At 63.4% G+C, this 87,179-nt stretch carries 76 protein-coding genes, 1 tRNA gene, 1 other RNA gene and 5 pseudogenes (1 of these 83 cut by a window edge); 40 read left to right on the top strand and 43 right to left on the bottom strand.

The genetic code is table 11. The annotated features are described in order from the left end of the window. Nucleotides 1-884 (top strand): Mrp/NBP35 family ATP-binding protein (locus tag X735_RS150110; protein WP_023811498.1); only part of this gene is annotated, 884 nt, incomplete at its 5' end. A gap of 15 nt (nucleotides 885-899) precedes the next feature. Here the strand turns inward: X735_RS150110 and X735_RS150115 are convergent. Continuing rightward, nucleotides 900-1,349 carry a carbon monoxide dehydrogenase subunit G gene (locus tag X735_RS150115; RefSeq protein ID WP_023811497.1) on the bottom strand — a complete coding sequence of 150 codons (450 nt, stop codon included), beginning with the start codon at nucleotides 1,347-1,349 and terminating at the stop codon, nucleotides 900-902. Between the two features lie 146 nt (nucleotides 1,350-1,495). On the opposite strand from X735_RS150115, the gene X735_RS150120 reads away from it, so the two are divergent. From X735_RS150120 to X735_RS150135, 4 genes are all read left to right on the top strand, one after another. After that, nucleotides 1,496-3,301, top strand: coding sequence for an IlvD/Edd family dehydratase (locus X735_RS150120; RefSeq protein WP_023811496.1), 1,806 nt, complete (start codon nucleotides 1,496-1,498; stop codon nucleotides 3,299-3,301). 250 nt (nucleotides 3,302-3,551) lie between these two features. Further along, nucleotides 3,552-4,370, top strand: a complete 819-nt coding sequence (locus X735_RS150125) for a chromate resistance protein ChrB domain-containing protein (RefSeq protein WP_023811495.1) — start codon at nucleotides 3,552-3,554, stop codon at nucleotides 4,368-4,370. Next, nucleotides 4,367-5,755: a chromate transporter gene (chrA, locus tag X735_RS150130; protein WP_023811494.1), complete on the top strand. Its 1,389-nt coding sequence runs from the start codon at nucleotides 4,367-4,369 to the stop codon at nucleotides 5,753-5,755. Before X735_RS150125 ends, chrA begins: the two co-directional genes overlap by 4 nt. 63 nt (nucleotides 5,756-5,818) lie before the next feature. Continuing rightward, nucleotides 5,819-6,217 carry a hypothetical protein gene (locus tag X735_RS150135; RefSeq protein ID WP_023811493.1) on the top strand — a complete coding sequence of 133 codons (399 nt, stop codon included), beginning with the start codon at nucleotides 5,819-5,821 and terminating at the stop codon, nucleotides 6,215-6,217. A gap of 46 nt (nucleotides 6,218-6,263) precedes the next feature. Here the strand turns inward: X735_RS150135 and X735_RS150140 are convergent, their stop codons facing one another. The 3 genes from X735_RS150140 to X735_RS150150 form a co-directional block, all read right to left on the bottom strand. Next, complete coding sequence (locus tag X735_RS150140; protein WP_023811492.1) at nucleotides 6,264-7,493, bottom strand: aromatic ring-hydroxylating dioxygenase subunit alpha; 1,230 nt, start codon at nucleotides 7,491-7,493, stop codon at nucleotides 6,264-6,266. Nucleotides 7,494-7,557: 64 nt separating this feature from the next. After that, on the bottom strand, nucleotides 7,558-9,147 hold the full coding sequence (locus tag X735_RS150145; protein WP_023811491.1) for a trimethylamine methyltransferase family protein: 1,590 nt from the start codon (nucleotides 9,145-9,147) through the stop codon (nucleotides 7,558-7,560). Nucleotides 9,148-9,336: 189 nt separating this feature from the next. After that, nucleotides 9,337-10,830: a PLP-dependent aminotransferase family protein gene (locus tag X735_RS150150; RefSeq protein ID WP_023811490.1), complete on the bottom strand. Its 1,494-nt coding sequence runs from the start codon at nucleotides 10,828-10,830 to the stop codon at nucleotides 9,337-9,339. 276 nt (nucleotides 10,831-11,106) lie between these two features. Here X735_RS150150 and pgi point away from each other — a divergent pair, with 276 nt between their 5' ends. Both pgi and X735_RS150160 read left to right on the top strand, forming a co-directional pair. Next, the gene (gene pgi, locus X735_RS150155; RefSeq protein ID WP_023811489.1) at nucleotides 11,107-12,750 is read left to right on the top strand and encodes a glucose-6-phosphate isomerase; all 1,644 of its coding nucleotides are present in this window, start codon (nucleotides 11,107-11,109) and stop codon (nucleotides 12,748-12,750) included. A gap of 5 nt (nucleotides 12,751-12,755) precedes the next feature. Beyond that, complete coding sequence (locus X735_RS150160; RefSeq protein WP_023811488.1) at nucleotides 12,756-13,478, top strand: HAD family hydrolase; 723 nt, start codon at nucleotides 12,756-12,758, stop codon at nucleotides 13,476-13,478. A 26-nt stretch (nucleotides 13,479-13,504) separates the two neighbouring features. Here X735_RS150160 and X735_RS0134280 read toward each other — a convergent pair whose 3' ends face one another. Together X735_RS0134280 and X735_RS150165 are read right to left on the bottom strand one after the other, a co-directional pair. After that, nucleotides 13,505-14,236: a methyltransferase gene (locus X735_RS0134280; protein WP_031213327.1), complete on the bottom strand. Its 732-nt coding sequence runs from the start codon at nucleotides 14,234-14,236 to the stop codon at nucleotides 13,505-13,507. After that, on the bottom strand, nucleotides 14,233-16,239 hold the full coding sequence (locus X735_RS150165) for a long-chain fatty acid--CoA ligase (RefSeq protein ID WP_023811487.1): 2,007 nt from the start codon (nucleotides 16,237-16,239) through the stop codon (nucleotides 14,233-14,235). The genes X735_RS0134280 and X735_RS150165 overlap by 4 nt, the downstream gene beginning before the upstream one ends. A gap of 454 nt (nucleotides 16,240-16,693) precedes the next feature. Here X735_RS150165 and X735_RS150170 point away from each other — a divergent pair, with 454 nt between their 5' ends. The 5 genes from X735_RS150170 to X735_RS150190 all read left to right on the top strand — a co-directional run bounded on the left by X735_RS150170 (nucleotide 16,694) and on the right by X735_RS150190 (nucleotide 21,956). Further along, nucleotides 16,694-18,286 (top strand): ABC transporter substrate-binding protein, encoded by a 1,593-nt coding sequence (locus X735_RS150170; RefSeq protein ID WP_023811486.1) that lies wholly within the window; start codon nucleotides 16,694-16,696, stop codon nucleotides 18,284-18,286. A gap of 50 nt (nucleotides 18,287-18,336) precedes the next feature. Further along, nucleotides 18,337-19,344, top strand: a complete 1,008-nt coding sequence (locus X735_RS150175; RefSeq protein ID WP_023811485.1) for an ABC transporter permease subunit — start codon at nucleotides 18,337-18,339, stop codon at nucleotides 19,342-19,344. A 70-nt stretch (nucleotides 19,345-19,414) separates the two neighbouring features. After that, nucleotides 19,415-20,269, top strand: a complete 855-nt coding sequence (locus X735_RS150180; RefSeq protein WP_224618710.1) for an ABC transporter permease subunit — start codon at nucleotides 19,415-19,417, stop codon at nucleotides 20,267-20,269. Between the two features lie 2 nt (nucleotides 20,270-20,271). Beyond that, nucleotides 20,272-21,126: an ABC transporter ATP-binding protein gene (locus X735_RS150185; RefSeq protein WP_023811484.1), complete on the top strand. Its 855-nt coding sequence runs from the start codon at nucleotides 20,272-20,274 to the stop codon at nucleotides 21,124-21,126. After that, nucleotides 21,126-21,956 carry a dipeptide ABC transporter ATP-binding protein gene (locus X735_RS150190; protein ID WP_023811483.1) on the top strand — a complete coding sequence of 277 codons (831 nt, stop codon included), beginning with the start codon at nucleotides 21,126-21,128 and terminating at the stop codon, nucleotides 21,954-21,956. The genes X735_RS150185 and X735_RS150190 overlap by 1 nt, the downstream gene beginning before the upstream one ends. Nucleotides 21,957-21,989: 33 nt before the next feature. Here the strand turns inward: X735_RS150190 and X735_RS150195 are convergent, their stop codons facing one another. The 4 genes from X735_RS150195 to X735_RS1000000169285 all read right to left on the bottom strand — a co-directional run bounded on the left by X735_RS150195 (nucleotide 21,990) and on the right by X735_RS1000000169285 (nucleotide 25,331). After that, nucleotides 21,990-23,264 (bottom strand): cysteine desulfurase-like protein, encoded by a 1,275-nt coding sequence (locus X735_RS150195; protein WP_023811482.1) that lies wholly within the window; start codon nucleotides 23,262-23,264, stop codon nucleotides 21,990-21,992. 46 nt (nucleotides 23,265-23,310) lie between these two features. Further along, entirely contained in the window at nucleotides 23,311-23,985 is a 675-nt protein-coding gene (locus X735_RS150200; protein WP_023811481.1) for an amino acid ABC transporter permease, read from the bottom strand. Between the two features lie 152 nt (nucleotides 23,986-24,137). Further along, nucleotides 24,138-24,935, bottom strand: coding sequence for an ABC transporter substrate-binding protein (locus X735_RS150205; protein WP_023811480.1), 798 nt, complete (start codon nucleotides 24,933-24,935; stop codon nucleotides 24,138-24,140). Nucleotides 24,936-25,013: 78 nt separating this feature from the next. After that, the gene (locus tag X735_RS1000000169285; RefSeq protein WP_164893002.1) at nucleotides 25,014-25,331 is read right to left on the bottom strand and encodes a hypothetical protein; all 318 of its coding nucleotides are present in this window, start codon (nucleotides 25,329-25,331) and stop codon (nucleotides 25,014-25,016) included. Nucleotides 25,332-25,443: 112 nt separating this feature from the next. On the opposite strand from X735_RS1000000169285, the gene X735_RS150210 reads away from it, so the two are divergent. Next, nucleotides 25,444-26,535: an LLM class flavin-dependent oxidoreductase gene (locus X735_RS150210; RefSeq protein ID WP_023811479.1), complete on the top strand. Its 1,092-nt coding sequence runs from the start codon at nucleotides 25,444-25,446 to the stop codon at nucleotides 26,533-26,535. A 282-nt stretch (nucleotides 26,536-26,817) separates the two neighbouring features. Here the strand turns inward: X735_RS150210 and X735_RS150215 are convergent, their stop codons facing one another. From X735_RS150215 to X735_RS01000000165890, 13 genes and pseudogenes are all read right to left on the bottom strand, one after another. After that, nucleotides 26,818-27,213 (bottom strand): RidA family protein, encoded by a 396-nt coding sequence (locus X735_RS150215; protein ID WP_023811478.1) that lies wholly within the window; start codon nucleotides 27,211-27,213, stop codon nucleotides 26,818-26,820. A gap of 64 nt (nucleotides 27,214-27,277) precedes the next feature. Then, nucleotides 27,278-28,426 (bottom strand): acyl-CoA dehydrogenase family protein, encoded by a 1,149-nt coding sequence (locus X735_RS150220; RefSeq protein ID WP_023811477.1) that lies wholly within the window; start codon nucleotides 28,424-28,426, stop codon nucleotides 27,278-27,280. A gap of 210 nt (nucleotides 28,427-28,636) precedes the next feature. After that, entirely contained in the window at nucleotides 28,637-29,449 is an 813-nt protein-coding gene (locus X735_RS150225; RefSeq protein WP_023811476.1) for an enoyl-CoA hydratase family protein, read from the bottom strand. Continuing rightward, a complete protein-coding gene (locus X735_RS150230) occupies nucleotides 29,446-29,916 on the bottom strand; it encodes a MarR family transcriptional regulator (protein WP_023811475.1) in 471 nt (156 codons plus the stop codon). The genes X735_RS150225 and X735_RS150230 overlap by 4 nt, the downstream gene beginning before the upstream one ends. Further along, nucleotides 29,910-30,668, bottom strand: coding sequence for an SDR family NAD(P)-dependent oxidoreductase (locus X735_RS150235; RefSeq protein ID WP_023811474.1), 759 nt, complete (start codon nucleotides 30,666-30,668; stop codon nucleotides 29,910-29,912). The genes X735_RS150230 and X735_RS150235 overlap by 7 nt, the downstream gene beginning before the upstream one ends. Nucleotides 30,669-30,870: 202 nt before the next feature. Next, nucleotides 30,871-33,165, bottom strand: coding sequence for a bifunctional salicylyl-CoA 5-hydroxylase/oxidoreductase (locus tag X735_RS150240; protein ID WP_023811473.1), 2,295 nt, complete (start codon nucleotides 33,163-33,165; stop codon nucleotides 30,871-30,873). A 141-nt stretch (nucleotides 33,166-33,306) separates the two neighbouring features. Further along, the gene (locus tag X735_RS150245; RefSeq protein ID WP_023811472.1) at nucleotides 33,307-33,906 is read right to left on the bottom strand and encodes a VOC family protein; all 600 of its coding nucleotides are present in this window, start codon (nucleotides 33,904-33,906) and stop codon (nucleotides 33,307-33,309) included. Between the two features lie 78 nt (nucleotides 33,907-33,984). Further along, nucleotides 33,985-34,821, bottom strand: a complete 837-nt coding sequence (locus tag X735_RS150250; RefSeq protein WP_023811471.1) for an ATP-binding cassette domain-containing protein — start codon at nucleotides 34,819-34,821, stop codon at nucleotides 33,985-33,987. Then, a complete protein-coding gene (locus X735_RS150255) occupies nucleotides 34,814-35,692 on the bottom strand; it encodes an ABC transporter ATP-binding protein (RefSeq protein ID WP_023811470.1) in 879 nt (292 codons plus the stop codon). The genes X735_RS150250 and X735_RS150255 overlap by 8 nt, the downstream gene beginning before the upstream one ends. Continuing rightward, nucleotides 35,689-36,537: an ABC transporter permease gene (locus tag X735_RS150260; protein ID WP_023811469.1), complete on the bottom strand. Its 849-nt coding sequence runs from the start codon at nucleotides 36,535-36,537 to the stop codon at nucleotides 35,689-35,691. The genes X735_RS150255 and X735_RS150260 overlap by 4 nt, the downstream gene beginning before the upstream one ends. Further along, nucleotides 36,530-37,537 carry an ABC transporter permease gene (locus X735_RS150265; protein ID WP_023811468.1) on the bottom strand — a complete coding sequence of 336 codons (1,008 nt, stop codon included), beginning with the start codon at nucleotides 37,535-37,537 and terminating at the stop codon, nucleotides 36,530-36,532. Before X735_RS150265 ends, X735_RS150260 begins: the two co-directional genes overlap by 8 nt. 220 nt (nucleotides 37,538-37,757) lie before the next feature. Next, entirely contained in the window at nucleotides 37,758-39,287 is a 1,530-nt protein-coding gene (locus X735_RS150270) for an ABC transporter substrate-binding protein (protein WP_023811467.1), read from the bottom strand. A gap of 111 nt (nucleotides 39,288-39,398) precedes the next feature. After that, a pseudogene (locus X735_RS01000000165890) lies at nucleotides 39,399-40,984 on the bottom strand (NAD(P)/FAD-dependent oxidoreductase). 119 nt (nucleotides 40,985-41,103) lie between these two features. On the opposite strand from X735_RS01000000165890, the gene X735_RS150275 reads away from it, so the two are divergent. Genes X735_RS150275 through X735_RS150295 form a run of 5 tightly spaced genes read left to right on the top strand, consistent with a single transcriptional unit; the run spans nucleotide 41,104 to nucleotide 47,733 of the window. Further along, nucleotides 41,104-41,895 (top strand): cyclase family protein, encoded by a 792-nt coding sequence (locus X735_RS150275; protein WP_023811466.1) that lies wholly within the window; start codon nucleotides 41,104-41,106, stop codon nucleotides 41,893-41,895. A 15-nt stretch (nucleotides 41,896-41,910) separates the two neighbouring features. Then, nucleotides 41,911-43,482, top strand: coding sequence for an NAD(P)/FAD-dependent oxidoreductase (locus X735_RS150280; protein ID WP_023811465.1), 1,572 nt, complete (start codon nucleotides 41,911-41,913; stop codon nucleotides 43,480-43,482). Then, nucleotides 43,482-43,964: a MarR family transcriptional regulator gene (locus X735_RS150285; protein WP_023811464.1), complete on the top strand. Its 483-nt coding sequence runs from the start codon at nucleotides 43,482-43,484 to the stop codon at nucleotides 43,962-43,964. The genes X735_RS150280 and X735_RS150285 overlap by 1 nt, the downstream gene beginning before the upstream one ends. 45 nt (nucleotides 43,965-44,009) lie before the next feature. Beyond that, nucleotides 44,010-46,163: an indolepyruvate ferredoxin oxidoreductase subunit alpha gene (locus X735_RS150290; RefSeq protein WP_023811463.1), complete on the top strand. Its 2,154-nt coding sequence runs from the start codon at nucleotides 44,010-44,012 to the stop codon at nucleotides 46,161-46,163. Next, on the top strand, nucleotides 46,156-47,733 hold the full coding sequence (locus X735_RS150295) for an indolepyruvate oxidoreductase subunit beta family protein (RefSeq protein WP_023811462.1): 1,578 nt from the start codon (nucleotides 46,156-46,158) through the stop codon (nucleotides 47,731-47,733). The genes X735_RS150290 and X735_RS150295 overlap by 8 nt, the downstream gene beginning before the upstream one ends. On the opposite strand, the gene X735_RS150300 is transcribed toward X735_RS150295, so the two are convergent. The 8 genes from X735_RS150300 to X735_RS150335 all read right to left on the bottom strand — a co-directional run bounded on the left by X735_RS150300 (nucleotide 47,730) and on the right by X735_RS150335 (nucleotide 52,597). Next, the gene (locus X735_RS150300; RefSeq protein WP_245273220.1) at nucleotides 47,730-49,466 is read right to left on the bottom strand and encodes a sulfatase-like hydrolase/transferase; all 1,737 of its coding nucleotides are present in this window, start codon (nucleotides 49,464-49,466) and stop codon (nucleotides 47,730-47,732) included. The genes X735_RS150295 and X735_RS150300 overlap by 4 nt on opposite strands. A 161-nt stretch (nucleotides 49,467-49,627) precedes the next feature. Continuing rightward, complete coding sequence (locus X735_RS150305) at nucleotides 49,628-49,915, bottom strand: hypothetical protein (RefSeq protein ID WP_023811460.1); 288 nt, start codon at nucleotides 49,913-49,915, stop codon at nucleotides 49,628-49,630. Nucleotides 49,916-50,027: 112 nt separating this feature from the next. Next, nucleotides 50,028-50,450, bottom strand: a complete 423-nt coding sequence (locus X735_RS150310) for a periplasmic heavy metal sensor (protein ID WP_245273219.1) — start codon at nucleotides 50,448-50,450, stop codon at nucleotides 50,028-50,030. Between the two features lie 35 nt (nucleotides 50,451-50,485). After that, complete coding sequence (locus tag X735_RS150315; RefSeq protein WP_023811458.1) at nucleotides 50,486-50,932, bottom strand: hypothetical protein; 447 nt, start codon at nucleotides 50,930-50,932, stop codon at nucleotides 50,486-50,488. A gap of 86 nt (nucleotides 50,933-51,018) precedes the next feature. Then, nucleotides 51,019-51,561, bottom strand: coding sequence for an RNA polymerase sigma factor (locus X735_RS150320; protein ID WP_023811457.1), 543 nt, complete (start codon nucleotides 51,559-51,561; stop codon nucleotides 51,019-51,021). Between the two features lie 45 nt (nucleotides 51,562-51,606). After that, entirely contained in the window at nucleotides 51,607-52,038 is a 432-nt protein-coding gene (locus X735_RS150325; RefSeq protein WP_023811456.1) for an acid-shock protein, read from the bottom strand. A gap of 163 nt (nucleotides 52,039-52,201) precedes the next feature. Continuing rightward, the gene (locus X735_RS150330; protein WP_023811455.1) at nucleotides 52,202-52,390 is read right to left on the bottom strand and encodes a DUF2158 domain-containing protein; all 189 of its coding nucleotides are present in this window, start codon (nucleotides 52,388-52,390) and stop codon (nucleotides 52,202-52,204) included. A gap of 131 nt (nucleotides 52,391-52,521) precedes the next feature. Then, nucleotides 52,522-52,597 (bottom strand) — tRNA-Thr (locus tag X735_RS150335). Between the two features lie 330 nt (nucleotides 52,598-52,927). On the opposite strand from X735_RS150335, the gene X735_RS150340 reads away from it, so the two are divergent. Then, the gene (locus tag X735_RS150340) at nucleotides 52,928-54,067 is read left to right on the top strand and encodes a hypothetical protein (RefSeq protein WP_023811453.1); all 1,140 of its coding nucleotides are present in this window, start codon (nucleotides 52,928-52,930) and stop codon (nucleotides 54,065-54,067) included. 13 nt (nucleotides 54,068-54,080) lie between these two features. Here X735_RS150340 and X735_RS150345 read toward each other — a convergent pair whose 3' ends face one another. Together X735_RS150345 and X735_RS150350 are read right to left on the bottom strand one after the other, a co-directional pair. Next, nucleotides 54,081-55,682: a cisplatin damage response ATP-dependent DNA ligase gene (locus X735_RS150345; RefSeq protein ID WP_023811452.1), complete on the bottom strand. Its 1,602-nt coding sequence runs from the start codon at nucleotides 55,680-55,682 to the stop codon at nucleotides 54,081-54,083. Between the two features lie 235 nt (nucleotides 55,683-55,917). Then, on the bottom strand, nucleotides 55,918-56,928 hold the full coding sequence (locus tag X735_RS150350; protein WP_023811451.1) for a ligase-associated DNA damage response exonuclease: 1,011 nt from the start codon (nucleotides 56,926-56,928) through the stop codon (nucleotides 55,918-55,920). A 106-nt stretch (nucleotides 56,929-57,034) separates the two neighbouring features. Here X735_RS150350 and X735_RS150355 point away from each other — a divergent pair, with 106 nt between their 5' ends. From X735_RS150355 to X735_RS01000000165880, 3 genes and pseudogenes are all read left to right on the top strand, one after another. Further along, nucleotides 57,035-57,952, top strand: a complete 918-nt coding sequence (locus X735_RS150355; RefSeq protein WP_023811450.1) for a methyltransferase domain-containing protein — start codon at nucleotides 57,035-57,037, stop codon at nucleotides 57,950-57,952. 364 nt (nucleotides 57,953-58,316) lie between these two features. Further along, a complete protein-coding gene (locus X735_RS150360) occupies nucleotides 58,317-58,679 on the top strand; it encodes a hypothetical protein (RefSeq protein ID WP_023811449.1) in 363 nt (120 codons plus the stop codon). A gap of 63 nt (nucleotides 58,680-58,742) precedes the next feature. Continuing rightward, nucleotides 58,743-59,270 (top strand): annotated as a pseudogene (locus X735_RS01000000165880) (AAA family ATPase). A gap of 11 nt (nucleotides 59,271-59,281) precedes the next feature. On the opposite strand, the gene X735_RS150365 reads toward X735_RS01000000165880, so the two are convergent. The 7 genes from X735_RS150365 to X735_RS150395 all read right to left on the bottom strand — a co-directional run bounded on the left by X735_RS150365 (nucleotide 59,282) and on the right by X735_RS150395 (nucleotide 68,673). Then, nucleotides 59,282-60,223, bottom strand: coding sequence for a glyoxylate/hydroxypyruvate reductase A (locus tag X735_RS150365; RefSeq protein WP_023811448.1), 942 nt, complete (start codon nucleotides 60,221-60,223; stop codon nucleotides 59,282-59,284). A gap of 29 nt (nucleotides 60,224-60,252) precedes the next feature. Continuing rightward, nucleotides 60,253-61,884 carry an ABC transporter ATP-binding protein gene (locus X735_RS150370; RefSeq protein ID WP_023811447.1) on the bottom strand — a complete coding sequence of 544 codons (1,632 nt, stop codon included), beginning with the start codon at nucleotides 61,882-61,884 and terminating at the stop codon, nucleotides 60,253-60,255. After that, the gene (locus X735_RS150375; protein WP_023811446.1) at nucleotides 61,881-63,026 is read right to left on the bottom strand and encodes an ABC transporter permease; all 1,146 of its coding nucleotides are present in this window, start codon (nucleotides 63,024-63,026) and stop codon (nucleotides 61,881-61,883) included. The genes X735_RS150370 and X735_RS150375 overlap by 4 nt, the downstream gene beginning before the upstream one ends. Beyond that, nucleotides 63,026-64,123 (bottom strand): microcin C ABC transporter permease YejB, encoded by a 1,098-nt coding sequence (locus X735_RS150380; RefSeq protein WP_013527941.1) that lies wholly within the window; start codon nucleotides 64,121-64,123, stop codon nucleotides 63,026-63,028. The genes X735_RS150375 and X735_RS150380 overlap by 1 nt, the downstream gene beginning before the upstream one ends. Nucleotides 64,124-64,153: 30 nt before the next feature. Continuing rightward, nucleotides 64,154-66,022, bottom strand: coding sequence for an extracellular solute-binding protein (locus X735_RS150385; protein WP_023811445.1), 1,869 nt, complete (start codon nucleotides 66,020-66,022; stop codon nucleotides 64,154-64,156). Further along, the gene (locus tag X735_RS150390) at nucleotides 66,022-67,902 is read right to left on the bottom strand and encodes an extracellular solute-binding protein (protein WP_023811444.1); all 1,881 of its coding nucleotides are present in this window, start codon (nucleotides 67,900-67,902) and stop codon (nucleotides 66,022-66,024) included. The genes X735_RS150385 and X735_RS150390 overlap by 1 nt, the downstream gene beginning before the upstream one ends. A 156-nt stretch (nucleotides 67,903-68,058) precedes the next feature. Then, nucleotides 68,059-68,673: a cytochrome c family protein gene (locus tag X735_RS150395; RefSeq protein WP_023811443.1), complete on the bottom strand. Its 615-nt coding sequence runs from the start codon at nucleotides 68,671-68,673 to the stop codon at nucleotides 68,059-68,061. Between the two features lie 193 nt (nucleotides 68,674-68,866). Between X735_RS150395 and X735_RS150400 the strand changes: the two genes are divergently transcribed. Both X735_RS150400 and X735_RS150405 read left to right on the top strand, forming a co-directional pair. After that, nucleotides 68,867-69,595 carry a 3-deoxy-manno-octulosonate cytidylyltransferase gene (locus X735_RS150400; RefSeq protein ID WP_023811442.1) on the top strand — a complete coding sequence of 243 codons (729 nt, stop codon included), beginning with the start codon at nucleotides 68,867-68,869 and terminating at the stop codon, nucleotides 69,593-69,595. A gap of 40 nt (nucleotides 69,596-69,635) precedes the next feature. Further along, nucleotides 69,636-70,499: a prephenate dehydratase gene (locus X735_RS150405; RefSeq protein WP_023811441.1), complete on the top strand. Its 864-nt coding sequence runs from the start codon at nucleotides 69,636-69,638 to the stop codon at nucleotides 70,497-70,499. Nucleotide 70,500: 1 nt separating this feature from the next. On the opposite strand, the gene X735_RS150410 is transcribed toward X735_RS150405, so the two are convergent. The 3 genes from X735_RS150410 to X735_RS150420 are packed head-to-tail and all read right to left on the bottom strand — an operon-like array spanning nucleotide 70,501 to nucleotide 72,245. Continuing rightward, nucleotides 70,501-70,803, bottom strand: coding sequence for a Dabb family protein (locus X735_RS150410; RefSeq protein ID WP_023811440.1), 303 nt, complete (start codon nucleotides 70,801-70,803; stop codon nucleotides 70,501-70,503). A 37-nt stretch (nucleotides 70,804-70,840) separates the two neighbouring features. Then, nucleotides 70,841-71,785 (bottom strand): NAD(+) diphosphatase, encoded by a 945-nt coding sequence (nudC, locus tag X735_RS150415; protein WP_023811439.1) that lies wholly within the window; start codon nucleotides 71,783-71,785, stop codon nucleotides 70,841-70,843. A 40-nt stretch (nucleotides 71,786-71,825) separates the two neighbouring features. Beyond that, nucleotides 71,826-72,245, bottom strand: coding sequence for an HIT family protein (locus X735_RS150420; protein ID WP_013527933.1), 420 nt, complete (start codon nucleotides 72,243-72,245; stop codon nucleotides 71,826-71,828). A gap of 171 nt (nucleotides 72,246-72,416) precedes the next feature. On the opposite strand from X735_RS150420, the gene ffs reads away from it, so the two are divergent. The 16 genes and pseudogenes from ffs to X735_RS150475 form a co-directional block, all read left to right on the top strand. After that, nucleotides 72,417-72,513: signal recognition particle sRNA small type (gene ffs, locus X735_RS1000000167570), an RNA gene on the top strand. A gap of 105 nt (nucleotides 72,514-72,618) precedes the next feature. Then, the gene (locus X735_RS150425; protein WP_023811438.1) at nucleotides 72,619-74,436 is read left to right on the top strand and encodes a DNA polymerase III subunit gamma/tau; all 1,818 of its coding nucleotides are present in this window, start codon (nucleotides 72,619-72,621) and stop codon (nucleotides 74,434-74,436) included. A gap of 30 nt (nucleotides 74,437-74,466) precedes the next feature. Then, nucleotides 74,467-74,790 (top strand): YbaB/EbfC family nucleoid-associated protein, encoded by a 324-nt coding sequence (locus X735_RS150430; RefSeq protein ID WP_013527931.1) that lies wholly within the window; start codon nucleotides 74,467-74,469, stop codon nucleotides 74,788-74,790. A gap of 26 nt (nucleotides 74,791-74,816) precedes the next feature. Continuing rightward, entirely contained in the window at nucleotides 74,817-75,224 is a 408-nt protein-coding gene (locus tag X735_RS150435) for a hypothetical protein (RefSeq protein WP_023811437.1), read from the top strand. Nucleotides 75,225-75,478: 254 nt separating this feature from the next. Next, nucleotides 75,479-76,440 (top strand): annotated as a pseudogene (locus X735_RS01000000165875) (cell wall hydrolase). A 101-nt stretch (nucleotides 76,441-76,541) separates the two neighbouring features. After that, nucleotides 76,542-77,147, top strand: coding sequence for a recombination mediator RecR (recR, locus tag X735_RS150440; RefSeq protein WP_013527928.1), 606 nt, complete (start codon nucleotides 76,542-76,544; stop codon nucleotides 77,145-77,147). Nucleotides 77,148-77,304: 157 nt separating this feature from the next. After that, complete coding sequence (locus tag X735_RS150445; protein ID WP_023811436.1) at nucleotides 77,305-78,279, top strand: IS5 family transposase; 975 nt, start codon at nucleotides 77,305-77,307, stop codon at nucleotides 78,277-78,279. Between the two features lie 239 nt (nucleotides 78,280-78,518). Beyond that, nucleotides 78,519-79,796, top strand: a complete 1,278-nt coding sequence (locus X735_RS150450) for a lytic murein transglycosylase (RefSeq protein WP_023811435.1) — start codon at nucleotides 78,519-78,521, stop codon at nucleotides 79,794-79,796. Nucleotides 79,797-80,059: 263 nt separating this feature from the next. Next, entirely contained in the window at nucleotides 80,060-81,703 is a 1,644-nt protein-coding gene (locus X735_RS150455) for an ABC transporter substrate-binding protein (protein WP_023811434.1), read from the top strand. Between the two features lie 18 nt (nucleotides 81,704-81,721). Continuing rightward, the gene (locus X735_RS0134255) at nucleotides 81,722-82,735 is read left to right on the top strand and encodes an ABC transporter permease (RefSeq protein ID WP_050592688.1); all 1,014 of its coding nucleotides are present in this window, start codon (nucleotides 81,722-81,724) and stop codon (nucleotides 82,733-82,735) included. Continuing rightward, nucleotides 82,726-82,911 (top strand): annotated as a pseudogene (locus tag X735_RS1000000167565) (ABC transporter permease subunit); the annotation flags it as partial. The gene X735_RS0134255 and the pseudogene X735_RS1000000167565, both read left to right, overlap by 10 nt. A 570-nt stretch (nucleotides 82,912-83,481) precedes the next feature. Next, the gene (locus X735_RS1000000169800; RefSeq protein ID WP_245273223.1) at nucleotides 83,482-83,904 is read left to right on the top strand and encodes a helix-turn-helix domain-containing protein; all 423 of its coding nucleotides are present in this window, start codon (nucleotides 83,482-83,484) and stop codon (nucleotides 83,902-83,904) included. After that, a pseudogene (locus X735_RS1000000169795) lies at nucleotides 83,877-84,644 on the top strand (IS481 family transposase); the annotation flags it as partial. The gene X735_RS1000000169800 and the pseudogene X735_RS1000000169795, both read left to right, overlap by 28 nt. 306 nt (nucleotides 84,645-84,950) lie before the next feature. Continuing rightward, the gene (nikC, locus tag X735_RS1000000169790) at nucleotides 84,951-85,877 is read left to right on the top strand and encodes a nickel transporter permease (RefSeq protein ID WP_023811431.1); all 927 of its coding nucleotides are present in this window, start codon (nucleotides 84,951-84,953) and stop codon (nucleotides 85,875-85,877) included. Then, a complete protein-coding gene (locus tag X735_RS150470; RefSeq protein WP_031213315.1) occupies nucleotides 85,874-86,719 on the top strand; it encodes an ABC transporter ATP-binding protein in 846 nt (281 codons plus the stop codon). Before nikC ends, X735_RS150470 begins: the two co-directional genes overlap by 4 nt. Beyond that, nucleotides 86,716-87,179, top strand: the 5' portion of a protein-coding gene (locus X735_RS150475) for an ABC transporter ATP-binding protein (protein ID WP_023811429.1). The gene runs 286 nt beyond the window's last position; 464 of the gene's 750 nt are visible here — the first part of the coding sequence; the start codon lies at nucleotides 86,716-86,718; its stop codon lies off the right edge, out of view. The genes X735_RS150470 and X735_RS150475 overlap by 4 nt, the downstream gene beginning before the upstream one ends.

Here is an 87,179-nt window from a genome sequence, read left to right as displayed (position 1 = left end):
CGCCGCCGGCTCAGCCCGCTGCCGCCGCGGCGCGTGCGACTCCGCACGCACCGGCCTCGCACAGCTCGGGCAAGCGTGGCGTGCCCGGTATCGAGGCGATCATTGCCGTTGCCTCCGGCAAGGGCGGCGTCGGCAAGTCGACCACCGCCGTCAACATCGCGCTCGGCCTCGCCGCCAACGGCTTGCGCGTCGGCGTGCTGGATGCCGACATCTACGGACCGTCCATGCCCAGGCTGCTCAACATCCACGGACGGCCGCAGACCGTCGACGGCAAGATCCTGAAACCGATGGAGAATTACGGCCTGAAGGTGATGTCGATGGGCTTCCTCGTCGACGAGGAAACGCCGATGATCTGGCGCGGCCCGATGGTGATGTCGGCGCTGACGCAGATGCTGCGCGAGGTCGAATGGGGCCGTCTCGACGTGCTCGTCGTCGACATGCCGCCCGGTACCGGCGACGCGCAACTGACCATGGCCCAGCAGGTGCCGCTGGCTGGTGCTGTCATCGTCTCGACGCCACAGGATCTGGCCCTGATCGACGCGCGAAAAGGCCTCAACATGTTCAAGAAGGTCGACGTCCCGTTGCTCGGCATCGTCGAGAACATGAGCTATTTCATCGCCCCGGACACCGGCAAGCGCTACGACATCTTTGGCCATGGCGGCGCGCGCCGCGAGGCCGAGCGCCTCGGCGTCACCTTCCTTGGCGAAGTGCCGCTCGAGATGGGCATCCGCGAAAGTTCGGATGCCGGCACGCCGGTTGTCGTCTCGAAGCCTGACGGCGCCGAGGCGAAAATCTATCGCGACATCGCTTCGAAGGTCTGGGACCGGGTCAATGAAGAGCGTGGCGCGGCGGCAGCGGCGGTGCCGAGTATTGTGTTCGAGTGATGCCCGCTTGAGGGCTCAGCCGCCGACCTTTTCGCCGAACGACGAAAAAAACTGTCCGGCCAGTTTCTTCGAGGTCGATTCGATCAGGCGGCTGCCGAGCTGGGCGATCTTGCCGCCGACATCGGCCTTGGCCGCGTAGTTCAATACCGTGGCGTCAGGTCCATCTGCCGTCAGCGTCACGTCGGCGCCACCCTTGGCGAAGCCGGCAATGCCGCCCTTGCCTTCGCCCTGGATGGTGTAGGAGTGCGGCGGCTTCAGGTTCTTCAGCGTCACTTCGCCGTTGAACGTCGCCTTGATCGGTCCGATCTTCACCACCACAGTTGCCGCCATCTCGGTCGGCGACTTCATCTCCAGGCTCTGGCAGCCGGGAATGGTCGCCTTCAACACCTCGGGATCGTTCAGCGCTTCCCACACTTTTTGCAGCGGTGCGGCAATGCGCTCCTCGCCTTCGATCACCAAAGCCATGAAAACCTCCCGGACAAGACTGTCCGAACCCGTAACGCACGGCTTGGTGCGTGTCTATCGCACCAAAGTCCGGTTGCGACCGCACGCCCTCTTGCCTGCTCCCGCGCGTTGCCATATCGATTTGTCTTACAAATACGGAGACCATGATGGCAGGCGCCCCCACCCACAAGAAAAAATTTCGCTCGCAGGAGTGGTTCGACAATCCCGACAATCCGGGCATGACGGCGCTCTATCTCGAGCGCTATCTCAATTACGGCCTGACGCGCGCCGAACTGATGTCCGGCAAGCCGCTGATCGGCATCGCACAGACCGGCTCGGATCTGTCGCCTTGCAACCGTCACCATATCGAACTCGCCAAGCGTGTGCGCGAAGGCATCGTCTCGATGGGCGGCATTCCTTTCGAATTCCCCTGCCATCCGATCCAGGAGACCGGCAAGCGCCCGACCGCGGCACTTGACCGCAACCTTGCCTATCTCAGCCTTGTCGAAGTGCTCTACGGCTATCCGCTCGATGGCGTCGTGCTCACCATCGGTTGCGACAAGACGACGCCGGCGCTGCTGATGGCAGCGGCCACCGTCAACATCCCGGCGATCGCGCTGTCGGTCGGGCCGATGCTCAATGGCTGGCACAAGGGCAAGCGCACCGGCTCCGGCACCATCGTCTGGGAATCACGCCAGCGCCTGTCGGCCGGCGAGATCGATTATGACGAGTTCATGGACATCGTCGCCTCGTCGGCGCCGTCCACCGGTTATTGCAACACCATGGGCACCGCCACCACGATGAACTCGCTGGCCGAAGCGCTTGGCATGCAGTTGCCGGGCTCGGCCGCGATTCCCGCGCCCTACCGCGAGCGCGGCCAGATTTCCTATGAGACCGGAAAGCGCATCGTCGAGATGGTGCATGAGGATCTGAAGCCGTCCGACATCATGACGAGAGAAGCTTTCGAGAACGCTATCGTCGTCAATTCGGCCATTGGCGGCTCGACCAACGCGCCGATCCACCTCAACGCCATCGCGCGCCACCTTGGAGTCAAGCTCGACAATGACGACTGGCAGACGGTCGGCCTCAATGTGCCGCTACTGGTCAATTTGCAGCCGACGGGCGAATACCTTGGCGAGGACTACCACCATGCCGGCGGCGTGCCGGCGGTCATCGCCGAACTGATGAAGGGCGGGCTGTTGCCGCATCCCGGCGCGCGCACCGTCAACGGCAAGTCGATCGGTGAGAATAGCGAGGGCGTCGCCAACGAAAATCCCGACGTCATCCGCTCTGTCGCCAAGCCGCTGAAGGCCAATGCCGGCTTCATCAATCTTCGGGGCAATCTGTTCGATTCGGCGATCATGAAGACCAGCGGCATCTCGCCGGAATTCCGCGAACGCTATCTCTCCAACCCCAAGGATCCCGAGGCTTTCGAAGGCAACGCCATGGTTTTCGATGGGCCGGAGGATTACCACGCCCGCATCGACGACCCGGCGCAAGGCATCGACGAACACACCATCCTGTTCATGCGCGGCGCCGGCCCGGTCGGCTATCCAGGCGGTGCCGAAGTCGTCAACATGCAGCCGCCGGCCTATCTCATCAAGAAGGGCATCCACGCGCTCGCTTGCATCGGGGACGGCCGCCAGTCGGGTACGTCGGGTTCGCCGTCGATCCTCAACGCCTCGCCGGAAGCGGCGATCGGCGGCGGACTGGCGCTGCTCAAGACGGGCGACAGGGTCCGCATCGACTTGCGCAAGGGCACGGCCGACATCCTCGTTACCGACGACGAGATCACCCGGCGCCGCGCCGAACTGCAGAACAATGGTGGCTTCCACTATCCCAAGCACCAGACACCCTGGCAGGAGATCCAGCGCGGCATGGTCGCGCAGTTCTCGGAGGGAATGGTGCTGAAGCCGGCGGTGAAGTATCAGGACGTCGCGCACACCAGCGGCGTTCCCAGAGACAATCACTGATTGCTCCAGAGACAATCACTGATTGCTCCGGGGACAATCATTGATTCTGGATCGACCGATGGCGGCTTGATCAAATCAAGCCGCCATCGGTTTTCCGGTCAGCGTGTTGCCGGGTAGGTCGAGGACGGTCACCGTCCTTGACAAGCGCGCCCAACAAATCCACCATCATGACAAGGGGTGCATCGCGACGACCCCGTGAGGCGTCAGCCCAACGTTCGCGTCCAAGCTTCTCTTCCAGGAGGTGGACGCCATGCCGTCAACAACCGCTATCACTGTATCGCAACTGTCCCGGCTCATCGGTCTGCCGGGCGCGCCTGTCATTATCGATGTTCGCATCGATGACGATTTCGACGCCGACCCGCGCCTGTTGCCGGCTTCGTGCCGGCGCGATTTCAAAACCGTTTCGACCTGGGCGGCCGCATTCGCCGGCAAGCCGGTGGCCGTCGTATGCCAGAAGGGGCAAAAGCTCTCGCAAGGCGTCGTTGCATGGCTGCGCCATGAGGGGATATCAGCCGAATCCCTTGAAAGCGGGTTTGAGGCCTGGCGCGATGCCGGGGGACTTCTGGTCCGCACCGCCAAAATGCCGCCACGCAATGAAAAGGGCGCCACCGTCTGGGTGACGCGATCGCGCCCGAAGGTCGACCGCATCGCTTGCCCATGGCTGATCCGGCGTTTCCTCGACCCCGACGCGGTGTTCCTGTTTGTCGAGCCCGCTGAAGTATTGGCTGTTGCCGACCGCTTTCAGGCCGTGCCGTTCGACATCGACAATGTGTTCTGGAGCCATCGTGGCGAACGCTGCACCTTCGACACGATGATCGAGGAGTTCGGGTTGGAATCCGAGGCGCTCGATCGCCTCGCCGCAATCGTGCGTGCGGCCGACACCGCAAGCCTCGACCTGGTGCCCCAGGCGGCCGGTTTTCTGGCTGCCTCGCTGGGTCTGTCGCGTATGTACCGCGACGATCTGGAACAACTGGAAGCAGGCATGCTGCTCTACGACGCGTTCTTCCGCTGGTGTCGCGACGCCACCGAAGAAACGCACAACTGGCCCGCTGCGGGTAAGCCGTCATGACCATTCTTGTCCCCGACAACAAGGCGGTGGCCGTCGAGCCGCCGGCTGCGCCGACCTTCGCGGAAGCCACGAAGGTCTGGGCGAGGATCGGATTGCTCAGCTTCGGCGGACCTGCCGGGCAGATCGCGCTGATGCACAAGGAGCTGGTCGAGGACCGGCGCTGGATCGGTGAACAGCGCTTCCTGCATGCGTTGAACTACTGCATGTTGCTGCCTGGCCCGGAAGCCCAGCAACTCGCCATCTATGTCGGCTGGCTGCTGCACAGGACGATCGGCGGCCTTGTCGCCGGCATCCTGTTCGTCTTCCCGGGCGCGCTCGTCATGCTCGTCTTGAGCAGCCTTTACATGCTCTACGGCGACATGCCGCTCGTCGCGGCGCTGTTTTTCGGGGTCAAGGCGGCGGTGCTCGCCATCGTCATCGAGGCGGTGATCCGGATCGGGCGACGCGCCCTGAAAAACCCGGTCATGGTGTCGATCGCGGTCGCGGCGTTCATTGCCATCTATGCGTTGAATGTGCCGTTTCCGCTCATCGTCCTGTTCGCCGGCCTGACGGGATGGCTGGGGGATCGCATTGCTCCCGGCCTGTTTTCCGGCTCGGCCCATGGCAAGGACGGTGTTGCCGACTTCAAGGGAGCGGTCGACCTGATGTTCGAGCGTGGCGAACTGGCCCATGTCAAACCGACCAGATGGCATGCACCGCGCACCGTCGCCATCTGGCTGCCGATCTGGCTCGGGCCTGTTCTTTTGATCTGGTGGTTCACCGGCTCCGCAAGCGTCTGGACCGAGATAGGCCGGTTCTTCAGCCTGATGGCTGTCGTCACCTTCGGTGGCGCCTATGCGGTCCTCGCCTATGTCGCGCAGGCAGCCGTCCAGTCCTTCGGCTGGCTGGCCCCTGGTGAAATGGTTGATGGCCTTGGGCTTGCCGAAACGACGCCGGGGCCGCTCATCCTAGTGCTGCAGTTCGTCGGCTTCATCGCCGCGTTCCGCCATTCCGGCTCGCTGGACCCGTTGCTTGCCGGATCGCTGGGGGCGTTGCTCACCCTGTGGGTGACGTTCACGCCCTGCTTTTTCTGGATATTCCTCGGGGCGCCCTACATCGAGGCGTTGCGCGGCAACAAGGCACTGTCGGCCGCACTGGGCGCGATCACCGCCGCAATTGTCGGGGTGATTATGAATCTGGCCCTATGGTTTGGCTTGCACGTCATCTTCCGTGAGGTGCATGCGACGGGTCTTGGCATGAATGTGCCGGTGCTTTCGTCGATCGACTGGCGTGCGGCCTTGCTTTCGGGTGCCGCCATGATCGCCATCCTGAAGCTGAAGATCGGCATGCTGCCGACACTCGCGCTATCCGCCCTTGCAGGGGTCTTGCTGGCGGCGGCTGGTTAGATAGCACCGCCTTTGTAATTCGCTTGCCCACCACCTAAGTGGGCTGGAACGGAAGGAAACATCATGGCCGGACGGCGCTCTTCCCTCGGCTTCCTCGGAATGTTCGGCCGCTCGGGCGACTTGAGGCAGCTCGACGATGCATTGCGCGGCGCGGATCTGCATCCAGCCCTTGTGCCGGAGGGCGTGAAGCTTACCCTGGTCAATCTCATGAAGGATCGCTGGCCCGACGAGCCGCCACGGGGTACCTATGCGTCGGTGGCACAATTATGCAGCTATTGCATCGCGGGTCCCGAAACCTTCGAGCAAGCCAATGGCCATCAGCGGACGCTGGAAGCCGAGCGCCGCATCGAGGCGGCGCTTGAAACCGGCGACAGCCTCGACGCGCAGATCGTGCTGATGACACTGCATGCCAAGCTCATCAACCCCGAAGTCGTCGACCGATACGGGCTCAGCGCGGAATGACGCGAAAGGCAAGATCTGCCTGATCCTCCTAAGGCAGCCGAACCGTTCAGGCCCGGCTGATCTCCTCGAGATACCAGCCGATGTAGCGCAGTTCGTTGTATTCCATCGGCGCGATAGGTCCGGGCACGAAATAGTGCGAGCGCACGCCGCGCGCGGTGTGCTCGATGATCTTCTTGTCTTCGTCGGTGGTGACCTTCCATAGCCAGGTCAGCTTCTCCAGATCGTAATCCTGACCCTCGACCGCGTCGCCGCGCACCAGCCAGATCAGTTCCATCTCGCATGTACCAGCCGTTTTCGGGATGAATCGGTAGATCATGCCGTGATCGGGATAGCAGACGAGAAAGGTCGTGCCGCCGAGATGGATGGAAGTGACGCCACCGTCATAGTCGGTGAAGCGGCCCATCAGCGGGGCCACCGGAGAGCCGTCCTGGCTGCCGCTCGAAACGCCGTCATAGAGCGCGTAGCGGAAGGTGTCGATTGCTTCCTGACCGGCCGCCGAGTTCTGCCAGCGGTTGGCGCTGCCGATCTCGATGCCGAGCGCGCAGGTGCGCTGCTCCATCGCCGCATTGAGCTGCTCGATCATCTCGGCCGGTTTTTCCAGCGCATGCGTCTGCGAATATTCCGGATGCGCCGGTCCGCAATGGTAGCATTCGACATAGTTCTCGACGGCGAGCTTCCAGTTGGCGTCGAGCGGATAGGACTGACGATACGCCACCTTGGCGTCGCCCCAGCCATATTGGCCGCAACTCGTGCGCAGCGACTGTTCGATCGGATCGAAATCGAGCGGCGTCTCGGCGAAGGAAATGAAGACCAGCCCGGAGGCGACGCGGACATGAAGCTTCTTCAGCCCGTGCGCCGAGCGGTCGAAATCCTTCGGCATCAGGCGGGCAGCGCGCAATGAGCCGTCATTGGAATAGCTCCAGGCGTGGTAGGGGCACACGAACATCTTCGCGTTGCCCTTTTCCTTGGTGCAGACCTCGGCGCCGCGGTGGCGGCAGACATTGAGCATGGCATGCACGGTGCCATCCATGCCGCGTGTCAGGATGACCGCCTCGTCGCCCAGTTTGAACAGCTCGAAATCGCCCGGGTTCGCGATGACGCTGGCATGGGCCAGGCAGTGCCAGTGGCGGCGAAAGACACGTTCCATGTCGCGCTCGAAGATTGCCTGGTCATGATAGAAGGCACGCACCAGGCCGTGACCTGGCCGATGAGATGCCACCAGCCGATCGATCGCGTCGCCGTCTGTGTGGGCTTGCTGGATAGGATGCACACTCATTTGTCGTTCTGCCCGATGGTTGATCCTGGGTGGTGGCTGCATGGCTGCACGAACTCGTCTCCGGTCAGCCGCCCATTTGCGTGCGCGGCAGGTGGATCAGGTTGCCGAAACGGGCACGCAATCTGTCGTCGACCTGTTTTGGCACATGGGGCGGAAATCGTTCGGCAAGAATGCGTTTCTTCTCGGTGATCGCACGCAGCAATATATCAGGCCGGCCCTTTTCGTTCCATTCCTTCGGCGAGGAACGATCGCCGAGGGCGGGATAGAAGTGCTCGGTCTGCATCAGCTTGAGCGTTTGTTCGTTGTCGAGATAGTGGCCCGGACCCTTGAGGCAGACCTCGGCGATGCTGTCGATCGACAGGGCCTCGTCGGTCACGTCGATGCCACGCGCGCAGCCCAGGCAATGACCGAGCATGTCGTTGTCGATGACCAGGCTCTCCAGGCAGAAGCCGAGCAGCGAGGCATGCATGCCGGCCGCCTCGTAGACGAGGTTGAGGCCGGAGAGGCCGGCCATCACATTGGTGATGCCTTTTTCGTAGCCGGACTGAATATCGGGCAATTTCGAATCAGTCATGCCGGCGGCGGAGCCGCCGGGCAGGTCGTAGAATTGCGCCATCTGGGCACAGGCCGCCGTTGCCACCGACTGCTCGGCCGACCCGCCCGCCATGGCGCCGGTGCGCAGGTCCGACATGAACGGCCAGGCGCCGAAGATCGCCGGATGGCCGGGCTTGAGCGCGTTGACATAGACCAGGCCGGCCAGCACTTCGGCCACCGTCTGCACGACGGCGCCGACCATCGCCGCGGGTGCCGTGGTGCCGGACTGGCCGGTCGACAGCAGCAGGATCGGGATGCCGCCTTCAACGCAGGCCTCAAGCACGCCGCAGGCATCCTCGGCGAATTTCATCGGCGGCACGACGAATGAGTTGGAGTTGGAAACGAATGGCCGGGCGCGGAAATTCTCCTCGCCGCCGGCGATGGCGTACAGCATTTCAAGCGCAGGCTTCACGTTCTCACGCACGGTGAAGGATGTTCCGACGTGCTTCGATGTTCCCATCACACAGGCATAAAGCGTGTTGAAATCCATCTCGAGCGGATCGGCGATGTCGCGCGCCACCATCGGCCGCTGGAAGAAATGGATGTTGTCCAGCCCATCGACGATGCGGGCGGCATCATAAATATCCTGCAGCTTGGACTCGCGGTACTCGCGTTTTTCGATATCCACCAGGTGCACGGCGATGCCTGCCGTGCCGTAGTGCACGCGCTTGCCCTGGACCACCATGTCGTGCCTGGGGGCCTGGCCATGAAGTGTGAAATGTCGTGCCGCCCGCTTGATGGTGTCGAGCACGAGCGCGCGCGGAAAGCGGACCCGGCCATCGTCGCCATGGACCGCCCCCACCTTGGTCAGTACCTTTATGCAGGAAGGAATGGCGTTGGCGAAACCCACTGTCTCCAGAAGCGTCAGCACGCCTTCGTGGATACGCTCGCGGTCATCCCCGCGCAGCGGCCCGTAGCCGCCGCCCTCGATGGCCTTGTGCTGTGGTCTGGTATCCTCCACCAGGGGAGATGATCGCATGGCATGTCCTGTTTCGCGAAGACCGGAGCGTTGTGGACGACGGTTCGCCGGCGTGTCCTGCTGTTCGACAGCCACTGGCATGGAAGCACTCCACCTTCGTCGGCAGGAACTCGTGGCGGTTGGTCCACCATCGGCCTGCTTCTTCCCCTGACGCCGACTATGCCGCCGGCACTGGCCCATCCTATGGGCCAGCTGGCCCAGTTCCATGTGCCAGAACTAAAATACCGGAGCCGCTGCGAGCGGCTCCGGTCACGAGAGATCAACGATGGATCAGGCGGCTGCGGGTCTGCGTCCGGCGGCCGTGGCCAGTTCGCGAATGCCTGGCTCGATGTGCTGCAGTGCGATCGACGAGATGCCCAGCCGCATGAAACGCGAAGGCTTTTCAGTGCGATCGAAGAAACGGTCGCCTGGCTCGATGATGACGCTGCGCGAGGCCGCTGCCTCGGCCAGCCCGCGCGAATCGGTGCCGCGCGGCCCTTCGAGCCACAGCGACGTGCCGCCGGCCGAATCGGTCGAGCGCCATTCCGGCAGGAAGGCGGAAATCGCATGGACCAGCCGCTTGCGCCGTTCGTCGAAGGCCGACGACAGCCGCCGCACCAGCGCCTCGTGGTGGCCGAGCGACAGGAACAGCGCGACGGCGCGCTGGTTGTTCGCCGGCGGATGACGCAGCATGAAGCGGCGCAGCGCCCTGAGTTCCGCGATCAGTCCCGCGGACGCCACGATGTAGCCGAGCCGCAGGCCGGGAGCCAGCGTCTTGGACATCGAGCCGACATAGACCACGCGGCCGGAGCGATCGAGGCTCTTCAGCGCTTGCTGCGGTGCCTCGTCGAGAAGCTGGCTGTCATAGCCATCCTCGATGATGATCTGGTTGTAGCGGTTGGCTCGCGCCAGAAGATCCTGCCGCCGCTCAGCCGACAACGGCACCATGGTCGGGCAATGATGGCTGGGCGTGACGAAGACGAAGCCGGAATCATTGGGAATAGAAGCGGTTACGATGCCGGACTGGTCGACCGGCACCGGCTGTATCTCCGCGCCCGCAAGGCGGAAGATCGAGCGGGCGTCGGGGTAGCCGGGGTCCTCCATCGCCACCTTGGAGCCTTTGGACATCAGCAGCGTCGCCAGCATGTAGAGCGCGTTCTGGGCGCCCAGCGTGACGATGATCTCGTCGGGATTGGCGAAGATGCCGCGCCGGGGCAGGAGCCGCGCCTGGATCTGCTCGATCAGCAGCGGATCGTCACGGTCGACCATGTCGGACGCCCAGTTGCGGATTTCCAACACCGCCAGCGCCATGCGGTTGCACTCGCGCCATTCGGCGGTAGGGAACAGCGCCGGATCGAACTGGCCGTAGACGAAGGGGTAGGACGACTTGATCCAGTTCTCGTGCTTGGCCGGCGGCGGCATGTCGCTGGCGAAGATCTTGCGGCGTGCCTTCCAGTCGATCTCGTTGGCCTGGTCGGGCGCCTTCTGGTGCGGCTTGGCCGGCGTCGCCAGCACATCGGGATTGACGAAATGGCCACGCCGCTCGCGCGCCACCAGGAAACCCTGGTCGACGAGCTGCTGGAATGCCAGCACCACGGTTCCGCGCGCCACGCCGAGTTTTTCGGCCAGGATCCGGCAGGAAGGAAGCGGCATCGAAGCGGCGATCTGGCGGTCGAGAATGGCGGCCACGATGGCTTGGCGGATCTGCGCCTGCAGGGTTTGGCCGGATTCAGCCGAAATCCGGAACAGGCCGGACCATATCGCCGTGTCGTTTCGCTGTGGCATGGGAGATTTCCTCGATGGCCAGCCTTTTTCGTTTGGCTGGACCAGCCGAACGTAACCGTGGCACAAGGGGTTGCGCCAATCAATTTTTCTGATCGTTGGGATTTATGCCAGTGATCCTTCACGCCATTTTGATGCTGCGCCGCGGCATAGCTGCGTGACTCCGTGCGTCATCGCTGCGCATTGAAACGGGTGGAGTTCGGCCCGATAGATTGTCGCGACGACACGCGCCGGAAACATCCGGTCCGTAATGATGGCTCGAGGTCTCGGAGTTTGGCAGTGGATCAATCGTCCTTTCAAAAACAGCTCGCCGCCTTGCGCGACCACCGCGCGGCGGCGCCCGCCAGCATGCGCCAGGTCTTCGCCGCCGATCCCAAGCGGTTCGTGGAATTCTCCGCTACCGACGGCGATCTGCTGCTCGACTGGTCGAAATGCGCGGTCGACGCGACCACCATGGAGCTGCTGGAAAAGCTCGCCCAGGCCGCCGATCTCGAAGGCCGCCGCGCCGCCATGTTCGCCGGCAAGAAGGTCAACGTCACCGAGGACCGTGCCGTGCTGCACACGGCGCTGCGCAACCTGACCGGCAAGGGCGTCACCGTCGATGGCCAGGACGTCAAGGCCGACGTCATCGCCGTGCTCGACGCCATGGGCGCCTTTGCCGATGCCGTGCGCTCGGGCAAGGCGGCCGGCGCCACCGGCAAGAAGATCACCGACATCGTCAACATCGGCATCGGCGGTTCCGATCTCGGCCCGGCCATGGCGACGCTGGCGCTGGCGCCCTATCATGACGGGCCGCGCGCCCACTACGTCTCCAACATCGACGGCGCCCATATCCATGACACACTGAAGGGCCTCTCCGCCGAAACCACGCTTTTCATCATCGCCTCCAAGACCTTCACCACCGTCGAAACGATGACCAACGCGCAGACGGCGCGCGACTGGGTGCAGAAGGCGCTCGGCAAGGAAGCGGTCGGCAAGCACTTCGCCGCCGTGTCCACCGCGCTCGATCTGGTCGCCAAGTTCGGCATCGCGCCCGATCGCGTGTTCGGCTTCTGGGATTGGGTCGGCGGCCGCTATTCGCTCTGGGGCGCCATCGGCCTGCCGGTGATGATCGCTGTCGGCCCGCGGAATTTTCGCGCCTTCCTCGATGGCGCGCATGAGATGGACGAGCATTTCCGCACCGCGCCGGTGCAGGAGAACCTGCCGGCGCTGCTTGGACTGGTCGGCTGGTGGCATCGCGTGATCTGCGGTTACCCGGCGCGGGCCGTCATCCCTTACGACCAGCGCCTGTCCAGGCTGCCGGCCTATCTGCAGCAGCTCGACATGGAATCGAACGGCAAGAGCGTCACCCTCGAAGGCACAGAGGTGACGACGCCGACCGGATCGCTGGTCTGGGGTGAGCCCGGCACCAACGGCCAGCATGCCTTCTTCCAGCTGCTGCACCAGGGCACCGATTTCATCCCGGTCGAGTTCCTCGCCGCGGCCGTCGGCCACGAGCCCGATCTCAAGCATCAGCACGATCTGCTGCTCGCCAACTGCCTGGCGCAGTCGGAAGCGCTGATGAAGGGCCGCACGCTGGACGAAGCCCGCGCCCAGATGCTGGCCAAGGGCATGAAGCCGGCCGAGGTCGACAAGATAGCCCCGCACCGCGTCTTCTCCGGCAATCGCCCCTCGGTGACCATCCTTTACCGCAAACTCGACCCGCGCACCTTCGGCCGGCTGATCGCGCTCTACGAGCACCGCGTCTTCGTCGAGGGCACGCTGTTCAACATCAACTCGTTCGACCAGTGGGGCGTCGAACTCGGCAAGGAACTGGCCACCGGCCTTCTGCCTGTCGTGGAGGGCAAGGAAAGTGCCGCCAAGCGGGACGCATCGACCGCAGGCCTTGTGGGATTCATCCACCATTTGCGTGGCTCGGAGTGAAAAGTTTGGCAGACATCAAGGGAATATTGTTCGACAAGGACGGCACGCTTGTCGACTTCAACGCCACCTGGCTCGGCGTTGCCGACTTCATGGCCATGGATGCGTCTGAAGGCGATCGCTGGAAAGCCGACAGGCTGCTGGCCGCCGCCGGCTTCGATTTCGCCAACAAGCGCTTTAAGCCTGACTCGATATTTGCCTCCGGCACCAATCTCGACGTCGTCGAATTGTGGTTTCCGCGCCTGTCCAACGAGGACCAGATGCTCGCGGTTGCCCGCTTCAACGAGATCACCTCCGTACAAGGCTCGGCGATGGCCGTGGCGCTGCCGGGCATCATCGACACGCTGACGGCACTGCACAGGAAGTCCTACCGGCTTGGCGTCGCCACCAACGATTCGACCAGCGGCGCGGAAAAGACGCTGGTGACGCTCGGCGTCGCCCAATTGTTCGACGCGGCCTATGGCTACGACGCGGTGGCCAATCCGAAGCCCGCGCCCGACACGATCCTGGCCTTCAGCGATCTCACAGGCCTCAGGCCGGCGGAAATCGCCATGGTCGGCGACAACCGCCACGACCTCGAAATGGCGCGTGCCGGCGGCTGCGGGCTGGCGGTCGGCGTGCTCTCCGGCACCGGAACCCGCGAATCGCTGGCCGGCATTGCCGACGCCATCCTGGATTCCGTTGCCGATCTGCCGGATTTTCTCTCGGCGCGGGTCAAGGAGACGATCTGATCCCGTCGGTAGACGCGGCCGCCTCGTCAGCCCTCGAAGCGAAAGACACCGCTCGGCTGCAGCGCGCTGTCTTTCGCCTGGCCGAAATCCGGCACCTTGTATTCGGCGAGCAGGCGCAGCCGTGATCGTGGCAGGTAGGCGCGGCCGGGGTCGCCGACCAGGACCTCGATGCCGGCATTCAGGCAGCGTTCGAAAAAAGGCATGACGCGGTCGGCGACGCCTTGGCTGTAGAAGACATCGCCGGCAAGCACGAGGTCGACCGCAGGTGGCGAACCCCTGGTGATATCGTCTCCGATCACGGTGATGGCGACGCCGTTGGCCGTTGCGTTGAGGCCGATCGCGGCAACGCCGTTGCGGTCTATCTCGGCGGCGATGACTTCGCGCGCGCCGGCCATGGCGGCGGCAATGCCGACAAGGCCGGAACCGGCACCAAGGTCGAGCACGCGGCGGCCGGCTACCGTTTGCGGATGATCCAGTATGTGGCGCGCAATCACCGCGCCGCCGGCCCACACATAAGCCCAGTAAGGCGGCTGCGGCTCGGGTGGTCCATCGTTGTCCGCCTCGATCGTGTCGTCATCGTCGCCAGCGCTTTGGTGCGGATCTATGAGCCGTCTCAGGCCACTGGCCGGATGCGGTGTATAAAGCTGGATCTCAGGCACCGACGGCACCGGGGCGAGGCGCATGTTCGTTCTGATGAATTCTGCCGGGTCAGGACGGCAAGGTGCATCCACCGCCTCCGCGCCGCCGGCTGCGATCATTCGCGCAGCGCTCGACGCAGGATCTTGCCGACCGGTGTCTTCGGCAACTCGGTGCGGAACTCGATGTATTTGGGCCGCTTGTAGCCGGTCAGGTTCTCGCGGCAGAAGGCGGTGAGCGTCTCCGCGGTCAGCGCCGGATCCTTCTTGACCACGAACAGTTTCGGCACCTCGCCCGAATGCTCGTCCGGCACGCCGACCGCCGCCACTTCGAGCACGCCCGGATGCATCGCCACGACTTCCTCGAGCTCGTTCGGATAGACATTGAAGCCCGAAACCAGGATCATGTCCTTCTTGCGGTCGACGATCTTGGTGTAGCCGCGCTCGTCCATGAAGCCCATGTCGCCGGATTTGAAGTAGCCATCCTTGGTCATCACCTTGGCGGTCTCATCGGGCCGGTTCCAGTAGCCCGCCATCACTTGCGGTCCTCGGATGCAGACCTCGCCGACCTCGCCGAGCGGCAAATTGTTGCCGTCGTCGTCGCGGATGGCGATCTCGGTCGAGGGCAGCGGCAAGCCGATGGTGCCGGTGAAGTCGCCGGCGGTGAACTTGTTGGCGGTGGCCACCGGCGAGGTTTCCGAGAGGCCGTAGCCTTCGGTGACCGAACAACCGGTCAGCGTCTTCCAGCGTTCGGCGACGCCCTTCTGCACCGCCATGCCGCCGCCCAGCGTCAGCACCAGCGGCTTGAAGTCGAGCTTGCGGAAATCCTCATTGTTGAGCAGCGCGTTGAAAAGCGTGTTGAGGCCGGGAAAGATGTGCACCGGATATTTCTGCAATTCCTTGACGAAGCCGGGAATGTCGCGCGGGTTGGGAATGAGCACATTGCGGGCGCCTTGCTGCATGCCCATCAGCGCGTTCACGGTCAGCGCGAAAATATGATAGAGCGGCAGCGCGCAGATGAAGTTGGGGTGCGCCGGTTTCGGCTTGATCGTGTAGGCATCCTCCATCCACTGCGCGTTCTGCGCAACGTTGGCGAGCACGTTTCTGTGCAGCAGTGTGGCGCCCTTCGACACGCCCGTGGTGCCGCCCGTATATTGCAGGAAGGCGACATCGTCGGCTTCCACCTTGGCCGGCTTGAAGCCCATGCCGGCGCCGGCCTTCATGGCGGCATTGAACTTGACATGGCCGGGCAAGGACCATGCCGGCACCATCTTCTTCACGCGGCGCACGACGAAATTGACGATCGTGCCCTTCAGGCCGCCAAGCATGTCGCCCATCGCGGCGACCACCACATGCTTGACCGTGGTCCTGGCGATCACCGCCTGCAAGGTGTTGGCGAAGTTCTCCAGGATGACGATGGCTTGCGCACCGGAATCCTTCAACTGGTGTTCGAGCTCGCGCGGCGTGTAGAGCGGATTGATGTTCACCACCACATAACCCGCTCGCAAGATCGCCATCATCGCCACCGGATATTGCAGCACGTTCGGCATCATCAGCGCGACGCGCGCGCCTTTCTGCAGGCCTTTCGATTGCAGGTAGGCGCCGAAGGCCGCCGACAGCCGCTCGACATCGGTGTAGCTGATGGACTTGTCCATGCAGGTGAAGGCCGGCTGCGCGGAAAACTGCTTGCAGGCGGCGACGAGGAAATCGCCGATCGAGCTGTAGGGCAGGGCGCCGATCTCGGCCTGCACGTTTTTCGGATAGCTCTTGAGCCACGGCTTTTCCGGCAAGCCGGCGGCCAGCGCCGTCAGCGTTTTCGGCAATCGGTTGGCGGTGGCGTCGGCCGGCCTTGCCGCCGGTGGGGTCTTCATCGCCGCGGCGGCTTTCGATGCCGGCCTGGCAGCGGGCTTTGCCGCCCCCGCTTTATTTCCCGACGCCGTCTTTCCGGCCGCAGCCTTGGCCGGGGCTTTCACCACTGGCCTTGTGCTTGCCCTTACGGGCGCCGCGGCCGCCTTCGGCGTGGCGGCTTTGGAAACGGGTGCTTTCGGCTTGGCAGTACCGGCTGCTTTCGACGGCGCCTTGGCTCCCGCTTTCACCGGCGCCGTCGTCCTTGATGCTTTTGCCAACCGTTCCTCCCTGGACAAGTCTTGTTCATCCGCGCCGCGCTCGCCCCTGAATTGACAAGGACGCCCTCCGCTGCGGCCGCTACACCCTATGTATTGCCTCCGTTGGTGACCGTGCAAGTCTTGCCCTTGCGGCAACATGGCGAAAGATTTGCCGTCGAAAGTCTTTACCGCCGCCAGCGCTCCCAGGCGGTATCCTGGCGCATCCCTCGGCCGCTCGGAAGCGCCGGGAACATTTATATCGTCAGCTTGGCGATCAATAAAAAAATTCGGTTGTTAATAATCTCGTGAATGGAAAAAACTGCTAATTTTTTCTGCAATTTGGCAAAATAGCGGATTTTTTTCCTGCTTCCCGCGGGGTAAGCAAACGGGGTGTTCCAAAGCCGGAAAAACGGTGCTTATATGCGCGCTTCGCGAGCCTGATAGAGGGGCTTGGAAGAACATCAGGGAGTGCTCAATGAATAAGAAGCTGACTTTTGCAGCCGCGTTGCTGGCTGCAAGCGTCCTGAGCGGCATGGCCAATGCGAAAACTCTGGTCTACTGCGCGGAAGCTTCGCCGGAAGGTTTCGATCCGGCGCCGTATACCGCAGGCCAGACGTTCGACGCGTCATCGCGCACCGTCTTCAACCGCCTTGTCGAATTCGATCACGGCAAGACGACGACCTCGCCGGGCCTGGCCGAGAGCTGGACGATCTCCGACGATGGCAAGGAATATGTCTTCAAGCTGCGCAAGGGCGTCAAGTTCGCCGCAACCGACTATTTCACCCCGACGCGCGACTTCAACGCCGACGACGTGGTGTTCTCGTTCGAACGCCAGGTCGACAAGAACGGCCCCTGGTTCCAGTACATTCCGGGCATTGCCTACCAGTATTACAATGACCAGTTCGGCGACAACATTACCAAGGTCGAGAAGGTCGATGACCTGACGGTGAAGTTCACCCTCAAGGAGCCGGCGATCACCTTCATTCCGACGCTGGGCATGGATTTCGCCTCGGTCGTCTCCAAGGAATATGCCGACAAGCTGCAGGCCGACAAGACGCCTGAGCTGTTCAACCAGAAGCCGATCGGCACCGGCCCGTTCATCTTCGTCGACTACCAGACCGACGCCGCCATCCGCTACAAGGCCAACCCGGACTATTGGGGCGGCAAGCAGAAGATCGACGATCTGGTCTTCGCCATCACCACCGATCCGGCGGTGCGCGCGCAGAAGCTCAAGGCCGGCGAATGCAACATCATGTCGTACCCGGCACCGGCCGACATCGCCGGCCTGCAGGCCGATGCGAACCTGAAGGTCGAGGAGCAGGAAGGCCTCAATGTCGGCGCGCTGATGTACAACACCCAGCAGAAGCCGTTCGACGACGTGCGCGTTCGCAAGGCGCTCAACATGGCCATCAACAAGAAGGCCATCATCGATGCCGTCTTCCAGGGCGCCGGCCAGGTGGCGATCAATCCGATCCCGCCGACCATGTGGTCCTACAACAAGGAAGTGAAGGACGATCCTTACGATCCGGATGCAGCCAAGAAGCTGCTTGAAGAAGCCGGCGTCAAGGACCTCAAGATGAACGTCTGGGCCATGCCGGTGTCGCGCCCCTACATGCCGAATGCGCGTCGCACCGCCGAGCTGATCCAGGCGGACTTCGCCAAGGTCGGCGTCACCGTCGAGATCGTCAGCTACGATTGGGGTGAATACCTTAAGCGCGCTTCCGCGGTCGATCACGACGGCGCCGTCATCGTCGGCTGGACCGGCGACAATGGCGATCCGGACAACTTCCTCGGCGTGCTCCTGAGCTGCGCTTCCGTCGGTTCGAACAACCGCGCGGAATGGTGCAACAAGGACTTCGATGCGCTCATCAACAAGGCTAAGACCGTTTCGGACCAGGCCGAGCGCACCAAGCTCTATGAACAGGCACAGGTCATCTTCAAGGAACAGGCACCCTGGGCGACGCTCGCTCACTCCAAGGTGTTCATGCCGATGCAGAAGACCGTCACCGGCTTTGCGATGGATCCGCTCGGTATCCACCGCTTCGACGGCGTCGATATCGCCGAATAAGGTTGCGAAACGGGGGCGCCACCATGTGGTGACGCCCCCACTCGCCCGCCATGCTGCGTTATATCCTCGGCAAGCTCGCCCTCATCATCCCGACCTTCATCGGGATAACCATCCTCGCCTTTGGCTTCGTGCGCATCCTGCCCGGTGATCCGGTGCTGGTGCTTGCGGGCGAACGCGGCCTGTCGCCCGAACGCCACACGGCGCTGATGCACCAGTTCGGTTTCGATCTGCCGATTTGGCAACAATACCTGACCTATCTGACGAATGTCCTGAGCGGCGATTTCGGCACCTCGTTTTCAACCAAGACGCCGGTGCTCAAGGATTTCCTGGTGCGCTTCCCGGCAACGGTCGAACTCGCCATCTTCGCCATGATCTTTGCCGTTGTCCTGGGTGTCGCCGCCGGCATCTTCGCCGCCATCCGCCGCGGCTCCTGGTTCGATCAGCTGACGATGGGCACGGCGCTGGCGGGCTATTCCATGCCGATCTTCTGGTGGGGCCTGCTGCTGATCATCGTCTTCTCCGGCACGCTGCACTGGACGCCGGTTTCCGGCCGCATCGACCTTCTCTATTTCTTCAAGCCGGTGACCGGCTTCATGACCATCGATTCGCTGATCTCGGGGCAGAAGGGCGCATTCCGCTCGGCGCTGTCGCACCTGATCTTGCCGACCATCGTGCTCGGCACTATCCCGCTCGCAGTCATCGCCAGGCAGACGCGCTCGGCGATGCTCGAAGTGCTGGGTGAGGACTATGTCCGCACCGCGCGCGCCAAGGGCCTGGCGCCGCGCCGCGTCATCGGCCTGCATGCCTTCCGCAACGCGCTGATCCCGGTCGTCACCACCATCGGTCTGCAGGTCGGCACGCTTTTGACCGGCGCCATCCTGACCGAGAGCATCTTCTCCTGGCCCGGCATCGGCAAATGGATGATCGACGCCATCTCCAAGCGCGACTATTTCACCGTGCAGGGCGGCTTGCTTTTGATCGCGCTGATCGTCATGTCGGTCAACCTCATCGTCGACGTGCTCTACGCCGTCATCAACCCACGCATCCGGGCCAACTGACATGAGCAATGAAGGCCCAGCCACCATCGAAGCCGCGACCGTCGTCAAGCCGCAGGATGCCAGGCTGCAGATGTTCGGCGAGTTCTGGCACTACTTCTCCGTCAACAAGGGCGCGGTGATCGGGCTCTTCGTCTTTGCGCTGCTGATCCTGATCGCCATCTTCGCGCCGCTGCTGGCGCCGCATTCGCCGGACGATCAGTTCCGCGACTTCTTCCTGACGCCGCCGGCCTGGCAGGAAGGCGGCAACGCGCAGTTCCTGCTCGGCACCGACGCTGTCGGCCGCGATATGCTGTCGCGGCTGATCTACGGCTCGCGCTTCTCGCTCGCCATCGGCTTCGTCGTCGTCACGTCAGCGCTGATCTCAGGCGTCATTCTCGGCCTGCTCGCCGGCTACTGCCGCGGCTGGGTTGACACGCTGATCATGCGCATCATGGACATCATCCTGGCCTTCCCGTCGCTGCTATTGGCCCTGGTGCTGGTCGCGGTGCTTGGCCCCGGCCTCGTCAACGCCATGATCGCCATCGCCTTCGTGCTGCAGCCGCATTTCGCCCGGCTCACCCGCGCCGCCGTGATGGCCGAGAAGACCCGCGAATATGTCGTCTCGGCCAAGGTCGCCGGCGCCAGCCATCTCAGGCTGATGCTGGTCACCATCCTGCCCAACTGCATCGCGCCATTGATCGTGCAGGCGACGCTGTCCTTCTCCAACGCCATTCTCGAGGCGGCGGCCCTTGGCTTCCTCGGCATGGGCGCGCAGCCGCCGACGCCGGAGTGGGGCACCATGCTGGCCGAGGCGCGCGAGTTCATCCTGCGTGCCTGGTGGGTGGTTACTTTCCCGGGTCTCGCCATCCTGATCACCGTCTTCGCCATCAACCTGATCGGCGACGGCCTGCGCGACGCGCTCGACCCCAAGCTGAAGAGGTCGTGAGCATGCCTCTGCTCGAGATCAAGAACCTCACCGTTTCCTTCGACACCGCGGCCGGACCGTTCATGGCCGTGCAAGGCATCGACCTCTCGATCGAGCCGCGCGAAGTGCTGGCGATCGTCGGCGAGTCCGGTTCCGGCAAGTCTGTGGCGATGCTCGCGGTAATGGGCCTGTTGCCCAACACCGCAACCGTCAAGGCAGACCGCATGGCCTTCGACGGCGTCGATCTCCTGAAGCTCAGCCCGTCCGAACGCCGCAAGATCGTCGGCAAGGACATCTCGATGATCTTCCAGGAGCCGATCGCCAGCCTCAATCCGTGCTTCACCGTCGGCTTCCAGATCGAGGAGGTGCTGCGCTTCCATATGGGTATGGATCGCGCTCAGCGGCGCGCGCGGGCCATCGAGTTGATGAAGCTGGTCGGCATCGCCGATCCGGAAGAACGGCTTAGCTCGTTTCCGCACCAGATGTCGGGCGGCCAATGCCAGCGCGTCATGATCGCCATCGCCATCGCCTGCAATCCGAAGCTGCTGATCGCCGACGAGCCGACGACGGCGCTCGACGTCACCATCCAGAAGCAGATCCTCGATCTGCTGGTTTCGCTGCAGGCCAAATACGGTATGGGCCTGATCATGATCACCCACAATATGGGCGTGGTGGCCGAGACCGCCGACCGTGTCATCGTCCAGTACAAGGGCCGCAAGATGGAAGAGGCCGACGTGCTGTCGCTGTTTGAATCGCCGAAGAGCAATTACACGCGGGCGCTTTTGTCGGCGCTGCCGGAGAACGCCGTCGGCGACCGGCTGCCTACCGTTTCCGACATGATGTTCGAGCCGGCGCCTTCGGCAGTTGGAGCCGCCTGATGAGCACCACGGTCCTCGAAGGCAAGAACATCGTCCGCGACTACCATATCGGTGGTGGCCTGTTCACCGGGCCGCGCACAGTGCACGCGGTCAAGGGCGTCTCGTTCAAGGTCGACAAGGGCAAGACGCTGGCCATCGTCGGCGAAAGCGGCTGCGGCAAGTCCACGCTCGCCCGCATCATCACGCTGATCGATCCGGCGACGTCAGGCGACCTGTTCATCGACGGCAACAAGGTCGACATCGCCAAGGGCGGATTGACCAAAGAGATGCGCCGCAAGGTGCAGATCGTCTTCCAGAACCCCTATGGATCGCTCAATCCGCGCCAGAAGATCGGCGACGTGCTGGGCGAGCCCCTGCTGATCAACACCGACAAGCCGGCGGCCGAGCGGCGCGACCTGGCGATGAAGATGCTGAAGAAGGTCGGCCTCGGTCACGAGCACTACAACCGCTACCCGCACATGTTCTCGGGCGGCCAGCGCCAGCGCATTGCCATTGCCCGTGCGCTGATGCTCAACCCAAGCCTGCTGGTGCTGGACGAGCCGGTCTCGGCGCTCGATCTTTCCGTGCAGGCACAGGTGCTCAACCTGCTCGCCGACCTGCAGGACGAGTTCCAGCTGACCTATGTCTTCATCAGCCACGATCTGTCCGTGGTGCGCTACATCGCCGACGATGTGATGGTGATGTATTTCGGCGAAGCGGTCGAATACGGCTCGCGCGACGAGGTCTTCGCCGACCCCAAGCACAGCTACACCAGGACGCTGTTCGCGGCGACCCCGCGCGCCGACGTCGCCTCGATCAAGGCGAGGCTAGCGAAGAAGAAAGCCGCCTGACGCCGCGGCGTCAGGCCGTAGCATTCAGCTCGCTCAGGACAGCTTGGCGATGATGCTGCGTAGCGCTTCGCCGAAGCGCCGGACTTCCTCGACTGTGTTGTAGTGGACCAGTGAGGCGCGGATGGCGCCGCTGTCCATCGATAGGTTGAGGCGCTTCATCAGCCGCGGCGCATACATGTGGCCGTCGCGGATGCCGATCTGCATCTCGGCCATCTCTTCGACGATCCGCTGCGGCGACAGTGTGCCGATGTTGAAGCAGAACGTCGGCACGCGTTCGGTGATGCGGGCCTCGTCTGCGACGCCATAGATGGTCGCGCCGCAACCTTTCAGCACCGCAAGCATCTCGCGCGCCAGCACCAATTCGTAGTCGCGGATGGCGCCCATGCCGGCAACGATGTTGTCGCGCCGCGAGCGGTTGTTGGAGGGTGCGAGATTGCGGCCGATCAGTTCCAGGTACTGCACGGCGGCATCCATGCCGGAGACGTTCTCGTAGATGAACGTGCCTGCCTCGACCTTGTAGGGCGGCTCGTTGGGGATGAAATCCTCGCGGAAGGTCGGCAGCCGTTTCAGCGTTTCGAAACGACCCCAGAGGAAGCCCATATGCGGCGAGAAATTCTTGTAGCCGGAGCAGACGAGATAGTCGCAGTCCCAGGCCTGCACGTCGATCAGCCCGTGCGGTCCGTAATGCACGCAGTCGAGGAACACTTCGGCGCCGGCCGCGTGCGCGATCTTGGCCACCGCGGCGACATCGACGATCGAGCCGATCGAGTGCGCGGTGACCGTGCAGGCGACGAGACGGGTGCGGTCGGAAACCAGCGGGCGCAGATCGTCGACATGCAGATTACCGTCCTCGCGCATCCGCCACCATTTGAATTTCGCACCGGCGGATTCCAGCGCCAGCCAGGTCGCGATGTTGGCGTCGTGGTCCATGTCGGTGATGACGATCTCGTCACGCTCCTGAAGCATCTGACCGATACCGAGGCTGACCAGGCGGATGAACGAGGTGGCGTTCATGCCGAAGCAGATTTCCGCCGGGCTATAGGCGTTGATGAGCAGCGCTACGCTTGTCCGAGCATCGGCGACCGACTGGTCGACGGTGACGCTGCGGCCATAGCGGCCGCCGCGCTGCACATTGTGCGAAACCAGATGGTTGGTCACCGCGTCGAGCACGCTTTGCGGGATCTGCGCGCCGGCGGCGTTGTCCAAAAAGATGAAGTCGCCAGCCCGCTGCAAGGCTGGAAACATGGCGCGGATGGCGTCGACGGGGAACGCGGTGGCGTTTGCATTGTCGGTTTGATGCTTGTTCACGGGTAGGCTCCTGCAAAGGACTTGAGCGGGGATCAGGTAGTGGAGGTCAGCGCTTCTTTTCGGTCTTGAAGCGCTCTTCAAGCAGGCTGACGAGGCGGACCATCGGCCAGAGGAAGATGAGGTAGACAAGCGCTGCGCCGATCAGCGGCGAGGGGTTGGCGTAGAGCGACTGCGCGTTGGTCGCTTCCTTCAAGAGTTCCGGCAGCGCCACGGTGGAGGCGAGCGAAGTGTCCTTGAACATCGAGACGCAGTTGCTGGTCATCGGCGGGATGACGACGCGGATCGCTTGCGGCAGCACCACCTTGCGCAAGGTCAGCAGGAACGGCAGGCCAAGCGCCTGCGACGCCTCGAACTGGCCGCGCGGGATGCTCTCGATGCCGGAGCGGAACACCTCCGCCGAGTAGGCCGACATGATGAAGGCGAAAGCAGTCACGGCGGAGGCCCAGGACGACAGGCGTATGCCGAGGAACGGCAGTGCATAGTAGATCAGGATCAGCACGACCAGCACCGGCAGGGCGCGGAAGATGTCGGTGTAGCCGACCGCCAGCCACCGCAGCGGCTTCGGCGCATAGAGCCGCACCAGGCTGATCCCCAGGCCGATGGGGATGCCGATGCCGATGCTCAAAATGCCGAGCAGCAGCGTGTTCAGGAAGCCGCGCAGCAGCGCCGGCAGGCTGGACATGATGACATCGGGATTGAAGAAGGTATCCAGCAGCGACATGGGAGCGTTCCCGAACCCGAGAGCAAGGATGCTCAGGTTAAAACCAATCGACCTCGCCAATGGCGAGACGGTCTGCGCGGAAGCCGGCGCTGGCGCATGAAATGAATCGTGCCGGCCTGGAAAGCCGGCACGATGTCAGCGCAGCTTTCAGCTCAGGCCTTCGGCAGCGGCATTTCCTTCATGGTCGAAGAGTCGGCGGGCGCGTCGCTGCCGAACCACTTCTTGTGGATGGCGGCCAGCGTGCCGTCCTTCTTCATAGCGCTCAGCGCGTCGTTCAGCTTGCCGAGCAGCGGGTGGTCCTTGCTCATCATCAGGCCGTATTGTTCGCCGGTCTTGATGCGCTCCTTGACGACCAGGTCCTTCATCTTGGTGAAGGAATACTCCATGCCTGGAATGTCGCTGACGGCGGCATCGACGCGGCCGGCGCTGAGGTCGAGCAGCAAATTCTGCTGCGTGTCGTAACCCTTCACGTCGCTGAAGCCGCCGGCTTCCTGATGTGCCTTGACCCAGGTTTCACCGGTCGAGCCGGACAGCACGCCGACGATCTTGCCCTTGAGGTCGGCCTCGGCCTTGATCGGGCTGTCGGCCTTGGTGGCAATGCCCATGTCGGAATCATAATAGGGCTGCGTGAACGACTGCGACTTCAGCCGCTCGGCCGTGATGGTGATCGACGAGATGGCGACGTCGATGCGCTTCGACGTGGTGGCGGCAAACAGCGCCTGGAAGCCGAGATCGGCGATGTCGGTGGTCATGCCGATGCGCTTGGCGGCTTCGTTGACGATGTCGACTTCAAAGCCTTCGAAGGTGCCGCTCTCGTTCTTGAATTCGAAGGGCGGGTTGGTCGGATAGGCGCCGACATTGAGCACATCGGCGGCATAGGCGGTGGCGGGGCCGGCGGCGATGCCGACGGCGGCGGCAAGAAGAAGCAATTTGCGGCGCGTGAAGCTCATTTGTGTTCCCTCTGTTGTTGATCGGGCGGGTTGCTCCCGCACGGTTTTTTGCCGCCCCGCTTCACGCAGGACGTCAATTCATGGCAGCGACCATGCGGTCATGGTTGGCGACGTTTTGTGTTGCAGATCGCGGATCTGCGCGCGCACTTCATCGAAGGCATGGCGCGCATTGGATGATGACTGGGGCAGTATGAACGACAAGAACTGAGACTCCCACCCGGAGCACCCACGATGGACTGGCCGGCACGATGAACTGGTCTGCACGATGGACTGGCCGGCAAGCCCGTCCGGCACGGCAATCGCCATCGACTCTGGAATGCTTATCCAAAGTGCGGCGCTTTTCAAGGCGAAAGTTTTAAGCTTAAAAAGCTGCGGTGTCCGTTGCGTGGCCGACACGGTGCGGCCCGCTGGAACCGATACCCGCGAGCGATGGCGACGCGAAGCTATTTCAGGCTTGAAATATCTCCGCGCGGGCCTAGCGTGTGCTCTCTCGCCGGGAGGTCGCGACATGAACAAACCACACCCCTTGCACGGCCCGAACAGATTGAAGCTGGGGGTCTTTTCGACCAATGCCGATGGCGGGCTGGCCATAACCGATGTGCCTGAACGCTGGACGGCAAGCTGGCAGGACAATCTGACCGCAGCCCAGATCGCCGACCGTGCCGGGCTGGAGTTCATGCTGCCGATCGCCCGCTGGCGCGGTTTTGGCGGCCGCAACAAGGTGCGGGAATGGTCGTTCGAGACCTTCACCTGGGCGGCGGCCCTTGCCATGGCCACCGAGCAGATCGGCCTGTTCATGACCGTGCATGTGCCGCTGGTGCATCCGCTCTATGCCGCCAAGGCGCTGGCGACGGTCGACCACATCAGCCAGGGTCGCGCCGGCCTGAATATCGTCTGCGGCTGGAATCCGAAGGAATTCGGCATGTTCGGCACGCCTCTGGTCGAGAAGGGCTACGACCAGGCAGCGGAATGGATCGAAATCCTCGAAAAGCTTTATGCCTCGCCCGACCCGCTCGACTATGAGGGCACCTACTACCGCCTCAAGGAAGCCGTCAGCCGTCCGGCCAGTCTGCAGGTGCCGCGCCCGGTGACCATGAACGCCGCTTTCGGCGGGCCCGGCCGCGATTTCGCCGCCGCGAGATGCGACTATCTGTTCACGACCTTTTCCGAAATGGGCGATGCCGGCAAACATGTCGCCGACATCAGCGAGCGGGCAGACAAGGTGGGCCGTGATGTCGGCGTCTACACCGTGGCGCATGTCGTCTGCCGCCCGACGATGGAAGAGGCGCGGGCATATTACACGCGCTATGCGGTCCATATGGCCGACCACGACGCCGTCGATGCCCACATGGCCGGCAAGAAGGAATTCTCGCAGTCGCACGACCCGCACGCCTATGACCGCTACCGGCAGCGTTTCGCCGGCGGCGCCGGCACCTACCCGCTGATCGGAACGCCGGAAACGATCGCCGCCGACATGGTCGCCATTGCCGGGCATGGCTACCAGGGCATCGCGCTGTCCTTCGTCAATTACACCAGGGAGTTGCCCTATTTCTGCGATCACGTGCTGCCGATTTTGCGGAAGGCGGGGCTTCGCGCATAGTAGTGGTGATCAGTTGCGGTGGATCATCGCGGATATTCGGAATTAGCCGAAGCCTCCCCAACGTCGTCATCCCTGGGCGAAGCAGGAGCGCAGCTCCCGTCGCGGAGACCCTGGGATCCATGCCGCGACTTCGGCCGTGGAGTGCAGCGGTGCAGAATTCTGGACCGTGGTGACGCTTTGGAGTCCCGGCATGGATCCTCGGGTCTGCGCCGCGTCGCTTCGCTCCTTGCTTCGCCCGTGGATGACGAAGTAATGGGCGTTTACTCCGGACGAACGAATTCCCTATTCCGGAATAACGGCAGTCGCCTGGATCTCCACCTTGGCCCGGTCTTCGACCAGCGCCACCACCTGCATGGCGGCCATCGCCGGAAAATGCCGGCCGATCACCTCGCGATAGGCCTCACCGATGCCCCTGAGATTGGCGAGGTATTCGGCCTTGTCGGTGAAATACCAGGTCATCGAGGTGATGTGCTGCGGCCCGGCACCGGCTTCCGCCAGCACCGCGACGATGTTCTGAAGCGTTTGCCGCACCTGGCCTACAAAATCGTCGGTCTCGAACTGGCATTGCCCGTTCCAGCCGACCTGTCCGCCGACGAAGACGAGCTGCCCGCGTGCCGCGACGCCATTGGCGTAGCCGACAGGTTTTGCCCAGCCTTCGGGCTGCAGAATCCTGTGCATTCAAAACCTCCCGGTATTCCAAAACCCAATTTTCAAAATCGAACGCTCGTCAAAATCTCTGCCGTCAGGCCGCGCCCATCACTTGCCGTGCAATCACCACTTTCTGCACGTCGGAGGCACCTTCATAGATGCGCAGCGCGCGGATCTCGCGATACAGGCTTTCGATGATGTGGCCCTTGCGGACACCGTCGCCGCCATGCAGTTGCACAGCCTTGTCGATCACCTCTTGCGCCTTGTCGGTGGCAAACAGCTTGGCCATCGCCGCCTCGCGTGTGACCCGCGCGGCACCCATGTCCTTGGTCCACGCAGCGCGGTAGACCAGAAGCGCCGCCGCATCGACGTCGAGCGCCATATCGGCGATATGCCCCTGCACCATCTGCAATTCGGCCATCGGCGCGCCGAACAGTTTGCGCTCGGCCACGCGTTTGATGCTTTCGTCCAGTGCGCGGCGGGCAAAGCCGAGCGCCGCCGCGCCGACGGTCGAACGGAACACGTCGAGCACCGACATGGCGATGCGGAAGCCATCGCCCGGTTTGCCGATCAGCGCAGAGGCGGGAAGGCGGACCTGGTCGAAAGACAGCCGCGCCAGCGGATGCGGCGCGATTACTTCCAGCCGTTCGGCGATGCCAAGGCCCCTGGCGTCGCCAGGCACGAGGAAGGCGGAAAGCCCCTTGGCGCCCGGCGCCTCGCCGGTGCGGGCAAAGACGACATAGAGGTCGGCGATGCCGCCATTGGAGATCCACGTCTTCTCGCCGGACAAGACGTAGCTGTCGCCGTCGCGGATCGCCGTCATCTCCGTGTTGGCCACATCCGATCCCGAGCGCGGCTCCGACAGGGCAAAGGCTGATATCGCGTTGCCGGCGCGCGTCTTCGAAAGCCATTGCTGCTGTTGCGGCGTGCCGAACAGGCTGAGCGCGCCGGTGCCGAGCCCCTGCATGGCGAAGGCGAAATCGGCCAACCCGTCATGACGGGCGAGTGTCTCGCGCGTGATGCACAAAGTGCGGACGTCGAGGGGGCCAGGATTGTCCGTGTCGAGCGCCGTCGGCTTCAGCCAGCCGTCCCTGCCGAGCTTGCTGACCAGCTCGCGGCAGGCGGCGTCGACATCATGGTGATCGACTGGCAGGTTTTTAGCGCACCATGCCTCGAGGCGCTCGGCAAGCTGGCGGTGGTGGTCTTCGAAGAACGGCCAGGAGAGGAAGGAACGGTCAGGCATGGGCGCCTCCTTCCGCGCAGCGATCCTTCACACCCCCCTCTGCCCTGCCGGGCATCTCCCCCGCAAGGGGGGAGATCGGACGTTGTTTTGGCTTTCGCCAATCTCCAAAATTGCAGTATGGGCGCTGCCAACGAAACCGCTGATCTCCCCCCTTGCGGGGGAGATGCCCGGCAGGGCAGAGGGGGGTGCCTGGGCGCAAACCGCTCATCCTCAATCCCCCTCGAACACCGGCTTTTCCTTGGCCACGAACGCCTTGTAGGCGCGCTCGAAGTCGCGGGTCTGCATGCAGATCGCTTGCGCCTGCGCTTCCGCCTCGATCGCCTGGTCGAGACCCATCGACCATTCCTGGTTGAGCTGCGTCTTGGTGATGCCGTGCGCAAAGGTCGGGCCGGAGACGATGCGCGCCGCCATATCGAGCGCGTCGGCCTCCAGCGAGGCGGCATCGACCAGCCGGTTGTAGAAACCCCAGCGTTCGCCTTCCGCCGCCGTCATGGTGCGGCCGGTGTAGAGCAGTTCGGCGGCGCGGCCCTGGCCGATGATGCGCGGCAGGATCGCGCAGGCGCCCATGTCGCAGCCGGCGAGGCCGACGCGGGTGAACAGGAAAGCGGTCTTGGCTTCCGGCGTGGCGATGCGGATATCGGAGCTCATCGCAATGATGGCGCCGGCGCCGACCGCGACGCCGTCGACCGCCGCAATGATCGGCTTGCCGCAATTCAGCATCGCCTTGACGAAATCGCCGGTCATGCGGGTGAAGGCGAGAAGCTGCTTCATGTCCATCTTGACCAGCGGGCCGATGATGTCGTGGACATCGCCGCCGGAGCAGAAATTGCCGCCATTGGACAGGAACACCACGGCGTCGACGTCATCGGCATAGACCAGGTCGCGGAATGTGTCGCGGAGTTCCGCATAGCTGTCGAAGGTCAGCGGGTTCTTGCGCTCGGGCCGGTCGAGCCGGACCTTTGCGATCCTGCCCTCGACCTCCCAGAGGAAATGCTTCGGCTTGCGTCCGGCCATTGCGGTCATTCGCGTCCCTCCCAGTTGCTGCGGAACGAGGTCAGCATGCCGGTCAGCCGGCGCGCGTCGTCCTCGCTGACCTTGCCCAGCAATTCACCGATCCAGCCTTCATGCGCCGCGGCGATGGTGGCGAAGGCCTGCGTGCCTTCCTCGGTCAGCCGCACCATCGACGTGCGGCGGTCGCCATTGCGCCTCGCGCGGGCGACAAGTCCTTCCGAAACCAGCCGGTCGACGATGCCCGTGACATTGCCGTTGGAGACCAGCAGGAAACGCGACAGGTCGCTCATCAGCATGCCTTCCGGCGCGCGATAGAGGGCGGCCATCACGTCGAAGCGCGGCAGCGTCGTGTTGAATTCCTTCTTCAGCCGCTCGCGCAGCTCGGCCTCGATCGTGCGCGAGGCGCGCAGCAGCCTGATCCACAGCCGCAAGCGGTCCTTGCCGGGTCCCGACGGCGCGGGCAGGGGGCCGGCTACCATGTTTCGCCTCCTGAGATGGAAATCGCCTGTCCGGTGATCGATTGGGCGGCGTCGCCGCACAGCCACAGCACGGCGGCGGCGACCTCCTGCGGCTGGATGAAGCGGCCTTGCGGGTTGGTCGAGGCAAGGCTTGACCGCGCTTGCTCGACCGAGCGGCCGGTCTTCTCGATGATGCGCTGGATGGACTCTTCCAGCATTTCGGTTTCCACAAAGCCTGGGCACACCGCGTTGACGGTGACGCCGGATTTCACTGTTTCGGCGGCAAGAGCCCGCATCAGGCCGATGACGCCATGCTTGGCGGCGACGTAAGACGCGACGTAGGCGTAGCCTTTCAGGCCGGCGGTCGAGGCGATGAAAACAATTCGTCCCGTTTTCCGCGCGGCCATGCCGGCCAGCGCCGGCTTTACCGTCAGGAAGGCGCCGGTCAAATTGACGTCGAGTGTTCGCTGCCAGTCGGTAAGGGTGGTTTTGTGCGCCGGCGCGCTGCCGGCCATGCCGGCATTGGCGACGACGATGTCGAACGGTCCGCGCGCGGCTTGCGCCCTCTCGTAGAGCGTCGCCATTGCCGCCTCGTCGGTGACATCGGCGACAATGCCGAAGATGCGGTCGTTCTCGCCGGCCACCTCAGTGAGCTCCGCTTCCCGGCGGCCGCAGATGGTCACGTCGATGCCGGCAGCAGCCAGCGCCAGCGCAACGGCCCGGCCGACACCGGACCCACCGCCTGTGACCAGCGCATGCTTGCCCGCGATCATGCGCCAATCCTCGAAACTTGGCGCCAAGTGCCCCCACCCCTAACCCTCCCCACAAGGGGGAGGGAGAAGGAGAAGGCTACGACAGCGCCCATCCATTGCAAACTTCTGCGGTTCCAGAGCCGATTGCGACTTGGTCCCCTTCCCCCTTGTGGGGAGGGGCTAGGGGTGGGGGTATAGCGCTGACGTGGCAAATGAAAAACAATCATACTTTCAGCCCCGCTGCCGCGTCGCGCTCGGCCAGACGGTAGAGCTGGTCGCGCCCGGGCAGATAGGGATCTGGCCATTTGACGCCACGGTCGCCGAGCGTGACGGCGGCATGTAGCGTCCAGTAGGGATCGGCGAGATGCGGCCGTGCCAGCGCCACCAGATCGGCGCGGCCGGCCATCAGGATCGAGTTGACATGGTCCGGCTCGTAGATGTTGCCGACCGCCATGGTGGCCATGCCGACCTCGTTGCGGATGCGGTCGGAAAACGGCGTCTGGAACATGCGGCCATAGACCGGCTTCGCCAGTGCCGAGGTCTGGCCGGCCGAGACGTCGCAAATGTCGACGCCGGCCTCATGCAGCAGCCGCGCGATCTCGACCGCATCGGCTGGCGTCACACCTTCGATGCCGACCCAGTCATTGGCCGAAATGCGCATCGAGATCGGCTTCTCCGCCGGCCAGGCGGAGCGCACCGCGCGGAAGATTTCGAGGGGATAGCGCATGCGATTATCCAGCGAACCGCCATAGGCATCGGTGCGCCGGTTGGTAACCGGCGTGATGAAGGACGACAGGAGATAGCCGTGCGCGGCGTGGATCTCGAGCATGTCGAAGCCGCAGCGATCGGCCATCTCGGCAGAGGTCACGAATTCGTCGCGCACGCGGTCCATGTCGGCGCGGTCCATCGCCTTCGGCACCTGATTCTGCGGCGACCACGCGACGGTCGAGGCCGCCATAACCGGCCAGTTGCCTGAGACCAACGGCACGTCGGTGCCCTCCCAGCCAAGCCGGGTCGAGCCCTTGGCGCCGGAATGGCCGATCTGGGCGCAGATCTTGGCTTCTGTCTCGGTGTGGACGAAGTCGACCAGCCGCTTCCACGCCACCTCATGTTCGGGCGCGTAGAAGCCGGGGCAGCCGGGTGTGATCCGCCCTTCCGGGCTGACGCAGGTCATCTCGATATAGATGAGGCCGGCGCCGCCCTTGGCCCGCTCGGCATAATGGGTGAAATGCCAGTCGGTCGGGCAGCCGTCGACGGCCTTGTACTGCGCCATTGGCGAGACGACGATACGGTTGTGCAGCCTCATGTCGCGCAGCTTGAACGGCGCGAACATCGGCGCGCGGCGCAGGCTGTTGCCGCCGGCGCCCGCCTGGCGCTGGAACCATTCCTCCGCACCGCCCAGCCATTCGGCATCGCGCAGCCGCAAATTCTCGTGGCTGATGCGCTGCGAGCGGGTCAAAAGCGAGTAGTTGAACTGCACCGGATCGAGGCCGAGATAGCGCTCGACCTCCTCGAACCATTCCAGCGAATTGCGCGCCGCCGATTGCAGCTTCAGCACCTCGGTGCGGCGGGCATCCTCATATCTACGGAAGGCGGCGTCGAGGTCCGGCTCGGTTTCGACATACTCGGCCAGAGCCACGGCACTTTCCAGTGCCAGCTTGGTGCCGGAGCCGATCGAGAAATGCGCCGATGCCGCCGCATCGCCCATCAGTGCCAGATTCTTGTAGGACCAGCGCTCGCACAGCACGCGCGGAAAATTGATCCAGGCGGAACCACGGATATGGTTGGCATTGGTCATCAGCGCGTGGCCGCCGAGATGTTTTTCGAAGATCCGCTCACAAACGGCGATCGATTCCTGCTGCGACATCGCGCCGAAGCCGAAAGCAGTCCAGGTCTGTTCGCTGCACTCGACGATGAAGGTCGCGGTGTCGCTGTCGAACTGGTAGGCGTGCGCCCACACCCAGCCATGCTCGGTCTTCTCGAAGATAAAGGTGAAGGCGTCGTCGAACTTCTGGTTGGTGCCGAGCCAGACGAACTTGCATTTGCGAGTGTCGATGTCGGGCTTGAAGATGTCGACGAAACTGTTGCGCGCCCTGGAGTTCAGGCCGTCGGCCGCGACGACCAGATCATGCGTCTCCATGTAGGGCTTGGGATCTGCAATGTCGGTCTGGAACATCAGCTTGACGCCGAGTTCGCGCGCCCGGCGCTGCAGCAGGACCAGCAGCCGCTTGCGGCCGATGCCGCAGAAACCGTGCCCTGATGAGACCGTGCGCACGCCGTTATGGATGACGGCGATGTCGTCCCAATACGCAAAGTGCTTCTTGATCCAGACGGCACTGACCGGATCGTTTTTCGACAGATTGTCGAGCGTCTCGGCCGACAGCACGACACCCCAGCCGAACGTGTCGTCGGCGCGGTTGCGCTCGAACACCGTCACATCATGCGCGGCGTCCCTGAGCTTCATAGAAATGGCAAAGTAGAGGCCGGCTGGTCCACCGCCGAGAACCGCAACCTTCATGTCTGCGATCTCCTCTTCGCTTGCTGGTTTCGAGTATCGCGCCGAAGGTAAATTATTTCAAGCTTAAAGTTTCATATCGAAATGATTCAACGTCGCATTTGTGTGGCGTGCTTGCAGAGCATCCGCAAGCACGCGTTTCCATCATTTTCCCGGGTTCTTCGGGCTCCACAAAACGGTCTCGGCACCCTTCTCGTAAGCCATGCCCGAGGGATAGCTGATCGCTTCCAGTTGCAGCCCCCACGGCGCCTGGAAGTAGAGGATGGTCTGGCCGGCGGCCGGCCCTTCATTGACCGGCAACGGCCCCATCCGCGTCTTGACGCCCCTACCGTCGAGATAGGCCTTGGCGGCGGCGACGTCGTCGACATAGAAGGCGATGTGGAAGCCGCCTATGTCGCTGTTCTTCGGCGTCAGGTTCTTCTGGTCGGGCGCGGTGTATTTGAACAGCTCGATGTTCGATCCATAGCCGCAACGCACCATGGTGACCTGCTCAATGACTGCCTTGGGATCGACGCCCAGGAGATCCTGCATGAAGGTGCCCTTGTCGTCGGCGAACGGGCCGAACGACATCGCCTTCTTGCAGCCGACCACCTCGGTGAAGAAGTCGACCGCCTGCTTCATGTCGGGAACGGTGATGCCGGTGTGGTCGTGGCCGCGCATGCCCGGGATCGAATCCGCCGAGGCCATGCCGGCGCTGCCGAGCATCGCGGCGGCGAGCGTTGCAATTGCGATTTTGGTCTTCATGTCAGTCCTCTCCATTTGACGGGACTTGGGTCTTTGTGGTCGCACGTCCGAGGCCCGCTCTTCGGCGTGCGTATGCATTCATGTCGGCGTCTTGGCGGCGGCAGGAATGTCCAGCCAGCTCGCATCGATCTCGGGCAGCGGAATGGCTGCGATCAGGTCGCGCGTGTAGGCCTGCTGCGGCTTGTCGAACAGGGCGTCGGTGGCGCTCGCTTCGACGATCATGCCTTCGCGCATGACGATCACTTGCCGGCACAGCCGCCGAATAACAGACAGATCGTGGCTGATGAAAGCGATGGTCAGCCCCATTTCCGCCGCCAGCTTTTCCAGCAGCGTCAGGATCTGCGCTTGCGTCGATACGTCGAGGCCGGAGACGATCTCGTCGGCCAGCACGAATTTCGGCGACAGCGCCAGAGCGCGCGCAATGCCGACGCGCTGGCGCTGGCCGCCCGACAGTTCGTGGCGGTAGCGGCTGGCAAAACTCTGCGGCAGGCCGACACGCTGCAGCGCCTCGGCGACGCGTGCCTTCAGATTGTCGCCAAGGCCGTTCTGTTTCAGCGGCGCGGCGATGATGCTGGCAATGGTGCGGCGCGGGTTGAGCGACGACATCGGATCCTGGAAGATCATCTGCAGATTGCGGCGCAGCGGCCGCAGTTCGGCTTCCGGCAGATGGGTGATGTCGCGGCCGTCGAAAGTGATGCTGCCTGCGCTGGGTTCCAGCAGGCGTACCAAAGCGCGGCCGAGCGTTGATTTTCCCGATCCGGATTCGCCGACGATGCCGGTCACCGAGCTCTTGGGCAGGTCGAAGTCCAGGCCCTTCAGGATTTCGACCAATGGCGCGCGGCCGATCAGTGGCTTGCGCGTCATGTCGGGCAGCGCGACCTTCAGCCCGCGCACGGAGAACAGTGGCTCAGCCATGCGGCCGCCTCCAGGCTTGGTCGGCGGCAGCGATCTCCGAAGCAAGCCCGGCCAGAACCGCCTCGTCCACCGGCTTCAGCGAGGCGAAAGGATCGGTGTAGCGTGGCGTCGCCGCCATCAGCGCTCGTGTATAGGGGTGCTGCGGCGCGGCGAAGAGCGCTGCGGTCTCGGCCTCCTCCACCACCTTGCCGGCATAGAGCACCGATACCTTCTGGCTGATCTTGGCGACGACGCCGAGGTCATGGGTGACGAACAGGATCGCCGTGCCGTGCTCGCGCTGCAACTGCACGATCAGCCGCAGGATCTGTTTTTGTACGGTCACATCGAGAGCCGTGGTCGGCTCGTCGGCGACGATCAGCCTTGGCTCCGCGGCGAAGGCGGCGGCGATCAGCACGCGCTGGCGCATGCCGCCTGACAGTTCGTGCGGATAGCTTTTCAGCACACGGTCGGGATCGCGGATTTGCACCTCGTCCAGCAATTGCCGAATGCGGGTATCGGCCCTCTCGCCACTCCAGCCGAGGATGCGCACCAGCCGGTCAGTCATCTGCGAGCCGACGCGGCGCGACGGGTTAAGCGCTGTCAGCGGGTCCTGCGGGATCAGCGCCGTGCGTGCCCCGATCAGCGTGCGCCGTGCCTTGGGCGGAAGCTTGCCGAGGTCTTCGCCTTCAAGCCGCATGTCGCCTTCGACAATGCGCACACTCGAAGGCAGGACGCCGAGCACCGCCTTGCCGATCATCGTCTTGCCGGCGCCGCTTTCGCCGACCAGCGCGCAGACTTCACCGGGCTGGACCGCAAGCGACACCGATCGCAGCACGCGCTGGCCGTTGGGCAGCACCGCGCTCAGATCCCTGATGTCGAGACAGCCGCTCATCGCAGCACCGGATCGAAACGCGTCTTCAGCGCCTCGCCGAACTGGCTGAACGACAGCACGGTCAGGATCAGCGTAATCAGCGGGAACACCAGCACCCACCAGGCCTGATGGATCGACAGCCGGCCCTCGGCGATGATGCCGCCCCAGGTCGGATCGTCGGTCGAGATCGACAGATTGACGAAGGACAGGATCGCCTCGACGATGACGGCGATGCCCATTTCCAGCGACAGCAATGCGACGATCGACGGCACCACATTGGGCAGCACTTCGCGCAGCATGATGCCGATGCGGCCATAGCCGGCGATGCGGGCGTTCTCGACATAGTCCATGTGCGACTGACCCATCGTCTCGGCACGGATCACCCGGCAAAAACGCGTCCAGTCGATGATGGCGATGGCCAGGATGACGGAACTCAAGCCCGTGCCAAGCACCGCCACGAGCAATATGGCGAACAGCACCGGCGGAAACGCCATCCAGACATCGACGACGCGCGAGATGATGCGGTCGGCCCAACCGCCGAAATAGCCTGCGATCAGGCCGAGCGTCGAACCGACCAGGCACGCAGCGATGGCTGCGGAAAAGGCGACGATGAAGGCGATGCGGCCGCCGAAGATCAGCCTCGACAACAGATCGCGGCCGAGGCTGTCGGTGCCGAGCCAATAGCCGGGTTCGGCGCCATTCATCCAGAATGGCGGCAGCCGTTCCAGCATCAAATCCTGCGCCAGTGGGTCCTGCGGCCCGACCAGCGGTGCGAAGATCGCGGCCAGCAGCGCCAGCAGCAGCCAGCCGCCGGCAAGCCACAAACGTGGCGACACACCTCGCCTTTGAGCACGACCCTCATCCATGGCGTAGCCTCGGATTGAGCAGCGCGTACATCATGTCGACGCTGAGGTTGATCAGCACGAACAGCAGCGCGAAGACCAGCACGATGCCTTGAATCAAAGGCAGGTCGCGGTTGATGACGGCGTCGATCGCCATGTTGCCGAGGCCTTCATAAGAAAACAGCCGTTCGACGATGACCGTGCCGCCAATGAGAAAGGTGAACTGCACACCGACCAGCGTCAGCGTTGGCAGCGCGGCGTTCTTCAGCGCCTCGCGCAGGATGACCTGCGTTTCCGAGAACCCCTTCACCCGAGCCAGCACGACATAGTCGAGGTCGAGCACTTCCTTCAGCGACTGTTTCAACAGCTGCGAGATGATTGCCGCCAGCGGCAGCGCCAGCGCCACCGCCGGCATCAGCATGTGCTTCAGGAGGTCCCAGGTCAGGTCGAGGCGCAGGCGCAACAGGCTCTCGAACAGATAGAACTGGGTGACGAAAGGCAGGTCGAGCTGCGGCGACACCCGGCCGGAAATGTCGAAGATCGGCACCAGCACGCCGAACAGCAGGATCAGCACCAGGCCCCACAGGAAGTCGGGAATGGAGAGCGCCGCGCCGCTGGCGATGTCGATGCCGGCCTCGACCGCCGTGCCGCGCTCGCGCGCGCCGATGATTGCCGTCGTGCCGCCGAGCGCCACCGCTATGATGAGCGCGACGATGGCAAGCTCCAGCGTCGCCGGCAGCCGGTTGAAGACGAGACCCAGCACATCCTGCCGCAGCGAGATCGAGGTGCCGAAATCGCCCCTGGCGACGCCCGACAGCCAAATGAAGAATTGTTGCACGATGGTCTTGTCGAGCCCATAGAGCGCCCGCAGCCGGGCGAGGTCGGCATCCGTCGCGCCGGGCGGCAGCATCATGGCGATAGGATCGCCGGGCGCGACGCGGATCACGACAAAGACGACGACGGCCACGCCGAACAGCGTGATCAGCATCGTCAGCAGACGGATCAGGAATCTTTGTAGGAGCATTCCGGCGTAGGCCTACTGCGTTCGGTGGCTGATGGAACGAACAGCCCCCTCATCCGGCCGCTTCACGGCCACCTTCTCCCCGAGGGGAGAAGAGGTCGCCGACGGCTGAGCCAAGTCTCTTCTCCCCAGCGGGGAGAAGGTGGCCCGAAGGGCCGGATGAGAGGGCCTGCGTCGTTAAAGAAGACACGCTACCTCACGACAGCGTGCCTTCCCATATCGGTCAGGCCGGGGTCATCAGGGCCGGCAGCAGCGCGCCGGACACATGCTGCACCACATTGACGCCCTTGGCATGCACGATCGGCTGCGCATACTGCATCAGCGGCAGCACATAGGCCTGCTCGGCGATGTATTTGTCGACCGCCTTCCAGCCGGCGATGCGCTTGGCCTCGTCCTTTTCGCCCCACAGCGGATTGATCATGTCGATCAAATCCTGGCTGTCCCACACCGAATGCGGGCTCGGGCCGTACATGGCAAAGCCGGTCGAGGTGGTCGGATCGCCGATGGCATTGCCCCAATTGTAGAAGGCCGCCGGCGCCAGCTTGTCGGCGGCGCGAAGTTCGTAGTGCTTGGCGATCTCGTAGACTTCGATCGTCGCCTCGATGCCAACCTTGCGCCACATGCCGACGATCGCCTGGACCATCTCATAGTCCTTGGGTTTGAAGCCCTTGGTCGTCTGGATGGTGAACTTGACCGGCTTTTCCGGCGAATAGCCGGAAGCGGCCAGCAATTCCTTGGCCTTTTCCGGATTGTGCTCGACCTTGATCGACGCGTCGTAGGATGCGTATTCCGGCGTTTCCAGCGTATCGATCGGCTGGCCGTAGCCGCGCAGCAGCCGATCGACCAGCAGCTTCTTGTCGACGGCCATCACGGCGGCCTGGCGGACGTTCTTGTCCAGCATCGCCTCGATGTCGTTGAAGAAGATCATGCCGATGTCGGAAACGTTCTTGCACGAGCCGGCCAGCCCGTCCTTGGCGATCAGCCGGTCATACTCCTCATAGGGGATTTCGAGCGTCACCTGCGAGGAGCCGGATTCGATCTCGGCGACGCGGCTTGCCGCGTCGGCGACGAACTTGATCGTCACATTCTCGAAGGCCGGCTTGCCGCCCCAATAGTTCGGATTGGCTTTCAGCCGCAGGAACGCGTTGCGCTCGAATTTTTCGACCATGTAGGGGCCGGTGCCGATCGGCGCCTTTTCGAAGCCTTCGGCGCCGACCTTTTCGTAGTAGGCCTTCGGCATGATGTAGCCGGTCAGGAACGACATCCATTTGAAATACACCGGGTCGAACTGCACCACGTCGCCGGTGATCTTGTTGCCGTCGATCTTGAAGTTGTTGACATTCTTCCAGACGAACTGGATCGGGTTGCCGGTCTTTTCGTCACCTGCCCGCTGCAGCGACCAGACCACATCCTCTGGCGTGAACGGCGAGCCGTCATGCCAGGTCACGCCTTCGCGCACCGTCATCGTGATCTTGGTGCGGTCGTCGTTCCAGCCCCACTCGGTGAGCAGGCCCGGCGCGAAGGACAAATCGGGCTTCTGCGGGATGAACTGGTCGAACACCGACTGGTAAAGCCCCTGGATGGTCGGGTTGACGGCCGAGGGGCCGGTGGTTGGATCCCAGGATGGCAGGTTGACGTTGTAGGCGATGGTCAGTTCGCCGGCAGCCGCCTTGGCGATCTGCGGCAGGCCGACGGCGGCCACCCCGAGTGCCGCGGCGCTGTATCCCAGCAATTCACGTCTGTTGATTGTCATGGTCGTTCCCCTTGTTGGTTTTGTTTCTGCGCGCGGCGTCTTAGGTCATTGGTTCAGGCTTCTTGGGCAGCAGCGCCTTGCCCCTCGTCGCCTCAAGGAAATCTCCGGCTCCTACCTCCCGCCAAGCTGTTGTGCGAGCATGAAGCCCGACGCCGCACCTGTGCCGGCGCCCGGCCATGTCGCGGCTCCGGTGAGGTGCAGATGCGCCACCGGCGTGTTCCAGCCGGCATAGCCGCGCGCAGGGCGGAACAAGAAATTCTGCGCCAGATGATGGCTGCCGCAGACCTGGTCGCCACCGACGAGGTTCGGGTTCTCGCGCTCGAGANGCGCTCGAGATCGATGGGCGAGAAGACGGCGCGGCCGAGGATCTTGTTGCGCAGGCCGGGCGCATAGGTCTCGATGATGTCGAGGACACGCTCGGCGTAGGCGTCCTTCACCTCGTCCCAATGCGCGGGTGCGATCTTGCCGGCGGCATCGCCTGTGATTTCGGCGGGCAGCATGCGCACCTGCACCCACAGCACATGCTTTCCCTGAGGCGCTCGCGAGGGGTCGATCGCCGTCGGCTGGCCGACCACCAGCGTCGGCTCGTCCGGCAGCATGCCCGCCATCGCCTGCTGATAGGTGCGCGACATGGCGTCGAGCGACGGCGACAGATGCACATAGGCGAACTGCCGCAACTCGGCTCCGGCGCGCCATTCGGGCAAATCGTCGAGCGCCAGATGGATCATCATCGTGCCCGGCGCGTGGCGGAACTTTTGCATCGCCGTGTCGAAGCCGGCGTTACCCGAACCATTGGGCAGCAGCTTGCCGGTCAGCGCCTTGGGCGCGACGCCGGCAATGACCGCTTTGGCGGCGGTAAGCGTCTCGCCCGAAGCGAGCCGGACGCCGGTCGCCTTGCCGGCGGAAACGGTGATCTCGGCCACTTCGGCGCCGGTGACAATCTTGCCGCCGGCGGAGGTCACCATGCCCGACAGGGCGCGGATGATGGTGTCGGCGCCGCCTTTGCCCAGCACCATGCCAAAGCTCTGGTTGGCCATTGATTCCAGATAGGGGAACACCGCACCCCCGGCGATGTCGGGCGCGAAGTCGAGATGCATGCCCCAGGTGGCGAGCGTTGCCCTGATATGCAGCGACTGGAAATTTTCCTCCAGCCAGGCGCGGGGCGAGGACAACAGCAGCCGGCCTGTATCGAGCGCCCCAGACATGCCCTTCTTGCGCCACAGGTTCCACGCGATGCCGGCAAGCGCGCGGGCGCTCATCGGCGAGCCCAGCAGCCGGAACAGATGTTCGGCCTCCGCCGGGAAGGCGGCGACCAGCCTGCGCCATGTCGTGGCGTCAGTGGCGGAGAAGGCGGCCATGCGCGCAGTGGTCTTTTCCATATCGTTGCTGACGCCGAACCAGCGTCCGTCCGGGAACGCGCTGGCAAAACAGTCGGCAACGGGCGCGAACTCCAGCCCCTGCGCTTTCAATTCATTTGCATATTTCCGGTGGAAGGCCGAGCCGGCGAACAGGCTCAGATTCATCGCGCCGAAATCGTGGCGGAAGCCGGGAAGGGTGAATTCGCGCGTCTGGACGGCGCCGCCGATCGCTGCGTTACGCTCGAAAATCCCGGTTTTCCAGCCTTTGAGCGCCAAATGCGCGGCGCATGCCAGACTGTTGTGGCCCGCCCCGACAAAGATGGCGTCGAACTCGCTCACGCTTCGTCCCCATTTCCTTTATGCTTAAAGATAATTGCAGATGCATATGTTTTCGTCTAGTAGGATATTAAGGGCCGAGACGAGCCTTGATCATCACACGAAAGAGGGAACTTCAGACCATGGACACGCAAAAACTCCTCGGCGAGGTCGCCGGCCAGCTTCTTTCAGGCGCCATCAAGGTGGTCGACCTGTCGGCGCCGCTCGGGCCGGACACGCCGTTGATCAAGCTGCCGCCGGAACTCGCCGTCGACACGCCGAAGGTCGAGATCCACAACATCTCCCGTTACGACAAGAACGGTCCGTGGTGGGCCTGGAACTGGCTGAAGCTCGGCGAGCATTCGGGCACACATTTCGATGCGCCGCAGCACTGGATCTCCGGCAAGGATTATCCGGACGGCGCCACCGACACCATTCCGGCGCAGAACTTCGTCGGCCCGGTCAATGTCATCGACTGTTCGAAGGAAGCCGCCGGCGACCCTGATTTCCTGCTCACCGTCGACCACATCAAGGCCTGGGAAGCCAAGCATGGCGCGATCAATGCCGGCGAATGGGTGGTGATGCGCACCGACTGGTACAAGCGCAACGGCTCGGAAGCCGAGTTCCTCAACGCCAACGAGACCGGCCCGCACACGCCCGGCCCGACGGCCGAAGCCATCCAGTTCCTGATCAGCAAGGACATCAAGGGCTGGGGCTCGGAGACGATCGGCACCGATGCCGGCAAGGCCGGTGGCATGGAGCCGCCATTCCCGGCGCACACGCTGATGCACAAAGCCAACCGCTATGGCCTCGCCAGCCTTTGCAACCTCGACCAGCTGCCGCCAAAGGGCGCCATCCTGATCGCGGCGCCGCTCAAGATCGAGCACGGCACCGGCAGCCCGATCCGCGCGCTGGCGCTGGTGTCGAAGGGCTAAGCGAAAGCGTTTGCCGTGACCCAGCCGGATCACATCATCGTCGGCAGCGGCATCAACGCGCTGGTCTGCGCGGCGATGCTCGGCGGCAAAGGGGCGCGTGTGCTCATCCTGGAGCGCAACGACCGCATTGGCGGTTGCATGCGCACCGAGGAGATCACCGCGCCCGGCTTCATCCATGATGTGATGGCGACGACCTTCGTGCTGTTCATCACCTCGCCGGCCTTTGCGGCGCTGGGCGCCGACCTTGCACGGCACGGGCTGGAGTTCTGCCACACGGGCACGCCGACCGGCGTGCTGCGGCCGGACGGCAGCCACGCCGTGCTGCGCACCGACCGCGCTGCCAACGTCGCGGCCCTCAATGCGATCGCGGCAGGCGACGGTGACCGGCACGCGGATGATGTCGGCGGCATCGAGCGCAATGCCGGCCTGCTGTTCGGCTTGCTCGGCGGCAGCCTGTGGTCCTATCCGACCGCCAAGCTGCTGGCCGGCGATGGCTGGCGGCGCGGCCCGCGCGGTCTTGCCGCCTTTCTCGGCGAGGCACTGGTGCCGGCGCGCGGCTGGCTGGAAAACACCTACCGGTCCGAAACCATCCGCGCGCTGTGGGCGCCCTGGGTGCTGCATGCTGGATTAGGCCCTGAAGATGCATTCTCCGGCCAGATCGCTAGGGTTATCGCCTTCGCGCTTGAGGCGGCGGGCGCGCCGATCGTCAAGGGCGGGGCAAAAAACCTGCTGGCGGCCTTCGAGGCTTTGATCCGGGAACGCGGCGGCGACATCCGCACCGGCGCCGATGTCGCTTCGATCGTTCAAAGCAATGGCCGCGCGACCGGCGTGCGACTGGCCTCGGGCGAAACGGTCCATGCCAACAAGAGCGTCATCTGCTCAGTCACGCCGACGCAGCTCTACGGCAGGCTGCTTGGAGCCGACGCTCCCCAAGCCGATGTCGAGGCGACGCAGAAATACCGATACGGCAAGGGCAATTTCCAGATCCATTATGCTCTGAGCAAGCCGCCCGCATGGCGGGGCGAAGGCCTGGACAAGGTGGCGCTGCTGCATCTGACGCCGGGACTGGATGGCGTCTCGAAAGCCTGCAACGAGGCGGCGCGCGGCATGCTGCCGGAGGTGCCGACCATCTGTGCCGGCCAGCCGCATGCGCTCGATCCGTCGCGCTGCCCCGAAGGCAAGGCGATCCTGTGGCTGCAACTGCCCGAGGCGCCTCGCCACATCAAGGGTGACGCAGCCGGCATGCTGCAGGCACCGGCAGACGGGCAGTGGACCGTTGCGCTACGCGAAGCCTATGCCGATCGCGCCGAGGCCATCCTCGCCGGCCACATTGAGGGCTTCAAGGCCAGCGTGATCGCGCGCCGTGCCTATTCGCCGGCCGATCTCGAGGCGATGAACATCAATCTCGTCGGCGGCGACCCCTATGGCGGTTCCTCGACCATCGACCAGTCGTTCCTGTGGCGGCCGTTCAAGAGCAGCCGCAACCATCAGACCGGCATCAAGGGCCTCTACCATATCGGCGCCTCGACCCATCCGGGTGCCGGCCTTGGCGGCGGCTCCGGCTTTCTCCTTGCGGGGAGGCTGTGATGGAAGAGAAGGTCACTGAGAAGCGCCAGCGCATTTCGACCCTGGGGCAGATCGGCCTGCAGCAATTCGCGCCCTATCTGATGAACCGCATCATGGGCCGCTATAACGCCACCTTGCGCGACGATTTCCGCAAGCAGGGCCTGACCATTCCGCAGGTGCGCACGCTGGCCGTGCTGTCGGTCACCGACGGCATCACCGTCAACGACCTCTCGGTCTATACGGTCATCGAGCAGTCGACCTTGAGCCGGACGCTCGACTCGCTGGAGGGCCAGGGCCTGGTACGACGCGAACAGGGCGTCACCGACAGCCGCATCCGCCACGTGTTCCTGACCGACGACGGCCGCGCCGAGTTCGCGCGCGCCTGGCCGGCCATGCATGACGCGTTCGAGGCGATGTTCGACGATATCGACGACGCCGAATATTCCGCACTTATCGCCACGCTTTTGAAGATGCTGAAGAACATTCGCAAGCACGACATCTAGACCTACGCGCCGCCAAACCCCGGGCGGTACCGGAAGGAGAAAAAAATGGCCGAACGCTCTTTTGCCAAGGAAGTCGAAAAGCTTCGGCTGGGTGCCGGCGAGGAATTTGCCGGCGAAGGCATCCTCGCCATCACTAAAGCGCTGCTGCAATGCGGCGTCGGCTATGTCGGCGGCTACCAGGGCGCGCCGATCAGCCATCTGATGGACGTGCTGGCCGACGCACAGGACATTCTGGGCGAACTCGGCGTGCACTTCGAAGCCAGCGCTTCCGAAGCCACCGCCACCGCCATGCTGGCCGCCTCGGTGCATTACCCGATCCGCGGTGCGGCGACCTTCAAGTCGACGGTCGGCACCAATGTCGCCTCCGATGCGCTGGCCAACCTCGCCTCCGGCGGCGTCACCGGCGGCGCGCTGATCATTGTCGGCGAGGACTATGGCGAAGGCTCCTCGATCATGCAGGAACGCAGTCATGCCTTCGCCATGAAAAGCCAGGTCTGGCTGCTCGACCCGCGCCCCAACCTGCCGTCGATTGTCAAGGCGGTGGAGGACGGTTTCGAACTGTCGGAGATTTCCAACACGCCGGTCATGCTGCAGGTTCGCATCCGCTGCTGCCACGTCCACGGCCATTTCATCGCCAAGGACAATAAGCGGCCGCCGATGACGGTCGCCGATGCGCTTGACGCGCCGCGCCGCGACACCGGCCGCATCGTTTTGCCGCCCGCTTCCTTCCTGCATGAGAAGGAGAAGGTGCAGAAGCGCTGGCCGGCGGCGGTCGATTTCATCCGCAAGAACAAGATCAACGAATTCTTCGGGTCGGATCATGGCTCGGTCGGCATCGTCATGCAGGGCGGCATGTACAATTCGGTCATCCGCGCGCTGCAGCGGCTAGGCCTTGCCGACACTTATGGCGACACCGACGTGCCGCTCTATGTGCTCAACGCCGTCTATCCCTTGATTGATGACGAGTTCCTGTCCTTCTGCGAGGGCAAGCAGTCGGTGCTGGTCGTCGAGGAAGGCCAGCCCAACTACATTGAACAGGCCTTCGCTTCGATGCTGCACAAGGCCGGTCGCGGCACCAGGCTGGTCGGCAAGGAGCATTTGCCGATGGCCGGCGAATACACCGGCCAGGTCATGCTCGACGGCATCGGCGCCTTCCTGCGCGCCGAGGCGCCGCATCTGCTGCCCGGCGAAGTGCGGGCGCCCAACAAGGTCGGCGATGGCGTCGACGCAGCCGACCTGATCAACGTCGTTCCAGGACGACCGCCCGGTTTCTGCATCGGCTGCCCGGAACGGCCGATCTTTGCCGCGACAAAACTGGTCGAGCAGGAACTCGGCAAACATCACATCGCCTCCGACATCGGTTGCCACCTCTTCTCGATCATGCCGCCCTTCGAACTCGGCGCCACCACCATGGGCTACGGGCTGGGGCCCGCCTCGGCCTCGGCGTTCAATTCGCCGGATGCCAAGCGCCGCTCGATCTCCTTCGTCGGCGATGGCGGCTTCTGGCACAACGGCCTGACCTCCTCGATCGGCAATGCGGTGTTCAACAAGAACGACGGCGTCATCGTCATCGTCGACAATTTCTATTCGGCTGCGACCGGCGGGCAGGACATCCTGTCATCGCGCGCGGGCAACAAGACCAAGTCGACGAAGCACCCGATCACCGAGGCGGTGAAAGGCATGGGCGTCAAATGGTTGCGCCATGTCGACCGTACCTATGATGTGACCAGGATGCAGGACACGCTGCGTGAGGCGCTGACGACGGAAGAGAAAGGGCCGAAGGTCATTGTCGCCTCGTCCGAATGCATGCTCAACCGGCAGCGCCGCGAAAAGCCGCTGGTCGACAAGGCGATCAAGGGCGGGACCCGTGTCGTGAAACCGAAGTTCGGTGTCGACGAGGATATCTGCACCGGCGACCATGCCTGCATGCGTCTGTCCGGCTGCCCGTCGCTGTCGGTGAAGTCGCTCGACGACCCGTTGCGCGACGATCCGGTGGCGCATATCGACCAGAGCTGCGTCGGCTGCGGCAATTGCGGCGAGGTCGCCGATGCGGCGGTGCTGTGCCCGTCCTTCTATCGCGCCGACGTCGTGCACAATCCGAGCCGCTGGGATCGCTTCCTGGAAGCCGCGCGCCGTGCCACCATCAGCCTGTTGCAGCGCCGCCGCGAAAGCCGGCGCCTGACCTTCGCCGATGCTTGACGCCGTCCCCCCACTTCGCGCCCGCGCCGGCGCTCAGGATAGCGAGCGTGTCATCAAGCTCGCCGTGCTGGCGGTCGGCGGCCAGGGCGGTGGCGTGCTCGCCGACTGGATCACCGATGTCGCCGAGCGCAACGGCTTTGTTGCGCAATCGACCTCGGTCGCCGGCGTCGCCCAGCGTACTGGCGCCACCATTTACTATGTGGAGATGGCCCGCGACACCGGCCGGCTGCCGGTCTTCGCGCTGTCGCCGTCGCAGGGCGACGTCGACATCCTGATCGCCGCCGAATTGATGGAAGCCGGCCGTGCCATCATTCGCGGCTTCGTCACGCCCGAGCGGACGACGCTGATCGCCTCCTCGCACCGCATCGCCGCCGTGTCGGAAAAGATCGAGCCGGGCGATGGCCGGGCCTCGTCCTCCAAGGTTCATGCGACGGCGGAAGCAGCATCGAAGCGCTTCATCGCTTTCGACATGGAAAAGATCGCCGCCGACAATGGTTCGATGATCTCGGCCAGCCTGCTTGGCGCGCTGGCGGGGTCCGATGCGCTGCCCTTCACCCGCGAGAGCTACGAACAGGCGATCGGTGCCGGCGGCCGGGGCGTCAAGGCCAGCCTCGCTGCCTTCGGCGCTGCGTTTGACCGCGCGCGCGGCACGGCAGCACCGGCGCCGAAGCCGGCCGAGCCCGCGATAGTCGAATCTGCCCTGGGCACAGGACAGGTGAGTGGCCCGCAAAACCTGCTGCAGGGCTGGCAGACCTTGGCTGCCCGCATCGACCTGTTGCCGGTGGCCGTACGCGACATGGCACTTCGGGGCTTGAGAAAGGTCGTCGACTATCAGGACATCGCTTACGGGCGCGAGTATCTCGACTGGCTGGACGAGGCCGTCGCGTTGGACGGGCCGGATCGCGGCTATGGCCTGTCGATCGCTGCCGCCAAGCATCTGGCCAACGCGCTATGCTACGACGACATGATCCGCGTCGCCGATCTCAAGACGCGCTCGACGCGCGACAAACGCGTGCGCCGTGAGGTCGGCGTCAAGGACGGCTCGATCCTGCAGGTGACCGAGTATTTCCATCCGCGCATCGAGGAATTCTGCGGCACGTTGCCGGCGGGTCTGGGCAGCTACATCGAAAGCCTGCCGAAGCTCGCCGCCTTTCTCGATCGTCGCATCAACCACGGCCGCCGCATCCGCACCGACAGTTTCGCCGGCTTTGCAGCGCTCTGGTTCATCGGCGGCCTGCGCCGGTGGCGCCGCAGCCTGCTGCGTCACAAGGTCGAGATCGCGCATCTCGATCGCTGGTACACGCTGGCGCTCGACCATGTGCCCCAGGATTATGCGCTGGCTGTCGAAATCCTCAACTGCCGCCGGTTGATCAAGGGCTACAGCGACACCCATGTTCGTGCCCAATCGAAATTCGACCGGGTGCTGTCGGCGCTCGATCTGGTCAAGGGCCGAGCGGACGCCGCCGACTGGATCCGCCGCCTGCGCGAGATGGCACTGAAGGACGAGAAGGGCGACATGCTCGACGGCGCGCTGAAGACCGTGGCGACGCTGGGGCCGGATACGATCTAGCGGGCGTCCACAGATTGGACCGGCACCAGCCCACGCAACGGCACCGCCTCCGGGAACAGATGCAACAGGCCTGAATCGACGCGCCGTCGCAAATGCGCATCCACTTCGGCCCGATCCTGACAACCATGGAACCTGCCGCCGCAATGGTCCCGCAGGCGCACGAGATCGGCCATGACAGGCGACATCGGCAGGCCGGCGGCGTCGAGCAGGCTTGCGCTGAGGAAGCCGACGTCGAGCGGCGCCAGGTCAGGCATCGGATGGCGCAAAGGATGGTTGAAGGTGGTGAGCGTGTAGAAGGTGCGGTAGGCAAGCGAGCCAGGGGTCGCCAAGGCGTCGTCCCCGGCGATCGCGTCGACGAACGGCTTGGTCGCCGACGACTGGTGATCGCCGAACTCGAGCACCACGGCGCCGCGTTCACCGGCATCCGCTTCCCTCTTGTCGAGGAAATGCTGGAAATCGCCGCGCGCTACCGCCATCCGGCGCAGATACTCATTGGCCTGGAAATCGCCCGAGAAAGGCTCGCCCTCGACCTTCAGCTCGGGCTCCATCCGCCCCTCATAGGGTGAATGCGGAAACATGGTCTGGATTTCGAGGAACAGCGGCCGGCCGTCTTCCTTGCGGTGCCGGGCGATGAACGCCTCGGCTGCGCGATAGTAGAAGTTGTCGCGCAGATGATAGAAGGGCGCGGCAATGTCCTTGATGTCGAGCACGGTCTCGAAACCGATCGATTGCAGGAACGGCCCTTCATTGACGAATGAAAAGTCCATCGGCGTCATCACGACAGTTCGATAGCCGCAGCGCGCCAGCACCTCTGGCAAGGCTCCGGCGACCTTGTCCTGCAGGGTGATGGTCAGATAGGGGCTTCGCCAGCCGAAATCGGTGGCCGACAGGCCGGTCATCAGCGACAGATTGGTGATCCAGGTGCCGCCGCCAAATGTCTCGACCTGCATCGGATGCGGCGTGCCGGCTTTGGGTGCGAATCTCTGCAGGAATCCCGCGCCATTGCCGACCTGCGGAAAATAGCCGGGATCGGATTGGCTTTCGCTGAGCACGAAAAAGACGTCGGGAAGATCAGCCCGGTCGCCGCAATCGACCGTGTCGGCAAAAGGCGGCTGTGGCGCGACGGCTTGCAGCCGCTTTTCGAAGCCCGATTCAACAACGAGGTTGTGCAAATCCAGCAGCGAAACGAAGAAGGCCGACATGTGCCGGCCCTGCATGTAGTAGAAATAACGGTCCTTCGAGGCCTCGGCCGGAAAGGTCAGCGGCACCAGAACGACGAGCGCCGCCATGACCAGGACGCGTGCCGATACCGGCCAGCCGATTTTTCGATCGATCCGGAACAGAAGCACCGCCGCCGTAATGCCGAGCACCAGGGCAACAACGACCGGCGCGATCAGATGGAGGTAGGAGCCGAGCAGGAAGCGGTACACTTCCGGATCCTTCGACACGAAGACCGTGTCGTAGAAGTGCAGCGAAAACCCCTTCATCCTGAATTTGATCGCTGACACCACTGTGATGAAAGCGATGCCCATCCAGGCGAGATAGACGGAAAAGACAAGGCGCCCCGAAGCCAGGAAGAGAAGTCCGGCAAGGGCAGCCACCAGCGCCAGCGAGAACGGCACCGACAGCCATTCGTGCTCGGCCCGTCCGGCGGCGAAGACACCGGCTAGGCTGACCACGACCAGCGTCAGCGGATGACAGAGCACCCGCCCAAGGATTTGAAGCTGAGCCACAGATTTTCCCATGAATATGCCTGAGCATAGTTTCGGGAAACTCTTCGATTATTCGTGGGCTGAGAACAAATGTATAGTGAATTTAACCTTAATTCCGGGGATCGCGCTGTCCGCAACGGCGGGATCAGGTTTCACAAGCGCCTGGCCCTACCGTGCTTCGATCAGTAGTGGTGCCAGCGATGCCAGCGATGGTGCGGATGCCAGACGTGGACCGGAGCGTGCCAGTAGTGGTAGCGCGGGCGCACGATGACGACGCCGCTCGGCACGCAACGTCCCCATCTGTTCGGATGCCAGCCGATGCCGCAGCCCCAGCGGACATGCTCGACCGATGCCTGGGCGGCCGGCTGGGCAACGGACACGATGGGCATTGCGCTGGACGCGGTGGCTGTCACGACCGTTCCGCTGAGGGCCAGCATAGCGGCTGCTGCGTAGTTTTTCAGGCGACTCATAATTGGACTCCGAGTGCTTTCGAGTTTGAAGATGGCCGCCCTGCATGGTGCGATCGGGCAGGCTCGTCCCTTCGCATCGTTAAACGGCGTCTCCGGCCTTTTCCGTCGGTCGTCATGGCGATTTTTTCGGCGCAACGGCGGCGCGGCGTTCCATATGGCGCAGCAATGCCTGTGCCAGCACGCTCCGGTTTTCGTGTGACGTGTTCGCCGCGAAGTCGACAATGGCCTGTTCAAGCCGGCTGCGCACCGTCACATCGGCATTGCGTGCCCGCTCCAGCGCGGCGGACAAGGCGGCCTTGTCCATGACAGGCTGCTGCAACAGGTCCGCTGCCTCCTGCCTCGCCTGCTGGCCATCTAGAATGATCTGCCGGGACTCCACGCGAACCTGGCGCAGCGCCAGGCGGAACGCCTTGCGGTCCTGGTTGGGAAGCTGTCGGCCAGCCGATTCCAGCGAGACACCCGCGCCCGCTTTGGCATTTCTCAGCCAGACCGCACCGCCGGCAAATGCGCCTGCAAGAAAGACGTTCAGCACCACGGAAGCAATGACCAGACCACGGATCCAGCGCGGGCTCATAGGTTTTCCTCACCGTTCTCGGCATCCGGGCCGGCATCGCCAAACGCCGTCACATTGGCATCCAGCACATAATGGTCCGGCTGGACCTCCGGCGTGACGATGGTCACCAGGGCCAGTCCTGCCACGGCACCGGCCAGACCAATGCCGGCAAGTCCAAGTCCCAGCCACCAGAACCACTGACGCCGGCGCTGGCCGAGGTGCCGGCCGGCAGCCTGCAGAATGCTGCTATGCAGTACCTTGTCCGGGGCGTCGACGCGGTAGCTGTCGAGCAGCGCGTCAAGTGTCCCGGCCTGCCTCAAGATGGCCTTGCCCGCGCCGCTCGCGGCAAAGGCCGTGCCGGCCATTCGCTCAGCCTCGGGCCATCGCCGCAAGTCGCCGCCATAGGCCTGGGCCAAGGCGGCAAAGCGCCTGGCATCCATTTCGTTTCTGGACCCTTCAGCCATGTGTCTCCTCCTTGCCCGTAGGCGCCGAGCGCCAGGCGGCACCAGCAAGGCGCAATGGCCGTAGTGCGTTGGTGCTTGCCCGGTGCTTACTCATCGGCGCCATCCCCCGTCAGGATCGCCTGCAGCGACCGCCGGCCGCGCGCAAGCAGGCTCTCCAGGGCATCGACGCTGATCTGCAAGGTCGCTGCCGCCTCGATATTGGACATCTCCTGATAATAGACCAGAACGATCGCTTCGCGCTGACGCGGCGCTATGGCTTGCAGTGCCCGTTCGACCCGAAGCGCGTCCTCTTGGCGAGGGGCGTCGGGAAGTGCCGCAGGGTCGACCACGTCCGGCAGGTCGCCGGTCACCCACTCGCGCCTGCGACGCAGCCGGTCGTAGCAAAGGTTGAGCGTCACCCGGTGGATCCAGCTGTCGAAGCGCGCATTGCCGCGCCGCCAGCTCGCGGCATGGCGCCAGATCCGCACGAAGGTTTCCTGCGCGACATCCTCGGCCTCCGCCGCATCGCCGAGCATGCGCACGGCAAGCGCCAGTATACGTGGCAGCTTGCGCGCGACGAGCGTTTGCACGGCTGCGGGCTCGCCGGCGCCAACACGGCGAACCAGCTCCTCGTCCGGATCCGCAGCCATCAGTCTGCGCACTCCCGATGTTCATCGCGCGTCATTGCCTCTTGGTCATTGTTCCTGCTTGGGAGCGGTTTTGTGGCCCGGCAGTTCGTCGGCCGTTAAAATGCCGTCGGCATTCTTGTCCAGCCGGGCGAAGCGCCTGGCGAAGAATGCATCGAGTTCGGCGCGATCGATGAAGCCGTCATGGTTGGAATCGATCCGCGCGAAGGATTTGGCGGCGTCGCCTTTGGCGTTGCGCTTCGTCTGAAAGGCCTCCCACTCCAGCAGGCTGATCTTGCCGTCGCCGTCGGTATCGGCCGCCATGATCGCCTTCTCGCGCCGCTTCTGGAATTTGGCCAGCGTGATGTCGGACCTGGTCCCCGAAGCGCCTGGCGCGGCAAGTGGCGCGGCCGTTGGCGGTGCAGGCGGCGTCGCTGCCTGGGCGAAAGCCGCAACGGTCTGCAAACTCAAGGCAACGACTGATATCGAACGACTGATCATGTTGTGCGTCTCCAGGTTGGCGCGACGCAGACGGCTTGTGCCGCAATCGCGCTTCAACCGTTAAACGCCGCGACCCGGAAAATCCGTCGGTCGCGCGTGCTGATCCGTTCATGCCCGGACAACAGAGGGTGCCCATCCCGACCTGATCGGGATGGAAGAAATTCTAGTCCGACTGGTCGGCCGCAATCAGTTGTTCGGGCTTGAACCCGGCATGTTGCGGGGTCCACACCTCGCCCTCGCGATTGAACCAGTGGCACAGATACATGCCCGAGGCTGCGCCATCGCTGATCGTCATCCTGGGGCCTCCGGATTTCAGCCTGACGACGTCTCCGGTCTTGAAATTGTTGGGCATTTTTTGACCTCCCATGCTGAGGCCATGAGTTTCACACCAAACCGGGGTCTCGACAATGGCAGATCTGCCAGGCCGGCGTCGCAATCCTTTGCACCAGCTGCGAAGGGGCAGACTACAAAACGGAGGAGGAATGGTGCCGCTTAGGTGACTCGAACACCTGACCCCCGCATTACGAATGCGGTGCTCTACCAACTGAGCTAAAGCGGCCCAGGAAGCCAAGGCCTCCAAGATGCGGCGGTGATAGACGCAACCGGGCGCGAATTCAAGATGCGACTTGGCAATTCCTGCGTCGGCGTCATGGCACCCTCGAAAGCCGGCCGCCGCTTTGTCCGCCAGTCAATCGCCAAGGGAATGCGGCGCACGGTGCGTGCGCTCCCTGTGCGCGAAATCGGCGAAACATGCTGATTTTGTTGCCGGAACAGCGCCGGAATGGACTTTGCACACCTCTGCGAGGCAGAATACGCCGCTCGCCCGTTGATTGATTGGTCGCCTGCGGCTAACGATCACGGCAAGGTTGGCAAAGACAGAGGGACCTGCTTGGACGCGATCGAAAAAGCGATCCGGAACGCCTTGGAGAAAGGCAATGCCGAGGACCGCGCGTTCCGCGAGAGGGTCTATCGCTCGGCTTTTGCCGCGCTCGATCGCGCGCTCCAGGCCAATCCCGGTGTGACCGTCGAGGTCGCCATCAAGCGCCGTAAGGCAATCCAGGCGAAAATCACCGAAATCGAATCCGAGTTCCTGCCGGCGGTGCCGGATGTCGGCCAGCAGGGCGATGCACCGGCGGTCGAACTCGGAGCGGACTCGGCGCCCGCGGTCGAAACCGGCCGACAGGCATCGTCCCCCGATGTCGTCGTCGACGGACCCGTGCAATCCGCTGCCGATGCGCCGCGCTCGCGCGTTCTGCCCGTCGTTCCCGACATCATGCCGGACGCCACGCTTCCCGGTGCTCCGGCCATCGACATGTCGGTTCCGGCCTCGGCCGGCGCGACCACGGAAGTGGCGCCTGACCGCGATGAACGGCGCATAAGGGGGCGTCGCCTGCCGCTGACCGCCATCTTCCTGACCGTGACACTGCTCGCCGCGGTTGGCATCGGCCTGTTCTTCGCCGTGCAGACCGGCGTGTTCAAGACATCCGCGCAACTCGACACCGCCCCGCCGCAGGCGCCGCCGACCGTCGAGGACGACGATTTCACACCGGCCGACGGCGGTCCGGCAAAACCCGGCGCCGCGGACCAGGCGCGCGACTGGATCAATGTGTTTTCGCCGGCCGATGCATCCCATGTCAGCGCGCCGTCTGACGCCAGGGCCGAGGTGATGAAGGACGATACCGGTTCGTTCCTGCGCATCCGTTCCGGCGCGTCCGGTTCGGCGATCAGTTTCGACGTCGGACAAGGCGTGCTGGAGAAGCTCGCCGGCAAACATGCCGTGTTCGACATCATTGCCCGCTCCGAAGAAGGCAAGGAGACGCAGATTTCGGTCGACTGCAATTTCGGCGAACTCGGCGACTGCGGCCGCAAGCGCTATGCGGTCGGCCAGCAGCAGAACGAATATCTGTTCGATGTGCAGTTTCCGGACAAGCATCCGGGCTCGGCCGGCACCATTGCCATCAATTCCGACTTCGACAAGCAGGGTAAGGCCGCGGACATCTACGAAATCCGCGTTTCGATCGAGCCGTAAGAGCGCTGAACGGCTAGCGGTCGAGCAGCGCCTGCAGCGTCTCGATGCGGTCGGCCTCGTTGGCCGGCTTGTCCCAGCGCAGCCGCGAAATGCGGGGAAAGCGCATGGCGACGCCGGATTTGTGCCGGGTCGAGCGGTTCAGCCCTTCGAAGGCGACTTCCAGCACCAGGCCGTTGTCGCGGTCGGCCCGCACCGAACGCACCGGCCCGAAACGCTCGATCGTGTTGTCGCGGACATATTTGTCGATCTGCTTCAGCTCCGCATCGGTGAAGCCGAAATAGGCCTTGCCGACCGGCACCAGTTCCTCCTCGCCTTCGGCACCTGTCCAGACACCGAACGTATAGTCGGAATAGAAGCTCGAGCGTTTGCCGTGGCCGCGCTGGGCATACATCAGCACGGCGTCCACCGTGTGCGGATCGCGTTTCCATTTGAACCATGGACCTTTCGGCCGGCCGGCGACATAGGCTGAGTCCCAGCGCTTCAGCATGACGCCTTCGATGATCGGATGCGGCGGCACCCGGCGCAGTTCCTCCAGCGTTTGCCAATCCGTGAAGTCGACGAATGGCGAAATATCGAAACGGCTCGGGTCGAGCGTTCCGACAAACGCTTCCAGCCGGCCGCGCCGCTCGCGAAACGACAGCGCGCGCAGATCCTCGCCGCCGACCTGGAGCAGATCGTAGCAGCGCATGAAGGCCGGGTATTGCTGCTGCATCTTCGGTGTCACCGTCTTGCGGTTCAGCCGCTGCTGCAGATCCGAGAACGTTCCCGTCGCCTGCCGGGGATCGCCGACAAGCAGTTCGCCGTCCAGCGTTGCGGAAAAATGCATGGCATCGGCGAGGTCCGGAAAGGCACCCGAAACGTCATCGCCGGTGCGCGAATAGAGCCGGCGGATGCCGCCCTCGGCCACCGCCTGGACACGGATGCCGTCCCATTTCCATTCTGCGGCATAATCCGCCGGATCGAGCTTTTCGAGATCGCCTTCACTGAGCGGGTTCGACAGCATTACCGGGCGAAACAATGCCAACGCCGTGTTCCTGGGCTTTTCGGCCTTGCCCTCCAGCCACGCGAACAGCGCTGTGTAAGGCGGTGACAGCCCGTGCCAGAGCTCCTCGATCTCGGCCACTTCGACCTTGCCGAAATCGGCCAGCGCCTGTTTGGCCAGCCGCGCCGATACGCCGATGCGCAGCCCGCCGGTGACCAATTTGATGATGGCAAAGCGCGCCGAGGTGCCGGCGCTGTCGAGCAGCCCGGCCAGTACCTTCGGCCCGTCGGAGCGGCTCGCCGCCTGCAGTCTGGCCACGACCTCGCCAAGCGTCGGCTCGCGGTTCGGAAGGTTTCCGGGCGTTTGCGGCCAGACCAGCGACACCGTTTCGGCGAGATCGCCGACATAGTCGTAGGAATAGCCGAACAGCACCGGATCCATGCGCTCGGTGACCAGCATGCGCAGCATCGCCGGCTTGACCGCGGCAATGTGGAGATCGCCGGTGATGGCAGCCAGCGCCAGCCCGCGATCGGGATCCTCCACGGCTCGGAAATAGTCGGTCAGCAAGGTCAGCTTGCCATTGCGCGACGGCGTCAGCACCAGGCGGTCGAGAAGCTCGGCGAAGCGGTTCATGGTGACACTACTGGATGGGCTTGGCACTTCGGCACACCCCCCTCTGTCCTGCCGGACATCTCCCCCGCAAGGGGGGAGATTGACAGCTTCGATGCCAGCACTCTCCTTGCGCGGTTGGTGATTAGCGAAAGCGGCGGTGACATCTGATCTCCCCCCTTGCGGGGGAGATGGCCGGCAGGCCAGAGGGGGGTGTGAAGGATCGCGGCGCCGGTGATTGGTGGATCAGCAACTAGCATCAATCGCCCTCGTCCTCGTACCCTACCAGGTGCAGTGGTCGCGCCGCGATGCCTTCGAGCTCGCACCAGCGCACCAGCGCTTCCTCGCGGCCATGCGTCACCCAGATTTCCTCGGCTCCGGTCTCCCTGATGGTGGCGGTCAGCTCATCCCAGTCGGCATGGTCCGAGATGATCAGCGGCAGTTCGACGCCGCCTTGCTTGGCGCGCTGGCGAATGCGCATCCAGCCTGACGCGAAGCACGAGATCGGATCGGGAAAGCGCCGCGCCCAGCGGTCGGCGAAGGCCGATGGCGGGCCGACGACGATGGCGCCGGTAAAATCATCCTTGCCCCCGCTTTCGACGGTTGCCGGCTCCAGTTGCCCAAGGTCTATGCCTTGGCTCTGGTAATACTCACTGAGTTTGGCCAGCGCGCCATGGATGTAGAGCGGCCTGTCGTAGCCGGCGTCGCGCAACAGCCGCATCACCCTTTGCGCCTTGCCCAGCGCATAGGCGCCGACCAGATGCGAGCGCTCGGGGAACTGCGCTGCCGATTTCAGCAGGCGGGCGATCTCTTCGGTATCGGGGGGATGGCGAAACACCGGCAGGCCGAAGGTCGCTTCGGTGATGAACACATCGCACTGGATCGGCTCGAATGGCGCGCAGGTCGCGTCTCTCTGCCGCTTGTAGTCGCCGGAAGCGACGATGCGCGTGCCCTGATGCTCGACCGCTATCTGCGCCGAGCCCAGCACATGGCCGGCTGGATGGAAGCTGACGCTGATGCCATTGAGTGCAATCGTCTCGCCGAGCTGTGCCGCTTGCGTCGCGCCAGCGAAATTCTCGCCGTAGCGCAGGCCCATAATGTCGAGCGTCTGCCGCGTCGCCAGCACCGAGCGGTGGCCGGAACGTGCGTGATCGGAATGGCCATGCGTGATCAGTGCCCGGTTGACCGGCCGGACCGGGTCGATGAAGAAATCGCCCGGCGGGCAATAGAGGCCCTCGGGCCGGGGATGAAGCAGGTCGCTGGGGCGCATGATCCCCAAGATAGGATATAATTCCGCGGCGGGAAGCCTGTTGTAACTCACTGCTGACTCCCGCATAGAGCACCGCCGGCTCGATCCGCCGGCAGGACCCATCGCCATGAAACCGCTTCAAGCCTCGTCCGGCGACTTAAACGCCGATCGTCGTGCCGATTATGCCGAGATGCTGCACGCGGATGGCGATCACGCAGCAGCGGCGGAATTGCTGCTCGGCGCGCTGGAAATGACACCGCAATGGGCCATGGGCTGGTTTCGCCTCGGTGAGATGCAGCAGGCGGCGGGCGCGGCGGATCTGGCTGCACAGGCCTGGACGATGTCGCTGCAGCTCGATCCATCGGATCGTCAAGGCGCTGCACTGAACCTGCAATTGATCGGCAAGGCGCCGGCGCTCGACGCGCTCCCCAGCGCCTTCGTCGAGACACTGTTCGACCATTATGCCGAGAGCTTCGACGAGTCCCTGGTCGGCAGGCTGGGGTACCGGCTGCCTGAGATGCTCGACCAAGCCATTCGAGCGGCAAGGCCGGGCCGCTTCGCGCTGGCGCTCGATCTTGGCTGCGGCACCGGCCTGACGGGACAGAGGCTGCGGCCGATCGCCGACCGGCTGGAGGGATATGACATTTCGGCCAGGATGCTGAGAAAGGCGCGGACCAAGGGCGTCTACGATTTCCTCGATAAGGCCGATCTGCGGGATTTTCCCTATGCCGGTCCGAAAGCCGATCTGGTGACGGTGGCCGATGTTTTCATCTATGTCGGCGCGTTGGGCGGCGTGGTGAAGACGATTGCCGGGCTGCTGGCCACGGATGGCCTGTTCGCATTTTCCGTGGAGACGCTGGCTGGCGACGGCGATTTCATGCTGCTGCCGTCGCGCCGCTATGCGCATGCGCAACACTATGTGCGCGAGGTCCTGGCCGCCAACGGGCTTTCGGTCCTGTCACTGGAACCAACCGTGATCCGGCAGGATCGCGGGGAACACGTCAACGGGCTGATCGTTGTGGCCGGGGCTCCGAACTCAGCCTAGCAAAGACCTGGCGACAGCCAGTTCGGCGGTGTCCGCCGTTTTGCCGGGCAGCGCGATAGGAATTTTTTCTTGACATCCTGCCCTCAGCTATGATACATTTTCGCCCATGGTGCTGATTTGTGCCAGTCACCCGCCGCACAGGCGGTTTTTCGTTTGATGCTCCGTCAGCCACGCGCCGGCCAAGGCTCCGAAGGAACCCTTTGCCCCGAACTCGCAGCCCTGCCGTTGTGGCAGGCAAGCTGCCGGCGAAGGGGTCTATCGCCACCTCGCAAACATTCTTGCTGTGAAAAAGTCCGATTTGCATGCGCGACTGATATTTGCGATCTGCTCGCATCAGGGTGGGATATCAGGAGGAGCATAGTCGATGCGCTGGAACATGATGATCTTGGCCTCTTGCCTGCTGACCGCCGGCTGCGTCGGCGGCACTTCGATGTCGGAACAGCAGGATGCGAACGTCCAGTCCTCCCTGCAATATGACAACGTGCCCTGCGACCAGTTGCTGGCGCAGCGCAACGGCTTGGCGCAGCAATACAACCTTCCGACGAAGGCCAAGCCGACCTTCTCCAATCCGGCGATGGGCTTCGGCCCGTTCACGCCTGACATGCGCTCCAAGGCCAAACGCGATACCGACAAGGCGAGCGGCGAGATCGATGCCATGAACCGGTCGATCGATCGCCGCGAATGCGGCCAGCCGGACAAGCAGAAGAAACTCGCCCTGCCTGGCTAAAGATCCGAGGCCGCCACGGGTTGAGAATCGCAGGCAACAAACCACCTCGTAGGGCACGATCGGATGCATCTCTCGGAGCTAGGGGACCGCATATGTATCTTGGGGCCGTCCAACAGCGGCAAGTCGACCCTTGCCGCTGCGATTGCCCGCAAACGTGATCTGGCGACTATTCATCTAGATCAACTCTTCCATCTCCCGAACACGGATTGGGAAGCGCGCCCAAGGGACGAATTCATTGCTTTGCATGACGCCGCTATCGCCGGCGAGCGTTGGGTGATGGATGGAAATTATTCGGTTTGCATGCCCCAACGCTTTCTGCGAGCGACGGGATTGATCTTGTTGGATATATCGACGCCGACAAGCCTGCTGCGCTATATCAGGCGAACACTGTTTGAGATTGAGCGGCGCGGTGCCTAGGAGGGCGGGCACGACAGCATCAAATGGGATATGATCCACCATATCACCGTGGCCACACCGAAAAATCGCAACCGGTACCGGGCAATGTTCGAACAACTCGATCTGCCAAAGGTCCAGTTGTCGTCACTGCGGGCAATCAAGAAATGCTTCCGGGAGTGGGACCTGGCCCGATGAGGCTGTCCTGGTTAATACCCTGCCTCGCGGTCCACCAGATTGTCGAGCTTTTCGCCGCGCTCGAAGGCGTCCATCTGGCGCAGCATAATCGGCGCCAAATGGACAGGGTCGGAGGTCGCCGCCGCGTGCGGCGTCACGAACACTTTTGGATGCCCCCACAGCGGACTGGTCTTCGGCAGCGGTTCGACCTCGAACACGTCGAGGCTTGCCTCCTTCAATGTGCCGTCATCCAGTGCCCGCAAAATGTCGGCATCCTTCTGCAGGCGGCCGCGTCCGGCATTGATCAGCACAGAGCCGCCGAGGCCGTTGCGTTTGCGCAATTCCTTCAGCACGCCATAGTTGATGATGCCCTTTGTCTCCGGCGTCAGCGGCAAAAGCACGACCAGGATGTCGGTTGCCTTGAGGAAGGGGATCAGCCCGGCTTCGCCGGAATAGGTCGCGACGCCTTCCATGGCCTTGTCGGTGCGCGACCAGCCATTGACGGCAAAGCCGAGCGACAAAAGCACCGAGGCCGCGGCGCGGCCGAGACTGCCGAGGCCCATGATGCCAACCGAAATGTCACCGGCAGGCCTCTGCTGCGGCTCGTGCCAGATCTTCTTCGGCTGCTGCGACCGGTAGAGCAGGCCCTGGCGGTGATGGTCGAGAACCCGCCAGACGACATATTCGGTCATGTACTGGGTGAGGTTGTCGGCGACGACCTTGACGATCGGCACATCGGGCAGGCCGGGATCGGCGAAGATATGATCGACGCCGGCGCCGATCGAGAAGATGGCGCGCAGATTGGGCAGCGACGACAACAGGTTCGGCTTCTGCTTCCACACCACGGCATAGGTGATCGACGGGTCGCTGGCGCCGTCGGGCTCCAGCACCACCTCGCGCTCGGCCGACAGGAGCTCGCGCCAGCGCTGCGGATGAAAGCCGGTGACGGCAAGCAGGATACGGCCTTTTTCCATTGCGGTCTTTTAGTCCCTCTCTACGCAAATCACTCGCTGACGATGCCGACCGGTGCCGTCTCGATTTTGAAGGCGGCCGAGATCAGCGCCCGAGTATAGTCGGTTTGCGGATTTTCAAAAATCTGCTGGGAAGGACCGGCTTCGACGATCCGGCCATTGCGCATGACGATGACGTCGTTGGCCAGCGCCCGGATGACTTTCAAATCATGGCTGATGAAGAGATAGGCGAGATCGTGCTTGGCCTGCAGGCTGCGCAGCAGATCGACGACCTGCGCCTGCACGCTCATGTCAAGTGCCGATGTCGGCTCGTCCAGCATGACGAAGCGCGGGTTGAGCACCATGGCGCGTGCGATGGCGACGCGCTGGCGCTGGCCGCCGGAAAACTCGTGCGGATAGCGGTTGCGTGTCGCAGGGTCTAGCCCGACCTCCTTCAGCACGGCGGCCACCTTGTCGTCGCGCTCGTCGGGCGACAGCTTCGGCTCGTGGATCTTGAGGCCTTCTTCGATGATCTCTGCGATCGACATGCGCGGGCTGAGCGAGCCGAACGGATCCTGGAAGACGATCTGCAATTCGCGCCTGAGCGGCCGCATGGCGTTGAAAGTCAGCTGGTTGATGTCGCGACCGTTGAACTGGATCGTTCCGGTCGACGAAATCATTCTTGCCAGCGCCAGGCCGAGCGTCGTCTTGCCGGAGCCGGATTCGCCAACCACGCCAAGCGTCTGGCCGGCGCGCACGGTGACATCGATGCCGTCGACCGCCTTCACATTGTCGACGGTGCGGCGGAAGAAGCCCTGCTTGATCGGGAACCAGACCTTTATGTCCTTGCCGGTCATGACAGGCTTGGCGGCGGCATTGGCGGCCGGCGGCTTGCCCTTCGGCTCGGCCGCCAGCAGATGCCGCGTATAGGCATGCTGCGGATTGGCGAAGATCTCCTTGGTCGGCCCGGTCTCGACGATCTTGCCCTTGGTCATCACGCAGACGCGGTCGGCAATCTTGCGCACGATGCCGAGATCATGGGTGATGAACAGCATCGACATGCCCTTGCGGCTCTTCAAGCCGGCCAGCAGTTCGAGGATCTGCGCCTGCACGGTGACGTCGAGTGCCGTAGTCGGCTCGTCGGCGATCAGAAGTTCGGGCTCGTTGGCCAGCGCCATGGCGATCATCACGCGCTGACGCTGGCCGCCGGACAACTGGTGTGGATAGGCATCGAGGCGCTTGTGCGGATCGCGGATGCCGACCTCGTTGAGCAAGGCCAGTGTGCGTTCCTTGGCCGGGCGGTCGGCCATGCCCTGATGCAGCTTCAGGATCTCGACGATCTGCTGCTCGATCGTGTGCAGCGGATTGAGCGAGGTCATCGGCTCCTGAAAGATCATGGTGATCTTGTTGCCGCGCACCTGCCGCAACTGCTTCTCGCTCATCGCCAGCAGGTCGGCGCCCTGGAACAGGATCTTTCCCGAGGGGTGGCTGGCGCTTGGATAGGGCAGCAGCTTCAGCACCGAAAGCGCCGAGACCGATTTGCCGGAGCCGGATTCGCCGACCAGCGCCACCGTCTCGCCCTTGGCGATGTCGAACGAGATGTGGTCGACGGCCGTCGACTGGCTACCGCCCTGGCTGAAGGCGACGCTGAGGTCCTGTACGCTGAGCAAGGGGGCTTCGCTCATCTGAAGGTCTTGCGCGGATCGAAGGCATCGCGCGTCGCCTCGCCGACGAAGACCAGCAGCGACAGCATCAGCGAGATGACGACGAAGCCGGAGATGCCGAGCCACGGCGCATTGAGGTTCCGCTGCGCCTGCTTGAGCAGTTCGCCGAGCGAGGCGGAGCCGGGCGGCAGGCCAAAGCCGAGGTAGTCGAGTGAGGTCAGCGTCGAGATCGAGCCTGAGAGCAGGAAGGGCATGAAGGTCAATGTCGCCACCATGGCGTTGGGCAGCAGGTGCCGGAACATGATGGTGCGGTTGGGCACGCCGAGTGCCCGGGCCGCGTTGACATATTCGAAATTGCGGGCGCGCAGGAACTCGGCCCGCACCACGCCGACCAGCGCCACCCAGGAGAACAGCAGCATCAGGCCGAGCAGGATGAAGAAGCCCGGCGGCAGGATGGCGGCGACGATGAGCAGGAGATAGAGCACCGGGATGGCGGACCAGATTTCGATGAAACGCTGGAACAAGAGATCCGTCCAGCCGCCGAAATAGCCTTGCACGGCGCCGGCCGCGACGCCGATCAAGGCCGAGCCGGCGGTCAGGATCAGGCCGAACAGCACCGAAATGCGGAAACCGTAGATGACGCGCGCCAGCACGTCGCGCGCCTGGTCGTCGGTGCCGAGCCAATTCCAGTTGCCGACCATGCAGGCCGGGTCGGCGGCACCCTGCGGATACTGGTTGCAGCGCTTCGTGGCGTCATACTGCCACGACGGCTTGGCCGGCGCTGCTTCCGGAATGGCGTTGTTGACGGTCTGATAGGAGTAGCGCACCGGTGGCCAGATCATCCAGCCATTGGCGTTGATCTCGTCCTGGATGACCGGGTCGCGATAATCGGTGACGGCATAGAAACCGCCGAATTTTTCCTCGGGGTAGGCGACCAGCACCGGAAACAGGATCTCGCCCTTGTAGGAGGCGATGATCGGCTTGTCGTTGGCGATGAACTCGGAAAACAGCGACAGCACGAACAGGACGAGGAAGATCCACAGCGACCAGTAGCCGCGCCGGTTGGCTCTGAAGTTCTGCAGGCGCCGCTTGTTGAGCGGCGACAGAAACGGCCGCTTTATCCGCGCGGGTGCCGCGTCCACGGGGACTGTAGCCTCCGACATCAGACGTCTCTCCGCTCGAAATCGATGCGCGGATCGACCCAGGTGTAGAGCAGGTCGGACAAGAGACCGACGAACAGCCCGAGCAGCGAGAAGATGTAGAGGTTGGCGAACACCACGGGATAGTCGCGCTCGACCACCGACCGGAAGCCGAGCAGGCCGAGGCCATCGAGGGAAAAGATGTTCTCGATCAGCAGCGAGCCGGTGAAGAAAGCCGAGATGAAGGCGCCGGGAAAGCCGGCGATGACGATCAGCATGGCGTTGCGGAAGACGTGGCCGTAGAGCACCTGCCGTTCCGACAGACCCTTGGCCCTCGCCGTCACCACATACTGCTTGCGGATTTCTTCGAGGAACGAGTTCTTGGTCAGCAGCGTCGTGGTGGCGAAGGCCGATAGCACCAGTGCGGTCAGCGGCAAGGTCATGTGCCAGAAATAGTCGACGATCTTTCCCCACCAGGACAATTGATCCCAATTGTCCGAGGTGAGGCCGCGCAACGGAAACCAGTCCCAGAAAGACCCGCCGGCAAACAGCACCATCAGCATGATGCCGAACAGGAAGCCCGGAATGGCATAGCCGACAATGACGACGCCGCTGGTCCAGACGTCGAAGGGAGTGCCGTCCTTGACCGCCTTGCGGATGCCGAGCGGGATCGAGATCAGGTAGGACAACAGCGTGATCCACAGCCCGATCGAGATCGACACCGGCATTTTCTCCAGGATCAGGTCGAGCACCGAAATGTCGCGGAAATAGCTGTCGCCGAAATCAAAGCGGGCGTAATTCCAAAGCATCATGCCGAAGCGCTCGAGCGGCGGCTTGTCGAAGCCGAACTGCTTCTCCAGCTTCTTGATGAATTCCGGATCGAGTCCCTGCGCACCGCGATATTTGGAACTGACGTCGCCGGCGGCATCGAAATTGCCGCCAGCGCCCGCGTCGCCACCACCGCCGCCGAGGCGGTCGCTGCCGCCCTGATTGGTCAGCCGGGCGATGACCTGTTCGACCGGACCGCCGGGGGCGAACTGGATGACGGCGAAGGATATCGCCATGATGCCGAACAGCGTCGGGATCATCAAAAGGATGCGGCGCAGGATATAGGCGCCCATCAGGCCTTCTGCCCTCGTTGAGCGAACATCTCAGCCTTTGCCAATTCTTGCCGCCTTGCCCTTATCGAACCACCACAGCGTCTCGACCGGAAAGCCGAAATCGGGCTTCTGTTCGACAAAGCCGAACATGTCCCAATAGGCGACGCGGTGATTCGCCAGATAGTATGTTGGAATCCAGTCGAGCCGCGCGCGCAAGACCCGGTCGAGCGCTCTGAGCGCCGTGACGAGTTCTATACGGTCTTTCGCCTTGCCGGCTGCCGCGATCAGGGCGTCGATGGCCTTGCTTTCGGTGCCCGGATAGTTGCGCTGCCCCGGGATTTTCGCCATCCGGGAATCATAGAGCATCTGCAGGCTGTCGTCGGTCGGCGTCGCCCCGATTGACCAATGCAGCAAGGCGAGATCGAAGTCGTAATTGCTGTGCCGCTGCTCATACTGCGCCGAATCGATTTGCCGGATCGATGCGTCGATCCCGATCGCCTTCATATTCTCGGACCAAGGGGTGTAGATGCGAACGATGCCGTCGTCCTCCGCCAGCATTTCGACCCGCAGCCGCTCACCCTTGTCGTTGACGACGAAACTGCCATCGCGCTTCCAGCCGGCTTGCGCAAGCAATCTCGAAGCCTCGCCCAGCAGCTTGCGGTCATGGCCCGAACCGTCGGACAGGGGCTGTGTTACCGCTTCACCGAAAACCTCTGGCGGCAACTCGGCCCGGAACGGCTCCAGCAGGGCCAATTCCTCAGGCGAGGGCAGGCCTTCGGCCTTGTAGTCCGACCGTTCGAAATTCGATTGAGAGCGCTCGTAGGAGCCGTAAAACAGCGCCCGCTTCATCCATTCGAAATCGAAGCACCTGGCGATCGCCCGCCGCACCCGCTCATCGCGGAATTGCGGACGACGCTGGTTCAGCGCGACAGCCTGCATGTCCGGCGTCTTCTCGCCGGGAAATTCCCGTTTGACGACCTTGCCGTCCTTCAGCGCCGGAAAGTCGTAGCCGGTAGCCCATACCCGTGAGGTGAATTCCTCGCGAAAATGCGTGTCGCCTTTCTTGAAGGCCTCGAATGCCGCTTGCCGGTCAAGATAGAAGTCGATGCGGATGCGGTCGAAATTGTAGAGGCCGCGGTTCACTGGCAGATCGCGGCCCCAATAGTCGGCCACGCGGTCATATTCGACAGTCTGTCCGGCCGCCACGCGTCCAATCTTGTAGGGACCCGAGCCAAGCGGCGGTGTCATGGTCGAAGCATCGAAATCATTGGCCGTATAAAAGGCCTTGGAGACGATAGGCATTCCCACGATCGCAAGGATGTTTTGCGCCGACTGCTTGCCGTTGAGGGTGAGATCGACGGTAGCGGGATCGACCGCAACCGCGTCGGTCATGTACCGCAACGCTTGGGAAAGGTTAGGATGGCCTTTGTCTTGATAAAGCTTCAGCGAAAAGACAACGTCCTGCGCGGTCAGCGGCGAACCGTCGTGGAAACGCGCTTGCGGTCGCAGCGCGAAGCGGAAACCGTTGCGGTCCGGCGACAGGGTAACGGTTTCGGCAAGCAGGCCGTAGGCCGCATCCGGCTCATCGAGCGCGCTTGTCATCAGGGAATCGAAACAAAGTTCGGTACGCGGCGGCGCCTCCCCCTTCAACACCAGTGAGTTCAATGTGTTGAAGGTCAGGAAGCTCTGATTGAGGGTCGAGTTCGGCGGCGCGAAATTCATCTGGCCACCCTTTGGGGCGTCCGGATTGACGTAGTCGAAATGCGCGAAACCGAGCTTGTATTTGAGGTCGCCGAAGGCCGACAGGCCGTGCAGCTTGGTGCCGGTCGCAGTGTCGGCGAAGGCCTTGCCGGGCAGCAAGGCGGCGGCTGCCGCGGCACTGCCCAGGGCGAGAAAGTCGCGGCGGGCAAGGGCCGCCATCAATTGCCACCCTTGTATTTGGCCGCCAGCGCCTTCTCCTTGTCCGGGTCGATCCACCAAGAGTCCAAATCGACGCCGAGATAGGTTGGCTGTTTTTCAGGCATTGCGAACTTGTTCCAGTATGCGGCCCGAACTTTCCCCAGGTGCCATTGCGGCACCATGTAGAAGTTCCAAAGCAACACTCGGTCAAGGGCATGGGTCGCAGCCATCAGGTCGTCTCGGTCCGTTGCAAAGATGACGCGGTCGATCAGTGCGTCGACGACAGGATTCTTGATGCCGGCCAAATTTCGTGATCCGGCCCTGTCCGCAGCTGTGGAACTGAAAAAGTCGCGCTGTTCGTTGCCGGGTGAGTTGGATTGCTGAAAACCTGCGAGCGCCAGCATATCGAAGTCGAAAGCGCGAGTACGGTTGGTGTATTGGCTGTCATCGACAATGCGCAGCGTTGCATCGATGCCCAGCCGCCGCAAATTGTCGATGAAAGGCGAGGCGACCCGCTCGTCAACGGGATCGTTGCCGAGGAACTCGATCTTGAACACTTCGCCGGTCTTCGCATTCACCAGCTTTCCGGCCTGATTGACCCAGCCGGCTTGCTTGAAAAGCTCGTAGGCCTTGCGCAAATTCTCGCGACCCGATTGTGGCGTGTCGTAGACCGGCAGCTTGAATTCCTGCTTGAACAGTTCAGGTGGCAACTTGTCTCGAAACGGCTGGAGTATCTCCAACTCCTTGCCCTGTGGCAGGCCGGTCGAGGCCAGATCGCCGCCTTCGAAATAGCTGTCTGTGCGCGTATAGGCGCCGAAGAAAATGGTTCGGTTCATGCTCTCGAAATCATACGCGTAGGTGAGTGCCTGGCGTACGCGTACATCCTGGAACAGCGGGCGGCGCGTATTTATCAAATAGGACTGCATGGGTTCCGGTGAGGTTGTGGGGAACTCCTTTTTGATGACATCTCCGGATTTGATCGCCGGAAAGGTGTATTCGACCGCCCAACGCTGGGCGCGTGTCTCGGCGCGGAAGTCTTCGAACCCCCCTTTGGTGAAGGCCTGCCAACCGGCGTTGTCGTCAAGGAAATAGCTGAAACGCTGCCTGTCGAAATTCTCGCGGCCGATCTTCACTGGCAGTTTGGCGCCCCAATAGTCCGGCACACGCTGCCAGACGATTTCGGAACCCGGCTTGAAACTCGCGATCTTGTAGGCCGCTGACCCCAGCGGCGGCTCCAGAGTCGTCTTGGTGATGTCGCGCTTCTTGCCGCTGGCGTCGTTGCCCTCCCACCAATGCTTTGGCAGAACGACGAGATCGCCGAGAATCTTCGGCAGTTCCCTGTTGCCTTTCTGATTAAAGTGGAACTCGACCTCGCGATCGGAGACCGCGACCGCGTCCGTGACGTTCTCAAAATAGCGGTTATACAACGGGCTGTTGGCCTTCAGCACCTGGAACGACCAGATCACGTCGTCGACAGTGATCGGCTGGCCGTCGTGCCATTTGGCGCGCGGGTCGAGGCGGTAGGTCGCGGAGGAATAGTCGGCCGGATACTTGTAGGCATCGGCGATCAGTGGGTGGCTGGTGCTGCCTTCGTCGGTCGCCTGCTCCATCAGCGTGTCGTAGAGTAGGCCGCCGCCGAATCCCACGAGGCCGGCCGCCGGCGATCCCTGCACGATATAAGGATTGAAGTTGTCGTAGGTGCCGATCACCACCCGGTTCAGCGTGCCGCCCTTGGGCGCGTCGGGGTTGACGTAGTCGTAGTGCTGGAAATTGGCGCCGTATTTGGACTCGCCGATCAGCGATGACGTGGTGCGCCATTCATCGGCGAGGGCAGCCTGCAATCCCGCCGCCAGAAGGGCTGCCGCCAGCAACGACTTGAGAAGCGTTCGGCCAACCGTCATGCACTATCCTCTTCGCAATGCCCGTTCATCGGCAATCTAGATGATTTGGCGCCCGTGAAAACCGCCATGCGCGGCTTTGTCGCCGCCTATGCGGTTTTCCCAACAAAAAAGCCGGGCTGAACCCGGCTTTTTCAAGGTCGTCGAGATGATATCTGACTATTGGGCAGGCGCCGGTGCGGGTGCGGCCGGAGCCGGGGCGGCAGGAGCGGCCGGTTTCGCGGGCGCGGCACCATCAGCCGGCTTTGCCGGAGCGGCTGCATCGGCAGGCTTGGCGCCTGCATCGGCGGCGGCNTCCTTCGGCAGGCCGGCAAAGCCCATCGCCGTGCCTTTAACGTCCTTCTTGGGCGACGTGATGAAGTGGTTGAGGTTATCGTAGGTCCACTTCTCTGTGCCGCCCTTGGAATATTCCTTCATGCCCGCCGAATAGGCGAAGCCCTCGTGAGAGGCGACCGGACGGTCGACGATGTCCCACAGATCGGGGCCGACCTTGTTAGGACCGCCCTTTTCGCCGGAATGGCAGGCCTGGCACTTCTTGAAGATGGCAGCGCCCTGTTCGGCATTTGCATTGGCCAGAAGATCTGCGATCGGCTTTTCGGCTGCGGCAGGAGCGGCCGGGCCGCCTTCGGCGGGCTCCGCGGCCTCGATGGCGAAGCCGGGCTTTTCCGGCGCAGGCGAGGCAAACAGCGCATCGGACACAATGCCGACCGAGAAGACGACGAAAACGGTTCCGAGCAATCCGGCGAGCAGTTTGTTGACTTCGTTGGAATCCATACGCCCCTTGCTCCCTTTTCCGGCGGACAGAACCGTCCACTCCGTCCGTCGGTATCGTGACCCGTCCTGCCAGGGCGGTCAAATCGGGCGGAAACTAGGTCTTTTGCTGCGGCGTTGCAACACCTATAAGGGCGCTTCCAGTGAGACCTTTTGCCACTTTCCCTGTCCTCTTTCGAGACGCCTTGCACCCGAAATGTCCACGCTGATCCTGATCCCGGCCCGCATGGCCTCGACCCGCCTGCCGGGCAAGCCGCTGGCCGACATCGCAGGCGCCCCGATGATCGTCCATGTCGCCCGCCGCGCCGCCGAAGCCGGCCTTGGCCGGGTGGTGGTGGCGACCGACACGCAAAGCGTGGCGCAAGCGATGCGCGCGCACGGGTTCGAGGCCGTGATGACGCGCACGGATCACGAATCCGGCTCCGACCGCATCCACGAGGCGCTGATCGCGCTCGACCCCGGGCGCAAGGTCGAAACCATCGTCAATGTGCAAGGCGACCTGCCGACCATCGATCCGCAGATTATCGCCGCGTCGCTCAGGCCTTTCGAGGACAGTGCGGTGGACATCGCCACGCTCGGCGTCGAGATCGTCCGCGACGAGGAAAAGACCAATCCCAATGTCGTCAAGATCGTCGGTTCGCCGCTTTCCGGCAGCAGGCTGAGGGCGCTCTATTTCACCCGTGCCACGGCGCCTTGGGGCGAGGGGCCGCTCTATCATCATGTCGGCCTCTACGCCTATCGCCGCGAAGCACTTGAGCGTTTCGTCGCGCTGAAGCCGTCGCCGCTCGAACGGCGCGAGCGGCTGGAACAGTTGCGGGCGCTGGAGGCCGGCATGCGCATCGACGCCGAGATCGTGCGCTCGCTGCCGCTTGGCGTGGACACGCCGGAAGACCTCGAACGCGCCAGAACCATCCTTTCGAACTGAAAATTCCCTTTAAACAGCGTCCCTTGAATAGAGAATCGGCATGCCTGAAAAGACCAACAGAATATCCTTCCAGGGCGAGCCGGGCGCCAATTCCGACACCGCCTCGCGCAACGTCTATCCATCGATGGAGCCGTTGCCGTGCCCGACCTTCGAGGATGCGTTCAACGCGGTCGAGACCGGCAAGGCCGATCTCGCCATGATCCCGATCGAGAACACCATTGCCGGGCGCGTCGCCGATATTCATCACCTCCTGCCGGAATCGAAGCTGCACATCATCGGCGAGTATTTCCTGCCTATCCATTTCCAGCTGATGGTGCTGCCGGGCGTCAAACGCGACGAGATCAAGACGGTGCACAGCCACATCCACGCGCTTGGCCAGTGCCGCAAATACATCCGCAAGAACGGCTGGAAGGCGATCGTCGCCGGCGATACGGCTGGTGCCGCCAAGATGGTCTCCGAGGTCAAGGACCGCACCATGGCGGCGCTGTCGCCGGCGCTGGCCGCGACGCTCTACGGGCTCGACATCATCGAGCAAAATGTCGAGGACACCGACAGCAACGTCACCCGCTTTGTCGTCCTGACCAGGAACAAGCAATGGGCCGAGCGCCCGTCACCCGACGTCAAGATGATGACGACCTTCATCTTCCGCGTCCGCAACGTGCCGGCCGCGCTCTACAAGGCGATGGGCGGGTTTGCCACCAACGGCATCAACATGACCAAGCTGGAGAGCTATCAACTGGGCGCTTTCACGGCGACACTGTTCTACGCCGACATCGAGGGCCATCCCGACGACCCGCTGGTCAAGCTGGCACTGGACGAGCTTCGTTTCTTCTCGCGCGAAGTGCGGATCCTCGGCGTCTATCCGGCCAGCGCGTCGCGTGAGCAGTGGAAAGTGGCGGATTAAATCAGCCCCAGCCCAACGGCACGTAGTCGATCTCCATAAACGCCGTGACTTCCGGCACCCAGCGGTCTCGCACGAAGGCGACATGGTCTGGATGGTCGTTGTACCTGTTATAGGCAGCCTGGTCGGCGAACTCCATCGAGAAGCCGAAATGATAGTCGTTCTTGGGGCTGATCTGCCGCAATTGCTCGAAATGCGTGACGCCCCTGATCGCTGTGAGGATTTTCTTGGCGTCGACGAGGAACCTCTTTTCCTCCAGCGAATGCGGCGGATGCTTCAGCGTGAAAACGACGGTGTGACGGATCATGTCCTGCTCCTGCAATGTCTTTCAGTGTTCGCTGCCATCATTCCGAATCGACCCAGGCGCGGATGAGGTGATGCGCAATGGCGCCTTTCGGTGGCGTGATCAGATTGCCGGGATGCTCCCTGGTCAGCATCAAACGCACCTCGTCGCGGGCAAACCAGCGGCAGTCCTCCAACTCGTTGAGGTCGGCCTGGATATCGTCGTTGAGCGGCTCGCCGAAGCAGCCGATCATCAGCGAATAGGGAAACGGCCAGGGCTGGCTGGCGTGGTAGACGACGCGGCCGAGCCGGATGCCGGCCTCCTCCAGCGTCTCGCGTCGCACCGCCGCTTCGATCGTCTCGCCCGGCTCGATGAACCCGGCAAGGGCCGAGTACATGCCCGGCGCGAAATGCCGGCCGCGCCCGAGCAGGCACTTCTCCCGTGTCGCTGTCAGCATGATCGCCACCGGGTCTGTGCGTGGAAAATGTTCGGTACCGCAATTCGGGCAATGCCGCTTGTAGCCGCCGGCCCGCATCTGCGATTCGGTACCGCATTTGCTGCAGAAACGATGGCTGGCATGCCAGGCAAGCAGGGCCGCCCCTTGCGCCATCGCGCCGGCAGCCGCCTCATCGATCAGCCCTTGCATATAGACCGAACGATAGTCGATGGCCTTGATGGTTTCCGGCAATTGCTCGGCCTCGACGCCGGCCGGCACCGCCAGCACCGGTCCCTGTTCGGAAAAACCGAGCAGGATGCCTTGCGCCAGGGAAATCTTGAAGGGCTCGCTCTCGGCAGCGCCGAACCAGGGGTCGAGGCCACTGCCATCCCCGAGCTTCAGATAGAGCCGTCCGCCATTCATCAGGAGCAGCCGTGTCGCCGGGTCGGCGAGCGCCTTGTCGACGGAATCGTCGGCGCGGTTCTCGGATTGCCGGTCGATGGTGTTGCCGGCAAAGCCGACGAACTGGCTCGGCTCGCGCAAAGGCGCGTCAAACAGGCGGAAGCTCATGGAGACTCTGGGTACGTTGCAGGATGGACACGGGGAACGCTTATAGCGCCGCCTTGATCGTTTCGGCAAACCGCCGCAGATCGGAACGTTGATAGGGCTCACGCAGGCCGTGTCCCCAAACCGGGCCTGGCCAGCCAGGATCGCCTTCCGAACGCGCGATAACATGAATGTGCAGCTGGCGCACGATGTTGCCGAGCGCGCCGGTGTTGATCTTGGTGCAGCCGGTCGCTTTCTTCAGCGCCTGTGCCACCATATTGGTCTCGAAGGTCAGCATCGCCTGGTCGAGCGGCGTCATGTCGTGGATTTCCTCCGCGCCCGGCCGCTGCGGCACCAGGAGCAGCCATGGCCAGCGCCGGTCGTTCATCACGCGCAGTTCGCACAGCCCAAGCCACATCAACTGCTCGCTGTCCGCCTCCAGCCGGGCGTCCAGCGTGAATCCGGCCTTCAGGCCCGGCAGCATCGGCGTTTCCCTTGCTTTTCTTGGTTTCCTCAAACGCAAGAACGCTAGAGCGGCGGCAAGAGGGCTGCAAGCGAATCATTGCGCCCTCACGGTTTGGTGCGCCAATTCCATATTTTTACGATTTCTCCGGCGCACTTGCATTTCGTCGCACAATTGCCGATATGGAAAGCGGGAGGTTGGTGGTGGACGATCCACTCGCCAACCGGGTCAGGTCCGGAAGGAAGCAGCCCTAACGAGCCCGGAACGGGTCATTGTTCCAGCCTCCCACCTCATTGGCCCCTCTCGCGACATTGACGACGCATTGCAGCGCGGGCGAGACTATGCGCAGGAATCGGCCGCCTTCGGGCGCGGCCATTTGGAGCTTTACGGGCGAATGAGCGAAGCCGGAAATTCGGGACCAAAAAGCCTGGAGATAGGCAAGGCCGCCGCCTATCGCGTGCTGGCGCGCAAATACCGTCCTTCGAACTTCTCCGAACTGGTCGGCCAGGAGCCGACGGTGCGCACCCTCACCAATGCCTTTGCCACCGGCCGCATCGCCCAGGCCTGGATGCTGACCGGCGTGCGCGGCGTCGGCAAGACCACGACGGCGCGCATACTCGCGCGCGCCCTGAACTATAAAACCGCTGATATCGACCAGCCGTCGGTCGACCTTGCCGTGCTCGGCGAGCATTGCCAGGCGATCATGGAAGGCCGCCATGTCGACGTCATCGAGATGGATGCCGCCTCGCACACCGGCATCGACGACATCAGGGACATCATCGAGCGCGTGCGCTACGCGCCGGTCTCAGCCCGCTACAAGGTCTACATCATCGACGAAGTGCACATGCTGTCGACGCAGGCCTTCAACGGCCTGCTGAAGACGCTGGAAGAGCCGCCGCCGCACGTCAAATTCATCTTCGCCACCACCGAAATCCGCAAGGTTCCGATCACCGTCCTGTCGCGCTGCCAGCGCTTTGACCTGAGGCGCATCGACGCCGGCGCGCTGGTCGCGCATCTGTCCTCGATATCGGCCAAGGAAGGCATTTCGGTCGACGACGATGCGCTGGCGATGATCGCCCGCGCCGCCGAAGGCTCGGCCCGTGATTCGCTCTCCATCCTCGATCAGGCGATTGCCCATGGCGCCGGCTCGGTCAGCGCCGATGCGGTTCGGGCGATGCTGGGGCTCGCCGACCGTGCCCGCATCGTCGACCTGTTCGAACATGTGATGAAGGGCGATGTGGCGGCAGCCCTTGGCGAATTCCGCGCGCAGTATGACACCGGCGCCGATCCGGCCGCCGTGCTGACCGATCTTGCCGAGTTCAACCACCTCGTCACCCGGCTGCGTTTCGTGCCGACGGCCATCGAGGATGCCTCGCTATCCGAGGACGAGCGGCAGCGCGGCGCGGATTTCGCCAGGACGCTGTCGGTCCGGGTGCTGTCGCGGACATGGCAGATGCTGCTTAAGGGCATTCCCGAGGTGCAGTCTTCCAACCGGCCGGTGAGTGCCGCCGAAATGGTGCTGATCCGGCTGGCGCACGCCGCCGACCTGCCGACGCTGGATGAGGCGTTGAGATCGCTTGAGGGCGCAGCGCCGGTGCAAAATGGCGCGCCGCGCCCGAATGGCGCGCCTGCAAGTTCCGGCAATGGCGGCGCCGCCAGCGCGGTGGCGCAGACGCGCATGCCTGCCGGGTCGGGCGGCGCACAGACCATGCGGCTTGTGGAGACCACGCCCGCCCCCGTTGCCTTCGTTGCTCCTCCGGAACCGGTCGTGGAGACGCAACCGGCGCCGCTGAAATCGCTGGCCGACATCATTGCCCTGGCCGACGCGCAGCGTGACATCGCCTTCAAGGTGCAGGTCAAGAGCTATATCCGCCTCGTGCGCATCGAGCCCGGCCGGATCGACGTCGGCCTGACCAGCGACGCGCCCAAGATGCTGCTCAACGACCTGACGACAAAGTTGCGCGCCTGGACCGGCCGCAGCTGGCTCGTCTCGCTGTCGAAGGAAGAGGGGGGCCAGACTCTCGCCGAGATGGAATCGGCCAAGCGCGAGAACGCCTTCCTCGATGCCAAGAGCGACCCGACGGTGGCCGCCATTCTGGCGCGCTTTCCCGGCGCCAAGATCATCGACGTGCGCATTCCAGACGCGCCGGAAGCCGAAACGGCCGAGGCCGAAGTGCCGGTCGAGCCGCCGGCTGACGACGACGAAACCTGATCCAGCCACGAATCCGAAAAGGACCCGACCATGAAAGATCTTCTCGGCCTGATGGGCAAGGCGAAGGAAATGCAGGCCAAGTTCCAGGCCATGCAGGATGAGATCGCCACGCTGGAAGCGTCCGGCCAGGCCGGCGGTGGCCTGGTCAACGTGACGCTGACCGGAAAATTCGAGATGAAGTCGTTGAAGATCGATCCGTCCTTGTTCAAGGAGGATGATGTCGAGATCCTGGAAGACCTCGTGCTGGCCGCCCACAATGACGCCAAGACCAAGGTCGAGCAGATCATGCAGGAAAAGACCAAGGCGCTGACCGCCGGTCTGCCGATCCCGCCGGGAATGAAATTGCCCTTCTAGCATTCGGCGCGCGCCCCATGATCAACATGACCGAAGAGCTCTCCGAAAGATTGATCGAGCAGCGTATCCGCAACAGGCTCTACGAGATCCTGGAAATCCTGGCTGACTGCGACGGCGGCGTCGATCTCGTCGGCATCAAGGGCTACTTCAATCTGTTCGAGGATTTCGTCCATCGCCCGTCGATCGAAGCCGGCACGTCGGCGCTTTCGAAGGACGAGCGCGCCATCGTGCTGGAGATCGCTGAATTCCTGGAAGCGGCCAGCGAGACAAATCCGGACTTCACCAGGTCCGAGTTCATCGAAAGCGACTGGCCGGCAAAGATCGCGCCGACGGCCAGGGACGCGCGGACGCTGTTCCTCCGGCGCGGCCTGTTTTCGGAGAAGGTCGAGGAGCTTGAGCCTGGCCAGCCGGCCGCGGTTGCGGCCGGGCGATAGACCGGTTCCAGGAAAAACGTGACGCGGTTTTCCCTGGAAAAAGCGCTAGCGCTTTCCCTGGGGCAATTGCGGCGAAACAAAGAGAGGGCGGTCATCGCTTTTATGAAATGATGGCCCGATCTATCTGGAAAGCCACGAAATTGTGCCAATTTGGCAACAGTGGGTTGTTAATAACGTTTTGGCCATCATTTTGCCCGAAAGTGTCTCATTCTTGCCGCAGCCTGGGGGCGGGCACGAAGTGAGAGGGTTACCTGTTGATTTCCACGCGATGGAAGACGCCGCTGTTGCTCGGCGCCGTCATTTCACCCCTGTTTTTGGCTGCCTGCAGCCAGACCACTTCACACGGCATGTCCGTCGCCAGCCTGACCGACGCCATCACGCCGAGTTTCCTGAGCTCCCGGTCCTACAGCCATACGCCGAAGGACAAGGAATGCCTGGAACGGGCGATGTTCTTTGAATCCAACCGCTCGAGCCGCGACGGCATGATCGCGGTCGGCACGGTGGTGATGAACCGGCTGCGCTCCGGCAAGCACGGCAGCACCATCTGCGCGGTGGTGGGCGAGCGCGGGCAGTTTGCCCCCGGCGTCATGACAAGGCCGATGAATTCACGCGCAATGCCCGATGTCGAGGAAGCCGCCGATGCCGTGCTCAAGGGGGAGCGCAAGTCCAAGCTCAAGAACACCATGTTCTTCCACACCGCCGGCCTACGCTTCCCCTACAAGAACATGCACTACACCATGGTTGCCGGCGGCAATGCCTTTTACGAGAAGCGCGGCCGCAACTGGCAGCCGCTGCCGGATGAATCCACGACCATGGNCCGCTGCCGGACGAGCCGCAGGTCGCCATTGCCTCGGCGGCGCCGCAGAAGCCAGCGGAGCCGGTGACGATGGTCGCGTCCGCCGAGCCGGTGCGTCCGGCCAAGCCGGCCACCGTCCGGTCCGCTCCTGCCCAACAGACCTATATGACCGCGGCCGCCGCGCCGGCCGCGAAATCTGCGCGTGTCTCGGCGGAGCCGACGGTGGTGGCGATGCAGGAGCCGATGGAGGAACCGGATGCCGCCCGTTTTGGCGGAACCTTGAACACAAGGACGAGGGTCATCTCCTCGGTCGAGGAAGCGCCGCAAGAGGCGTCTATGGGTTTCCAGTCGACGCCTGAGAACACCGACGCTGTCGGCGCGATGATCGTCAGCCAGGGCCGGCCGCTCGAAGCCAACTGATCTGCGTTCCATGGTCTGCCCAATGGTCCACCAAGCCAATATGGCGGGTCATGCGGATGCGGGATGTTCCAAAGCGCTCTGAAAAATCCTAGATCAGAGCGATGTCGAAGCGAATCGCCGGTCCCGAGATCGAACGTCTGATCCAGCTCCTGGCCAAGGTGCCGGGGCTGGGTCCCCGTTCGGCCAGGCGTGCCGCCCTTCATCTGATCAAGAAGAAGGAGCAGCTTTTGTCGCCGCTGGCCGCCGCCATGGCCGAGGCGGCCGACAAGGTGCGCATCTGCTCGACCTGCGGCAATGTCGATACATCGGACCCTTGCATGATCTGCACCGATCCGCGCCGCGATGCCGGCACCATCATTGTCGTCGAGGACGTCTCCGACCTGTGGGCGCTGGAGCGCGCGGCGGCGATGAATGTGCGTTACCACGTTCTCGGCGGCACGCTGTCCCCGCTCGACGGCATCGGCCCCGAGCAACTCAACATGCGCTCGCTGGTCGACCGCGTCGCCGGTGGCGAGGTCAAGGAGATCATCCTCGCCGTCAATGCTACAGTGGAGGGCCAGACGACCGCGCATTACCTCACCGATCAGCTGTCCGGCTTCGATATCAAGGTGACACGACTGGCGCATGGCGTGCCTGTCGGCGGCGAACTCGACTATCTCGACGAGGGCACGCTGGCCGCGGCGCTGCGCTCGCGGACGGCGTTTTGACAAAGTTACGGGAGAGGGTGCGGATCATGATTGTTGCGCATCCGTCGAGGCTGGTGCCAAACACCCCCCTCTGTCCTGCCGGACATCTCCCCCGCAAAGGGGCCTGTTGCAAAATTGTGTGGATGTGATTCCCTGTTTTTGAAACAGGGATCTTGCGATGACGACGAAGCCGAGCGGTCAGTTCAGTTTTGTGGAGGCTCTGCTGCCGCAGGGTCTTGGTCGGAGCGGTCGCCTGGACCGGTTGTCGTTGCTGGTGAAGTGGTATCGCTTCGAGAAGATCCTGGCACGGCTGCGCTCGCCGGCCGGACCAGGCCGGCCTGCCTACAATTCGTTGGTGATGTTCAAGGCGCTTCTGCTGCAGTCCTTGTATGGACTGTCGGACAGCGAACTGGAGGAGGCGCTCGCCGATCGGCTGTCGTTCCGCCGCTTCGTTGGGCTGACGCTCGAAGAGACGGTGCCCGACCACACCACGCTCAACCGCTTTCGCAATCGTCTCGTCGAGGCGGGGCTTCTGGAGAAGCTGTTTGGCGAACTGGACCGTCAGTTGGACAAGGCCGGGCTGATCCTGCGGCGCGGTACGATGCTCGATGCCACGGTGATCGAGACGGCGGCGGCACGGCCACCCAGTGGAACGGCGCACGAGGCCGGCGAGGCTGGCGATCCCGATGCCGGCTTTACACGCCGGCAGGGCAAGCCTGGCTCCTCCTATGGCTACAAGGCCCATGTCGGTGTCGACCAGGGCTCTGGCCTGATCCGCCGGGTGAGAACGACAGCGGCCAACGTCAACGACACGGTCGAGGCAGATCATCTGATCTGTGGCGACGAAGGCGCAGTGCTGGCGGATGCGGCCTATCACACCAAGGCGCGCCAGGTATTGCTGAGGGAGCGCGGGATCAAGCCAAGACTGATGCGGCGCGCCAACAAGCATCATCCGCATCTGCCAGCGCGCCTGAAGCATTTCAACCGGCTCATTGCGCGGCAACGCTTCGCCGTCGAGACGACCTTTGCCACCTTGAAGAACCGCATGCGGCTTTGCGCCATCCGCTACCGCGGCTTGGCCAAGGCGGCAGGACAGATCCTCATCGCCGCCATGGCCTTCAACATGCGCCGCTGGGTGACGCTGGCGACCTAATACAGGGTCGCATTGCGCCCGAAATCCGCCGAACCCGTCAAACCCCAGCCAATCCGGCCTCAAACCCGAGCCGCAAGGCACCCCACATTGGCCTGACCCTCCCTCCTTGCCCCTATAACTTAATAACGCAACGGGCCCGCAAGGGGGGAGATCGGATGTCATCTTTGTTTTCGCAAATCGCCGACATTGCAACAAGAGCGCCGCCGATGAAGCGGCCAATCTCCCCGCTTGCGGGGGAGATGTCCGGCAGGACAGAGGGGGGTGTGAAGGAACGCAAACCTCTCAGATTGGCTCTGTTTTCCTTTTTTGCAGTTCTTCTCGCGGTCCTCCTTTCCACCCCCGCCTCCGCCGCAAAGATCGACGACCAGTTCCGCACCTGGCTGCGGAACGACCTCTGGCCGCAAGCAAGGGCGAATGGCATTTCCAAAACCACCTTCGATGCTGCCTTCGACGGCATCAAGCCCAATCTGAAGCTGCCGGACCTGGTCAAGCCGGGCGAGAAGGCGACCACGCCCCAAAAACAGCACCAGGCCGAATTCGGCTCACCCGGCGCCTATTTCGCCGAGAAGACGGTTCGCGCGGTGACGGCGGGCGGCCGGGCGCGCGAAGCCACCAATGCCAGGACACTTGCATCAATCGAAAAGCGCTACGGCGTGCCGGGCGAAGTGCTGCTGGCGATCTGGGGCCGCGAGACCGGATTCGGCGCGGCGAAGATGCCCTACGACGCCTTCGAAGTGCTGGGCACCAAGGCGTTCATGTCGACCAGGAAGGATTTCTTCCGCACCGAACTGCTTGCGGCACTCGAGATCGTCGAGCGCGGCCTGGCTCCGGTCGGGGCGATGAAATCGTCCTGGGCCGGAGCGCTCGGCCAGCCGCAATTCATGCCGACCTCGTTCCTGAAACATGCCGTCGATTTCGACGGCGACGGCCGCGCCGACATCTGGAACTCGACGCCGGACGTGCTGGCCTCGATCGCCAATTATCTCGTCCACTATGGCTGGGTAAAGGGCCGTGGCTGGGGTTTCGAGGTGATGGTGCCGGAAAGCGTTTCCTGTTCGTTGGAAGGCCCGGACCAGGGCAAGAAAATCTCCGAATGGGCTGATATGGGCATCAGGCGCGTCGGCGGCAAACCGTTTCCCGCGAGTGAGCTGAAGGCCGAAGGCTTCCTGCTGATGCCGGCAGGGCGCAGCGGCCCGGCCTTTATCGCCACGCCCAATTTCTACGTGCTGAAGCAGTATAACACCAGCGACCTCTACGCGCTGTTCATCGGCCATGGCGCCGATCGCATCGCCCATGGCGATTCGAATTTTGCCGGCAGCTGGGGCGCGGTCGGCGGGCTCCACCGTTCGGACATAGCCGCTCTGCAACGCGCGCTGGAAGCCAAGGGCTATGATGTCGGCAGCGCCGATGGCCTGCCCGGCTTCAAGACCCGCCGTTCGATCGGCATTTGGCAAGCCAAGAACGGCCGCGCCGCCACCTGCTTCCCTGACACCAGCCTGGTCGCGGCGCTGAGATAGCCGCGACATACGCCAGATTGTCCTCGATCGGCAGCCTCGATTGGCTGGCCTATGCGTCGACATCCCACCCGGCCTTTCTGGCCCATTGAGCCATCGTATAAATGCTCGTTGCCCGCCACGAGGCTGCCGGATATGGTGTTGACCAACTGGACAAAAACCGCAACGGTAAGAGATCAGTGGGGCCTTCTCCAGGCCCGAAAAGAATTGCACAACCCTGAGCCGGGAACTCAGGTCAACAAACAACAAAACAGGGAACAATCACGATGATGATGGAAAAGTTTGCTCTACGCTCTCGCTTCCTGCTGGCGGGTGCAGCCATGTCCGCGCTCCTTCTGGCCGGCGCGCCCGCCGGTGCGGTCACGCCCGCCGACACGCTGGTCGAAGGTTTCGCGATCGACGACATCATCTCCATGGATCCGGGCGAGGCGTTCGAGCTGTCGACCGCCGAGGTCACCGGCAACACGTATGATCTGCTTGTCCGTCTCGACCTCAGCGACACCTCCAAGGTCAAGGGAGACCTTGCCGAAAGCTGGACCGTCTCCGATGACGGCCTGACCTACACATTCAAGCTCAAGCCCGGCCTGAAATTCGCTTCCGGCAATCCGATCACCGCGGCCGACGTCGCCTGGTCGTTCGAACGCGCCGTCAAGCTCGACAAGAGCCCGGCCTTCATCATCGGCCAATTCGGCATCAGCGGCGACAACGTCGCCGAGAAGGCCAAGGCGGTCGACGAGACCACCTTCCAGTTCACCGTCGACAAGGCCTATGCGCCGAGCTTCGTCCTGAACTGCCTGTCGGCAACGGTTGCATCGGTGGTCGACGCCAAGCTGGTCAAGGAACATGTCGCTGCGGTGACGCCGAGCGCCGACTACAAATGGGACAATGATTTCGGCAATGCCTGGCTGAAGACCGGCTATGCCGGCTCCGGCGTCTTCAAGTTGCGTGAATGGCGGGCCAATGAGGTGGTCGTTCTCGAGCGCAACGATAATTACTACGGCGAGAAGGCCAAGCTTGCCCGCGTCATCTACCGCAATATGAAGGAAAGCTCGGGCCAGCGCCTGGCGCTCGAGGCCGGCGACATCGACGTTGCCCGCAATCTCGAGCCGAACGACCTCGACGCTATCGCCAAGAACGCCGATCTCACCTCGACCAGCGCGCCGAAGGGCACGGTCTATTACATCAGCCTCAACCAGAAGAATGCCAACCTCGCCAAGCCCGAGGTCCGCCAAGCCTTCAAATACCTGGTCGACTACGATGCGCTGAGCTCGACGATCCTCAAGGGCATCGGCGAAATACACCAGACCTTCCTGCCGAAGGGTGTGCTCGGCGAATTGGATGAGAATCCGTTCAAGTTCGATGTCGCCAAGGCCAAGGAATTGCTGGCCAAGGCCGGTCTGCCCGACGGCTTCAGCGTAACCATGGACGTACGCACCGGTCAGCCGACGACCGGCATGGCGGAATCGATCCAGCAGACGCTCGGACAGGCCGGCATCAAGCTCGAGATCATCCCGGGCGACGGCAAGCAGACGCTGACCAAGTACCGCGCCCGCAACCACGACATCTATATCGGCCAGTGGGGCCAGGATTATTTCGACCCGAATTCCAACGCCCAGACCTTTGCCTCGAATCCGGACAACTCGGATGCGGGTAAGTCCAAGACGCTGGCCTGGCGCAACGCCTGGGACATTCCGGACCTGACCAAGGAGACGGAAGCAGCGCTGCTCGAGAAGGACGCCGGCAAGCGCGCTGACATGTACAAGGATCTCGAGAAGAAGATCCTGGACACCAGCCCCTTCGTCGTCATCCACCAGCAGCTGGAAGTGGCCGGCCTGCGCAAGAACCTCAAGGGCTTTGCCCTCGGCCCGAGCTTCGACAGCAATTTCGTCGGGCCGGTGTCCAAGGAATAGTGCTCGCGGACACGCCGCATGAGCACGGTTGAAAAGGAAGTGGCGGCGGGGCGCGGCAGCGCCCGTGCCGTCGCTATTGCATCATCGCTTGGCCGTTTCCTGGTCATCGCGATCACGACCTATCTTGGTCTGCTCGCGGTCACCTTCTTCATCGGTCGCGTCATCCCGATCGACCCGGTGCTGGCGGTGCTCGGCGACCGGGCGCCGGCCAATGTCGTCGAGCGCACGCGCCGCGAGATGGGCCTCGATTTGCCGCTGGTCGAGCAGTTCTACATCTATGTGAAAAATGCCCTGAACGGCAATTTCGGTGTCTCTGTGCTGACCACCAATCCTGTCATGACCGACATTCGCCGGGCGCTTCCGGCCACGACGGAACTGGCGACGCTGGGGACGCTGATCGGCGCGCTGTTCGGCGTACCGCTTGGCGTGCTGGCCGCGGTCAGGCGCGGCAGTTTCATCGATCAGATCGTGCGTATCATCGGCCTGATCGGCTATTCCGTGCCGATCTTCTGGCTGGGACTGCTGGCGCTGGTGCTGTTTTACGCCAAGCTGCAATGGGTTGCCTTCCCCGCGCGGCTCGACATCGTCTACGAATACACCTTTACGCCGATCACTGGCTTCTATCTCCTCGACTCTGCGATGCAGGGGCAGTGGGACGTTTTTTACGACGCCTTCCGCCACATCATCCTGCCGGCCTCGCTGCTCGGCTATTTCTCGCTCGCCTATATCAGCCGCATGACGCGCTCGTTCATGCTCAACGAATTGTCGCAGGAATATATCGTCGCGGCGCGCGCCAAGGGCCTGTCGGAAACCCGCATCATCTGGGGCCACGCGCTGCGCAATGCGGCGGTGCCGATGGTGACGGTGATCGCGCTCTCCTATGCCGGGCTGCTCGAAGGTTCGGTGCTGACCGAGACGGTGTTCTCCTGGCCCGGCATCGGCCTCTACATCACCAATTCGCTGCAGAACGCCGACATGAACGCCGTGCTCGGCGGCACCATCGTCATCGGTTCGGTGTTCANTCGGTGCTGACCGAGACCGTCTTCTCATGGCCGGGCATCGGCCTCTACATAACCAACTCGCTGCAGAACGCCGACATGAATGCGGTGCTCGGCGGCACCATAGTCATCGGCTCGGTGTTCATCGCCATCAATCTCCTCTCCGACCTTCTGTATCGGGTGCTCGATCCGAGGACGAAGGTTCAATGAGCAGAGGTATTCCACTTTCGGGCCTAGAGCAGTTCACCGTTTCACGGAAACGGCGACCCGCTCCAACTCCTTGTTTTTACGCAATTCCGGACGGAAAACCGTTTCACACTTTTCCTGGAATTGCTCTAGCTGCGGCCAATCACCCCCACTCCAGCCCTTCGGGTCACCTCTCCCCCTTGTTTGGACCGGAGACATCGCGAACAGGTGTGCGAGGACATCGCGAACAGTTTGGCGTGCTTTGCGCCGGGAGATCGGAAGAGCGTCGTGTAGGGAAAGANGACCAAGACCCTGCGGCAGCAGAGCCTCCACAAAACTGAACTGACCGCTCGGCTTCGTCGTCATCGCAAGATCCCCGTTTCAAAAACAGGGAATCACATCCACACAATTTTGCAACAGGCCCGCAAGGGGGGAGATCGGCAGCTTCGCCGCCAAGGCTCTTCCTGCAACGTTGGCGATTGGCGAAGGGATTCGCGACATCCAATCTCCCCCCTGTTTGGACCGGAGACATCGCGAACAGGTGTGCGAGGACATCGCGAACAGTTTGGCGTGCTTTGCGCCGGGAGGTTCGCGATGCCATTTGGGAACACCAGCGTGATGGATGGGAAGTTGGAGTTTGTGCGTCTTGCGGTGCAGGATGGCAGCAATGTCAGTGCGCTTTGTCGTCGTTTCGGGATTGGCCGAACCTGTGGTCACAAGTTGATCGCGCGGTATCGCGCCCATGGCGAGGCCGGGCTTGCGGAGCAATCGCGCCGTCCAGCGACGAGCCCGGCGCGCAGCCCGGATGCAGTCGAGGCGGCGGTTCTTGGCATGCGCCGGGCGCACCCGGCCTGGGGCGGACGCAAGATCTCCAAGGTCCTGCAGCGCGAGGGAACCGGTTCGCCTGCACCTTCCACGGTGACCGGGATCCTGCACCGCAATGGCGTCGAGCTGGGTTTNATGTCAGTGCGCTTTGTCGTCGTTTCGGGATTGGCCGAACCTGTGGTCACAAGTTGATCGCGCGGTATCGCGCCTATGGCGAAGCCGGGCTTGCGGAGCAATCGCGCCGTCCAGCGACGAGCCCGGCGCGCAGCCCGGATGCAGTCGAGGCGGCGGTTCTTGGCATGCGCCGGGCGGACCCGGCCTGGGGCGGACGCAAGATCTCCAAGGTCCTGCAACGCGAGGGAACCGGTTCGCCTGCACCTTCCACGGTGACCGGGATCCTGCACCGCAATGGCGTCGAGCTGGGTTTGCTCGGGGGTGGAGCCAAGCCGTTCGGGCGCTTCGAGCATGCCGCCCCCAACGATCTGTGGCAGATGGACTTCAAGGGCCATGTCGCATTGCGGCAGGGCGGCCGGCTGCATCCGCTGACCGCGCTCGACGACCATTCGCGCTTCTCCGTCGTGCTGCAGGCTTGCATCAACGAGACCGGCGAAACGGTCAAAGCCCACCTGATTGTCGCCTTTCGCCGCTATGGACTGCCGCAGCGCATGGCTTTCGACAACGGCCCACCGTGGGGAGATGGCGGACGAAGCAACTTCACACGCTTCACCGTCTGGCTGATCGAGCACGGCGTCGCCGTCTCCCATTCCAGGCCTCTGCATCCGCAGACGCTGGGCAAGGAAGAGCGCTTCCACCGCTCGCTCAAGGCCGAAGCGATGGCCGGACCTGCTTTCGAAAATCTCGATCGCGCGCAGAAAGCCTTCGATGCCTGGCGCGACCTCTACAACACCGAAAGACCTCACGATGGCCTCAAGGGTTGCGTCCCCCTCGACAGATACACACCCTCGCCGCGATCCTTCTGCGAGGCCGTCGAAGCTTTCGACTACCCACAAGACGCCATCGTTCGCAAGGTCCAGAANCCTCTGCAGACGATAAGTGACAAAACTGTTCGCGATGTCCTCGCACACCTGTTCGCGATGTCTCCGGTCCAAACACCCCTGCCCGGGGGAGAGGAAAAGCCGGCCGCACGCTTCGCGCCTTTCCTCTCCCCCGTCGAGCGGGGGAGAGGTGGTCTGCGAAGCAGGCCGGAGTGGGGGTCGACAGCTCCAAGAGGCATCATCATGACCGCCTCCGACGCCCGTCCTCTCTCTCGTCGCGACTGGCTGCTCAGCGAGCGGCCGGCCTCGCGCACCCAGGCGAGGCTCGGCCGCGCCTATGTGGCGTGGCGGCGCTTTTCCGCCAACCGGCTGGCCTTTCTCGGCCTGCTCATTATCATTGCCTTGCTGATCGTTGCCGCCCTTGCCGGTGTGCTGGCGCCTTATTCTCCGACATTCGGCGACCTGAAGAACGCGCGCCTGCTGGCGCCGAGCACCGAGCACTGGTTTGGCACCGACGATCTCGGCCGCGATATCCTGTCGCGCATCCTCTACGGCTCGCGCTGGACCCTTTATGTGGTCATCCTGGTCGCCATCATCGCGGCACCGATCGGCCTTCTGGTCGGCACGGTGGCCGGCTATGCCGGCGGCTGGACCGATGCCATCCTGATGCGCATCACCGACATCTTTCTCGCCTTTCCCAAGCTGATCCTGGCGCTGGCGTTTGTTGCAGCACTTGGCCCCGGCATCGAGAATGCGGTGCTGGCCATCGCCATCACCTCATGGCCGCCCTACGCCCGCATCGCGCGGGCAGAGACGCTGACGGTGCGCAATTCCGATTACATCAAGGCGGTGCAGCTGATGGGCGCCTCGCCCTTCCGCATCGTGCTGCGCCATATCATGCCGCTTTGCATTTCGTCCCTGATCGTCAGGGTGACGCTCGACATGGCCGGCATCATCCTGACCGCCGCCGGGCTCGGTTTCCTCGGCCTCGGCGCGCAACCGCCGCTGCCGGAATGGGGCACGATGATCGCGTCGGGGCGCCGCTTCGTGCTCGACCAGTGGTGGGTGGCCGGTGCGCCGGGCTTCGCCATCCTCATCGTCAGCCTCGGCTTCAACCTGCTCGGCGACGGCCTGCGCGACGCGCTCGATCCCCGCAGTGGTGACCAATGAGCAGGGAAACGAAGACGCTGCTCGAGGTCGACGATTTGCGCGTCACCTTCCCGACCCGCACCGGGCTGATCGAGGCGGTTCGCGGCGTCTCCTTCTCGCTCGGCCGCGAACGGCTCGGCATCGTCGGAGAATCCGGCTCCGGCAAATCGCAGACCGGCCGCGCCATCATGGGCCTGACGCCGCCGCAGGCGCGGATATCGGCCAACAAGCTCGCCTTCGACGGCATCGACCTGCTCAGCGTCTCGCCGCGCGAACGCCGGGCGCTGCGCGGCAAGCGCATCGCCATGATCCTGCAGGATCCGAAATACTCGCTCGACCCGGTGATGAGCATCGGCCGCCAGATCGTCGAAACGCTGCGCACGCATGAAAAGGTCGGCAAGGCCGAGGCGCGCGACCGCGCATTGGCCATGCTGGAGGCGGTGCAGATCCGTGATCCCTCTCGCGTCTTCAACCTGCATCCGCATGAAGTGTCCGGCGGCATGGGCCAGCGCGCCATGATCGCCATGATGCTGATCGCCGGTCCGGAAATGATGATCGCCGACGAGCCGACCTCGGCGCTCGACGTCACCGTGCAGCTTGATGTGCTCGGCATTCTCGACCGGCTGGTCAGTGAGCGCGGCATGGGGCTGATCTTCATCTCGCACGATCTGCGCCTGGTCTCATCCTTCTGCGACCGCGTCATCGTCATGTATGCCGGCAAGGTGGTCGAGCAGCTCAAGGCGTCCGAACTCGGCCATGCCCAGCATCCCTACACGCGCGGCTTGCTCAATTGCATGCCCAAGATCGGTGCCGACCGCCACCCGCTGCCGGTGCTCGACCGCAAGCCGGAGTGGGCGGCATGACTTCTGCGATTGCCGTCGACAGGCTGGAAGTGATCTTCGACCGTTTTCGCGCACTGAAGGGCGTCAGCCTCGACGTGCAGCCGGGTGAATCCTTTGGCCTGGTCGGTGAATCCGGCTCCGGCAAATCGACGCTGCTTCGGGCCATCGCCGGCCTTGCGCCGGTCGCATCGGGCAGCATCGCCGTCAACGGCAAGACGCTCGGGCCACGCCGCGACAAGGCCTTCTACCGCGAAGTGCAGATGGTCTTCCAGGATCCGTACGGCTCGCTGCACCCGCGCCAGACCGTCGACCGCCTGCTGCAGGAGCCGCTTGCCATCCACGGCTTCGCCGATGGCGAAAAGCGCATCCAGCGGGCGCTCGACGAGGTCGGGCTGGGAAACGGCTTTCGCTTCCGCTATTCGCACCAACTATCGGGGGGCCAGCGCCAGCGCGTGGCGATTGCCCGTGCCCTGATCCTCGA

This window comes from Mesorhizobium sp. L2C084A000 (genome assembly GCF_000502875.1).
GTDB lineage: Bacteria > Pseudomonadota > Alphaproteobacteria > Rhizobiales > Rhizobiaceae > Mesorhizobium.
Note: the sequence above shows the minus strand (reverse complement) of the source record. Positions and strands in the feature narration are given on the sequence as shown.

What these genes read in the sequence shown, in the direction of transcription:
- X735_RS150190 (WP_023811483.1), top strand. Translation starts at nt 21,126, where the DNA reads ATGAGCACCACGGTCCTCGAAGGCAAGAACATCGTCCGCGACTACCAT.
- X735_RS150365 (WP_023811448.1), bottom strand. Translation starts at nt 60,223, where the DNA reads ATGGAAAAAGGCCGTATCCTGCTTGCCGTCACCGGCTTTCATCCGCAG.
- X735_RS150410 (WP_023811440.1), bottom strand. Translation starts at nt 70,803, where the DNA reads ATGATCCGTCACACCGTCGTTTTCACGCTGAAGCATCCGCCGCATTCG.
- X735_RS150200 (WP_023811481.1), bottom strand. Translation starts at nt 23,985, where the DNA reads ATGTCGCTGCTGGATACCTTCTTCAATCCCGATGTCATCATGTCCAGC.
- X735_RS150250 (WP_023811471.1), bottom strand. Translation starts at nt 34,821, where the DNA reads ATGGCTGAGCCACTGTTCTCCGTGCGCGGGCTGAAGGTCGCGCTGCCC.
- X735_RS150295 (WP_023811462.1), top strand. Translation starts at nt 46,156, where the DNA reads ATGCTTGACGCCGTCCCCCCACTTCGCGCCCGCGCCGGCGCTCAGGAT.
- X735_RS150120 (WP_023811496.1), top strand. Translation starts at nt 1,496, where the DNA reads ATGGCAGGCGCCCCCACCCACAAGAAAAAATTTCGCTCGCAGGAGTGG.
- X735_RS150420 (WP_013527933.1), bottom strand. Translation starts at nt 72,245, where the DNA reads ATGCTGCCGGGCCTGAAGGCCGGATTCACGCTGGACGCCCGGCTGGAG.
- X735_RS150370 (WP_023811447.1), bottom strand. Translation starts at nt 61,884, where the DNA reads ATGAGCGAAGCCCCCTTGCTCAGCGTACAGGACCTCAGCGTCGCCTTC.
- X735_RS150260 (WP_023811469.1), bottom strand. Translation starts at nt 36,537, where the DNA reads ATGGATGAGGGTCGTGCTCAAAGGCGAGGTGTGTCGCCACGTTTGTGG.
- X735_RS150325 (WP_023811456.1), bottom strand. Translation starts at nt 52,038, where the DNA reads ATGATCAGTCGTTCGATATCAGTCGTTGCCTTGAGTTTGCAGACCGTT.
- X735_RS150345 (WP_023811452.1), bottom strand. Translation starts at nt 55,682, where the DNA reads ATGAACCGCTTCGCCGAGCTTCTCGACCGCCTGGTGCTGACGCCGTCG.
- X735_RS150225 (WP_023811476.1), bottom strand. Translation starts at nt 29,449, where the DNA reads ATGACCGCAATGGCCGGACGCAAGCCGAAGCATTTCCTCTGGGAGGTC.
- X735_RS150115 (WP_023811497.1), bottom strand. Translation starts at nt 1,349, where the DNA reads ATGGCTTTGGTGATCGAAGGCGAGGAGCGCATTGCCGCACCGCTGCAA.
- X735_RS150430 (WP_013527931.1), top strand. Translation starts at nt 74,467, where the DNA reads ATGAAAGATCTTCTCGGCCTGATGGGCAAGGCGAAGGAAATGCAGGCC.
- X735_RS150185 (WP_023811484.1), top strand. Translation starts at nt 20,272, where the DNA reads ATGCCTCTGCTCGAGATCAAGAACCTCACCGTTTCCTTCGACACCGCG.
- X735_RS150135 (WP_023811493.1), top strand. Translation starts at nt 5,819, where the DNA reads ATGGCCGGACGGCGCTCTTCCCTCGGCTTCCTCGGAATGTTCGGCCGC.
- X735_RS150405 (WP_023811441.1), top strand. Translation starts at nt 69,636, where the DNA reads ATGCCTGAAAAGACCAACAGAATATCCTTCCAGGGCGAGCCGGGCGCC.
- recR (WP_013527928.1), top strand. Translation starts at nt 76,542, where the DNA reads ATGTCGAAGCGAATCGCCGGTCCCGAGATCGAACGTCTGATCCAGCTC.
- X735_RS150400 (WP_023811442.1), top strand. Translation starts at nt 68,867, where the DNA reads ATGTCCACGCTGATCCTGATCCCGGCCCGCATGGCCTCGACCCGCCTG.
- X735_RS150140 (WP_023811492.1), bottom strand. Translation starts at nt 7,493, where the DNA reads ATGAGTGTGCATCCTATCCAGCAAGCCCACACAGACGGCGACGCGATC.
- X735_RS150315 (WP_023811458.1), bottom strand. Translation starts at nt 50,932, where the DNA reads ATGGCTGAAGGGTCCAGAAACGAAATGGATGCCAGGCGCTTTGCCGCC.
- X735_RS150470 (WP_031213315.1), top strand. Translation starts at nt 85,874, where the DNA reads ATGAGCAGGGAAACGAAGACGCTGCTCGAGGTCGACGATTTGCGCGTC.
- X735_RS150175 (WP_023811485.1), top strand. Translation starts at nt 18,337, where the DNA reads ATGCTGCGTTATATCCTCGGCAAGCTCGCCCTCATCATCCCGACCTTC.
- X735_RS150435 (WP_023811437.1), top strand. Translation starts at nt 74,817, where the DNA reads ATGACCGAAGAGCTCTCCGAAAGATTGATCGAGCAGCGTATCCGCAAC.
- X735_RS150205 (WP_023811480.1), bottom strand. Translation starts at nt 24,935, where the DNA reads ATGAGCTTCACGCGCCGCAAATTGCTTCTTCTTGCCGCCGCCGTCGGC.
- X735_RS150270 (WP_023811467.1), bottom strand. Translation starts at nt 39,287, where the DNA reads ATGACAATCAACAGACGTGAATTGCTGGGATACAGCGCCGCGGCACTC.
- X735_RS150350 (WP_023811451.1), bottom strand. Translation starts at nt 56,928, where the DNA reads ATGCGCCCCAGCGACCTGCTTCATCCCCGGCCCGAGGGCCTCTATTGC.
- X735_RS150245 (WP_023811472.1), bottom strand. Translation starts at nt 33,906, where the DNA reads ATGAAGACCAAAATCGCAATTGCAACGCTCGCCGCCGCGATGCTCGGC.
- X735_RS150390 (WP_023811444.1), bottom strand. Translation starts at nt 67,902, where the DNA reads ATGACGGTTGGCCGAACGCTTCTCAAGTCGTTGCTGGCGGCAGCCCTT.
- X735_RS150230 (WP_023811475.1), bottom strand. Translation starts at nt 29,916, where the DNA reads ATGGTAGCCGGCCCCCTGCCCGCGCCGTCGGGACCCGGCAAGGACCGC.
- X735_RS150330 (WP_023811455.1), bottom strand. Translation starts at nt 52,390, where the DNA reads ATGCCCAACAATTTCAAGACCGGAGACGTCGTCAGGCTGAAATCCGGA.
- X735_RS150320 (WP_023811457.1), bottom strand. Translation starts at nt 51,561, where the DNA reads ATGGCTGCGGATCCGGACGAGGAGCTGGTTCGCCGTGTTGGCGCCGGC.
- X735_RS150375 (WP_023811446.1), bottom strand. Translation starts at nt 63,026, where the DNA reads ATGTCGGAGGCTACAGTCCCCGTGGACGCGGCACCCGCGCGGATAAAG.
- X735_RS150170 (WP_023811486.1), top strand. Translation starts at nt 16,694, where the DNA reads ATGAATAAGAAGCTGACTTTTGCAGCCGCGTTGCTGGCTGCAAGCGTC.
- X735_RS150385 (WP_023811445.1), bottom strand. Translation starts at nt 66,022, where the DNA reads ATGGCGGCCCTTGCCCGCCGCGACTTTCTCGCCCTGGGCAGTGCCGCG.
- X735_RS150180 (WP_224618710.1), top strand. Translation starts at nt 19,415, where the DNA reads ATGTTCGGCGAGTTCTGGCACTACTTCTCCGTCAACAAGGGCGCGGTG.
- X735_RS150455 (WP_023811434.1), top strand. Translation starts at nt 80,060, where the DNA reads ATGATGATGGAAAAGTTTGCTCTACGCTCTCGCTTCCTGCTGGCGGGT.
- X735_RS0134280 (WP_031213327.1), bottom strand. Translation starts at nt 14,236, where the DNA reads ATGATCGCAGCCGGCGGCGCGGAGGCGGTGGATGCACCTTGCCGTCCT.
- nikC (WP_023811431.1), top strand. Translation starts at nt 84,951, where the DNA reads ATGACCGCCTCCGACGCCCGTCCTCTCTCTCGTCGCGACTGGCTGCTC.
- X735_RS150275 (WP_023811466.1), top strand. Translation starts at nt 41,104, where the DNA reads ATGGACACGCAAAAACTCCTCGGCGAGGTCGCCGGCCAGCTTCTTTCA.
- X735_RS150235 (WP_023811474.1), bottom strand. Translation starts at nt 30,668, where the DNA reads ATGATCGCGGGCAAGCATGCGCTGGTCACAGGCGGTGGGTCCGGTGTC.
- nudC (WP_023811439.1), bottom strand. Translation starts at nt 71,785, where the DNA reads ATGAGCTTCCGCCTGTTTGACGCGCCTTTGCGCGAGCCGAGCCAGTTC.
- chrA (WP_023811494.1), top strand. Translation starts at nt 4,367, where the DNA reads ATGACCATTCTTGTCCCCGACAACAAGGCGGTGGCCGTCGAGCCGCCG.
- X735_RS150150 (WP_023811490.1), bottom strand. Translation starts at nt 10,830, where the DNA reads ATGCCACAGCGAAACGACACGGCGATATGGTCCGGCCTGTTCCGGATT.
- X735_RS150425 (WP_023811438.1), top strand. Translation starts at nt 72,619, where the DNA reads ATGAGCGAAGCCGGAAATTCGGGACCAAAAAGCCTGGAGATAGGCAAG.
- X735_RS150355 (WP_023811450.1), top strand. Translation starts at nt 57,035, where the DNA reads ATGAAACCGCTTCAAGCCTCGTCCGGCGACTTAAACGCCGATCGTCGT.
- X735_RS150305 (WP_023811460.1), bottom strand. Translation starts at nt 49,915, where the DNA reads ATGAGTCGCCTGAAAAACTACGCAGCAGCCGCTATGCTGGCCCTCAGC.
- X735_RS150215 (WP_023811478.1), bottom strand. Translation starts at nt 27,213, where the DNA reads ATGCACAGGATTCTGCAGCCCGAAGGCTGGGCAAAACCTGTCGGCTAC.
- X735_RS150380 (WP_013527941.1), bottom strand. Translation starts at nt 64,123, where the DNA reads ATGGGCGCCTATATCCTGCGCCGCATCCTTTTGATGATCCCGACGCTG.
- X735_RS150220 (WP_023811477.1), bottom strand. Translation starts at nt 28,426, where the DNA reads ATGCCTGACCGTTCCTTCCTCTCCTGGCCGTTCTTCGAAGACCACCAC.
- X735_RS150125 (WP_023811495.1), top strand. Translation starts at nt 3,552, where the DNA reads ATGCCGTCAACAACCGCTATCACTGTATCGCAACTGTCCCGGCTCATC.
- X735_RS150360 (WP_023811449.1), top strand. Translation starts at nt 58,317, where the DNA reads ATGCGCTGGAACATGATGATCTTGGCCTCTTGCCTGCTGACCGCCGGC.
- X735_RS150210 (WP_023811479.1), top strand. Translation starts at nt 25,444, where the DNA reads ATGAACAAACCACACCCCTTGCACGGCCCGAACAGATTGAAGCTGGGG.
- X735_RS150145 (WP_023811491.1), bottom strand. Translation starts at nt 9,147, where the DNA reads ATGCCAGTGGCTGTCGAACAGCAGGACACGCCGGCGAACCGTCGTCCA.
- X735_RS150265 (WP_023811468.1), bottom strand. Translation starts at nt 37,537, where the DNA reads ATGCTCCTACAAAGATTCCTGATCCGTCTGCTGACGATGCTGATCACG.
- X735_RS150285 (WP_023811464.1), top strand. Translation starts at nt 43,482, where the DNA reads ATGGAAGAGAAGGTCACTGAGAAGCGCCAGCGCATTTCGACCCTGGGG.
- X735_RS150450 (WP_023811435.1), top strand. Translation starts at nt 78,519, where the DNA reads ATGTCCGGCAGGACAGAGGGGGGTGTGAAGGAACGCAAACCTCTCAGA.
- X735_RS150290 (WP_023811463.1), top strand. Translation starts at nt 44,010, where the DNA reads ATGGCCGAACGCTCTTTTGCCAAGGAAGTCGAAAAGCTTCGGCTGGGT.
- X735_RS150255 (WP_023811470.1), bottom strand. Translation starts at nt 35,692, where the DNA reads ATGAGCGGCTGTCTCGACATCAGGGATCTGAGCGCGGTGCTGCCCAAC.
- X735_RS150240 (WP_023811473.1), bottom strand. Translation starts at nt 33,165, where the DNA reads ATGAAGGTTGCGGTTCTCGGCGGTGGACCAGCCGGCCTCTACTTTGCC.
- X735_RS150445 (WP_023811436.1), top strand. Translation starts at nt 77,305, where the DNA reads ATGACGACGAAGCCGAGCGGTCAGTTCAGTTTTGTGGAGGCTCTGCTG.